At 37.1% G+C, this 89,249-nt stretch carries 76 protein-coding genes (1 of these 76 running past the window's edge); 39 read left to right on the top strand and 37 right to left on the bottom strand.

Going from position 1 to position 89,249, the window contains the following annotated elements; all coding sequences use genetic code 11:
• Both K345_RS0114880 and K345_RS0114875 read right to left on the bottom strand, forming a co-directional pair.
• Positions 1-824: phage baseplate assembly protein V (locus K345_RS0114880; protein WP_028974842.1), on the bottom strand; the 824-nt coding region annotated here is incomplete at its 3' end.
• Positions 825-836: 12 nt separating this feature from the next.
• Positions 837-1,469 (bottom strand): phage baseplate assembly protein V, encoded by a 633-nt coding sequence (locus tag K345_RS0114875; protein ID WP_028973421.1) that lies wholly within the window; start codon positions 1,467-1,469, stop codon positions 837-839.
• A gap of 373 nt (positions 1,470-1,842) precedes the next feature.
• Here K345_RS0114875 and K345_RS0114865 point away from each other — a divergent pair, with 373 nt between their 5' ends.
• The 5 genes from K345_RS0114865 to K345_RS0114845 all read left to right on the top strand — a co-directional run bounded on the left by K345_RS0114865 (position 1,843) and on the right by K345_RS0114845 (position 6,071).
• Positions 1,843-2,496 carry an NADase-type glycan-binding domain-containing protein gene (locus K345_RS0114865; RefSeq protein WP_028974841.1) on the top strand — a complete coding sequence of 218 codons (654 nt, stop codon included), beginning with the start codon at positions 1,843-1,845 and terminating at the stop codon, positions 2,494-2,496.
• A gap of 131 nt (positions 2,497-2,627) precedes the next feature.
• Positions 2,628-3,524: a tetratricopeptide repeat protein gene (locus K345_RS0114860; protein ID WP_028974840.1), complete on the top strand. Its 897-nt coding sequence runs from the start codon at positions 2,628-2,630 to the stop codon at positions 3,522-3,524.
• A gap of 138 nt (positions 3,525-3,662) precedes the next feature.
• The gene (locus K345_RS0114855) at positions 3,663-4,520 is read left to right on the top strand and encodes a carboxylesterase family protein (RefSeq protein ID WP_211227898.1); all 858 of its coding nucleotides are present in this window, start codon (positions 3,663-3,665) and stop codon (positions 4,518-4,520) included.
• Positions 4,521-4,587: 67 nt separating this feature from the next.
• Positions 4,588-5,118 (top strand): RICIN domain-containing protein, encoded by a 531-nt coding sequence (locus K345_RS0114850; protein WP_211227897.1) that lies wholly within the window; start codon positions 4,588-4,590, stop codon positions 5,116-5,118.
• A 179-nt stretch (positions 5,119-5,297) separates the two neighbouring features.
• Complete coding sequence (locus K345_RS0114845; protein WP_028974837.1) at positions 5,298-6,071, top strand: class I SAM-dependent methyltransferase; 774 nt, start codon at positions 5,298-5,300, stop codon at positions 6,069-6,071.
• A 44-nt stretch (positions 6,072-6,115) separates the two neighbouring features.
• On the opposite strand, the gene K345_RS0114840 is transcribed toward K345_RS0114845, so the two are convergent.
• Positions 6,116-7,789 carry a serine hydrolase domain-containing protein gene (locus K345_RS0114840; protein WP_028974836.1) on the bottom strand — a complete coding sequence of 558 codons (1,674 nt, stop codon included), beginning with the start codon at positions 7,787-7,789 and terminating at the stop codon, positions 6,116-6,118.
• 386 nt (positions 7,790-8,175) lie between these two features.
• Here K345_RS0114840 and ileS point away from each other — a divergent pair, with 386 nt between their 5' ends.
• The 3 genes from ileS (at position 8,176) to K345_RS23185 (ending at position 12,188) form a co-directional block, all read left to right on the top strand.
• The gene (gene ileS, locus K345_RS0114835; protein WP_028974835.1) at positions 8,176-11,268 is read left to right on the top strand and encodes an isoleucine--tRNA ligase; all 3,093 of its coding nucleotides are present in this window, start codon (positions 8,176-8,178) and stop codon (positions 11,266-11,268) included.
• A 183-nt stretch (positions 11,269-11,451) separates the two neighbouring features.
• Positions 11,452-11,838: a hypothetical protein gene (locus K345_RS0114830; protein WP_156888425.1), complete on the top strand. Its 387-nt coding sequence runs from the start codon at positions 11,452-11,454 to the stop codon at positions 11,836-11,838.
• A gap of 170 nt (positions 11,839-12,008) precedes the next feature.
• Positions 12,009-12,188, top strand: coding sequence for a hypothetical protein (locus K345_RS23185; RefSeq protein ID WP_156888423.1), 180 nt, complete (start codon positions 12,009-12,011; stop codon positions 12,186-12,188).
• A 143-nt stretch (positions 12,189-12,331) separates the two neighbouring features.
• On the opposite strand, the gene K345_RS23680 is transcribed toward K345_RS23185, so the two are convergent.
• From K345_RS23680 to K345_RS0114805, 4 genes are all read right to left on the bottom strand, one after another.
• Positions 12,332-12,457 (bottom strand): hypothetical protein, encoded by a 126-nt coding sequence (locus K345_RS23680; RefSeq protein WP_281169330.1) that lies wholly within the window; start codon positions 12,455-12,457, stop codon positions 12,332-12,334.
• A 37-nt stretch (positions 12,458-12,494) separates the two neighbouring features.
• Positions 12,495-14,756, bottom strand: coding sequence for an ATP-binding cassette domain-containing protein (locus tag K345_RS0114815; protein WP_028974832.1), 2,262 nt, complete (start codon positions 14,754-14,756; stop codon positions 12,495-12,497).
• Positions 14,757-14,797: 41 nt separating this feature from the next.
• Positions 14,798-15,871 (bottom strand): S41 family peptidase, encoded by a 1,074-nt coding sequence (locus K345_RS0114810; RefSeq protein ID WP_028974831.1) that lies wholly within the window; start codon positions 15,869-15,871, stop codon positions 14,798-14,800.
• 90 nt (positions 15,872-15,961) lie between these two features.
• Positions 15,962-16,657 carry a substrate-binding periplasmic protein gene (locus K345_RS0114805; RefSeq protein WP_028974830.1) on the bottom strand — a complete coding sequence of 232 codons (696 nt, stop codon included), beginning with the start codon at positions 16,655-16,657 and terminating at the stop codon, positions 15,962-15,964.
• A gap of 311 nt (positions 16,658-16,968) precedes the next feature.
• Between K345_RS0114805 and K345_RS22505 the strand changes: the two genes are divergently transcribed.
• Both K345_RS22505 and K345_RS0114795 read left to right on the top strand, forming a co-directional pair.
• Complete coding sequence (locus K345_RS22505) at positions 16,969-18,375, top strand: methyl-accepting chemotaxis protein (protein WP_053228351.1); 1,407 nt, start codon at positions 16,969-16,971, stop codon at positions 18,373-18,375.
• Positions 18,376-18,451: 76 nt separating this feature from the next.
• The gene (locus K345_RS0114795) at positions 18,452-18,850 is read left to right on the top strand and encodes a GFA family protein (protein WP_028974829.1); all 399 of its coding nucleotides are present in this window, start codon (positions 18,452-18,454) and stop codon (positions 18,848-18,850) included.
• A gap of 45 nt (positions 18,851-18,895) precedes the next feature.
• On the opposite strand, the gene K345_RS22500 is transcribed toward K345_RS0114795, so the two are convergent.
• Entirely contained in the window at positions 18,896-19,753 is an 858-nt protein-coding gene (locus K345_RS22500) for a helix-turn-helix transcriptional regulator (protein WP_053228350.1), read from the bottom strand.
• A gap of 150 nt (positions 19,754-19,903) precedes the next feature.
• Between K345_RS22500 and K345_RS0114785 the strand changes: the two genes are divergently transcribed.
• The 3 genes from K345_RS0114785 to K345_RS0114775 all read left to right on the top strand — a co-directional run bounded on the left by K345_RS0114785 (position 19,904) and on the right by K345_RS0114775 (position 22,678).
• Positions 19,904-21,409 carry a sensor histidine kinase gene (locus tag K345_RS0114785; RefSeq protein WP_028974827.1) on the top strand — a complete coding sequence of 502 codons (1,506 nt, stop codon included), beginning with the start codon at positions 19,904-19,906 and terminating at the stop codon, positions 21,407-21,409.
• Positions 21,358-22,023, top strand: a complete 666-nt coding sequence (locus K345_RS0114780; RefSeq protein WP_028974826.1) for a helix-turn-helix domain-containing protein — start codon at positions 21,358-21,360, stop codon at positions 22,021-22,023. Before K345_RS0114785 ends, K345_RS0114780 begins: the two co-directional genes overlap by 52 nt.
• 157 nt (positions 22,024-22,180) lie before the next feature.
• Complete coding sequence (locus K345_RS0114775; protein WP_028974825.1) at positions 22,181-22,678, top strand: RNA polymerase sigma factor; 498 nt, start codon at positions 22,181-22,183, stop codon at positions 22,676-22,678.
• Here the strand turns inward: K345_RS0114775 and K345_RS0114770 are convergent.
• The 7 genes from K345_RS0114770 to K345_RS21290 all read right to left on the bottom strand — a co-directional run bounded on the left by K345_RS0114770 (position 22,661) and on the right by K345_RS21290 (position 29,948).
• Positions 22,661-26,014, bottom strand: coding sequence for an ABC transporter substrate-binding protein (locus K345_RS0114770; RefSeq protein ID WP_028974824.1), 3,354 nt, complete (start codon positions 26,012-26,014; stop codon positions 22,661-22,663). The genes K345_RS0114775 and K345_RS0114770 overlap by 18 nt on opposite strands.
• Before the next feature lie 77 nt (positions 26,015-26,091).
• Positions 26,092-26,676 (bottom strand): peptidoglycan recognition protein family protein, encoded by a 585-nt coding sequence (locus tag K345_RS21295; protein ID WP_053228349.1) that lies wholly within the window; start codon positions 26,674-26,676, stop codon positions 26,092-26,094.
• Positions 26,660-27,172: a putative adhesin gene (locus K345_RS0114760; protein WP_028974823.1), complete on the bottom strand. Its 513-nt coding sequence runs from the start codon at positions 27,170-27,172 to the stop codon at positions 26,660-26,662. The genes K345_RS21295 and K345_RS0114760 overlap by 17 nt, the downstream gene beginning before the upstream one ends.
• A 137-nt stretch (positions 27,173-27,309) precedes the next feature.
• On the bottom strand, positions 27,310-27,546 hold the full coding sequence (locus tag K345_RS0114755) for a hypothetical protein (RefSeq protein ID WP_028974822.1): 237 nt from the start codon (positions 27,544-27,546) through the stop codon (positions 27,310-27,312).
• Positions 27,536-28,126, bottom strand: coding sequence for a DUF2589 domain-containing protein (locus K345_RS0114750; protein ID WP_028974821.1), 591 nt, complete (start codon positions 28,124-28,126; stop codon positions 27,536-27,538). Before K345_RS0114750 ends, K345_RS0114755 begins: the two co-directional genes overlap by 11 nt.
• Positions 28,127-28,139: 13 nt before the next feature.
• Positions 28,140-28,922 (bottom strand): hypothetical protein, encoded by a 783-nt coding sequence (locus tag K345_RS0114745; RefSeq protein ID WP_028974820.1) that lies wholly within the window; start codon positions 28,920-28,922, stop codon positions 28,140-28,142.
• Positions 28,923-28,988: 66 nt separating this feature from the next.
• Complete coding sequence (locus tag K345_RS21290) at positions 28,989-29,948, bottom strand: DUF2589 domain-containing protein (RefSeq protein WP_053228348.1); 960 nt, start codon at positions 29,946-29,948, stop codon at positions 28,989-28,991.
• 150 nt (positions 29,949-30,098) lie between these two features.
• On the opposite strand from K345_RS21290, the gene K345_RS0114735 reads away from it, so the two are divergent.
• On the top strand, positions 30,099-31,268 hold the full coding sequence (locus K345_RS0114735) for an MFS transporter (protein ID WP_028974819.1): 1,170 nt from the start codon (positions 30,099-30,101) through the stop codon (positions 31,266-31,268).
• On the opposite strand, the gene rarD is transcribed toward K345_RS0114735, so the two are convergent.
• Positions 31,258-32,139, bottom strand: coding sequence for an EamA family transporter RarD (gene rarD / locus K345_RS0114730; protein ID WP_028974818.1), 882 nt, complete (start codon positions 32,137-32,139; stop codon positions 31,258-31,260). The genes K345_RS0114735 and rarD overlap by 11 nt on opposite strands.
• A gap of 4 nt (positions 32,140-32,143) precedes the next feature.
• Positions 32,144-33,850: an AMP-binding protein gene (locus K345_RS0114725; protein WP_028974817.1), complete on the bottom strand. Its 1,707-nt coding sequence runs from the start codon at positions 33,848-33,850 to the stop codon at positions 32,144-32,146.
• Between the two features lie 94 nt (positions 33,851-33,944).
• On the opposite strand from K345_RS0114725, the gene K345_RS0114720 reads away from it, so the two are divergent.
• The 4 genes from K345_RS0114720 (at position 33,945) to K345_RS0114705 (ending at position 44,665) form a co-directional block, all read left to right on the top strand.
• Positions 33,945-35,993, top strand: a complete 2,049-nt coding sequence (locus K345_RS0114720; RefSeq protein ID WP_028974816.1) for an adenylate/guanylate cyclase domain-containing protein — start codon at positions 33,945-33,947, stop codon at positions 35,991-35,993.
• Positions 35,990-37,438: a hypothetical protein gene (locus K345_RS0114715; protein ID WP_028974815.1), complete on the top strand. Its 1,449-nt coding sequence runs from the start codon at positions 35,990-35,992 to the stop codon at positions 37,436-37,438. The genes K345_RS0114720 and K345_RS0114715 overlap by 4 nt, the downstream gene beginning before the upstream one ends.
• A 133-nt stretch (positions 37,439-37,571) precedes the next feature.
• On the top strand, positions 37,572-43,103 hold the full coding sequence (locus K345_RS0114710) for an ATP-binding protein (protein ID WP_083963791.1): 5,532 nt from the start codon (positions 37,572-37,574) through the stop codon (positions 43,101-43,103).
• Between the two features lie 107 nt (positions 43,104-43,210).
• Entirely contained in the window at positions 43,211-44,665 is a 1,455-nt protein-coding gene (locus K345_RS0114705; protein WP_028974813.1) for a histidine kinase dimerization/phosphoacceptor domain -containing protein, read from the top strand.
• Here K345_RS0114705 and K345_RS0114700 read toward each other — a convergent pair.
• The 9 genes from K345_RS0114700 to K345_RS0114655 all read right to left on the bottom strand — a co-directional run bounded on the left by K345_RS0114700 (position 44,653) and on the right by K345_RS0114655 (position 53,753).
• Positions 44,653-44,988 (bottom strand): TfoX/Sxy family protein, encoded by a 336-nt coding sequence (locus K345_RS0114700; RefSeq protein ID WP_028974812.1) that lies wholly within the window; start codon positions 44,986-44,988, stop codon positions 44,653-44,655. The genes K345_RS0114705 and K345_RS0114700 overlap by 13 nt on opposite strands.
• Positions 44,981-45,748 (bottom strand): alpha/beta hydrolase family protein, encoded by a 768-nt coding sequence (locus K345_RS0114695; protein WP_028974811.1) that lies wholly within the window; start codon positions 45,746-45,748, stop codon positions 44,981-44,983. Before K345_RS0114695 ends, K345_RS0114700 begins: the two co-directional genes overlap by 8 nt.
• Before the next feature lie 113 nt (positions 45,749-45,861).
• On the bottom strand, positions 45,862-46,476 hold the full coding sequence (locus K345_RS22495; RefSeq protein ID WP_169714819.1) for an HAD family hydrolase: 615 nt from the start codon (positions 46,474-46,476) through the stop codon (positions 45,862-45,864).
• 136 nt (positions 46,477-46,612) lie between these two features.
• A complete protein-coding gene (locus K345_RS0114685; RefSeq protein ID WP_028974810.1) occupies positions 46,613-47,524 on the bottom strand; it encodes an HlyD family secretion protein in 912 nt (303 codons plus the stop codon).
• A gap of 25 nt (positions 47,525-47,549) precedes the next feature.
• Positions 47,550-49,400, bottom strand: coding sequence for an ABC transporter ATP-binding protein (locus K345_RS0114680; protein WP_028974809.1), 1,851 nt, complete (start codon positions 49,398-49,400; stop codon positions 47,550-47,552).
• Positions 49,397-51,130 (bottom strand): ABC transporter ATP-binding protein, encoded by a 1,734-nt coding sequence (locus tag K345_RS0114675; protein ID WP_028974808.1) that lies wholly within the window; start codon positions 51,128-51,130, stop codon positions 49,397-49,399. The genes K345_RS0114680 and K345_RS0114675 overlap by 4 nt, the downstream gene beginning before the upstream one ends.
• On the bottom strand, positions 51,130-52,476 hold the full coding sequence (locus tag K345_RS0114670) for a TolC family protein (protein WP_028974807.1): 1,347 nt from the start codon (positions 52,474-52,476) through the stop codon (positions 51,130-51,132). The genes K345_RS0114675 and K345_RS0114670 overlap by 1 nt, the downstream gene beginning before the upstream one ends.
• A gap of 1 nt (position 52,477) precedes the next feature.
• The gene (locus K345_RS21280) at positions 52,478-52,921 is read right to left on the bottom strand and encodes a MarR family winged helix-turn-helix transcriptional regulator (RefSeq protein WP_053228345.1); all 444 of its coding nucleotides are present in this window, start codon (positions 52,919-52,921) and stop codon (positions 52,478-52,480) included.
• Between the two features lie 304 nt (positions 52,922-53,225).
• Positions 53,226-53,753, bottom strand: coding sequence for a cysteine hydrolase family protein (locus K345_RS0114655; RefSeq protein WP_028974806.1), 528 nt, complete (start codon positions 53,751-53,753; stop codon positions 53,226-53,228).
• A gap of 106 nt (positions 53,754-53,859) precedes the next feature.
• Between K345_RS0114655 and K345_RS0114650 the strand changes: the two genes are divergently transcribed.
• Positions 53,860-54,840, top strand: a complete 981-nt coding sequence (locus K345_RS0114650; RefSeq protein ID WP_028974805.1) for an ROK family transcriptional regulator — start codon at positions 53,860-53,862, stop codon at positions 54,838-54,840.
• 7 nt (positions 54,841-54,847) lie between these two features.
• Entirely contained in the window at positions 54,848-56,023 is a 1,176-nt protein-coding gene (locus tag K345_RS0114645; RefSeq protein WP_028974804.1) for an MFS transporter, read from the top strand.
• Between the two features lie 43 nt (positions 56,024-56,066).
• Here K345_RS0114645 and K345_RS0114640 read toward each other — a convergent pair whose 3' ends face one another.
• The gene (locus K345_RS0114640) at positions 56,067-57,293 is read right to left on the bottom strand and encodes an HD family phosphohydrolase (RefSeq protein ID WP_028974803.1); all 1,227 of its coding nucleotides are present in this window, start codon (positions 57,291-57,293) and stop codon (positions 56,067-56,069) included.
• A gap of 102 nt (positions 57,294-57,395) precedes the next feature.
• Between K345_RS0114640 and K345_RS0114635 the strand changes: the two genes are divergently transcribed.
• From K345_RS0114635 to K345_RS0114620, 4 genes are all read left to right on the top strand, one after another.
• A complete protein-coding gene (locus tag K345_RS0114635; protein WP_156888421.1) occupies positions 57,396-57,866 on the top strand; it encodes a hypothetical protein in 471 nt (156 codons plus the stop codon).
• A 76-nt stretch (positions 57,867-57,942) separates the two neighbouring features.
• Positions 57,943-59,553: a methyl-accepting chemotaxis protein gene (locus tag K345_RS0114630; protein WP_028974801.1), complete on the top strand. Its 1,611-nt coding sequence runs from the start codon at positions 57,943-57,945 to the stop codon at positions 59,551-59,553.
• A 165-nt stretch (positions 59,554-59,718) separates the two neighbouring features.
• Complete coding sequence (locus K345_RS21275) at positions 59,719-61,416, top strand: DEAD/DEAH box helicase (RefSeq protein ID WP_211227896.1); 1,698 nt, start codon at positions 59,719-59,721, stop codon at positions 61,414-61,416.
• A gap of 84 nt (positions 61,417-61,500) precedes the next feature.
• The gene (locus tag K345_RS0114620) at positions 61,501-63,243 is read left to right on the top strand and encodes a hypothetical protein (RefSeq protein ID WP_028974800.1); all 1,743 of its coding nucleotides are present in this window, start codon (positions 61,501-61,503) and stop codon (positions 63,241-63,243) included.
• On the opposite strand, the gene K345_RS0114615 is transcribed toward K345_RS0114620, so the two are convergent.
• Complete coding sequence (locus K345_RS0114615; protein WP_028974799.1) at positions 63,244-64,110, bottom strand: GGDEF domain-containing protein; 867 nt, start codon at positions 64,108-64,110, stop codon at positions 63,244-63,246. It lies immediately after the preceding gene.
• A 144-nt stretch (positions 64,111-64,254) separates the two neighbouring features.
• Between K345_RS0114615 and K345_RS21270 the strand changes: the two genes are divergently transcribed.
• The 4 genes from K345_RS21270 (at position 64,255) to K345_RS22490 (ending at position 71,646) form a co-directional block, all read left to right on the top strand.
• Positions 64,255-67,056 (top strand): M16 family metallopeptidase, encoded by a 2,802-nt coding sequence (locus tag K345_RS21270; RefSeq protein ID WP_053228344.1) that lies wholly within the window; start codon positions 64,255-64,257, stop codon positions 67,054-67,056.
• A 233-nt stretch (positions 67,057-67,289) separates the two neighbouring features.
• Positions 67,290-68,534, top strand: a complete 1,245-nt coding sequence (locus K345_RS0114605) for an HD domain-containing phosphohydrolase (protein ID WP_028974798.1) — start codon at positions 67,290-67,292, stop codon at positions 68,532-68,534.
• Between the two features lie 2 nt (positions 68,535-68,536).
• On the top strand, positions 68,537-69,676 hold the full coding sequence (locus K345_RS0114600) for a response regulator (RefSeq protein WP_028974797.1): 1,140 nt from the start codon (positions 68,537-68,539) through the stop codon (positions 69,674-69,676).
• Positions 69,676-71,646 carry a PAS domain-containing sensor histidine kinase gene (locus K345_RS22490; RefSeq protein WP_053228343.1) on the top strand — a complete coding sequence of 657 codons (1,971 nt, stop codon included), beginning with the start codon at positions 69,676-69,678 and terminating at the stop codon, positions 71,644-71,646. Before K345_RS0114600 ends, K345_RS22490 begins: the two co-directional genes overlap by 1 nt.
• Positions 71,647-71,650: 4 nt before the next feature.
• Here the strand turns inward: K345_RS22490 and K345_RS23910 are convergent, their stop codons facing one another.
• Positions 71,651-72,073: a YkvA family protein gene (locus tag K345_RS23910; protein ID WP_053228342.1), complete on the bottom strand. Its 423-nt coding sequence runs from the start codon at positions 72,071-72,073 to the stop codon at positions 71,651-71,653.
• A 39-nt stretch (positions 72,074-72,112) separates the two neighbouring features.
• Positions 72,113-72,595 carry a hypothetical protein gene (locus tag K345_RS0114585; protein ID WP_028974795.1) on the bottom strand — a complete coding sequence of 161 codons (483 nt, stop codon included), beginning with the start codon at positions 72,593-72,595 and terminating at the stop codon, positions 72,113-72,115.
• Between the two features lie 71 nt (positions 72,596-72,666).
• Here K345_RS0114585 and K345_RS0114580 point away from each other — a divergent pair, with 71 nt between their 5' ends.
• The 8 genes from K345_RS0114580 to K345_RS0114545 all read left to right on the top strand — a co-directional run bounded on the left by K345_RS0114580 (position 72,667) and on the right by K345_RS0114545 (position 81,747).
• Positions 72,667-73,437 carry a DUF4037 domain-containing protein gene (locus K345_RS0114580; protein WP_037572685.1) on the top strand — a complete coding sequence of 257 codons (771 nt, stop codon included), beginning with the start codon at positions 72,667-72,669 and terminating at the stop codon, positions 73,435-73,437.
• A gap of 20 nt (positions 73,438-73,457) precedes the next feature.
• Positions 73,458-74,810 (top strand): hypothetical protein, encoded by a 1,353-nt coding sequence (locus K345_RS22485; RefSeq protein ID WP_053228340.1) that lies wholly within the window; start codon positions 73,458-73,460, stop codon positions 74,808-74,810.
• 159 nt (positions 74,811-74,969) lie between these two features.
• Positions 74,970-78,377, top strand: a complete 3,408-nt coding sequence (locus K345_RS0114570; RefSeq protein WP_028974793.1) for an adenosylcobalamin-dependent ribonucleoside-diphosphate reductase — start codon at positions 74,970-74,972, stop codon at positions 78,375-78,377.
• Between the two features lie 148 nt (positions 78,378-78,525).
• Entirely contained in the window at positions 78,526-78,675 is a 150-nt protein-coding gene (locus tag K345_RS23180) for a TetR/AcrR family transcriptional regulator (RefSeq protein ID WP_156888419.1), read from the top strand.
• A 43-nt stretch (positions 78,676-78,718) separates the two neighbouring features.
• A complete protein-coding gene (locus tag K345_RS0114560) occupies positions 78,719-78,961 on the top strand; it encodes a hypothetical protein (protein ID WP_028974792.1) in 243 nt (80 codons plus the stop codon).
• Positions 78,951-79,532, top strand: a complete 582-nt coding sequence (locus tag K345_RS0114555; RefSeq protein ID WP_028974791.1) for an MptD family putative ECF transporter S component — start codon at positions 78,951-78,953, stop codon at positions 79,530-79,532. The genes K345_RS0114560 and K345_RS0114555 overlap by 11 nt, the downstream gene beginning before the upstream one ends.
• The gene (locus K345_RS0114550) at positions 79,532-80,236 is read left to right on the top strand and encodes an energy-coupling factor transporter transmembrane component T (RefSeq protein ID WP_028974790.1); all 705 of its coding nucleotides are present in this window, start codon (positions 79,532-79,534) and stop codon (positions 80,234-80,236) included. The genes K345_RS0114555 and K345_RS0114550 overlap by 1 nt, the downstream gene beginning before the upstream one ends.
• Positions 80,237-80,250: 14 nt before the next feature.
• Positions 80,251-81,747: an ABC transporter ATP-binding protein gene (locus K345_RS0114545; RefSeq protein ID WP_028974789.1), complete on the top strand. Its 1,497-nt coding sequence runs from the start codon at positions 80,251-80,253 to the stop codon at positions 81,745-81,747.
• A gap of 237 nt (positions 81,748-81,984) precedes the next feature.
• On the opposite strand, the gene K345_RS0114540 is transcribed toward K345_RS0114545, so the two are convergent.
• Entirely contained in the window at positions 81,985-82,425 is a 441-nt protein-coding gene (locus K345_RS0114540) for a MarR family winged helix-turn-helix transcriptional regulator (protein ID WP_028974788.1), read from the bottom strand.
• Positions 82,426-82,914, bottom strand: coding sequence for a glutathione peroxidase (locus tag K345_RS0114535; protein ID WP_028974787.1), 489 nt, complete (start codon positions 82,912-82,914; stop codon positions 82,426-82,428).
• Positions 82,915-83,155: 241 nt separating this feature from the next.
• Here K345_RS0114535 and K345_RS21255 point away from each other — a divergent pair, with 241 nt between their 5' ends.
• On the top strand, positions 83,156-84,496 hold the full coding sequence (locus K345_RS21255) for a DEAD/DEAH box helicase (protein WP_053228339.1): 1,341 nt from the start codon (positions 83,156-83,158) through the stop codon (positions 84,494-84,496).
• A gap of 143 nt (positions 84,497-84,639) precedes the next feature.
• A complete protein-coding gene (locus K345_RS0114525; protein ID WP_028974786.1) occupies positions 84,640-85,110 on the top strand; it encodes a magnesium-dependent phosphatase-1 in 471 nt (156 codons plus the stop codon).
• Positions 85,111-85,112: 2 nt separating this feature from the next.
• Here the strand turns inward: K345_RS0114525 and K345_RS0114520 are convergent, their stop codons facing one another.
• The 4 genes from K345_RS0114520 to K345_RS21250 all read right to left on the bottom strand — a co-directional run bounded on the left by K345_RS0114520 (position 85,113) and on the right by K345_RS21250 (position 88,571).
• Entirely contained in the window at positions 85,113-85,496 is a 384-nt protein-coding gene (locus tag K345_RS0114520) for a hypothetical protein (RefSeq protein WP_028974785.1), read from the bottom strand.
• A gap of 1 nt (position 85,497) precedes the next feature.
• Positions 85,498-86,754, bottom strand: coding sequence for a DUF1576 domain-containing protein (locus K345_RS0114515; RefSeq protein ID WP_037572518.1), 1,257 nt, complete (start codon positions 86,752-86,754; stop codon positions 85,498-85,500).
• A gap of 63 nt (positions 86,755-86,817) precedes the next feature.
• A complete protein-coding gene (locus K345_RS0114510; protein ID WP_028974783.1) occupies positions 86,818-87,546 on the bottom strand; it encodes a YaaA family protein in 729 nt (242 codons plus the stop codon).
• 8 nt (positions 87,547-87,554) lie between these two features.
• Complete coding sequence (locus K345_RS21250; protein ID WP_053228338.1) at positions 87,555-88,571, bottom strand: oxidoreductase; 1,017 nt, start codon at positions 88,569-88,571, stop codon at positions 87,555-87,557.
• 101 nt (positions 88,572-88,672) lie between these two features.
• On the opposite strand from K345_RS21250, the gene K345_RS0114500 reads away from it, so the two are divergent.
• Positions 88,673-89,158 carry a Fur family transcriptional regulator gene (locus tag K345_RS0114500; RefSeq protein WP_028974782.1) on the top strand — a complete coding sequence of 162 codons (486 nt, stop codon included), beginning with the start codon at positions 88,673-88,675 and terminating at the stop codon, positions 89,156-89,158.
• A gap of 32 nt (positions 89,159-89,190) precedes the next feature.
• Here K345_RS0114500 and K345_RS22950 read toward each other — a convergent pair whose 3' ends face one another.
• Positions 89,191-89,249 carry the 3' portion of a DUF362 domain-containing protein gene (locus K345_RS22950; protein WP_083963788.1) on the bottom strand. It continues 106 nt past the right edge of the window, so only the last 59 of its 165 coding nucleotides appear in the window; the start codon falls outside the window, past its right edge; the stop codon is at positions 89,191-89,193.

The raw sequence follows: 89,249 nt of genomic DNA, 5'->3' as shown, positions 1-89,249 counted from the left end.
ATAGGGACAAGAGTAAGTCCTGATGGTGAAGGAACTTGGATGTCATGGAAGTCGATACCAAGGACCTGATCATTCTCCTTGGCTATTTGCTTCATTTCAGCAGTAACACCCCCGGAGCCTTTAAGGTCGATCTTACTCCCTTCGAGTACAGCATCCCCTGAGGCTACTATATCCATTCCAGAGGAGGATTCAATACTCAGGGCATCCCCTGTCCCTATGGTGAGGGAACTATTACATTGGAGGAGGGTTGCATCCTCACTTTCCATAATTAACTTACGGCAGGATATATTGATATCACCTAATTCATTTACGAGACTAAGACCTTTTTCCTTACTTAATTCCAGGCGCATTTGTCCTTCGGAGGTACTGATCGTTAGGGACTCAGCTCCTTCTTCATCGTTAAATTCCACCCTATGACCACTCTTGGTGTAGAAGCCTTTTATATTGTTGCCTTCTTCAGCTGTTACAGGCGGACTGTGTCGGGGGGTGAACATGGTGGCTATGACAAAAGGACGGTTCACATTATTCAGGTAGAATCCAACCAGTACTTGATCTTGAATCTCAGGGTTGAACCATGTTCCGTAGCCCTTACTGGCGAAAGGTTGAACCTGGAATATCCAGGGGGTTAGGGCATTGCTTACTAAGGGAAGCCTGACCCTGAGACGTCCTAATCCATCGGGATCACTGTTGTTCTCTACAATACCAATGGTTGTTGTGATCATGCTAGGTGGGTAATTACGTAGATAGTTATCCCTTGAACTGATATCAGAAGGATCATACTTTTCCCGACGGACTTTATCTAAGTCCTGGTAGGTGAGTATCATAATAAGCTCTCCTTAATTGAGTTTGACTGAGGATCCTTCGACATTCATATTGTCAGAGGCCGTAAGACTTACATCAGAATCACTTTCTATAGATATTCCATCGGCTGTAGCTTGCAATCCTCCTGATAGGGATAACTCCGCTTCTTCCGCTTCAATCATGATTTTACCTGCCGCAGATATTCTTAAATCCTTATCAGTCTCCAGATTTATCATTTCATCAGCCATGAGAAATTCAAATCTGGTTGCTCCGTCAGCAGCGATAAGCTGGATCTTTTCTTCGCCTGATTTATCATCCAGGATCAGTTTATTACCGGAACGACTTTTAATGAATTGGAGATTGTTTTCACCATCTGCATTAAGATCACTGTCGGTGTTTTCTTCTGTACTGGGGGGAAGGTTGTCCTGATGGTGGAGACTTCCTAGGACAAAGCCTGCCTGGTGTCTGGCATCTTGAAAGGCTATGACAACTTGGTCTCCTACTTCAGGTAGAAAGAAAGCTCCTGAACCATTGGTTGCATAAAAACTTAAGATAGGTAGCCAGTCTGTTTCTGTGTCTTCACCTTGCAATGAATAGCTTACTTTGATACGTCCCATACTATCTGGGTCTGTGTTGTTGCTTACTGTTCCATAAATAAATTCATTCATTTTTTTACCATTTTTATTTCACAATTTTTTTTAAGTAGACAAAAGGATTACTACTTTAATAACATCACATTATTGATACGAAAGGAGGTAGTCAATTAGCCCATGAAAGACATATTAACTAACTCATACAACAAAAGTTCTTCAAACTATGATGAACAATTCAAAGAATTACAATGGAAAAAATATAACGCTCTTGATGATTTTTTCAGGTAAAAAAAAGAAAAATGTTTTTAGATGCTGGAGCAGGTACAGGGTTATTATAACGCTTATAGAAGAAACTCTAGAAGAGGATATTAAGATCCATGGAAAAAACTATCTTCCTTTCCTATTAAAGCTTTATTATGATTACAGTACATATTGTGTGAGGTAAAAAATGAGAACCATATCTTTTGTTATTATTTCTCTTCTATTAGTTATCACAGTGGAAGCACAGGATTCTAAGGTACGTTATAATTTAGACTATATAGAATCCTTTGATGGGGTGATGACAGAATATTATTCTCCACGTCTCATTCCTGTGGATACTCCTGATGTATCATCGACTCTTGGTAATTATACTGCAGATAGACTAGTGGATGGAGATTCCTCTTCTGCCTGGATTGAAGGTGTAGAGGGAAAAGGGGAAGGACAGACGATTACTTTTGATGTCAATCTCAATGCCATACCTAGAGTTATAGCTATCTATCCAGGGTATATGAAATCCCAAAAACTATTTGATAGAAATTGTCGTCCTGAAAAACTCAGAATCCGTTGGTTGGGCTTTGATGAAAGTAGAGAAGATCCCTATTTTGAAATCACTTCCCTTGAAGTAGAATTATTAAAAGACACTAATGGCAAGGTCTCTAATAAACCTCAGTATATTTATATAAGTAATTCAGCTTTTCTTCAGAACATGGAGGTTTCCGAATTATCTCTTTTGACCATTGAAATATTATCAGTTGATGATAAGGGGGCGATAGATCCTGATATGGCCATAAGTGAGATTCAACTCTATAGTGAAGGTGACTTTGTTAAGAGTTCTATGTAAAAAAGGATCATATCAAGACTATAATCAAAGATACACCGGAATGAGAATTTTGCTTTATGCTGTATAACAATAAAAAGAAGGGGTGGGGCAAAATTCCTTTAAAAACATAATTGTTGTGTTAGACTGAAGGTATGGAAAAAGATTTTAATGACTTATCACTAAATGTTGCCTTAAATAAAATAGAAGAAAATCCAAATGATCCCGACGCTTGGCAGACCTTGGGTTTTGTATATCACAAAGTTCATAAGGATATGGAAAAAGCTCAAGAAAGCTTTGAAAAGGCTATTGAACTAAATGATGAACAGGAATCCTCCTGGAGCGCTCTTATCGAAGTGTGTTATGAAAAAGAGGATTATGAAAAGCTGATTACCCTATTTGAAAAAGTTAAAGATAAATATAGAGGTAATTTTACCATCTGGAATTACGCAGGTAGAGCTTATGAGTTCCATTATGAAGATTATGCTAATGCTCAGAAGTGTTACGAAAACGCATTAAAATATCATAGAGATAAGGCATCGTTATGGTATCGCATCGCTTATATATATGAAATCTATACAAAGGAATATGAAAAGACAGTACATGCTTATCAACAATGTGTGAGCTGTGACCCAGACTATTATCAGGCCTGGGGAAATATGGGATATATCTATGCTACTTTTCTAGGGGATAAGGAGAAAGGTTTAGAATATTATCTTAAAAGTCTTGAACTTGAACCAGAATATAGTTATGCCCTATACAACCTTGGATTTCTCTACAACGAAATGGGTGATGCCGGGAAAAGTCTGGAATGTCTTGAAAAGCTAATATCCATTGAACCTGATAATTTTAAAGCCTGGTCAAGTTTGGGAGTCCTCTATGGCAATAATTATGATGATATGACTAAGGCGGAGGAATGTTTTAAACGTTCTGTTGAAATCAATTCCCATTATGCTGATGGATGGAATCTGTTGGGTATTCTATATGAGCGTGTCCATAATGACCCAGATAAAGCAGGTGAGTATTTTCAAAAGGCTAAGGATAATTCTTAACAGCTTACATGATCCTGTCCGGATCCTGAAATAATAGATAAAATCCAGTCTTTTCGTATTCACTAAATGAACTATATATTAAAAAAAATCACTATATATTTAGTTTCTTAAAGCTAAAAGGTATATGTTATGAATATTATGAAGGTTAAATCAATTGCTTGGTCAATCATCATATATGTGCTCTTTTTATCTTCTGCAACATCATGTCAGTTGTATGTTGGCTATGCTAGTTTCGGAGAGGATCTAAGAGATTTACCTCATGATACTGGGGGAACTCATTATCAATATCCTTTCGCCAAAGAATCTGCATCACCCTATGGACATTACGTTTATATTCCAGGAGGGTATGATGATACGGACATGGCTTATCCTTTACTGATTTCACTCCATGGTTCAGGAGAACGGGGTGATGGTAGTACTTCTCAACTAGAGAGGGTTCTCAAATATGGTCCCCAGGAAATGATTGAGGAAGGCACTTGGTCTCCTTCCTTTCCCTTTATTGTAGCCACTCCTCAAATACCAACAGGTTCAAAATGGAAAGCTTTAGAACTTGCTGAGTTTATAGCATACCTTCAAAATACATATCGTATTAATGCCTCGCGAATATATCTTACTGGTTTAAGTATGGGTGGTGAGGGGCTTTACACTTATCTTAAAAAGTATGGCAGTCGTGCAGGTATTGCTGCAGCGGTGCCTCTTTGTGGTAAAGTGGACACAAATGATGTTAATAATTTAAGAGATGTTCCTTTGTGGGTCTTTCATGGGGATTCTGATAAAGAGATAAATGTCGAGAAATCTATAAACCTTGTAAAAGCATATAATAATCTAACACCTTCACCCACCACAAAAGCAAAGCTCACTATATTCCCAGGAGTCGGGCATAATTGTTGGACAAAGGTGTACAACAGTAGTGGTATGGGAAAGGAATCTTCCGATTATGATCCCTTTGATCAAAACATCTACGATTGGATGTTACAATACAAGTACAAATATTAAATGAACTTTAATTCCTTTTTTGGTGTCTATCTCTATATCTCAATAATAAAAAGATAAGGAGAATAAAATGGGTATGGAAGAAGGGTTTGCAGGCTTGGCTAAAGAGATTTTCTTTGATCATAACGATGATCGGGTTAGTCCCATTAAAGGGATGTTTAATCTTCAAATCCTGAGAGGATTAGGGACTAACAGAAGTCTCTTGAGCTGTGTAGAAGATGGAACCAAGGTTGATCTTTGGAGTGTTGATGATGGCTCTGGTAGACAGCGCTGGGGAATCGAGCCCATCCCTGGAAAAGCAAATGTTTATCATATTTGTGTTGAAAAGGGTGTGAACAATGATAGACGTTATTTAAGTACGACTATTGATGGATCTAAAGTCGATTTATATGGAGTTGATGATGGAAGTGGACGCCAGCAATGGGTCATTACTCCTGTTACCTCTTGTCCAACTCCTTTTACCTGTAATATTGCTATTTATGCAGGTGTTAACGGGGGACGTAAATACCTAAGTTGTACAAATGATGGAGTTCTTGTAGATCTATGGGGTGTCGATGATGATTCCGGTCGACAAAGATGGCAACTTCAGGCAATCAAATAATGCGTACAAGCACCAGATGATTACTGGTGCTTTTTCTTTTCTAGTCTCAAAGATTATTGTAAATTAATATATGTTCATGAATACTAAGAGAGTAATGGATTTACTTCTAAATCTCCTTTCTAACACTTCATAGAAGAAAAGCATAACTCAATAATTTTAATGATTAATAGGAGAACAATATGTTTTTTGATAAGCCTGCATACGATTACGATAGTAATAAACCTGATTACACTAACATTCGTAAGCCTGATCCCAATATAGCTAAAGCTCTTCTTGCTTCCCTGGGTGAGGTTAACACTCTTGTTAATATTGGAGCCGGGTCAGGAGCTTATGAACCTACTACTATGGATGTCACTGCTGTTGAACCCTCTCAATCTATGAGAGAGACTCGCTTGGCCAAGGGGTTACATGCCGCCATAGAGGCTACAGCTGATAAGTTACCCTTTGATGATAATAGCTTTGATGCGGCTATGGCTTCTTTAACTATACATCACTGGCCAGATCTGAAAGCGGGTTTGGAAGAAATTAAACGGGTGACAAAGAAGCGTCTTGTTATTTTAACCTTCGATCCCGATCGACTAGACTCTTACTGGAGTAAAGAATATTTCCCGGAAGTACTGGCTGTGGAAGGACGTAGATATCCTAAACTGAAGGCTATCCAGTCTTGTTTACCTAAGGATACATTCCAATGTCAGTATGTAGATGTACCCCGAGATTGTGAAGATGGATTTCAAGAAGCCTTTTATGCTAGACCAGAAGCTTTTCTTGAATCAGAAGTGCGCAAGGCCCAATCGGCCTGGGGTTTTATAGATACAGAAACGGAGACTCGTTTGATTGATAGATTAAAAAAGGATCTTAATTCTGGTGAATGGGATAAGAAGTATGGCTACTATCGTAATCAGCCAACATTACAGTGCGGTCTTTGTATCGTTACTATTGATTTCGTTAAATAACCACATTTTAAGGTAGTCCCTAGGGACTACCTTAAACAGGAATTTTAATTATTGTTTTTGTAGAACTCTATTCCCGCGTAGTTTAAGTAATCAACACTGCCTTCTTGATGGTATTCTAATATATTGCCATTATTGCGACCTAAACCTTGTACCCTTAATAGTTCATCATTGATGATATCCAGAGAGACATTAAGAGTCCCAAGATCAGAAGACTGGGCTTTCATTAATAGTAAGTCGCTCTTAGTATCATAACTTAGAATAAGTTCCTCGAATAATCCATTAGATGTATAGGTACCTAATCTATTCTTCCATGTTTCTGATATAACTGAGGGCATACTCTTTGTGACGGGACCCATGAAAAATTTTTCTTGATAACCAATAAAGTCTGCATATTTGTTCACAATAGGATGTAATGTTATTCCTGTTTCTCCCAGGTAAACAACATTGTCTTCTGTAATAAGTATTTCAGTGTTCTCTATTATATCCGGGATATTAGCAACAAGTTTTCCTTCTTTATCATGGATATGAAGTAATCCAATATTACCCATCATATAATAGCCTGATAATTGGCTAATATCTTCTTTTTGAATAGGACGGAATTGAGGACTTTTGGGTTCATCAATCTTTGTACCTAATAAAAGTTTAATTATTTCTATGCTTAAATCTGTGAGAACTTCATTGTTACCTGTATTATCGTTAGAAGCTAAAAATACGGCTGTACCAGCTTCAGGGACTATTTTCATTTCTGAATAAAAAGGCGGGATAGTTCCTCCATGTCCAAATACATCATAACCTGCTATATGTTCGATCCAAAATGTTAAACCTATTTCAAAATTCTCGTCTAAGACAACGTCTTTGTTTTGTTGAACAAACATCCTCTGTAAGCTGTCTTGTGATAATAATCTATTAGACTCTCCCATACTGCATTTGATTAATTCTTCTTGGAATATTTCCATATCTTTATTGGTTAATAGGATAGATCCAGCAGGGATATCCTTAATAAACCACATGAGCTCTTGATCTTCACCGGCATTATATCCTTTTGATAGGTTTTTCAAATTCTTGTCATGTATTAAAACCTGTGCCCTATCCATTCCAAGAGGGTTAAAGATGTGTGTTTTTATATATTCTTCATAACTCTCTTGGGATACTGTAGCAATGATTTCTCCTAATAAACTAAAGCCTAAGTTATTATAGGCAAAGACACGGGGGGAATCTTTTACTAAATACTCATCCCCAAGGATAGCCGAAGTCTTCATAAACTCAGTGTCATCCAGTTCCTGCTGAACAAAATTTCTGAAATAAGCAGAGGGGAGAGAGGAATGGTGTGTTAACAGGTCTCGTACTGTTACTGTTGAATTTTCTTCTAGACTTTTGGGTTTAAAGTCGGGCAAGTACATTCGAACATCATTATCTAAAATTATCTTATCATCCTCCACTAATTGCATAATGGCTATGGCTGTAAAAAGTTTTGTAGTGGAACCGATTTGAAACAATGTATTTGAATCTACTTTTAATTGCTGACTATAATCTCTATATCCATAACCTTTTCGTAATAAAGGCTTTCCTTTATGGATTATAGATACCGTTAGCCCTGTGATGTTATTTTCAGCAACTGTCTCACTGATCAAATTATCTATTTCTGATTCTGGTTGATTGGTTGTTGTAGCGCAGCTAAAAAGGACTAGGGCCAGATATATCGATAGTATACCTTTCATTCTTTTACTCCTAAATATTTATTGTATTTAAGGTAAACAGAATCCCCTTTATAGGTATATCAGCCATAGTATGAGATCCTGTTCCTATTAGGTTGATCTTTGTATGAGAAGGGACTTAATGCTGCTTCACCCCTTCGGTACACCAAGAGTTTGTCGATCTGATATTGACGGAATATGGACAATAGCAAAAACTTGACACAATCCAATAATTCATCGATATTAGACAGATGAATATAACCGCACACGGAAACATTATAATTAGCATTATTATTCCACTCAATCCGTGGCGGGTACATCCTATTGTTTAGCAATAGGTCAACGGAAATCAACAAGCCCGCCCATTCGGCGGGCTTTTTTTTATCCAAACAAAAGGAATGAGGTATGACATGTATAAAGAAACGAATGTAAAAATGAACTTACCTTCCATGGAACAAGAAGTTCTGACTTTTTGGAAGGAAGACAAAATCTTTGAGGAATCAGTCGATAAACATAAGGATGAACATGTCTTCTATGATGGCCCTCCTTTTCCTACAGGGTCTCCCCATTATGGTACGGTATTTGTTTCCATCCTTAAGGATGCCATTGCCCGTTTCTGGACCATGAGGGGCAAGTCTGTTCCCAGAGTATGGGGTTGGGATTGTCATGGTTTACCTATCGAGAATGCTGTTGAAAAGCAACTAAACATAAGTGATAAAAGGGATATCACCCAAACCATTGGAATTAAACAATTCAATGATAGTTGCCGGGCTCTTGTTAGTGGTTACAACGATGCTTGGGAAGAGTACATTGATCGCATTGGTCGATGGGTAGATTATGACCATCCCTATAGAACCCTTGATAAGAACTACATGGAGAGTGTGATCTGGGTTTTTGCAGAAAGTTATAAAAAAGGATTAATCTACAAAGACTACAGAGTTACCCCCTATTGTTATCATTGTGAGACCTCCCTCTCCATCTCAGATACACGGGAATCGGATTCTACCAGACCCAGACAGGATCCCACTGTTATTGTGAAGTTTAAATCCTTAGATTCCTGGGGTACGAATTCTAATAAACCAACCTACTATCTGGCGTGGACCACAACCCCTTGGACTCTTCCTGCTAACTTAGCCTTGGCCGTAGGTCCTGATATTGAATATGTTCTCCTCGATACAGCTGAGGCCCAATATATCTTGGCTAAGAGTCTTTATAATCCTAAGGACTTCCCTGAAGATTCTCATATCATTAGTAGTTTTTCAGGAAGGGATATGGAAGGGAAGAAGTATGAACCCTTATTCCCTTATTTTGCTGAGGCAAAGAATGCTTTCCAGATCATCCTGGGGGATCATGTTAGTACAGAAGATGGGGTAGGGATTGTTCACACAGCACCTGCTTATGGAGAAGAAGATTATTGGGTAAGCCGTAATTATGACATTGAGATCAAGAACCCCGTATTGGCCAATGGTACTTATGATTCTACAGTAGTGGATTTTATAGGTGAAAATGTTCATGACGCTAATCCCAAGGTTATTCGTAAACTCAAAGAAGAGGGGAAGATTTTTAAACAGGCTACTGTTGAGCATAATTATCCTCATTGCTGGCGATGCCGAACTCCTTTGATCTATCGAGCCATGGATGCTTGGTATTACAACATTGAAAAGATCAAACCTCAGCTTATGGAAGAGAATAAGAAAATCAACTGGATACCTGAGACGATCAAAGAAGGCCGTTTTGGTAAGTGGTTAGAAGGGGCACGGGATTGGAACTTATCCAGGAACCGCTATTGGGGAACTCCTATTCCTGTTTGGATCTGTGAAGATTCTCAGTGTCAGCATAAATGGATTCCTTCCTCTGTGGCTGAATTGGAAGAACGATCAGGCCAGCACATTGATGATCTGCATATTGAGTTCATTGATGAACTGGAAATCACCTGTGAATGTGGTAAACCCATGAAAAGAACACCTGAGGTTCTCGATGGTTGGTTTGAGTCAGGAGCTATGCCCTTTGGCCAATGTCATTATCCTTTTGAGAATAAACAGTGGTTTGAGAATCATTTTCCTGCTGATTTTATTGTGGAATACCCGGGACAGATCCGGGGATGGTTTTATTACCTTCATGTGTTAGCTGTCGGCATCTTAGGTCGTCCTGCTTTTAAGAATTGTTTGGTTCATGGAACTTTATTGGCTTCTGATGGACAGAAGTTTTCCAAATCAAAGAAGAATTACACAGACCCTATTCAGTTACTGGATCAATATGGAGCGGATGCTCTTAGGCTTTATCTGATTAATTCTGCGGCTTCCGTATTGGGTGATCTTAAGTTCGTCGACGGAGAGGTTCGTGATCAGGTTAAGGAAATTATAATCCCCCTGTTGAATGTGGTGAGCTTCTTTACCACCTATGCTAATTTGGATGGCTTTGAAGCCACATTAGATTGGACTCCCGAGAGTGAACGAAATCTTGATAAGTGGATTATAGCTCTCTTATCCAAGACTATTAAGGACACCACCGACGCTTATGAAGCCTATAAGATGAATGAGGTTTTAGCTCCTTCTATTAGCTTCATTGAGAACTTGAGTAATTGGTACATACGACGTAGCCGGGAACTTTTCTGGGAGTCAGGAATGTCCCATGAAAAAGAAAATGCCTATCAGGTCCTGTATTATTGTATTGTACAGCTCTTAAAGCTTTTAGCCCCTGCTATGCCTTTCCTTGCAGAGAAATTATATAAGGACCTTACCAATGATAAATCTGTTCACTTAAGTGATTGGCCCGAGTTCAGCTTTGAGGATAAGGAAGGTTTGTTAGAGCGCTACCAGTTAATGCAGAAGGTTACAAAGTTAGGCTTATCCCTGAGACAACAGCAAAAAATGAAGGTACGACAGCCTCTGGCTGAGTTAAAGCTCTGTCTTCCTGATCAGTATGGAAGGGATTCATTAGATTTTGAATTATTAAAAGAAGAACTCAATGTGAAACACATTAGTCTTTTAGAAGATTACCAAGAATTGGCTCGAATCAAAGCCATTCCAAATCCTAAGCTTTTAGGTCCTCTCTATGGATCGGAGGTGCAATTTATCATCAAGAATGCCAAAGCTGGTAATGTGAAGATTGATAAAGATCATGTCACTGTTTATTCGGAAGATAAAACCTGGGACCTAAGTCCTGATCAGATCCAGATTGGTTATGAAGGTAAAGACGATCTCAATGTCCTAAGTGAGGATGGTATTGTTTTGGCTTTTGATTTTGAACTAACAGAAGAACTTATTCGGGAAGGGATCCTCAATGATCTTAATAGGGCCATTCAGAACATGCGTAAAGATGCAGGTTATAATTTAGATGACCGAATCTATCTTAAGCTAGAAGGCTCCCTAAAGGATTCAGAGAAACAAAAACTATATGACAATGCCTTAGGGGAAGCTTCCGAGGATTTGGTATGGGATGTGTCCGATGTTATTCACTTGGGGGATGAGGATTTTACAATCTCCATGAAGAAGAAAATGTAGGGATTTTATTCTCATTAAGTATCTGTCCTCCCTGTTGAAGGGAGGATAGTATTGAAATATACTATGAGTCTGGATCTTGATGTCTTTATTACATAAATCTATGAAGTAAAAATGAAGTCTTAAACTTGGGAGATAAAGTGATTATCGCTGGTGATCCGGAACCATATCGATTAGGGTCTGATCTTGTCGTTGTACCTGTTAGATATTCTTCTACTTTGGATAAAAAGGGGGGGCTTTTATGATAGCTTAATATCATCTGCTGTCTTTGATAAGGATTATCAAATTGGTGTTGCCATAGATTTTATGTATTTGTTTTCTGCCCCCAATATCGCATCTCCTATAGGTAGTGAGTTTTTGAATACTTCAGATATTGTCATCATCGATAAGAGATTTAAGGATGATTACTCCTATAAAATCCTAAAAGTTAATTGGGCAACAAGAATCCCTGATTATAATAAGGCCTTTGAAGAAAAGAGAATTTTACCTTTAGGACAAAAAGTTATCGTTACTGGCGAGTGTGAGTATTCTGTAGATACACCTTATCTGATGAAACAGATCAAATACAAATAAGGATTTTTCAAGAAAACGGGGTGTTCTGTACCGAAGGAGTATTGTATTTGTTCATAAGGGTTATGACGATGATACATTTACCAAAATCACCTATAAAACCCATGAGAATCATCAAGTATCTACCTATGATAGTTATATTCTTAAACATAATATTTCTGTATCAGAAGAGGATGTTCAGAACACTTGAGATTGATGCTAGAAAGAAACTGATACAAGAAGCAGCTGAATATACTGAGTCCATTTTCTATGAGGATATTCAATACTACATGGAATTATACAATTCTGCCTTCCTTCAGAATAGTGAGGTTGAACTATATACGGAAGGGGATTTTCTTAAGAGTTCGATGTGAGTGAATATTCCTGATATCTTCTTTACCAGAAAAAGACATAGTTAATGCTAAAATTACTACCATGAGGTTAGTAAAAGTAATGAAGTTAAAGTTTGTATAATACGAATCCAGTCTTCCCAAAGGAAGACTGGTTATCTGACAAATTAGTTTTTGGCTATGAAGGGAGCTAGAACTTCTTCATCCCCCCATTCTTCTGCTAGTTCTATGGGTGTCCCGTCTGAAGTCTCAACATACATATCCGCACCATGTTGTAATAGTAAACGAGACATTGGTATATTCCCGTTGATAACAGAAAATGCCTGTGTATCAGCTTTTCAGTGGCTTTGTGTATTCTCTTAAATATTTGCCTGTTACAGAAACATTGTGTTGTAATAAATCCTCAACAATCCCTTCATAGATGACCTCTCCTCCATCCTTTCCTGCACCTAGTCCCATGTCGATGATCCAATCTGCCTGGGCGATAATATCTAAATTATGTTCTATCACGATAATAGTATTCTTAGCTGTCACCAAAGCATTTAATATGTTCATAAGTTTCTGTGTATCAAAAGGATGTAATCCTGTGCTTGGTTCATCCAAAATAAAAATATTATTATTTGAATCGAGTTCTCGTGATAACTTAAGCCGTTGCCTTTCCCCTCCTGAAAAGGTGTTCAGTCTTTGTCCCAAGCTTATGTATCCAATCCCTAATTTTACAATGTTCTCTAGTGGGTGGATAAATTTATGATCACAAAAGAATGTTATGGCTTCGTTTACGCTCATTCTCATTAGGTCTACGATATTTTTGTCTTTGTATTTGAGAGTTAAGACTTCCTTTTTATACCCGCTGCCGCCGCATTCATCACAGATCTCTTCAATGTCGTCCATAAAAGCAAGATCTATTTTCTGAATACCGAGTCCCTTGCAAGCTTGACAGGCCCCATCACTATTATTGCTAAATAACTTGACGCTTGCATTAGTATTTTGAGCGAATAACTTTCGGATATCATCGAAAATATTTAAATATGTCAATAAGTTGGAACGGGGGCTTGCTGCAAATAGTGACTGATCGATGATCGTGACATCGGGGTAAAACCGTGGTAATTCTCTGGTTATTAATGAACTTTTACCTGAGCCTGCAACCCCTGTCACTACTGTTAATACTTGTTTAGGAATCTTGACGGTAATATTTTTTAGATTATACAGATGACTATTTTTGATCTCTAGAAAGTCTATTCCCCGTTTCGGGTTTCTGTTATATGTTTTTTCTTGTAAAAAATACTGTCCTGTTTTTCCTTTCGAGTCTTTTAACTGGGTAAAATTGCCTTCATAAATGATTTGTCCTCCCTTTTTTCCTCCTAGGGGGCCTAAATCTACAATATGATCTGCCATTTTTATGATATCTGGATCGTGATCAACGATTAAAATCGTATTCCCTTTATTACAAAGTTGGGTAATGATTGAAACCAAATTATCAATGTCTTTTGGATGTAAGCCTATGCTGGGTTCATCAAAAATATACAAAACATCTACTAAACTGTTTCCCAGATGCTTTACCATCTTTATCCGTTGTGATTCTCCACCGGAGAGAGTGTTGGTTAAACGGCTGATAGTTAGATATCCCAAGCCTATACTGATCATATTGTTAAGTTTTTTTATTAACTCCTGCAATATACTGGAATAGGCTGTATTTTCAATTTTCTGGATAAAAGCTAACAATTCGTGTATTGACATTTGGGAACAGTCCCCAATATTTCTTCCTTCTATCTTACAGGATAAAATTCTATTATTGAGTCTTAATCCTTTACAATCTGGGCAAGTTTCTGTTCTTACTATTTTTTGAATAGCCTGTTTTTTCTGATCAAATTCTTTGGATTCTTTATTTAAAAAAGTGCGTTCAATACGTGGGATCACACCTTCATAGAGAGCCGTTTTATGCCATTTTGCGTTTGGTTGAATAGGTTTATGCTCTGATGCATATAACAATAAATCCCATTCTTCCGGGGTATAGTCTTTTAATTTTTTATTATTATCGAAATATCCAGAATCAACATAACGTGTCCATCGCCAACCCTTTGGCTGGAATGTTGGAAAATCAATGGCCCCTTCGTTTAGTGATCTGTTTTTATCAAATAGCTTATTGATATCAATTGTCTGAATAATTCCTAAGCCTTGGCATTTCGGGCACATTCCTTGAGGATTATTAAATGAAAAAACGTTGGAATATCCAACAAATGGTTCTCCCATTCTGGAAAATAATAAACGAAGTTGTGTGAATATGTCCGTTACTGTTCCAACGGTAGAGCGGGCATTTCCTCCTAAACGCTTTTGATTAATAATAACAGGAACATTCAGATTTTCTATTTTTTCAACATCAGCTATTCCAAGGTGTTGCATTCGATTTCGGACAAAACTATTTTGTGTTTCATTAATCTGGCGTAGGGCTTCTGCCCCAATGGTTTCAAATACAAGGGATGATTTCCCTGAACCGGAAACTCCTGTAAATACAGTTATTTTGTTTTTGGGTAATTCTAAGCTTAGATTTTTAAGGTTGTTCTGTCTTGCACCGGATATTTTTATTTTCTTCATTTTATAGACTCAATGGAATGGATTATACTGACATTAGGAATTCAATACTCTAGTATTTGTTCATAAATATTTTCAGTTTCAGGATTAATTTTAAAATCTGGTTCAATTCCCCTATTATCAATAGGAGGATGATTTTTCCATATTCTCTTTTGTGTAGGAACGAGAATCATTAAGCCCTCTGACTGTAGCTGATAAGGAATAGCATCACCATAATCCAATGCTCCTTCCGTTTTTTCTCCCACCAAGATAACTTTGGGATTATGTTTAGCCCCAAGTATAAACTCCTCGGCAGTACTTGCCACATATCGATCAGCTAGGATATATATTTTTTTTATGTGAGTAAGTTGTGGTTCTTTATTAATTTTAGGGTAGGTATAGCTAACAAATTGGTTTCTATTGTTTTCCATTTTACTAACTATAGATGAGATCAAAATATATTCCCTACTCTCTGTATCTTCATAATGATTTAGAGCTGATTTGTATAAACGTAAATTGTCTCTTGAAGCCCATACTTTCCAACTGGATTCATATTCTGGTGCTCCTATTAAATCGAGAAGGGGAAACATTGAAAAGAAGCTTCCTCCTCCATTACCACGGATATCAATGATAAGATTTTCTATGTCGATAAGCTTGCTGTATTGATCTTGTAACATATTATTAATATCTGTTTCATATTGCATCTCAAAAGAGGGTATCGATATTATCGCTGTAGTAGGATTTAAGATTATTACCCCCATTTCATGATGCACGTAATGTGAGTAGTCTTTCTTTACAAATAGAGGTTTTCCCTCTTTCATCAATATAAGATGTGGATCTTCAAAAAAGGATAGCCATCTATCATATTCCAAGGGATAATCCTGTGATTTTCCCTGTGTGATAGATTGGTGAATACTTTGATTAAGTAAGGCAAATTGCTTTTTTTGTTGATCCACTTTCTCTGTATATCCAGCATAATTATCCTGGATAATATTTTTTAGTTCTTCAAAAGCTAATAGTGCTTCTGATATCTCTGCATCATTCCCTTTGGCAGATTCTTCCTCCAGGTTTTGATCTTCAGCAAAAATTGAATAGGACAGTAATAGAAGTAAACATAATAGTGTGTGAATTCGTTTCATTTTTTTCCTGGATCTAAGCTACAATACAATGAGAATAATGTAAATCTCATTGATAGTCTGTATGAAACGATTCCCTTCTTACAGAGACATCTATAGGGAAGAAATATAGTTATCTGTTATCTCTTTAATCCTACCTGATTTTTCCATTTCTTCTAATACTTTTGTGATTTGTGGAATCAGTGAAGAGTGTTTTTTATTCAAGAAATGATAAAGCTTAATAGATTGTAATGGTGGTTCTAGAATCTGCAATTGAGAATATTTTGGCGATTTTAAAATACTGATAATATCAAGTCGACTTTCCACAGCGACTTGAATTCTGTCGGCAATTAATTTCTGCAACAGTGCTTCATCAGTGGTGTTAAACTCAACGTCCATACCTTTAGTTCCATTTTCAATATACTTTATTCCCCTTCGTATCCCAATTTTGTAGGGACGTATGGATTCCCATCCTGTAATAGTAAGATCAAGGTTCTTGGTTATAGCTAAACCCTCAACACTATTGATAGGAACAGGGACCATTACAAGGTTGGGATAGCTTTTCTCTGTACCCTTAATCCTATGAACTTCTCCATCTGTCGCTCCAGAATTGGAACTTGCCAGAGCACGTTCTGGTGGAAGAATTGTAAATGTAAGCTCTATACCCAACTTTGTATAAGCTTCTTCAAGAATTATTTCGGACAATGCATTCGTCTGGCTTTCAATAGAGCTAAGATTAATAGAGCTCTGAGCTATTAATGTTCCCATTCCTGTAACAAATAAATAGACTAAAAATAGTATCTTTTTCATTCCTATATCCTCCTGAAAATCGGCCGGAAATTTATCACGTTTTCTAGCCTATAATATTCTCAGTCTTATTCATTCTTTATTGTTTTTCAAATTATATTGTACATAACCCTTCTTTTATCCAATATAAATTCTCGATAGAAATATTCTGAAAGTCCTTGTGCCGTGTGAGTTATCTATACGAAGCTGTTTGATTTAACAGATGTTATTGGAAATCTTTGATGATATCCATTAGTCTTTTCTCTAAGGTCCGGAAATCTCATTTGTTTGTTGACTATGTAAGGAAGATCAAAAAAGGATAGGTAGGAGTATGTATGAAATTAAGTGGAAAGATAACCTTGATCTTGAGTTCTGTGATCTTCATTATCATGGTTATAATAGGTTTTTATAATATACGTTATCAGAATAGCGAGGTGATTAAGGATTTTGAAAAGAAAATCAACTACAATATTGCCCAGATGGCACAGTCCTCACTTACTCCTATATACAATTTTGAATTGGAAACAGCTTATGATTTATTCAAGCTAGGCCTCAATGATGAAGAGGTAACAGCGATTTACTATATCAATATAAGGGGAGATATCCGTGGATGGAAACTAGATAATAATGGGGAGGTCGTTGAACTTTCTGATAAAGAAGAATATGAAAGTATGCGACAGAACGTCTATGAACTACGTGAATCAGAACTAATTCTTGGGGATGAAAAGCTGGGCACTCTAACCATATTATATAATGATAACGTCATTAAACAGAAACGAATGTCTGTGCTCTTTACAAATATATTTGAAACGATTGGAGTCATCGGTTCTCTTACTATTCTTACTTTAGTCATAATGAATATTATGCTGGGTCCTTTGCAGGTTATTACCATGGGTGTTGATAAAATATCACAAGGGAATATCTCCGAAAATGATGAGATTAAAAAATTACTGACAAGAAAGGATGAAATCGGCCTTTTATCTCATAGTGCAAGTACTATGATTGATTCCATTAGGGATATTGTTCTGAGTGTAAAAAAAGCAACATCCCATATCGACACAACTAGTAAGACCCTTAATCACACTAGTCAGACTCTTACAGAAGGAGCGGTCAAACAGGCCTCTATCTCAGAGCAGGTTTCTGCTTCCATGGAGCTTATTCTGGAAAAGATCACTTCAAACTCTCTCAATGCAGAGCAGACAGACCAGATAGCAAAAAGAGCTTCACAAAAGGCCGACAAAAGTGGCACCATAACACAAAATGCCATTTCTGCAGTTAAGAAAATTTCTACAAAAATTGAGATCATTGAAGAGATTGCAAGAAACACAAATTTATTAGCCTTGAATGCGGCCATAGAGGCCGCGCGAGCAGGAAACAGTGGCAAAGGTTTTGCTGTAGTTGCTGCTGAAATCAGAAAATTGGCAGAGAGAAGTCAAAGATCTGCTTCAGAAATAACACAACTTAGTATACATACCATGGAAGAAGCAGAAAAAGCTGGTGTTATGCTGTCTGATTTACTACCTGATATAAAAGAGACAAGTGATTTGGTTAAGGCAATCAATGATTCTGGAATAGAACAAAAAGCTTCCAGTAATGAGGTTTCCAAGGCAATATTAGAGTTGTCTGAAGTTGCCCAGGGGTTTGCTAATGAAGCTGACAGAGTTACTATGAATTCAGGATCATTGATGGAAGAGGTTAATGAACTGAACGAAATTATATCATTCTTTTTCATAAAAGAATAATTCCTAAAAAACTTAATTGATAATATGATTTTAGATATACTAATATACCTTATCTTAGAAATCCTTGGAGGTAGTAATGACTCATCGTGGTTCATGTCTTTGTGGGCGTATTCAGTATGAAGTTGAAGGAGAATTTGAAGCCTTTTTTTTATGTCACTGTAAATCCTGTCGCAAAGATACAGGGTCTGCGCATGCTGCTAATTTATTCTCTCATGAAGCTACTTTAACCTGGTTAAAGGGAGCGGATGAGGTAAAATCCTATGATCATAATAATTCTGGACATATAAAGAGCTTTTGCCCTAACTGTAGTTCTGCCTTACCTAATCTACAACAGGGGGGGGCCTTGGTTATGGTTCCTGCTGGTAGTTTGGATACCGATATTAATATCGAACCAACCGGACATATATATTTGAATGAAAAAGCTAAATGGGATACTGATTTGTATAAAGCACCTCATTATGAGGAACTTCCATAAAAGGGGTCTTACTGGAATAAGAAAATAGTTCCCAGAAGTGAAGACTTAGTTAGACCTTGGAGTGAGAAGATACTTAAGTTCTGATTTATTATTTACATTTGTCTTTTGATAGAGATGTGATACATGTGTTTTTACAGTGGCTAAGCTGATGTTAAGTTGTTTACATATATCTTTATAAGAATAAGATTCAACCAGCAAATCAAAAATTTCTCCTTCCCTTTCCGTCAATCCAAATCTAAGAATTATATCGCTGGTTGATAACTTTTCGACATTGTTAGTGCGCTTTGAAAAGAGATATATGAGAGAAAAGGATAGGGCAGACATGGTCAAGAAGGAATAGATAATAGCATCCATTACATGGAGGGGGATGGGATCAAATAGTTGTTGAAGTCTGTAGCTAGGAATAATTATTGCAAAACCCCATAACCCAGTGTATTTGATTCGATTTATAAAAGTTCTAGAAGTTTGTACTGTGAGAAGGTTAATCCATAGGCATAACATAAAGAGACTTTCCATTGTTAAATTGAGAACTGACAAACTGGAATAGGATATATATTGCAGTAGATTTAAGATGACAATTAAAAAAAATAAATAGTTACTTATTTTTTGGATAAAGGGATATTTGTGCTGATCTAATATATCGATAAATCTAAGGGCGCTAAAGAAGCAGAACAACCCTGTTATCATTTGTATTAGAGCAATATGAGAAATATCAAGACTATCTTTGGTAAGAAATAAGATGATACCTGTCAAATAATTCAATGTACTAGAAAATAACAGTAGTAAGGCCCACTTAATCTTAGTAGCTCTTTTCTGATGTATATAAATACTGATTAAAGTTATTAGAGCCCCTATCCCTGTGGATAAAGAGATGATTTGAAGTATTAAATCTAATAATTGCATGACAGTATTAGTATAGTATTATTGCAAAAAAGTCTAAATATCTTTTCTATTTGAGAACAAAGACAAACTAACTGGGTCTAAAGAATTGTATAGTTATACAAAGCAAATAAAGCAAAATATAGCAACAAATTAATAAAAAAGGAGTACTACATGAAGAGAACTATGTTTTTCTTGTCATTTTTTACCACAGTTCTTGTCTATGCTTATTCTTTAGGACTAGTTAATTTCCATTATATGATAGGAGTTATTTCAGGAGCTATGTTTTTACTGAGCTTGTATAGTTTAACTCTCTATTTTCACTTTAGAGTCAATAGTTTTTTAATCTCAAATGTTTTTCTGTCTACTGTAGGGATTTATTTACTGTTGTATGAATCCATACTTATTCAGTGGCGGTTCTTAGGTGTTTCTCTGAGTTTGGTCATTTTAATTAGTTATTATTTAATAATAATAGACAATCTAGGCATAGATATCTTATCCAGGATTCCCAATTGTATACCCTTTTCTTTATTTTTTCTAATAGCGATTTGTGAAGGGGTGAGTTTATTTATTTTTAATAAACCATACATTGTCTCTAAGTTAATCTTTCTTTTTTTTTACATGTACTATATAAGTCTTTTAATCCGTAACTATCATCATAAAGTAGAAAAAATTAATAAATATATTGCCCTAGGAAATTTTGTCTTTCTTGGTTTGTATGGTTTCGTTTGCTTACTTTTTCCCATTTCTAAGAAAATTCCTTTATTGATACTTTTCCTTGTATTTTTCGTTCTTTTGTTTATTAAAAAATTAAAAGCTGTATTTAAAGATAGCTACTTTCTTTTAGATATGTGGAAGTTACAAATAGCAATAACTAATGAAATGCGTAGCCCTTTAGAAATGATTATGGAAAGTGTTCGTACCTTATCCAGTCATGACATATCTATAAGACCCATAGTGAATGGGTCAAGAAGATTGGCTGATCTTGTTAATCAAGTATCTGTTCTGGCACAGTTATCTCATACACCAATAAAATTAAATATTAGCAATTGGGATATTGCTATTGTTATTCAAAGTGTCATTGATGGCTTTCATAATATATTGGTGATAAATAGCATCGCTATTCATTTTGAAAAGCCCAAAAAGAATATAGTCTTTGATTTCGATCTAGATCGAATGCGTGAAATACTAGTGAATATCATTTCAAATTCCATTAAACATACACCCCCCTTGGGTCTTATCTCTATTACAGTAGAAGAGCTTTTTCCTAATCGTGTTCAAATCTGTATAGTGGATAATGGAGCTAGTATGAAACGTGATTCTGTTGGTGATAATGGAATAATATATAATGAACACTATCATGCTAATCTCTTACCATATGGTTCTGGTGTGTCTATTGTATACTCGAGAGAGTTAGTGGCTCTACACAAAGGAACTTTAAATATTTTATATCCTTCTAGTATTGATAATAGAAAGGGGATGATTTATAGACTTGGTTTCCCGATGAGCAATATAAAAATTGATAAGCCTAATAAGAATGATCAGTATGATTATGTATACAAGAAAACGTACAATATAAGTAAAAAAAAATTCTTATCTGTGATGATAAACAGGATTATGTTGACTTTTTGTCTATTATATTATCAAAGAATTATAGTCTTATCATTTCAGATTCTGTAAACAATTGTATTGAAAACTGTCATTTAGAGCATCCTGATTTAATCCTAACTGAAATAACACAACCTATAGAAGAATTATTAGTTTTTTTAGAATCATTACGTCATAGCAAAGAAGACAGTTATATTCCTATAATTGTATTGTCTGATATTCCTATTAAAGGATTATCAAATGAAGAAATATTTAAATATATTGATGATTACATTGTAAAACCTATTGATACTAGCACTTTATTGACCCGAATTAATATACACCTAAGATATAAGACACAACTAAATAAAATGAATATTACTAGAAGTAAAGTCTTAAATGAGATAGATAATTTAATAGAATTGGATTTGTCTAATCCTCTACTATCAATAGATACTATATGTCATGATTTGGGGTATAGTCGATCTACACTTAACCGTAAGATTTTAAAGTTATCAGGTCTATCTTCACAGCAATATATTCAGTCTTATCGTCTTAGACGTGCTATGGAAATGTTACAAAATATTGGTGATTGTAATATAACTGAGATTGCATATAAAGTGGGGTTCTCTTCTTCTGCTTATTTTACAAAGTGTTTTAAAAATAAGTATGGTGTATTGCCCTCTCAGTTTAAACAGGTTAAGTGATTCAATTTTACTAATATATGATTCATCATTGATAGGACAAATAAAAGAGCTGTTTTTTTGTTGTTAATTTTGGTTTCAATTTAATGTTGATTGAAATCCCATTGATATTTTCCTCTCTCTTATCTTGCTAACCTCAAGTTAAGAAGAGGAAAAAGTGATGAGCAAAGAAATTAATATTACAGAGACCTATCATTATATTAACTGGGTAATTAGATCTTTTCATTTTGATGACAGTACAAAGGAAGACTTAGCCCAAGAGATTATTATAAAAGTTTTAATTAATAAACATAGTTTTGAATCCAGATCTAAATATAAAACATGGGTTTATTCCATCGCTAGAAATCATTGTATTAACTATAAAAAAAGACGCTATGATATATATAAAAAGTTTCAGGACTGGGATGATAATAGCATTATTATGTTACGCTATAATGAAGTAAACTCTGACGAAACGATTTCCCTGATTAGGAAATGTATCAGGGAGTTGCCTTTGATATACCGTATAGTGATTGTTTACTATTTTTTCTATAGTATGAAATATAAAGAGATATCTGAGGAACTCAATGTCCCTATAGGGACAATCAAGTCTCGATTGAATACAGGAAAGAGATTGTTAAAATATAGTATTAGCAGAGAGCTATTTTTTAGGGAATAGGTATCGGAATTTTAACTTCACTATATCGAGAAAAGTACGGTCCCTAATAATCCTTTCCTGTTTTGCTTTATCAACTTGTAATCCCGTATTTTGATGGTGGGTATGTTGTAAGTTGTTCAAACTATCATAAAAGTTTTTATTCTGATTAAGAATATTTACAAGAGTATTCTCTTCTACTTTAAAAACAACTGTATTAGTTAAAGCTATTACATTCGCTGTGCGTTCTTTTCCTGTCATCAGACTTGATTCACCAAAGATGTCGCTCACACCATATCTAGCTAAGGTGATGTCTAGATCCTCGTCTGTTCTATGAGTTATAGATACAACTCCTTCCCCTATTAAGTATAAGTCTCTTTTGATTTCTCCTTGGGTTACGATAACTTGCCCACTTAAATAACTTTCCAGTCTTACCTCTGAAGATAGCATCTCTTTTTCTTTTTGTGTTAGGGCTTTAAAGTAGGGGATATGATTGATTATTAAGGATGGACGGTCTTTTATATAGATAACACTCGCATCCATAACCTGGTTATCCCAAGCGGGACCAATACCAGCAAAGTATAGATGAATCCATATCCGTTGCCACACTTTGTCTTTAGCAGTATTTTTTTCTACATAGTTCTTGATGTAAAAACAGATATTATATTCACATGAAGCTCCAAGGACATTGTTGAAGGATATGTCTGGTGTAGGTGTGAAGAGAATACAATTTGTTGATAGAACTGCATCTCTTAATATCTTTATAACTCTCTGCGGCGCATATTGACTGTGTATCTGGATTGTAATAGTTACAGATTTTGGTTTATCGATGGAACTTAGGTTTATAATATCCATATCTGCTACTTTGTTATTGGGTATTGAAACAATATCATTACTTTCATTCTGCATACTTACTGTTCGCCAATTCATGTCTACCACTTGCCCTTCATATTTCGATCCTATTCTGACATAGTCTCCAATATGAAAGTTCTTTTCGCTTCCCACTACTATTCCTGATAAGATATTAGATAGATTTTCACGTACAGCATAACCTGCTGTAATGGCAATAATTCCTGAAGTCGCCAGTAGGCTATTAATAGACTTATTTAGTATGAATTTAAATATGATAAATGTAGCTATTAGATAAATAACAAAAGCTATTATCTTCTTTAACAGATCTGGAATCCGTTTGCCTTTTTTGATTTCAACAGGTGTCCAAATAAAATAGTTAAAAAACATAATTAGAAAATGTGCCGGCATTAGGACAAAAAAGGCACTATAGATCTTGTCAAGGATATCCGTTGTTTCAACACCAACATACTTAATAAAAATATTTAATAATGGTGTTCTTCCGCAATATAGTGCAATGATGGTAGAGAAGAATTGTAAAACCCAAAAAGTTCTGTGATAAGTCCTTAATCCGCGAAATTGAGCAAAGATATAAGATAGAAACATCACTGATATGGAAATAATTAAGAGCTGTTTTCTTATCTCTTTAGGGATTTGAATTGATTCAAGTAGTTCAATTTGTTTTAGATATACTTCATAGTTAAAGGAGGAAAACCCAATGGACATTGTAGGTGGTGACATATAATCTGGATCACCATATGTAGGTTCATTATAGTCATGTTGATATGTATCATAACCAGCAATGCGTAATCTATATTCAGGACTCAACATTAGTTTTTCTTGATTACTATCAATCGTATTCGTTGTCGCTGATCCTCCTAACATATCAGGAACTAGAATTAAGACATTTCTAGGAAGGTTTTTATGTTTAATTGATATCCCTAATATATGTTTATGGAACTCTGGAGTTTTGGCGGAGAAGTTGAGACGGAAGTTTCCCTTGATATGATATAGTTGGTATTCTATTAATCCATTTTTTTTGTTAACCAATGGCTTCTCTGGTAATATAATGGGGCTTGTACTGTTTAAGAATTCTATATCTTTAATATTTATTTCTCTCTGACTACGAAACCATATATAGAAATCTAAATCAGCAGATTGGCTGTCCATATTGAGGTTGTTGATAGAATTGACTTGTGCTCCTACATACACAATGTCTGTTCTGTACATTTGAACCCCATTGATAGTTATAATATTACCAGAGTTCACTTCCAGATTGCTTATATTTTCAATCTCACTATATTGTTTAAGAGCAGAGATAACACTGTTAGAGCCTTTGTAGGTTCCAATAGTGACTGGTCGTTGTGAGTTTCCTTCTGAATCAAAATAGATATTACCAATGAGACCACTAATACTTTTATTCGGTGTGTTAATATTTGCTAGATATTTTCTTAACTCATATCTATATAAACTCGTTGATTCTGGAACTTCTTTCTGTGATAGATTATTTATGCCCTGTAGTAGAATTTGCGCTGTATCATAACCTAATACAGCTGTCCAGTCTGCATCTTGCTTATATTTTTCTTCATAATTCATATTGAATTTCTGTGCTTCACTGCCTGCGATATCCAGGATAAAGGGAGATGATACTATTATATTTCTGGTGTAATATCCGGGATCCTCTTTTTCTTTAGGATAATTGGCAAAGCCTTGGCTGAATTGTTTTGAAGCAAAGGAATCAGGGCCGATAATTGGATTTGTTATTTTACGGTCCCGTATTTCTTTGATCAAAGCGGCCCCAAGTGCATTGTGGGCTGCAATAAAGATCGGATTCTCTACATTGGTTTCATTATTAAATTGATGAGCGACAATATCATCGATTACTTTGTCCATATTGGTTGGGTCTTTTTGAGATACTTCTATAGGAAATACATCATGTTCTAGATCTATTACTGTTTCTGAAAAGACGTCTTTTAAGCCATTCCCATATGGATCATTCTCATAGATAATTATTACTTCTCTGGCATCTAATATATCACATACATAGTTGGCTAGATATTGCCCTTGTAATTGGTCATTGAATATAGTGCGGAAGTACCAGGGATTATGCTCTGTTATTCTGTCATTCGTTGCTCCTAGGGTTATGGCAGGAACTTTATACTTGGCATATTCTGGTGCAGCTGCTAAGCTTTGACCACTAAAAAAGTGACCTATAACAGCTACATAGTAATCTTCAACTCCAATGTTATGTGCTATTTTCTGTGCTAGGTCAGGGTCTGCATGATCAGATATAAAATCAAAGGTAAACTTATCTTTTGGAATTGATTCCGAGGCCTCTAAATCCTCTAAAGCCATCATTACTCCCCTTCGGATGGATGTGGCTTGTAAAGTTTCTTTATCTTTTTCAAATGGTCCGACCACAGCAATATGGATTTGTTTTGAACCACTATGGCATCCTACTAATAAAGAAAGTAATAACAGAGAGAGTAATTTGATACCTTTGTATGACATTTTGTAACCCTTTTTCTATGATAAGCACAACAGAACTGTATAGGATACGCTATTCTATTGTGCTCTGTATATGAATCTTAAAGAGTTTGTTTAAACTTCTCAAATTCATGTGGATTATTTGTCCATAATCTTGGACAATCCTTCCAACCAACTATGTTATGATGAGTAGTGACATTTGTATTTTTATCTAGTTTATATTGATCTAATAGGGATCTAACAAGTTCACTTGCTGCGTTCAATGTAGCAGAATGAAAATGTCCCTCCTTATCGTAGGCAACCATTTCGATCCCAATAGTGCAATTATTAGGACTTTTGTGTTTATAGTCTTCTGCATAGATCCCAAAAATATCTCTTGCGTAATTTGTATAAAACCTTCCACTTAAAGGATCTTTATGAATATCCTGAAAGTCAGGAACCCCACAATGATAAGCCATCTCATCATTGGGGATGCAATCAATAACTTTACCATCTAGATCTATAATATAATGTGCTGAACCATAGCCATGTTTCCCTTCTTTTCTCATTTCGAACCAATTCCATACTTCTTCAGCAGGCTGATTAGGGACTCCTGTCCAGTGCATTACAATACTCTTTACATTTATTAGTTTTCGACCTGGTCTTGAATAGGGATTTATTGTTAAGGGTTTAGTAATTAATTTCATATTTTGTCTCCTTTTGCATTTTGCAAGCACACCACAGTACATCCAGGGATCTAGCATTGAAGTTGTAATTGTTAAGTATGGTCGATAAGTTGATATGTGATTGTGGAGTCTCAATGGTTAGTAGCATACGGTCACTGTCGATGATAGTCGATTTGTTATGATAGACCGTAGCATCTAAATTAGATATATGAGTTTGATTTAGATAAGTAGATATACTATTCGGCAAAGGAACATTATTAAGAGAACTCAAAATATAATCTTTCGCTTCTCTTCCTTCTTCTCGGCTTTTGATAATTGTTGAATAAGATTCTCTTATGACTCCTTTATTCATAGCATCTGCCATGACTAACATAATTTCTGTATCCCATATGGGAATCCCTTCAGGAGTCCATGAATAGATCTTGATAGAGGCAAAGTTTGATCTACGAAGACAAAAGTTTGCCTGTGATTCTTCTCCTTGACCGAATAATATTAATAGTGCTTTGGGTGGTGACATGCCGTTACTCCTTATATTTACTTATATGAAGATAGACACATGACAGGAATAACTTGTTCGGTATTGATTGAATATTCTCTTCATAAAAAAACTGCCCCTGTGAAGAGACAGTTTTTTTATAAAGAGATATTATCTACTCAACTATTTTTACTGTTTATATCGATAACTCTTTCTGTGGCCACATACAAATTTTGTAGTTTGTCTAATGCTTCTGCACAGGTACTTTTATCCAGACCTAGTTCCAATCCACAATAAGGACAACGTATGACTCTCTTATATAATAATTGCTCAAGGGATAACTTGATTCTGAATTGTTTGCAACCTGGGCATAGGAAGCCTTCAGGGGTGTTGAGATTGGTTGATTCAGCTTTCATTGTCTCCTCCTTTTTCCTGGATATTGCTACCTAGTAAGGATAGCATTTTGGATATTCCTGCAGGAATATCTGCTTGAGTTACGGAGATCTTGACATCAATGTTTGCATTGAGTGATGTAGATTTATTTGATGAGTTTTCAGATTTACTTTTTTGTGGTGCTGCTGCGAGCATTGCCTGCCAATTGAAAGATTTTGAGTTAGGGATTGTGTCTTTAGATGTAGGATTTTCTTTCATTTGTATTTTCTTTTTTTGTGCTGTTTCCTGGCTCATTAGAATTTTTACACCAAATGAAAAATCTGCTTTATCAACTTTTAATAGGGGGAGGGGAATGGCAGATAATGTAGGGATTTTCATTGTTCTTTTTTCTGTAGAACCATTTGAACTTGGTTGTTCATAATCAAAGCTAATATAATCTAGATCGCCAAACTCTGATTCATGATCTGATTTGGGTATAAACCCGAATTGCTTTATGTATTCGACAAATTGCCTGGCCGCCATAAAATCTGCTTCTATAACAGCTGCAATTGGTGCTGAGAATAGATCTTGTAATGGTACTACATTGAATTGACTTTCAGCCATAATCTACTCCTTCCTATTCGTCTTGGGCTATAAGATTGGAACCATTCTTATCAGCTACCCATTTATAGTTACGAACACTAGCCTTGACTTTGATACGTTGTATGACTTGAGGAGACAATTTTCTTAAGATATCACTATCTACTATGATATCGAGGTCGGCCGTTTTATGTTCTACAGATGAATTATCTAAATCTTCATATAGAGAAGTTATTTCATCTTCGATACATTTTGATAAAGCAGTATCAAGTTGATTATCAACTTCTTTTTTGTCCGCAATATAGGCTACATAATCAGGATCTTCGTCGAAGGCTTTATCTATTGTTGCAATTAATGCTTTTGTTAACTTTTCTTTGTAGCGTCTTATCCTGTTTTTTTTGTTTAATAATCCTTTTTTTGCAAAATTCGTTAAGTCAGATAATACATGTTCCATTAATTCTTTTCTTATATGTTCTGATGTAATGATATCACTTAGTTCTTCATCCTCTATGGATTCAGACAATATGTCTGTTGTATTTACCACTATAGATTTGGCTTTACTTCGTAAAAAGGGAGGGCCAGGAATGGCCTCCCTATAAGTACTTTTGTTTTCCTTATTTTTTAGTGCATGTTGTTCTCGAACAGCAAAAGCAAAATCAAATTCTACTTCTGATAAATCAGCATTAGGAACAGGGAAATACCTTAGAAACTTATCGTCATGGTATATCTTACTCATTGAGCAAGATAATTTATTAATCTGATCCTGTGCTTTGTTAAGTGATTCGAGAAAAGACTGTACTACCAATTCGAGTTTCGGCATGGTATTCCCCCTTTTAATCTTTAGTAAAATTAGTTGCTTCTTTTTTGGTTATTTTGTTATTTAAGTTTAAGAAGCTACTAGGATAGAAGCTGATTCTGTCAAAGTCTTGTCATCAACAGTAGCTTCGAAGTTAAGAACAAATCCTTGTAGATTGTCACTCTGTGCTCCATCTGATAAAGAAACAGTTAACAATAACTCACCTTTATCATTTGTTTTGAGTGATGTAATATCTTGTGTCATTTTTATCTTACCTGATGTGACCTTTAGATATGTCCCGATTTTTGAAGTGATATCTGTGCCATCCTTTCCTATTCCTGTTACTGTAATATCTGCTTCTTTCATATTAAGCCCATTGGAATCAGTAAGCTTTAAGGCAAAGGTTACTTCTTTTCCATTGTAGTCCATTACCCCATCATCAGGAGTTAATGTTAACTTGCCTCCTTTTTTTGCCCCAGTTGCTGCACTGGATAGAATGTTTAGTATAGTGGCTAATCCCGCTGGCATATCTGCTTGGGTAGCATGGACTGATACATCTTGTGTGTATTCAACAGAGTATTTTGATTCGGAAGTCGCCTTGGAATCCTTCTTACTTGAGTAACTCGCAGAGGCGGAAACACTCATACTAAAAGGACCCCATCCTATTTTAGCTCTACCTGATGCTGATCCTGATATGTCTTCAGCTGTAGATTCTGAAGTACTTTGTGTTGATGATGCGTTAATAGATGCTTTGAACTGTATGCTAATATCATCCACTACAATCATAGGAATAGGAACAATAGTTAGGATAGGAACAATCAATTTGACTAGTTCCCCATCTTTTTGATAACTAAAAGAAACATTGACAGCACTCTTGTTTCCTTCAGAATCTGTGTTTAGTCCTACATGTTGAATGAATTCCCATGTAGATTGAGCGGCCATTGCTTGTGCTTTGATAGCTGCTTGTAAGGGCCCTCCAATGAGAGCTCCGTAATCTATGCCATTAAGCATGCTTTGTGCCGTAGTGGCTGGAGACGAATCTATTGCCATTTTTTTCACCCCTTATGATTCTTTCTGTTGTGGGAAAGAATCAGTTTTTATGTAACCAGTTGATATAGAGCTCTATTGAACGGTTCAGTTTTCTAGACACATAAAAGAATTTAATTGTTCAGGTGTCTTTAAGTTATGATATAATTAATTATGGGATTATCTAAAAATAGAAGTTTGTGGAATTTAGTCATAGGACAAAGTATATCTGAACTGGGCAATCAATTTGGTTATATTGCTTTAATTGCTGTGATCTATGAACAGACAAGCAATTTTATGAATGTAGGTGTTTTGTTAATCATTAAAGCCACCATACGAATAGTCGTATCACCTGGTGCAGGATTTATTAGTGATCGTATTTCTAGTAGACATATGTTAATTGGGTCTGATCTGATAAGATTTATGTTAACAATATCTATTCTCTTTATCCATAATACTTACATTATTTATATCATAGTGGCTTTAATTACTATGGCCGAAGTATGTTTTACACCCGCTTTTGCGGTGTATTTGACTCAAACAGTAGAAGACCATGAATTGCTGAAGGCAAATGCTTTTTATGCCTTCAGTACAGATTTAATGACCGTAATTGGTCCTGCCCTGGCAGGCGTTACTATATCAATCATTGGTACCCGCTGGGGACTTATTGGTGATAGTCTGACCTTTGGCATCGCGGCTCTGTTTATGTTCTTTATTTCATCAAAAGAAAAAGTAGAGGATATCAAGCTTCAAGGAAGTAAAATGACAATATCTGACTTAAATGGACACATTATTGTTATTCTTATATTGGGTGTTCTCTTAATGCTATATGGGGGAGCTGCTAATGTCTTAATGATGCCCATGGCTCAGTATTTATCAGATGATTTTGAACGAACATTGGGTGTTTTATTTTCCTGTATTGGTACAGGATTTCTTATCGGTTCCTTTCTTGTTCTTAAAAGTGGATTTTCTGTTTTTCAGATGGAGAAAGGAATCTCTTTATCCATGGTCCTATTCGCTTTAGTATCACTAGGATTCACCTTTGGGAATAGTATCATTTTTGTAGGAGTATTTTGTTTGGTTAATGGAATAGCTAATTCTCTTTTCTCTATAAATTCTAATACATTATTAATGAAGTCTTCCCGGCCAGACATTCGGGGAATGATAACGGGTTTAGATAATGCTCTGAGTAATGGGGCCAGTATTATGTCCATGTCTTTAGGTTCTCTCTTATTAGCGTATACAAGTTATCAAAACATATTTAAAGGGCTTATGCTTTTTCCCATATTAGGTTTTTCCTTAATGATTCTTATTAAAAAGCTAGGTAATAATCCTAGCTTTTAGTTTTTCTAACTTTATTATACTGATGAATAATGTCTATGGAATAAATGAGTAGCCCCATCCATATAAGTAAAAAGCTAATCAATCGATGAGAATCAAATGGTTCCTTATATAAAAACACACCTAATATTAAGGTCATTGTCGGGGTTATATATTGTAGAAAACCAATACTTGTTAAAGGAATTCTATTGGCCCCTTCAGCAAATAAAAATAAGGGTACTGTTGTAGCTAATCCCGATAGTATTAAGAGAAGTTTCTTATAACCATGGAGTGTTAGCAAAGCAGAATCTTTACCAGGAAGAATTACTATTATTAATGCTAAAGGGAGAATCATTAGCGTTTCCATAAAAAGGCTATCCTGTGATGACATTTTCAGACGCTTTTTCTGTAAACCATAAAAACCAAAACTAAAAGCTAAAGCAAGGGAGATCCAGGGGAACTGCTTATACATGAGTATTTGATAGATGACACCGGATGTAGCAAGTAGTAAGGCGACCCATCCAGATCTTCCTAATTGCTCTTTTAGGATAAGAACTCCTAGTAGGACAGATATCAGTGGGTTAATATAATATCCTAAGCTGGCTTCAATAATAAAATCATGGGTTACAGAATAAATATAAACACCCCAGTTGATGGTTATGGCAATACTAGCTGTGAGAATAGTTAGTATTTTCTTTTTGTCCCTTAGATATGTTAAATGAGCTTTATTTTTTTTGAATCCTAATAATACTAATAAAAGGACAAAGGACCAAAAAATCCTGTGTCCTAATATTTCTATGGAGGGAACACTTTGTAGAGTCTTCCAATATATAGGGAGTAGCCCCCATGTAATGTAAGCAGATGCTGCGGCTATATACCCTATGTTTTTTTTCATATTTTTACAGAGTGCCTTCTAATTGATTAATAACCTTAAGGCGTTTTATTTTCTTCGTTGTTGTCATCTCCATTGGTTCTTTAAGTATTTTAAATCTGTTAATCTTTTTGTAAGTCACTAATCTTGTGTTTACTTGATCTACTTGTGATTGAAAAAGTTGTTCTAATTCTTTTTCTGACATTTGACTAGATGCTTCTTCTGCTGGGTATATCCATGCTTCAATACCTTCACTTTTTAGCTTCTCATCTTTTATGTATCCCTTAACCAGGATTTGTTCTATTTCTCCAAAAAGTTGGAACTCATCTTCTATTTCTTCAGGATAGACATTCTTGCCCCCCTCAGTAACAATTAAGGATTTCATTCTTCCTGTTATATAGAGATAGTTATCCTTATCTATATAACCCATATCCCCTGTCTTTAGAAAGCCTTGTTCTGTGAATAGGGCTTTAGTGCTTTCTTCATCCTGGAAATATCCTAGACAATTAATAGGCCCTTTGACTTGTATTTCTCCGATGCCATTACTATCCGCATCAGCTATACGGACATCCAAGCGGGGAAGTATTACCCCTACAGATGATTCTTTAAAGGATTTAACAGGATTCAAAGTTATGATAGGTGCCGTTTCTGTCATTCCATAACCTTGAACAAAGTCGATTCCCAATTGGTTAAACAATTTGAAGGTTTCCGGAGCTAAAGGGCCTCCTCCTGATATACATATTCTATTTGTATGAAGGTTCACTTTCTTAAGAATAAAGCCAAACATTTTCTTTCCAATGTTGATCTTTAAATATTTTTTGCAAAAGCCTGAAAAACTCATTAAGCCACGAATGATTCCGTAAACAATAATTCCTTTTTCTCTCAATCCCTTTAAGATTCCGGCGAGGATTTTATTAAATAACAAGGGGATCCCTAAGAACATGGTGACCTTACCCTTATCTAGATCTTTTAGGATTTGTTTAATGGCCATTTTCTTTCCAAATACTACGGAAGATCCATGACCCAATGCTTCAAGAAATACGGCCGTCATGGTGTAAGAATGATGTATTGGTAACAGAGCATAGAACACATCTTTATCATAGATCCGCATGATGTTATGACTTGCTGCAACAAAGACATCTGTTACGAAGTTTCGGTGACTTAGCATAACTCCTTTTTCATTACCTGTTGTTCCAGAAGTGTAGAGTATAGCCGCGACTTTATCTATATCGACCTGGGGGAGTTTAACGGCATCTGCTTCTAATTCGAAGAGATAGTTTGGTTTGCCTGGAGCCAGTGACAGAAGGGGAATATTATCAACTGTAAGGGATAAATCCTTTTCCTTTTCTTCATCTGAGAATAAAAACTTACTCCCGGCAAACTTAACTAAATGGGATATTCTCTCAATTCCTAATTGATAATCAATAGGAACAATAACTCCTCCTGCGTATAGAACCGCTAAATAGGCGCATGCCCATTGGGGTGAGTTTTTTCCTGTTAGTGCAACTCTATCTCCTTCTTTTAATCCTTGAGATATCAGGTAGTAGGCCAGTTTTTTACATTTATTCTGTATTTCTCCATAAGTTAAAACCATTTCCTTAGGGTCAAAAACGAGGAAGGCTTTTTTATCAGGAAAGCGAGCAGCATTAATATCTATGAGCTCATGGATTGCCGGCCATTCATGGGTGAATAACTTCCCCCTATATGGCTCAATAAAATACCAAGAATCTTTCATTCATGGCTCCTTTTGTAGACGTGATTATTACACTTTATCATAGTATAAAGATTTCTTCACGTTTTAATCAAAATCGATTATACTGGCAACGATCATGAAATGTATCCTAATAATAAGTGCCTATTTAATTATTTTTGTATCTCCAGTTACTGTTTTTGGGGATGATCTGACTTTACAGTACTATCTGGATTATTCGAATTGGAACATTGAAGACAACCCTCAAAGACCAGTTGAGATGGAATACCAGACAGAGTCATTGGGGATTGCTCAATTATTAAGAAATTCTCTTAAATCTACTAATATACTGTCTGGTCGGGTTAATGTGAATTTGGTTATAGAATTGCCTGCCGCCAGCCCCACTTTAAGTCTTCAAGTTGGGACTATACCCAGTTCCTGGAGCTTATATCTTAATAATGAATTGTTAGCCTTAAGTCCTGTTGGTTGGGGACATTTGATACCTATCCCTTCCGGTAAATCAGAATTACGTTTACGTTGGTCTATCGATGTAAATAGTGCTTTTGTTCATTCTGATGACTTGTGGGAAGACTGGAAGATCGGCAGCTATGACATGATGAGTAATAATGAACGTATTAACTTATCCTTTCGTTGGTTTCAAGGAGGGATACTTCTCCTCACTGCCCTGTTGTTTTTTGTCTTATTTATTATTCGTCATAAAGAAAAAGGGGCTTTCTATTTTGCTATATTTTCCTTTTTTATGGGATGGAAGCTTGTTAGTAATCAGGAAGTATATCTACCTCCTATTGCTATCCTCTTTGAACGTATATCTCCCATATTTTTTTTACTCATTAATCATCTGGTCAATTTTATTCCTCTTGTAGGGATTATATATTTTCTGAAAACCCAGTTTCCCAATAGTTGGCCTCGTTGGGCTGGTAGGATTGTTTTGTCTGTCTGGTTATTGATCGTGTCCATAGAGATTACTCCTTTTCTCTTACTTGGAGTGGGTGATATTCCCACATTTTATCTGATCCATAATCGGACTTGGTCCTCTATTCTTGAGACATATGCAGCGTTAATGGTGGCCTTTGGTTTATTTCTTATCATTTATGGAGCCAGGTTTAATAAACGAAGGGCCTTGCTGACAATATTGCCTATTATTCCCTTATCCATACTCGTTCCGGTTGTTAACACAATGTACCACTCTCATTCTGGATTATTGCCTTCCGTCTGGTGGGGGAATGCAACAGTTCTTGTCATTTTATCCCAGGGAGGGCTTCTTGTTCATCAGTTTGTACACGCTATCACTTTTATGGAAAATTATAGTAATCGTATGCTCATTCTTAACCGGGCCTATGACCGTTTTGTTCCTCGACAGTATCTGGAAATGTTAGGAAGGAAAGATATTGCTGAAGTTCGATTAGGAGATAAGACTCAAACAAAGATGACCCTTCTCGTGGGTGATATCAAAAACTTCAGTGCCCTTACGGACTCTATGAAACCTGGTGAGGTCATGAATTATGTTAATCAGCTCTATTATGAGATTGGCCCTATTATTAAACAGAATGGGGGTTATATTGAGAGATTTATGGGACATGGATTTAATGCTCTCTTTCCTGATATTTCTTTAGGTGCTGTACAAGCGGCTATGGAAATACAAAATATTATACTTCGTATTAACAAGGAAAGGGTTTGGCAGGATCTACAATTCTCTATGGGAATACATGCTGGTAATGTGATGTTAGGCTGTGTAGGTGAGCCTTCCCGTATGGATGTCACTGTTATTGCAGATGCGGTTAATCAGGCTGAACGTATGCATCATTTATCGCGGATTTTTGGAGCTGCTGTTGTCTTTTCAGAAGTTTTTGTTAATGAAATACATCCTGATCAATATCGTCCTTTAGGAATCTTTAAAGTCAAGGGAAAGAGAAACCCTATAGCGGCTTATCATCTTATAGAAGCAGAACCTCCTATTCTCAAAGCTCGTTATACAAAGACCAAACAGTTAATAGAACAAGCACTTATTGATTATAAGCTAGGCAATTTTTCTGAATGTAAAACGACCTTTAGTAATGGTTTTAGTGAAAATTCTGATGATGGGGTCTGCCAATATTATCTATCAAGATTAAAGGATATTTTTCATAAGACACCTGTACGATGGGATGGCCTTGAGGTTATTGAATGAGTTTGTATTACAGGTTATGGACTCTTAATGCCTCTACTGTCCTTTTAGAAAATCAAAAAAAGAAGTTTCAAAAAATATATGGTTCTTATGGGAGTTGGGGACAACGTTCACATGTTAATGTTGGTCCTCCCAGCAATACAAATGCTTTAATGTATGAAGAACTTCATGAAGCTACAGGGAGAAAAGACTATGACGAGTATTTTGTCCCAATCGTTGTAAAATGTCTTGGTCGTTATTTGCTATGGGATAATCATATCATCAAGAAATTAAAAGAGCCTTATGGGGAGAATGCTCAAGCCATTTTGGATCAATACTGGATTACTGGTTTGGACAACAAAGCTCATGAAAAGGATTCTCTTACCCGAATGAATACCAAAGATAATAAAGGGTATTATGAGATATTATTAGAGGATTCTATCCAGTTTGAAAAAAATCATCCTGGTGATGAGTTAAGACATGTTTTGATTGGGTATAGTCAAGGTGGGTTAGTTGCTCTTTTTCTTGCATGGATTGATGAGAATTTATTTGATAAACAGATTATTGAATCTATCTGTGTCTTCCAAACCCCTGTCCTAGGTTCTCCTTTAGCTAATCCTGATAACAAACTAACTGTGTCCCAGGGGTTTAGTGATATACTATTCAGTATATTAGGGTTATATCACACCGATCCGGGGCTTATGATGATGTATGATGAAGCTCTTGAATACATTCGGCCAAAAGATGGATCTGTTGATTCTATGATTAGGACTTTAGATATGCTGGGTATCGCATTGAAAGCTGATCTGGATAATGATGACAATAATGGATTGAGAATGGAGAATCATTTGCTTAATTTTCGTAAATGGATATCAGGACTTAAAGGTGAGATTGAGTATGCTTTCTCAGATCTTAACAGTTCTAATTTGCTAGACCCTTATTCTGTTCTAAGTCTTGTAAATCATCATAAATTTGAAAAAGTGAAGATAGCCTCCATAACAGGAGCTTCCAGTTCTTTATCTGATATAGTGGAAACAAGCATGAAAAGCAAGAAGCTCAAACTTAGTTTGTTGATTATTAGTCCCGTCTTATCTTTAGGACATATGTTAGGTATTCACTTAATGAGATACATCAATGTATTTGGGAAGACTCTAGAAGCTAATATGCAAAGAGCTGAGTTTTTTTATTCAACTAAAGTATTACGAGACTGTCCTCATGAAGATAATGAGCTTATCTTAAGAGCGGAGAGGGAGAGAAAAAATAGAATGAATCAAGGACGGGGAATAGGAGATCTCATAATACCAGTATCCTATCAAAGTACTAAGCATATTCAAAGAAGCCATCCCACTTTAGAATGGGAAAATCCCTGGGCAAGTCATTACACTGGATTTCGCCCAAATACATTGGCTGGTAAAGCCAATATCAAAACTATCTATCGATTTTTAAAGCGTATGCATCGTTTAAAATAACAATGTATATGGAGAAAATAGAGTTAATCTTATAGAAAACTTGCAATTCTCCCTTGTCGTGGGAATTGATTAAACCATGGAGCTATACTATTCTGTGGTTGCATATTGAATATAAGTCTAAATTTATTCAATTATGGTACTTAAAGCAAAAGGAGTTATTGTGTCAGACATGCTCATTAAGAAGTTGGAAAATAATGACCGTATCGGTATTGTTAACCGAGGCGAAGCAGCACTTCGTTTCATTCGCGCTGTAAAAGAGTATAATGCATTACACGGGACAGATCTTAAGACTGTTGCTTATTATATAGATAAGGAGGAGCATGCTCCTTTCGTTAAGATGGCTGATGATAGCTTAGCATTATCAGCCCTGTCCTCCTTCCCAGGTAAGCAAAAAAGCCCGTATCTTGATCATGAATTAATGTTAGAAGCTATCAAAACCAGTGATTCTCAAGCAATTTGGGTCGGTTGGGGATTTGTTTCAGAAGATTCTATCTTTGCTGAAAAGGTTGAACAAGCTGGAATAGTCTTTATGGGGCCAAGTTCAAAAGCCATGGCAGAACTAGGTGATAAAATTACGGCCAAGGAAATAGCAGAGAAAGCTGATGTTCCTATCCTTCCATGGAGTAAGAAATCTGTTGATAGCTTAGAAGAAGCAAAGAAAATATCAAAAGATATTGGATATCCTGTTATTGTTAAGGCCAGTAATGCCGGTGGTGGTAGGGGAATCCGTTTTGTTAGGACTCCTGAAGAATTAGAATCACAATTTAAATCTGCTAAAGAAGAAACGATTAGAATAACCGGAAATGATATTGTATTTATAGAAGCTCTCGTAGAGAAAGGACGTCACTTAGAGGTTCAATGTTTAGCGGATGCTCATGGTAATGTGAATACTTTTGGAGTTCGGGATTGTTCTGCCCAACGTAAGAATCAAAAAATCATTGAAGAGACACCACCAGCTGGATTTGACACAGAAGTAATGGAAGCTATGCAGGCAGCTGCTGCCAGACTTATTAAGGCCGCAGGTTATGTTGGTGCAGGAACTGTTGAATATTTGTATGACCTCAATCGAAAACAGTTCTTCTTTATGGAAGTTAATACCCGATTACAAGTAGAACATCCTATTACAGAAACCCTCTATAGTATTGACCTTGTCAAAGGTCAGATTGATGCGGCATTAGGTAATGTTGTTGATCTATCAGATCGACAGCCAAATGGCTGGGTAATGGAAGTTCGGTTGAACGCAGAAGATCCTGATAGAGACTTTAGTCCAGCTCCCGGTTTGGTAGAATTATTTAAAGCTCCATCCGGGCCTGGTATTCGAATCGATTCTGGTATTGAGCAAGGTTCGGATATTCCAAGTGAATTCGACTCTATGGTCGCTAAGATCATAGCCTCTGCTCCAACCAGAGAAGAGACCATGGCTCGTCTCAAGAGAGCTCTTAAAGAATTACGTATAAAAATTCAGAATGGTACAACCAATAGATCTTTTCTACTTGAACTTCTTGATAATCCAGAGGTGAAAAAGGGCGGTATTCATACAGGCTTTGTAGAAGATCTTATCAAAAACAGAAAAATTATTGCTGAACCAGACTTAGTTGAAGTTGCTCTCATGGCAGGTGCTGTTGAGATGTATATTAAGGAATCCAAAGAAGAGTTTCTTAACTTCCAGGAACAAATTCAGCGAATGGGCCGACCCCGTTATGCTCTAAAAGCAGAAGGTCATGAAGTTAATATATCTTCTCAGGGTAATACTTATAATTTCCTCGTTCGTTATGTAGGTGATCATCACTATCATTTATCGATTGATGATAAAACTTTGGTTTGCCAGTATCAAGTTCTAGATCAGGAATCTGTACTTACAGTCAATGGAAAGACTCATAATATCCTTATTATACCTCGTGGTGATACTTTACAATGTGAAGTAGATGGTTCTCCTGTCTTCCTTGAAAGCGAATCAGGGGGATATGTTAAATCTCCTTCTCCCTCTGTTGTCTTATCTGTGAATGTCAAAGAGAACGATAGAGTGAAGAAAGGTGATATTCTTCTAATCCTTGAAGCCATGAAGATGGAAATGCTTGTAGAAGCTCCTTCTGATGGTATTGTAAAAGAGATTTGTGTTATACCTGGGGCTCAAATAGCTGCAGGACAATCTCTTGTTCAAATCGAGGTGGAAGGGGAAGAAGAGCAAAGTCATTCTGAAGTAGACCCTGTTCCCTTTAATCAATGTTCCAATTGTGAAAAAGATATATGGTCTGGTATAAAAAAGGATTTTAAAGCCCTTTTCCTTGGATATGATTCTAGAGGGGAATTTAAAAGTTCTCTCGCTGCAATGGTTGAGTACTCTGAAGAGCATCCCCATCTTAAAGACGATTTAGTTCAAACATTCATTCAAGCTCTAGGCTACTATTATAGAATTGAGCGTCTATTTATTAGTAAAGAAGTAGAAGCTGATACCTTTAGTCGTCCTGTAACATACCAGGAAATGCTAAGTCATTATTTTAGGAGATCTCAAGATAAAGAGAAGGGATTGCCACAGGAATTCCTTGATATGCTTGATGAGATGAAAGCCTGTTATCCTTCACTCGATGGGGATACAGAAGGCATTAACATTGCATTGTATTATGCCTTTAGAAGTAGAACTTCCATTGATACAAAGCAAAAAGCTATTCTAAAAGTTCTTGAAGCTATTGAAGTAATGGATATTGATCGAGAGTATCATAACGAATTGTCCAAGAATATTGATGCTATTATTGAGCTATCCCAAACAACGGCTCAGAGTTTAGCTGATGCTGCTATTCATGCGCGGTATCGTGTTATTGATATTCAGAAACTGGAAGATCTTAAGAAGGAAAATTATAAAACTTTACAGGAGATGGTTGAGCAATTAGCCAAGTCCAAGAATATCGATGCTTATATCAATAAGCTCGTAGATTCCAGTCCGTATATTATGTATGACATTTTAGGATTGTTTAACAAAAAGGATGAACAAATTAGCCAAATCGCTCTACAAGTTTTAGCAGAGCGTCAAAATAGAGATAGAAAGGTTATTGCTAGTGAAGGATTACTCTGCGGAGAAACTTTCCTCCATAAGGTGGTAAGTACCTATGAGGGAAAGGAGAGAAGTTCTTTAAATGTCTATCTAACAGATAAAGACCTAACGAAAACCTTGCCTATTCAAAAATGGTTAGATCATGTCAAAGTCGGTGAGAAAGTAGAAGTTTGTCTATTTATTCATTGTGAAGGTTCAAAAGACTCTTTAGATATCTTCCATGATCAAGTGAGGACTGATGCTTTCAAAGCAGATTGGTTATCAGTCGGCATATTCACAACCGCAAGAACTCATAGTTATCGTAGTTATACCTGGAATGAGGGGCTTGTTGAAGATGAATTGAGGAGAGGGTTTAGTCCTCTTCAATTCCGAGAGTTACGAGTACGCCGACTGATGAACTTCAATTTGAATATCCTGTATCAGAATGAAGGGGTATTTTTATTAGAAGCTACATCAAAAGAAAATCCTAAAGACATACGTTTGATTGGATTAGCGGATGTATCTGAGATTGAACCTGAGTTAAATGAAGACGATGACATCAACAGATTGGTTATGTTTGAAACTCATCTTTTAGAAGCTATTTATGTAATGCGAGCCGCTCAGGCAAGGTATCGGTACCGTTTACAGTGGAACCGGATCATTATGTACAACAGAACTTTGTTGGGAATTAGAACAAAACAATTAGAAATGTATGGTCAGAAGTTAACCGCTAGAACAAAAGACCTGGGTGTTGAAAAGCTTGTTGTCTATACCAGACGCAAACGCTGGAGTGAAAAAGTAATCAGGGAGTTAGAATTAAACTTCCTTACTGTAACCCAAGATCAATTCAGCTTGAGAGTGAGAACTCCTTCCTCTCAACCTTTAGCTACATTGGATAGCTATGTGTCCAAGGTTGTTAAGGCCAGACAAAGGAATACCGTTTATCCTTATGAAATCATTAAGATGTTGACCTCTGCAGGTTTTTCCAGGGATCAGGAAACCCTTAAAGGAGAATTCCAGGAATACGACGTAAGGTATGTCTCTAGTAAGGAAGAACAGGAGACTATATGTGTTTCTGATAGAGCTCCTGGTGAGAATGACTCTAATGTTATTTTTGGTATCATCACTAATTATGATGATTCTCTTGAAGTACCTATTAAACGAGTCCTCATCCTGGCTGATCCAACAAAGGATTTAGGTTCTCTATCTGAACCTGAATGTCGTAGAATTAATGCTGCGATCGACTTGGCTGATGAAATGAACTTACCAGTAGAATGGCTTCCTATTTCCTCCGGGGCCAAGATTAATATGGAAAGTGGTACTGAAAACTTAGACTGGACTGCTGTAACTCTTAAGAAAATTATAGAGTTTACTCAGAAAGGTGGAGAGATCAATATCATTGTAACAGGGGTCAATGTAGGAGCACAGTCTTATTGGAATGCTGAAGCTACCATGCTAATGCACACTAAAGGTCTCTTAATAATGACAGAGGAAGCTTCCATGTTGCTTACAGGTAAAAAGGCATTGGATTTTGCTGGATCCGTATCTGGTGAAACCAATCTAGACATCGGTGGAGCTGAGAAGATCATGGGACCAAATGGACAATCTCAAATCAAAGTGTCCAACTTAGCGGCCGCTTATCAAGTCTTATTTGAGCATTATCGATATACCTATGTGTCACCTGGTGAAGTATATCCAAGCCGCCGTGTTAGTATTGACCCTGTAGATCGTGATATTACCGTTACTCCCTATAAGGATTTTCTGGGACAAGGTTTTGAGACTATTGGAGATATATTCAGTCTAGAAAAGAATGGAGAAAGAAAAAAACCATTTGATGTTAGACAGGTTATGAATGCTTTGATTGATTCTGATTCTGGATATTTGGAACGATGGAGAAATATGCAGGATGCTGATACCTCCATTGTTTGGGAAACTCAAATAGGTGGGTATCCTGTGGGAATGATTGGAATAGAAAGTCGTAATTTAAGTCGTGTAGGATCTATCCCTTTTGATGGTCCTGAGAGTTGGAATGGAGGAACTCTATTCCCTAAAGCAAGTAAGAAAATTGCGAGAGGTATTAATGCCTATTCCAGGAGACTTCCTTTAGTAATCGTTGCGAACTTGTCTGGTTTTGATGGATCACCTGAGTCACTCAGAAGATTGCAATTGGAGTATGGTGCAGAAATCGGCAGAGCTATCGTTAACTTTGAAGGTCCAATAGCTTTCGTTGTTACTTCAAGATATCATGGAGGTGCCTATGTTGTATTCTCCAAGTCTCTTAACCCGAACTTAAAATCTGCAGCGATACAAGGATCTTATGCCTCTGTTCTTGGTGGAGCTCCAGCTGCGGCGGTTGTTTTCCCAAGGGATGTATTGAAAGATACTTACTCTGATCAACGAATCATTGATAAGCAGGAAGAGCTTAATCAAAAGAAATGTAGTCAAAAAGATTTTGACACCTTATTTTCTAAGGTTAAAAATGAGAAGCAGACTGAACTTGGTCAACGCTTTGATAAGATTCATTCTGTTGAGAGAGCTAAATCAGTAGGTTCTATTGATGATATAATCACTGCCAAGCAAATGCGTCCTTATGTTGTTCGTGTTGTAGAGAATGGCATGAAGAAATATAAGAAATAAATCTAAATCAGAAAAGCTGCCTGAGGGCAGCTTTTTTTCTTTCTCCATTGATGTCTCAACCAATATCCATATGCTTAGTAATAGATGTTTACTTAAAGGGATTGTCTATGAGTAATAATGGATATCGTTTTTCAGTACTAACTTTATTGAAAGCTACCTATATTATGTTTTTTATTCTTTTTGGTAGTCTTAATCTATTCATAATTAATGAGATGCGGGATATAGGGGAGTTAACAGAATTAACTTATAACCATCCTTTCTCAGTCAGCAACGCCTTACTAAGAATACAATTAAATATTGAGAAAATAAAGAGAGCTATTGCTGAATCTCCTCATTGGAACCAAAGCCAAGAAGAGCTATATCTGGCCCAGATAAAAGAATGGGACAAACTCATTGAAGATGATTTTTCTGTTGTAAAGGAAAGATTTCTTGGTGATATGGACAGAATGAACATCGCCTACAGGGAATATGAAAAATGGCGGAGCTCTCGTGAATCACGTATAAATCAGTATATGGAATCAGGCGGGGGTATATCAACATTTGGTTCCATGAATAATCAGCTGGTTTTTGAAAGGGAAATGGAGTATCTAAGTGTTTTTGCTCAAAATAAAGCTTCAGAATATCTGAATAGTTCACATGTTAAGTCAGATAAAAGTATAACCCTAGCCTATATATTAACATTTGCTGCTTTAGTTATTGGGTTTCTAATTATTCTTAATCTCATCACAAGCATTCGAAATCCACTGGGGGTCTTGATACATGCTGTAGAAGATATAGAGAAGGGTCTTTTTGACCAACAAGTTTTTCTAGGTGAAGGGAGTAAGGAATTTGTCCTCTTAGCGGATGGGTTTAATAAGATGGTCAAAAAAATAAAAAGTTCCTATAAGGGCTTGGAAGATCAGGTTCAACAAAGAACTTTGGAACTCGAAAATACTCTATCAGAACGGGATAATTTATTTAGAGAGCTATATCATAGAACCAAAAATAATTTACAAGTTATTTCTTCTATCTTATCCCTTAAGGCAGATGAAACAGACAAAAAAGAGATAAAGACTGTTATATGGGATTTAGAAAAAAAGGTACAGTCTATGGCATTAGTTCATCAAATGCTATACCGCTCAGATGATTTGTCTCATATCTATCTGGATAAGTATATTGCTGAATTATTGGCTCTTATAATAGGTTCTTTTGATAGAAGTGATTTAAATATCTCTCTTAATACCAAATTAGAACACATACCTTTAGTTCTTGATTATGCTGTTCCTTGTGGATTGATCATGAATGAATTAATCACTAATTCCATTAAGTATGCCTTCCCCAATTTAACAGAGGGAGAAATATTTGTATCAGCAAAATACAATGGGAATGGTTATATTACTATTGAGTATCAGGATAATGGCGTTGGTCTTCCTTCAGATTTTTCTTTGGAAGAATCTCAGTCTTTGGGATTCCTGTTGATTAAGACAATAGCAGAAAACCAAATGAATGGGACTGTCCTTTTTGATGGGAGTAAAGGAATGTACTGTAAAGTAGAGTTTGTCGACACTCATTACAGTTCTTGAGTTTTCTTTTTCTTCGGTTTAGGTAGGGGGAGTTCTTTAGCTGTAAGGTAGATCAATTCTGTTAACCATTCTTTATCATCAATCCGGTCTTCTATCAAAAAGCTTGGTTTAGCACCTTTATATGCAGGATGTTCTTGTGGTTCACCAATGAATTGCCTACCCGCATTTGTGGGTTTGACGAATAATTGATTGTCACATACTAGGGCAACCACTTTCCTATCACAGTATAGAGCATATTCTCCAAACATCTTTCGATAAGTAATCTGTCCCGCCTCTTTAACTTGCTCTGCAATGTAACTCATATAGTCAATATCACTAGCCATGGATTAATCTCCTAAGAACCTTATATATGAGATCTTCATTCTGTAGTAATTCGATATGATTAACATCAGGAATGATATCTATTTTTATTTTGCTATTGCTATGAGGGGTAAGAATCTTATCCTCGAATGGTCGTACCATATTAGGACTGATATGGGTATCTAGTTCTCCTAGAGTGATGTGGTAATTTAAATTCTTATCAGAAGGAAGTTGTCTTGTCATGGGATCAAACTGATCCTTATACCACTGAGATAGGAACGAGGGCGATCCTTGAGGGATTATCTTATTTGAATCAAAGACTTCAGTCATCCCTGGTCGTGTCCAATCCGGCGTTGAACCAAGGGCTGCAACTTTGCTTATTCTCGCATCTACTAAGGATAAACTAATAGCAATGTCACCTCCCATTGAGAGCCCTCCCGCTAGAACCTGGGGGGATAATGGTAATTCCTTTAAACACCAATCTATGGCTTTCATGGAATCTAAGATCGTTCTACCTAATATTTCCCACATATAGGTTCTAAAATTGCTAAACACTAATTGATGTAGATCCTTGGGACTCAGTCGAGATCTTCCGCCATGTCTGTAGGGATCAATACTTAAGGCATGATACCCTTGGCTAGCTAAGTAATCCAGGTGAGGTTTTACCCCTTCTTTCGTTCCTCCTAAATAAGGTAGCCATAATACTAATTGCTTCTTATGCAGAGTTTCCTTCTGAGGTAAGACTAAAAGTACATCAAGTTCATCAATTGTTTGTGTCGCCATAAGATCCATTTTAAGAACTAACAAAGAACAAAACAAGCAGGGAATTAGGCAGTATTTAAATAAGAGTAATAATCATTCCTTTTACTATTATTATTGCAGTCAATTCGAAAAGGTTACAAATCACACAGCGAATTATCATCTATATGTTGGCTAAGTAGTAGTATTTGTTTTTCATCTGATATATGTAGACCATTAATGCCAAACTGTTTTGCCATATCTATGTTGGATTTACGATCATCAATAAATAAAATTTCTTCTCCCGTTTTTATACCAAAGTGTTCCAAAACCTTGTACCAAAATTGGGGGCTTATTTTTCTAAAGCCTAAATCAGAAGAGATGAACCAACCATCAAAATAACAGGACAGATTCATCTTATATAATAGATAAGATTTCCGGTTTTGGTCTTGATCAGTAGCTAGATAACATTTGTACCCTTGTTTACGTAAGTTTAATATCCGGATGAGTAATTCCTTATCTAAATATTTCTGTTCAAAATCGTTCTTACTGTCATAAAATTCTTTTGGAGTTAATTGCCAACCCAATTTTTCCAGATAGGGTGTTATCGCCCTAAGAGGATCTTGTTCTCCTGTCAAACAGGCTGTCCCCTCATGATAGAATTGCTGTAGTACACTAGTTGCATTAGGTAAAATTCGTTCTTCCAGAAATTGTTCATAATACATAGTAGGCCTGAGAAGTACACCATCAATGTCAAAGAGTATGTATTTCATATATATCATTCTATACTTGATCTGCTTATCTGACAAACGAATAGAAGGAAAGAAATGTTTGATCGAACGGCCTCGGTATACTTAATGGTCAAGGTATCACCACAAAGCCATAAGTTCTTTGTGGTGATACAAATATCTAGAATAGTTGCGCTTTGCCTTCTACTTTCACCTCTACTGATAATCCTGGTAATAATTGAAAATCAGAAGGAATATTATGGAATTGAATCTTTACAGGTACTCTTTGAGTCGTTTTGGTAAATTCACCAATTTGAAAGGCAGGAGCCACGATCCCGGGATAAACCTTGTCCACTGATCCCAATAGTGTTTGGTGGGGGAGGGCATCAACAGTAATTCTTACTGTTGCACCTTCCTTTATTCGGTTGATCTTTGTTTCTTTTATATTGGCTATAACCCAAAGTTTATCCAAATTATTAACTGTTAAGATGGTTTGGCTGGGTTGAACCACGTCTCCTTCTTCCTGTTCAATGGTATCTATAATTCCATCTATTTGTGAAGGAATTCTGGTGTTCATCAGCTGAGCTTCTATGACCCCAATCTGAGCTTGGGAAGTGTCAACCTGGGCTTGCATTACATTGTATTGTGCCTTTGCTGCCTCTAAAGCGCTTACTGCATGATCATAGCTTTCTTTTGTAGTGGCTCCACTTTTGTATAGACCTTTTATTCTGTCATAGTCATCACTAGCTTTATCTTGATTGATTTGTGCAAGTAGTAGGTTTTTACGGGCATAAACCAAAGAGGCTTGTGCCTGTGTTTGCTGGGCTTTAAGATCTGTAGAGTCAAGTTCTATAAGGATATCACCTGCATTAACTTTATCACCTTCTTTGACATTAATTTTACTAATTCTCCCAAGCATCTTTGAACTTAGGTTAAATTGTTTTCCATCAATAGAGGCATCATCGGTGCTTACATACTTGAGTGTGTCAATTGTCTTTGTAATACCCCAAGCTGCAACTGCCAAGACAACGATAATAACAATAATTCGACTAACTATTTTAGGCTCTTTACGCCCTTTTTTTTCTTTTTCCATTCTCTTATCTCCTCATGCTGCCTGATTACTCGGCAAATTGACTATTGTATAGATCCGCATAGAATCCTTTCTGTTCGAGTAACTCATGATGATTCCCGGACTCAATTATATTACCTTTATTCATGACAATTATTTTTTCAGCATCCCTGATTGTTGATAATCGGTGCGCAATGACAAAGCTGGTTCGTCCCTTCATTAATCTGTTCATAGCCTTTTGTATATAAACTTCTGTTCGTGTATCTACACTACTTGTAGCCTCATCAAGGATGAGTATAGCTGGATCAGATAAAATAGCTCTTGCAATAGTTAATAACTGCTTTTCCCCTTGGGATAGATTACTAGCTTCCTCATTAATAATCGTGTCATAACCATGTGGTAGAGCTCTGATAAAGTGATCTGCGTGAGCGGCAATGGCTGCTCTATGGATCTCTTCCTCTGTTGCATTATCACAACCGTAAGCTATGTTGTCTTTTATGGAACCTTTAAATAACCATGTGTCTTGTAATACCATTCCAAAGGATTTTCGCAAGGAACCTCTGGTGATATCACGTACATCATGTTCATCTATGCTGATGGAACCGCCATTGATTTCATAAAATCTCATGAGTAGGTTTACAAGGGTTGTTTTCCCTGCTCCAGTAGGGCCTACAATAGCTACTGTTTGACCTTTAGTAACCTTAAGATTCACACCGTCCATTAGAAGTTGGTCTTCTAGATAACCAAACTGCAAATCTTTAAAAGTGACATATCCCTCTGGTTTATCAATTGCATAGGCATCCTTGTGATCTGGTTCCAGTTCTGGTTCATCTAATACTTCAAAGACCCGTTCTGCAGAAGCTAGAGTTGATTGCAGGACATTGGCTATGTTAGATAGTTGTGATATAGGCATATTGAACCTGCGCGAATATTGAATAAATGCCTGAATATCACCAAGGTCTATAATGTTCTTGGATGTTAAAACGCCTCCCACAACGCATATCAATACATAACCAATATTGTTAATACAATTCATAACAGGCATAACAATTCCTGAGATGAATTGAGCTCTCCAACCCGCTTCTCCTAAGTTCTTATTGATTTTGGAAAACTTTTCTTTTGATTCTTCCACTCTGTCGAAGGATTTGATAATGGTAAAACCACTGTACATTTCCTCCACATGCCCATTCATATTGCCTAATTCTTTTTGCTGATCTCCAAAAAACTTTTGAGATCTTTTTGCTATGCCAAAGGTTCCAAGCATGGCTGTTGGTAATGTTAGTACACTGATCAAGGTTAGTAAGGGACTAATGGACAACATCATGATTAGTATTCCCAAGATTGTACAAGTTGATGTAATAAATTGAGTTAAACTTTGTTGAAGGGTATTAGCGATATTATCAATGTCGTTGGTAACACGGCTCATTACTTCTCCATGACTTTGACTATCATAGTATTTTAGTGGAAGTCTATGAAGCTTTTTATTAACCTCTTCCCGTATATCAAAAACAATCTTCTGAGCAACATCGGACATTAATAAACTCTGCAAATAGCCTAATAAAGCACTGATTAAATACAGTCCCAATACTAGTAGTAGGATTTTCTCCATGTAATTGAAATCTAAGCTAGGCATTGGTTTTCCCAGTTTTATAGCTACGAATTTACCCATGAATCCTTCATAGAGTTTAGTTGTAACTTTCCCTTGCAGTTTTGGCCCAATTATATTAAAGGCCGTACTAAATATAGCCAGTAATACCACAATTCCTAATTGGACTTTACGGACATTAAAGTATTTTACAAGACGAAGAATGGTCCCTTTTATGTCCTTGGCTTTCCTGGCTGGAGCATTAGTTCTGCCCATTGAGCCAGGTGCTGGTGGTTTTCTCTTGTTATCACTCATGCTGTTTCTTCTTCCGTTAATTGAGAGTTAACGATCTCTTTGTAGACTTGGCATGTCCTGCACAATTCTGTGTGTGTACCAACTCCAACAACTTGTCCCTCATCCAGAACAATGATTCGATCTGAGTTCATAATGGACGAGACCCTCTGGCCGACAATGATTACAGTGGCTTCTTTGGTTTCTTTTCCCAGGGCTTCTCTTAAGTTGGCATCTGTCTTTACATCCAAAGCAGAAAAACTATCATCAAAAAGGTATATTTCTGGTCGCCTTACCAGGGCTCTTGCAATGGATAGTCTTTGTTTCTGACCACCGGATACGTTGCTTCCCCCTTGTGATATAGGAGAATCAAACTTCAATGGCATATCAGAGATGAAGTCTTCTGCTTGGGCAATACGGGCAGCTCGTGCTACTTCTTCATCTGAGGCTGTCTCGTCTCCATAACGGATGTTGTCAGCTACAGATCCTGTAAAGAGTAGTGCTTTCTGAGGGACATACCCAATACGTGATCTAAGATCTTTCTGGGTCATATCTTTTACATTGACTCCATCCACCAGGATCTCTCCTTCACTAATGTCATAAAAGCGGGGGATCAAACTAAGGAGAGTTGATTTTCCACTCCCTGTACTTCCAATAATGGCTGTTGTTTCTCCCGGACCGGTTGTGAAGGATACCTTTGAGAGGGCGGGTGACTCTGCTCCGTGATAGTGGAAAGATACATTTCTAAATTCCACATGTCCCCTATAGTCAGTCTCAGGGGTGACACTAACTTCTGGATCATTAAGATCACTCTCTGTTTCCAGTACTTCATTAATACGCTCTGCTGAAGCTTGTGCTCTTGGAATCATGATGAACATAACTGAAGCCATGATAAAAGCTCCCAGTATTTGCATCCCGTATTGGAGAAAGGCAATCATGTCACCAATATTGGACAAACCTCTATCCACACGGTGGCTACCAAACCATAGGATGGCAATAGTTGTTCCATTCATAATGAACATCATTAAAGGAAATAATAAAGCAAAAATCCGGTTAACCCTCACGGATGTTTTCATTAAATCTTCATTCCCGGTGGTAAAACGTTTCTCCTCGTATTCATCCTTGTCAAAAGCTCGAATAACACGGATACCAGTGAGGTTTTCTCTTAGTAGCAAGTTAAGATGGTCAACCTTCTTTTGAATAGATTGGAAGAGGGGGAAGCCTTTTGCGGCAACTAAACCAATTGATATACCAAGAACCGGAATGGCTATAAAGATAATCCATGCTAGTCCTTTATCCTTTTGTAAAGCTAATATCATTCCTCCAATAGCAGTAACAGGAGCTCTAAACATCATTCTCTGGACGATGACCATGACATTCTGTATTTGGGTGACATCATTTGTACTTCGTGTCACCAATGATGGGGTTCCAAACTTGTCAAACTCATGTAAAGAAAAGTTGGATACCTTTGTAAATAAGGCGGTTCTTAAGTCCTCACAAAAACCTATGGCTAGGTGGGAAGATAGATAGCTGGCTATAATGGCACATATCGCTCCCCCAATAGTAACAAGTAGCATGAGGATCCCTGTTCGAGTGATATAGTCAATATCACTGTTTGTAATTCCTTTATTTACGATATCTGACATCAAATTGGGTAAATACAATTCGCCCATACTTTGTCCAAAGACACAGATTATGGTTGCTATGAGCCACAACCCATAGGGCCCTAAAAACAGTTTTAATAATTTACCCATTATGGCTTAATCTCCATTGGTATGGCTGTGGCTCTTAGTAAATCAGCAGTGGCAATTTGCAAATCAATCTGTTTATTTACAATAGCAAATTCTCTTTGCAGTCTTAGGACAGAGGCTTCAAGTTGATCTAAATCGCTAGCCGTTCCTGAGGCCACACGTTGCTTTGTTACTCTTTCATTTTCTTGTGCAGATCCCAGCATTTTCTTGACATGATCTAGATCTTTTTTTAATTGTGTATAACTCAGGTAACAATTCCTTACGTCCTTAATGATGCTATTTTCTTGTTGTTGTCTTTGAACCTGGGCTCTATTAATACTAGTCTGGCTGGTTTTGGCTGCTGTCATATGTGAGGGAAGTCCTCCCAAATCATAGTTGATCCCTACGCCTAAGCTCCATGTCCCCACAAAGTCAGGATCGCTTTGAAGGAACACTCGGGAATTGGGGTTTGCATAGGTGTAATTACCAAAGAAAGATACCGTAGGTTGTAGGTTAGCTTCTTGGATTTTCTTTTGGGTTTCACTCATTAGAATGGCCATATTGCTGGATTTTATTTCAGGGCGATTAAGGAGGGCTTTATTTACTAATTCTTCTAAGCTAAGGTCCTGGGACATCTGAATAAGATAGGGATCTGTTGTCAGGGAAAAAAGAGGTTCTGTAAATTTACCATCAGTCTGTGTAAGATTGATTAAGTCAGCCAAGTTAATAGAAGCTTTCTTTTCATAAGTGATACCAGCTTCCAAATCCATTTCTGCTTGATCGTATCTCATTCGAGCTTCCAGAAGATCTACTTTTAGGACTGTTCCATTCTTGTATTTTTCCTGTGTGATGTTCCGGTTTTGTTTTGTAAGGGTAAGGTTTTCCTTTAGCATGGAAACGTTTTTCTGAGCACGTAAGGTCTCCCAGTAAGCTCTTTCTGTCTCAAAGCGAATGGCATTTTGTAGAACTTCCAGTTGTAAGGCACTATTACTAACTTGTTCCTTGGCTAAATTTATGGCTTCCTGAATACGGAATCCTGTGTAGATGGGATATTGGAGATCTGCTTTTAGGGCATAAGCATTATCATTAGAGTCTATGTCAAAGGAGGCCGCTCCCAAACTAACTGTAGATCTTATATGACTTAATCTGGTATAGGAGGCGCCTAGATTAAAAGAAGGTAAACGTTCTAACTGAGTTTCTTTTAATTTTCCCTCATTAATTTGAATGGATAATTGGGATGATTTAACCCTCGTATCTCCTGATAGAGTTCTATTAATAGCTTCTGATAGTGACAGGTCTATATCTTGAGCTATTAAGGAAGGCGATAAGAGTAAAATGCTTAAAAATGTAGTAATTAATGTTTTATTCATGTTATTCCTGTTCAAAAAAAGTGGTTACTTTGTGAAGTAAGTTAATGAGAGTTTTACTATCATCATTCCCTAATTGGAGAGCCAATTGATGAAAGCTTTCTTCAAGAGGTTTTCTTGAGGACTTGAGTATGGCTTCGCCATCCTCTGTTAAGTACACATTGACGGCTCTTCTATCATGAGGATCCATTTGTCTACCTATATAATTTTTCTTTTCTAAATCTGTAATGATTTGAGTTACTGCAGATACGGTGATTCCCATGAATGTAGCTATCTCTGATACTCTTAACCCTGATTGATTGGATTTATGACACTTCATAAGACGACTCATAACCATGATTTGACTCATGCTTAGTGATGTTTTAAGGGTTGTAAAAATACTTTTATGAAGGATTCTCTGTAAGGAAGAGATGGATTCTAGTATAAGCAGGGCATTATCTTGTTCCATATAGCACTCCTCTTTATTGTTTAAGTTACTAAACTATTAAGGAGGTAATATATCTAAAAAGATTTAGGGTCAATAGAAAAACTCTCTCATAGTAAGAATGTCCAGGGATGTCTATTTTGATTTGTGCTTAGGTAAAGAAAAAGCTTCAGAACAGGATCCGAAGCTAATTCAGCTTATAGGAAGGAAAAGTCTTTACTTTTTTAGTTTAAAGATTTCCCGTATTTCATACAATACAGAATAATATATATTTTCCATAAGTATTACTTATGGAAGTGCTATGGTGTTACTAATTTAATAAGTAATATTAGCCAATCTTAAGGTCCTTAATGATGTCATCAAGTTTTTGTACCACACCAAATCTCTTATCAAATATTTTAAAATTGTAGTATTCATATATCCTTTCCCCAGTAAAATATTCATTGCTTATGGTAGTATTTGTTAGTTCCGGGATAATGATATTAAAGCCATATTCAAAAGCCACTTTAAGAGAGGTGTCTACACAATACTCCGTTTGCATACCAGTAAGGAGCAGTTGTTGAATCCCCTTTTGATCCAGGTATTCTTTTAGACCTGTGTTTTTGAAGGCTGAGTTATATCTTTTATGGAAGATCTTTTCGGAAGGTCTCGGTTCTATTGCTGTACAGATTTGCCAGCCTGTAGACCCTTTGGATAAGTCTTCGTCATCATTATGTTGCACATAAATAACTTCAATATTCTTTTTACGACAGAGTTCTGCCAAGGTTTTAATGTTAGATATTACTTCCTCTCCTTTAAAGGGGCTTTCCTCCATGAGGGCCTGCTGTACGTCTATGATTAAAAGGGCTTTTTTCATTATTCTTTCCTATAAGAGTGATATGTCTTTTTGTATAATAGTTCAAAAGTAAGTAAATGGCATCCTCTTTCTTGACAACTTAATAAAAGATGTTTATAAAGCCCTTATGGCGAGTACATTATATGTTAAAGATATTAATAAAAAGCTTTTAATTAGGGCATTACGGGATCAAAGGCAAGCAACGATTCGTGAGCTGGCTGATATCACCAAGCTTACTATTGTGACCGTCAAATCTCTTTTGAATGAGCTGATAGACCAGGGAAAAGTACAGGAAGGAGAAAGTGTTCCTTCCAATGGGGGGAGACCTTCTCAGCAATATGTCTTTAATAGTCAGTCTCAATTAGGACTTGTCATTTTCGGCAAAGAGCTGGAAGGTCTGGATTCTCTTTATATCAGAATCATCGATCTCTATGGACAAGTTTTAGATTCTCAGATCGAATCGTGCACATATATAGATTCCGAATATATTAATAATGTTATCGGTAAAATGTTTGAAAAGTTTCCTCAAATAGGTGCAATCAGTTTAGGTCTTCCGGGTATCGAATATGAGGGGCAGATTGTCTCTCTTGACTACAAAGGACTTGTGGGCACTCCATTAATACAACAATTACAGGAACGCTATAACATCCCTGTTGTTATAGAGAATGATGTTAATGCCGCGGTCATGGGAAGAGGGCAGTGTTTTGAAGCGGCACAATCGGAAATATATGTATATTTCGCTAGTAACTCTGGTCCTGGTGCAGGTATTCGTTGGAATGGCCAACTGATTAAGGGAGCCAAAAACTCTGCTGGTGAAGTTGGTTGGCTTCCTTTTGGAATCAAATGGGGGGCAGAACTTGTTAATAACAAACCTGCTTTTGTGAAAGCGGCTGCCTTGTTACTGGTTAGTCTAGTGGTTCTCTATGATCCAGAATCTCTCGTTGTGTATGGAGAGTTTATTGATGATGAATATCTGGATGAGATTGGTACAGAATGTAAAACTCTCCTTTCTCAAAGATCTTTCCCTTCTTTGACCAGGGTAGACGACTTTAGTTCTGATTATGAACAGGGTCTTATAACAATAACGTTAGAAAAATTATTTAATTGAGGTATATATGGCAACTCTATTATTAGTAATAATATACATAGCATTTATTAGTCTGGGCTTACCCGATGCTGTCCTGGGGGCAGGCTGGCCTGTTATACAACCGGATTTAGATGTTCCTTATAGTTATGCCGGTATTATACAAATGATAATAGCAGGTGGAACTATTTTATCCAGTATGTTTTCTGGTTGGCTGATCAAAAAAATGGGAACAGACAAGTTAACAGTAGCCAGTGTCAGTCTCACGGCTATAGCTTTACTGGGTTATTCTATTGCTCCTAATTATCTATGGTTGATTCTCCTTGCGCTTCCATTAGGAATAGGGGCTGGCGCTGTAGATGCTGCTTTAAATTCTTTTGTGGCAGAACATTATGAATCTCGACATATGAGTTGGCTTCATAGCTTTTGGGGCGTGGGGGCCTTAAGTGGTCCTTTTATTTTGTCTTACTTACTAAGTCATGGTCATTCCTGGAGATTAGGATATAGGTTTGTGGGTATCTTCCAAATCGGCTTGGTTGTATTATTGATTGTGTCATTACCTGTTTGGAAGAAGGTGCATAATGTTCCACAAAAACAGGAAGGAGAAGAAGATCATAAGAAGAATCAATCCTTCAATATAATGGATGTCTTTAAAATCAAAGGAGTATCCTTTGCTTTGATTGTGTATTTATTATATTGCGGTATTGAAGCTTCAATGAGTTTGTGGGGAGGTTCCTATTTATATAAAGTAAAACATTTGAATCCTGCAGATGGAGCTACCTTTGTTTCTTTATTCTTTGCCTTTATTACCATCGGAAGATTTTTAACAGGGGCTCTCACTTATCGACTCACTAATAACCAGATGATACGTATAGGAGCTTCTATTATATTGCTAGGTGTCGTTCTTATGATATTGCCCTTACCACTTCCTATCACTGTTGCTGGTTTCTTACTTGTTGGTTTAGGTTGTGCTCCTATCTATCCTTGTATGCTTCATGAAACCCCCGCTCGTTTTGGACGGGACAAGTCTCAATCCATAATGGGATATCAAATGGCCGTTGCTTATATTGGAACAACCATTCTTCCTCCCTTTTTTGGCTTTGTAGCCAGTACCCATTTTATGGAGAGCTTTCCTATCTTTATATTAGTTTACATTGGGATTCTATATATTAGTTTTGAAGCTTTAGTACGAAGAACAAAGGCATAGAGGACTTGTGCCCTCTCAATCGAGAGTGCACAAGGCTAAACTTTTAGAGGTCATTGTACTTAGTCGCAATTCCTTGTAGAGATGTGTGGGCCTCAGTAAATATGTCCACTAATTCAGGGTCAAACTTAACCCCTGATAATTTAATTATTTCATTCACCACATCTTCTTCTTCCCATGACTTCTTATAAACCCTTGTTGATCTTAATGCATCATAGACATCGGCAAGGGAGACTATGCGAGCAAATAAGGGGATCTCATCTCCTTTCTTTCCGAGAGGCAGCCCATTGGAGTTCGTTTTAATGGGAGTATTTGTTTCTGGATCAATCCATCCTGGATAGCCGGTGCCATCCCAGTTTTCATGATGGTTCAAGGCGATGATTCGTGCTAATGCGTCGAGGTCAGAGTTGCCTTCACTGAAAAGTCTGGCTCCTTGAAGGGTGTGGGTTTTCATAATGTCATACTCTTCATTTGTGAACCTGTCAGGTTTTTTTAATATCAAATCGGATATTGATACCTTTCCCACATCATGTAGCATAGCGGCTATGCGAAGGTTATCCTTTGTCTTTTGTATTTCATCATGGGGTATGTAATGTTTATGAGCCCATCGTTCATATATCTCAACACTAAATCCGGCTACTCGATTAACATGAGCACCTGTTTCTTTGGGGTCACGTAGTTCCGCCATTTTTATCATTCGTAATATCATAGTTCGTGTCATCTGAGCTCTTTCCAGAGCCATAGAAGCATTGGTTGCAAAGTTTGTTCCCAATATCACATCATCTTTACTAAAGGCCGTAACCTTTCCCTCCTGGTTTTTGGCATTAATGACTTGAAGCACACCCAATACTGTTCCAGTATTGTTAACTAAGGGAATCGTTAAATTTGAAACACTCTTGTATCCAGACAATTCATCATAAGCTTTGTTATGAGTGTAAGGTTCGGAAGCTGGTATGTGATAAACATCTTTTATATTAACTACCTCTCCTGTATAGGCGGCATAACCTGATATGGATTTTTTATTAATAGGTACCTTTACTACCTTATAGGGTAGTTTATGTCCTGGCGGTAATTTCGATTCTAAAGTAGTATTTTGAGCATAATGAATGGTTAATTGATCTTGCTCTCTAACATAAATTGATCCTGCATCGGCATTAAGGGCAATACGAACTTCTGTTAATATTCTTTCAAGTAATACATCTTTATCTTTTATCGCGTTCAATTCTGAATTTAATTTAAGAACATGAAGCAATTGGTTTTTTTTTACTCTCATACTTTCATCCTATAAAATATTATAAAGGTGATTCATTTCTGATTGCAATGATAAATAATAACTATATTGATATTCCCGGGATGATATCCACATAATATAAATATGACATATAGGAAGAATATTTACTTAGGTCTATCAATTCTGTTTTTAATATCAGCCTGCGCATCGACTTCAAATAGATCGATAATAAAAAGTTTTCTAGTGATCCCTTTTGATTCCCTGCCCATAGATGTCGTTGTTCCTCAAGTCCCCTCCTATACCTATGAATTGCTTTTTCAGATACCAGATGAGACTCACCTATCTGATTCTTTAAATATAAGTTATGTGGAAGTTCTCGTAGAGGAAGATTCCTTAAAGACATATTCTTTGACTAATACAGAGTTAAAGCAAATGGGCAATCGAACGTTATCCATGTCTATTTTGTTTAACCAACTGCCAAAGGTCTCAAAGGAAAAAACGTCGGAACCAGAAAAATACAATCTCCTTGTAAGATATCAGTATAACGATCTTTGGACCAAGCGTCGCCGCTGGGCTGAGTATCGTGTTCACTTTGAATTGGAGATCATAGACTAGAATGAGATATTTTCACTACCCTAATTCTAGTGATCAAGTTAAAATATTTTCGTATTAATAAAGTAGGAGTAAAGTTGTGTTTAATTTAAGTGAAAAATATAAAGATCAATCCTATGAAGTGCGTTTAAAGGTTCCTATCCTATTCTGGTTTGAAGTGATGATATTATTCTCTATCAGCTTAGTATTAGTGATAGATGTGATGTCCAGTGTTGCTTTAGTTCACTTATTATCTCATGTGGCCATTGCATTGGTCGTGATCATAAGTGTTGTTAGTTTATTACTCAAGAAATATAACTTTTCTTCCACACTACTTTTTTGCTTCGTTTCTTTAGCTATGGGAATACTCCGGATGTTAGAAACATATACTGGTCCAGAAACGGTAGCGCTAAATGCTGTTGTGATGGGATCTTTTTTGGTTATGTCAGGTCTTTTTATTAATCAAAGAAGGTACCTGATCGGCCTCGCTGCCTTTGCCAATATTGTATCTCTTTGGCCTGTCGTATTTGCTTTCCTTCCTAATTCTGATAGAACGGGATTAACCATGATCCCTGTGCTTTATCCTCTCATTGCTATGCTATTCATAACTTTTTCGATAATAGCTACACGACGGATTTTTGATACAGTGATTAATGACTCTGTTGATCGAATGGATCTGTTAATTAAAAAGAGTGAAGGGGAGTCGGAGATCCTCAGAAGTTCCGCTGATCAATTGGCTAAATCAGAAGTCTTGCTCCAGCACTCTCAGGAAACCTCAAATTCTGTTATTGAAATAGATAAAAACATATCTTCCATAGGCGCCAATATAGGGTCCCTGGATAAAGGAATCAAATCCACCCAAACTATTCTAAAAGAGATGCAAAGCTCTGTAGGCGAGATGGAGGAACGTGTTAAAGATCAGATTATGAATGTATCCCATGCAACAGCAGCTATTGAGCAAATTGTTGCCTCTATTAAGTCTGTTGGTACTATCATTGCCAAGGAAGAACAATCGGTATCCCTACTAAAAAGTAAAGCCAATGAAGGGGGGTCAATCGTTAAGAATACCATGCAGGCTTTCTCCCAGGTAACTGGTCACTTGGATAATATTCGGGGTATGACGAGCGTCATATCCAAGATTGCTGCTCAAACTAACCTTTTGGCTATGAATGCGGCCATAGAAGCTGCTCATGCGGGGGATCTGGGACGGGGCTTTGCTGTTGTTGCCCAAGAGATCAGGAATCTCGCAGAATCATCATCAGGCAATGCCAAAGAGATTGGTAATCGCTTAAAAGAACTTATTGATTCCATCGAAACGGCTAACAAACAAGTAGATTCGACTGGTATCTTTTTTCAGGAGATACAAGATGAAGTTGATAGTGTATCTATTGCTATGGGCGAGATCAGAAGTAGTGCAGATGAATTGAATTATGCTGGTAAGGATATTCTGAATACCTCCACAGCACTCTCTGAGTCATCAAGCGAAATGGAAACAGGTATAACAGTGATTAGTAAATCATCTCATAGTATCAATACTGATATGTCCGGTCTTGTTGATGTGTCTTCCCATATTACTTCGGGAATGGAAGAAATATCACAGGGCATGTCCCTGATAAATAACTCTTTACAGGAGATACATCAGTTTTCCAATGAGCTTATATCTCGAAGCAAAGAGCTAAATACCCAAATAAACAACCTCGATGAGGAATAATTACTTCCTTAAGCCTTCATATTAAGCTTAGTTAATTAAAATAGAGCCGGAACCATTGACTTTGTGTTGGTGGATAGTCAATACTCCCTTAATGGAAGTGCTCCGGTTTTTAGTCCCAGCCTTATCGGTGCACTCCTAAAGCACACACAGATAAGGATATATATTTTGGAAAAAACTTTCGCAGAACTCGGCCTCAAAGCCGAAATTCTCGAGCGACTTAATGAGATTGGCTATGAAAAACCAACGCCAGTCCAAGGCCAGGCAATACCATACATTTTAGACAGTGATAAAGATCTTATTGCCTTAGCTCATACAGGGACAGGGAAAACAGCAGCTTTTGGTTTGCCTATTTTAAATAAGGTTGATGTTAATGTTAAAACACCTCAAGCTTTGATTCTGTCGCCTACTAGGGAATTGTGTTTGCAAATCGCTAAGGACCTTGAAAGCTACTCAGCCAAGATGCGAGGCTTAAGGGTTACCTCTGTTTATGGTGGGGCTAATATCTCTACTCAAATTAGAGAATTACGTAATGGGACCCATATTGTGGTCGCAACACCGGGACGTATCTTAGATTTACTTAATAGGGGCAAAGTTGATTTCACACAAATCAAGATACTTGTATTAGATGAAGCTGATGAGATGCTTAACATGGGGTTCAAAGATGATTTGGATTCTATACTGGCTTCTATTCCTGAAGGAAAAAGAACCTGTTTATTCTCAGCTACTATGCCAGAAGAAATCAGACGAATTGGTAAAAACTACATGGTTGATCCTGAGACCATCCGTGCCAGCAATATCAACAAACCAACTGGTAATATCAAACATCAGTATTATCTTGTAAGAGCTAGTGATCGATACGCGGCTCTTAAACGTACCATTGATTCTAATCCAGGATTGTATGGAATCGTTTTTTGCAGAACCAAACGTGGAACTCAGGAAGTAGCAGATTGGCTTGTTAAAGATAAATATCGTGCAGAAGCTCTTCATGGTGATTTAAGTCAAGCACAACGTGATTATGTTATGCATAAGTTCCGTCAAGGAGCTCTTTCACTCTTGGTTGCAACAGATGTTGCCGCTCGAGGGATTGATGTAAACAGCTTAACTCACGTCTTTCACTTTGATCTTCCCGATGAAGGGGAAACATACAGACATAGATCTGGTAGAACAGGTAGAGCTGGTAAAGAAGGAATTAGTATAAGTTTGATCACTCCTTCTGAGCATCGTAAGCTAAAGAAGATTGAAAGAAGTTTAGGTGCTCGTATGGAACGAATGGAAGTTCCTACTGGAGAAGAGGTTTGTCAAAATCAATTATTGGCTCTGGTAGATAGAGTGCAAAATGCTGAAGTTGACACTAATCTTATTCAGGAATTCTGGCCCATCCTTAAGGAACGCCTGGAGACCATGGACTTCGAAGATGTGATCCAACGATTCTTCTCCTTAGAATTCCAATCCTATCTAAGGGAATACAAAGATGCCCCTGATATTAGAACAGCCAAGAGTTATGGTGAAGGTCGTGAGAGTAGTTATGGTGATTCAAGATCCCGAATTACGCAAAGCCGTGATCAGCAAACATTGGAAATCAATATCGGACGTCGAGATAAGATTACCGTACCCAAATTATTGGAAATCATCAATAAAACAGTAGGCCGAGGACATATTCCTATTGGCGCTATTGATTTGTTACGTAACCAGAGTAGATTTCAGGTTCCTAACAAATATGCGGATTTAATCCTACGATCTTTTAAAGGTGCAGAGCATCATGGTCGTAGCATTAGTGTTACTATTGCTGAGAACAATGGTCGCTCCACTCAGCAACGTCGATACCGGGATAATAGACGTAAAACTGAACGATATAGGAAATAAATTCAATAAAATATCGTCTAAGGGCTTGTCTTAGCTTATTTATCAGCTTAACCTGAACTAAAATTTTATTTGTTGAGGTATGAGATGGAGCAACCAAGCCCTTTACATTCTTTTCACATTCCCGTGCTGGGGACTGGCTTCACAGTTGATACTCCGGTAAAAGTGGCCAGTTACGGGATCTCATCAGTAATATCACTGGTAGATGATGAATTGATCGAGTCTATGCGGGCTCATTACTGTCAGCAATGGAATAGGGATTATACCCCTATTACCAAAGCTGAAGATAATCATCGTGCAAAACGTATTACAGCTTATTTGAATTTAATAAATGACATAATAGACATAGAATTCGAACAAACCCTAGAAAATGACTTATGGCGATTAGTAGAGATGTTGCCTGAAGGTGAGCTTCGACAAGCTTTTTATGCTTGTAAGGAAATGGAAGGAGAAGAAGCTCGTTCTCAGATTGATCTCTTGAAGCAAAAGCTGTCTAAAGGATCCATTGATGTCAACATTATGACCAAACTAGATGGAGTCAAAAAGTATGCTCATACTGCTTTAATAGGTTTTGCAGAATCTGAGGTCGAAGGTTCTGTTGTTCTATCTGCCGGTATGAACCCGGGATTATTTGGAATCTTAGAACAATATGATGATTTTAAAGCAAACGAAGATGGTGTTATTAAGAAAAAAATCATTATCAAAGTTAGTGATTACCGTTCAGCCATGGTTCAAGGACGTATGTTAGCCCGTAAAGGTTTATGGGTGAGTGAATATCGTATCGAATCCGGACTAAATTGTGGTGGTCATACATTCCCTTCTCAAGGCGTTCTATTGGGACCTATTCTTGAAGAATTTCGCAATAGTAGAGAAAATCTTCAAACCACTCTTTATAATGCTTATCTAAAAGCAGGTGGGAAAGAGTTATCCAGTTCACGTGTACGTATCACAGTACAAGGGGGAATAGGGACTCATGAAGAAGATAAGTTCCTTCAGTCTGAATTTGCCATGGATGGTACTGGTTGGGGAACACCTTTTATGCTTGTACCAGAAGCCATTAATATGGATGATGACAGCTTAAAACTGCTTAGTGAAGCTGGTGAAGAAGATATTTATTTAAGTGAAGCTAGTCCTCTGGGAGTTCCATTCTGGAATGTTCATGGGTCTGCCAGTGAAACAAAACGTATTGAACGTATTGAAGCAGGTAAGCCAGGGGCCCCCTGTGTTAAAGGTTTTCTGGCTCTTAATGAGGAATTTGAGGGTAACCCAAGGTGTACTGCCAGTCGGGCATATCAAAATAAAAAGTTATTAGCTCTAAAAGCAGCCGATTTAAGTACTGCCGTTTATGATAGACTTCGTCAAAGTGTATTAGACAAGGCTTGTATTTGTCATGATCTGGCTGGTTGTGCTACTAAAAAGTTGGGGATAGACAAACTAGCTCTACCAGCTATGACTCCTGGACCTAATTTAGCCTATTTCAAAGGCATTTCCAGTCTTAAAGATATGGTCTCACATATCTATGGACGTATTAATTTGCTAAAAGTTAAAGAAAGACCACATATGTTTCTTAAGGAATTGGAATTATATATTAATTACCTTAGAAAGCAGGGCGAGGATTTTTCTCTTGGTTTATTAAAAGATGGAGAAAAGACTATCGAAAGCTTTATCAAGAATATCTCAAGTGGTATCAGTTATTACCATTCTTTAGCTGATAAATTCGCTCTTAATACTAAGGAAAGTTTCTTGAAAGGACTTGATTCCTTGCAAGCTGAGTTCAATTCTCTTACTGGTGTACTAGAAGCTAAAATCGAAAAGACAGTAGAGAACTAATTAACTGTTGCCAGTAGTCACATGAACTTGGTTTTTACCTTGTTCTTTGGCTCTGTGCAACATTTTTTTTGCCCTTTCCAGAACATCTGTAATACTTCTGTCGTCAGTAAGAACAGTGGCGGCTCCTATACTAACAGTAAAAGACGTTTCCTGATCCTCTTCCAGTATGACAATTTTTCTTATCTCTTCATGAATGCGTTTGGCTACCCCTTCAGGTTCTATAGTTTCTGCAAGGAAAAGCACAAATTCACCGCCCTGAACACGACCCAGGAAGTCATTCTCACGTATTAAATGGGTTACCTTTTCAGCCAAACTTTTTAAGGCATAATCCCCTGCTCGTCTACCTATTTGGACATTAATATGATGAAGCATATCCAGATCAATATAAACCAGAGCAAATGGTCTTTTGTATCGGATCCATCTAGCCCATTCATTGTTCAACTTAAGATCAAAGAAGTACTCTTCTCTATAAGCTCCTGTTAATTCATCTTTGGTGGATAACTTTTCCAATCTTTCTTTTGTCACCACCAGGTCATGAACATCATGAAAGGTATAGAGATAAGCTTTGGGAATATTTTCTTCAATCATTATACTTACCATAGCATCAACCCAGAAGATGTCTCCTTCATTTGGAAAAACCCGACATCGCTGGGTGAAACTGCTTTTCTTTGCAGCAAACAATCGTTCGCATTCCGAATGATGAAGACTTAGATCTTTGGGATAAATAAACTCTTGAATACGATGATCCAGGGCCATGACTTCATTGATATTAAACATCTTCAGAAAAGCTGGGTTTGACCTGGTTATTTTACCGTCCATAGTCGTAATGACGCTTGGAGTTTCCATTATGTCAAAGGTATCAATCATTTGAGTCTCCCCTGGAATCCTATGGTTTTTAGTGTTAGATTTCATTTACATTGTAACAAAGAATGGAAACATGTGGTATTTTTTATTTGTTACCATAAGAACAATAATGTTTTTTTTAAATGAAAGATAAAAAGGAGTGATTAAGTGTTAAAGAAAATATGGCCCTTAATATTGGCCGTCATACTATTCGCTGGCTGTGCGGGCTCAAATGAATTGTCAAAGGCCGATACCAAATCTGCCTTGCCTTTCGACTCTCGTGTCGCGACGGATACTTTAGATAATGGATTAACCTATTTTGTTAGAGAAAATAAAAAACCAGACAACAGAATTGCCTTAAGACTTGTAGTGAACGCTGGTTCCTTAATGGAAGAAGAGGATCAACAAGGATTAGCTCACCTTATTGAACATATGGCTTTCAATGGAACAGAACATTTCGCCAAACAGGAATTAGTGGATTATTTTGAGATGGTTGGAATGGACTTTGGTCCTGAAATCAATGCCTACACTAGTTTTGATGAAACAGTGTACATGCTTCGTATCCCCGCAGATGATCCAGAGATTCTGGATAAAGCCCTTCTTGTCCTTCATGATTGGGCTACCTCAATAAGTTTTGATCCTGAAGAAGTGGATAAGGAACGGGGTGTTGTTACAGAAGAATGGCGTCTAGGACGTGGGGCTCAGGGTCGTATACAGGATCAGCAATTTCCTGTTCTATTTGATGGATCCCGGTATGCAGATCGTCTTCCCATAGGACATATGGATGTTGTGGCGAATGCACCTGTACAGAGATTAAAAGACTTTTATCATAAATGGTATCGACCAGAATTAATGTCGATCATTGTCGTGGGAGATGTGGATCAGGACACAGTAATTAAAAAGATCAAAGAGCAATTTGACTATCCCTCACAGGGCGGGCCGGAAAGACCTTCTTATCCTGTTCCTGATAACAAGGATATAAATATCAATATCACAACTGATCCTGAAACCTCCTACAATCAGGTAGAAGTGTATTACAAACAAGATCCTAAGGATTTCTTCACAAGAGGGGATTATAGAGAGACTATCAAACAAGCTTTACAATTCCGTATGCTTAATAAAAGATTAGCTGAGATCCTTCAGGAAGAAAATCCTCCCTTCCTTGATGTGAGCACAGGTTCACAGCGTTTTGTGAGAAATAAAGATTTGGGGTATCTCATCGCCATAGCTCCAAGTGGGGGCATCGATACAAGTCTCAGGGCTTTATTAGAAGAATCAGAACGGGTCAAACGTTATGGATTTACCCAAGCAGAATTAGATAGAGAAAAGAACAATCTCCTCTCTTCCATGCGGCAATACTATTTAGAAAAAGAGAATATACCATCTTCTTCTCTTGCGGATGAACTAAAACGTCACTATTTATTTGGCGAACCAATTCCGGGAATTGAAGTTGAGTATCAGCTGTATAAAGATTTCCTTCCCGGCATATCTCTAAAAGAAATGAATCAATTTGTCTCCAATTGGCTAGACGATGTTGGTCCTGTAGTTCTCATCTCGGCACCAGAGGGGGAAATGATTCCTACAGAAAGTGATGTGGAAGGAATTTTTAATCAGGTTAAGTCAGAAGATTTAAAACCCTATGCTCTTATGGCAGATGATAGAGAATTAATGGAAAACATACCTACTCCCGGAGCTATCCTGGATGAACAAAAATATCCTGCTACAGGAATCACCAGATGGACCTTATCTAATGGAGCCCAGGTTATTGTAAAGCCAACAGATTTTATGGACAACCAAGTCCTCTTTTATGCTGTAAGTCCCGGTGGTTCTTCTCTTGTGAAGGATAGGGACTACTTATCTTCCCAGTTTGCTATGGCCATTGCCAGTCAATCTGGTCTTAATGGTTTTAATTCCATTGAGCTACAAAACCTTTTGGCAGGCAAGTCTGTCAAAGTAAACTCCTGGATTCATGACTATTATGAAGGAGTCTCCGGTCAGTATAGTCCTGAAGATGGGACAACCTTCTTCCAGCTTGTTAATCTATCATTCACAAAGCAGATGTATACAAAACAGGCTTTTAATTCGCTTATGAACCGTTACTCTAGTTTTCTGGAAAATAAAGAAAATGATCCACAAACCATATTTAGTGACCGTCTACGTGTACTGACTTCAGGGGGGCATTTCAGATATAGACCTTTGACCTCCTCTTTGTTGAGTGAAGTAAAACTTGAGCAGGCTCAAAAGATTGGTGAAGAGAGATTCGCCAATGCTGCTGATTTTACATTCTTCTTTGTAGGTAACATTGATATGAAAGAACTCAAAGAAGAAGTCTCTACCTATATAGCCAGTCTGCCCGCCACAACAAAACGAGAATCTTTTGTGGATCAAAATGTTAACTTTCCTAAAGGTATAACCGAAGAGACCATACACAAAGGATTGGAGCCTCAAAGCCGAGTTCACCTTACTTTCTCCGGAGATTTTACTCCAGGGAAATGGCAAAAAGATCTCTTTGAAGCGGCCCGTCATGTCTTAGCCCTTAGACTTCATGAAAAGATTCGGGAAGATATGAGTGGAACCTATGGGGTCCGAGTCTCTGGTGCTGCCACAGATGTACCTAATGATCACTTTTCCTTAAATATAGATTTTGGCTGTGAACCGGGACGGGAAGAGGAACTAACTGCCGCTGTATTCGATGAGATCAAAAAGCTTGCCAGTGGTGTTGTTCAGGAGAAAAATATCGTAAAGGTAAAAGAAGGACTCATTAGAGATCAGGAGAAGGGATTAAAAGAAAACTCCTACTGGTTATCCCAAATGATTGATCTGGAATTAGATGGTAAGGATTTTGATGTCATTATGGAGGAATCTAAAATCATAGATCAGATCACTCCTGCCAATATATCACGAATGATTAAGACCTATATAAATCCTGATCATTATGTCAAACTGATCTTAACACCTGAAGATAAGTAATTATTTTACTTATATAGACCGATAATCCCGGAGGTCATGTGCTTTCGGGATTTCTTAAAGCTCAAACTGGAAGTCTGCTTATTGAAGACCAATGAAGTCTAATAAGTAAAATTGATATTTCAGTACTAGATAATAGTATTGGAGCTAATTAATACAAAAAATTAACCCTTTCTTTGCAATTTGACAGACCATCAACTACATTTTCAAATAGGAAATTATGTTGAGGAATAGCTTTGCACGAAATACTTTTAGTGGATGATGAAGCCAACATTCTGAATTCCCTCAAGAGAGTCTTTATTGATTATAGGGATCTACTCATCTTTACCGCTTCTTCTGCCAGAGAGGCTATGGCCATAATAGCCTCCAAAGATCGCCATATCGATCTTGTTATTTCCGATGAGCGAATGCCGGAAGTGGCAGGAAGTCGCTTTCTGGAAGCTGTCAAAATCAAGTTCCCCCACATAGTACGGATTATGTTAACTGGTTATGCTGACAAAGATGCCGTAATGCGTGCGGTGAATTCCGGTGAAGTATACCGATTTTTAGAAAAGCCTTGGGATAATGAGACTATCATAATGACGGTGCGTAACGGCCTGGAGTATGGACGTTTAGTCAATGAGAACCGATCCCTTAATGCCAAGGTTATAACTCAGAATAAACAACTTCAATCTATGAATCATAAGTTGGAAATGTTAGTGGAAGACAGGACTGATAAGTTAAAAAAAGCCCTTGTATCCTTACAAGCCAGGCAAATAGAAACGACTTCCAACCTTAAACAAATCGTTCTGTTATTAACCAGTATTACTGAATTGTTTCAAGCAAATTTAGGTACCCATCACAGGAGGGTTGCCTCTCTATGTTCCAAGATGGCTCACAAAATGGATTTGAAGGAAGAGGAAGTTCAAGATTTGGTATTAGCCGCCATGTTACATGACATTGGAGCCATCGGCCATGAAAGTCAGCAAGATAAGGAAAATCCCAAAAGTGATCCTGAAATAGGAGCCAACCTATTAGAGCAAGTCTTTGAATTAGAAAAAATAGCTCATACCATTCGTTATCATAAAGAATGTTGGGATGGCTCGGGTATCCCTAATCATTTGAGTGGATCTTCTATCCCTCTCTTCTCTCGGATTATTAAATTAGCTTCTGACTGGGATGATTTATGGGTGAATCAAGAGCAGGATGGACGTAAATGTCTACAAATCATGGATCAAAAAAAACGCTTCTATGATCCTGCTCTTTACAAGGTTTTCTATGCAATGATGGAAGAAGAGGTGAAGGGACAGGTAAAACAGCTTGTGGAAAAGATAGAGCTTCCTCAATTGAAAGCTGGGATGACTATTATGTCAAATATACGCCTAAAGAGTGGTGTCCTATTTCTCCCTTCAGAAACCTTTATGACAGAGGACTTGATTGAGAAAGTTATGAAATTGGCTGATCAGATAAAAGGTACAACAATCACAGTTAAAAAGGTGTAATTATGGATAAGTTTGTCATTGTTGATGATGAAAAGAACATTATACTGGCTCTTAAACGTCAACTCGCCGATTGGGCAGAAGAACAACAGTTAGAAATCATATCCTTCACGGATCCTCAGGAAGCTCTTGATTATATGAGTGGGTTAGAAAGTGTGGCTCTTCTTGTGACTGATTTTAGAATGCCTGGTATGACTGGTGCTGAACTGATAGCTCAGATTAGGGGCTTTTTCTTTGATATGGGTTGTGTCCTATTGTCAGGATATTCAGATTTGGATTCCATACAGAATGCTATTCAATCGGGTATCAATTCTTATATTCATAAGCCTTGGGAAAACGATGAACTTATTGATGGACTGAATAATGCCCTTCTTCGTTACAAAATGAATAAAGAGACAAACAAAATCAATCAGGACTTGATGGATGAATTAGAATGGTCCAAAAAATCTCATAAGATACTGACCCGTTATTTACCCTTCAAAGAGCATTTACATTTAGTCAAAAAACAAGTCTATTTTAGTGAGTTTTTAGGGAGTAGCCAATTCTACTATCAAAGGATTTTTGAAAATGGGCACTATCTTGTATGGGCATTGGGGAACCAGAATTTATATGGATCAAAAGGTTTATATCTTACTTGCTTGATGAAAATGCACCTGGACCGTTTGATTGATCAGAAAAAAAAATACACTACGAATTATCTAATGCATCAGGTTAATGATGTTGTTGTCGAGGCAGATCTTAATCTCCCTGAATTAAGCCTGGGTTTATCTATTTTTCTCTATAATACAGAAGAGAAAGTGCTCTCCTTTACTTTGGCTGATGCAGAACCTTTTTTTGTCCATCGAGGTTCGGCTCTGGAAACCATTCACCTAAAAGAACCAGGCGTAGGGTTCAAAAATCAAATACAATACCGATCTATGAAGATTGGTCTTAAGTCTCAAGATAGTCTTTATATATACACAAGAGGATTTCGCAAGAAAAACAGTCATAGTGAATTAATAGAAGTAAGCCAGGTCAAAAAGGGATTACTTAAATCTATAGCCCATAAGGAAGCCTTATCTCAATGGAATAATCATATAGGGAAGCTAAGAGAGGATAAGACCTATTGGGATGATTACCTCCTTTTGAAGGTTGATATCCTTTAATGGTTCTATCAGAGATCCTTCTCTATGTTTTTACAGCTTCCACTTTTATTCTTGTTATTATTCTGATTAAGCTCATATTGTTTAATAGAAATAAAATTCAAATCAAAGCCATAAAGGATCTTATCAATCAGATTCAGGAAGGGCATATCAAATGGTCTCATATTTCTCATAATAATAATGATTTAGATTATCGATTAGCCTATCTGGTTAGAAAAATAGATAAGAACTATCACAAAGTTAAGGAAGGAGCCTCTTCACTCAATAAAGAGTTACAACATCAACATACCATGGTTGATATTCTGGAAGAATTACCCAAGGAGAATGGGGTAAAGGTATTCCTTCAAAGAATGGTTGATTTTTTTTGTTCTCAAGAAGGGCGTTTGATTCTCATTCATAAAGGTAAGATATGGGATATCGACTATTACACCAAAGATAACAGAGGAATCCCCTTATTATTAGGAATGGAATCCAAGGATTGGCCAGAAGTATTGAATATCGATCCTATTGATGTGGAAGATAATGATCTGCTTTGCTTTAATACTTCCCATCGTAGCATTATCGGGAACCGTATCTTAGATACCTCCCTTGTGTATTGTTTACGATATGCTAATGACGTCTTGGGTTTTGCTGAGATCGCCAGGACGGCTCCCTTTAAAGCAGAGGAAGTTCAAATGTTTCGAGACCTCCTTAAACATTCTACTCCTCTTTTTAAAATTGTCCTGAACTATCAGGTAGAACGCCAGGATAGGAAAAAAGCTCTTGTTGAAAAGGATAGGATCTCTAACCGCTATAGGGATGTTGTTGAGAATAGTATAGATGGCATATTTTCTTTATCAAAGGATGGTGAGTTATTAAGTATAAATCAGTCTGGAGCTCAGTTTTTTGGGGCCAGTTCTGTAGAGGATGCTTTTAAGCTGGATTTTAAAACCCTGCATCCTGATGTTAAGTCGGGATATTTCTATAAAGTTATTAGTACGCAAGGTTATATCAATGATTTTGAATTCATGGTGGAAGTAGGAGGTAAAAAAAAGTTTGGTCTTGAATCTTGTATTGCGATTCATGACGGTGGGGGGAATGTGGCAAGCTTTCAATGCATTGTGAAAGATGTCACCATTCGTATTCAGGAAGCCAGGGACTTGATGCAGATGAATTTTCAATTAGAAGAAACCAACAGAAAATTTAAAGAAACCCAGGCACAGATGGTATCCCAGGAAAAGTTAGCTTCTATTGGACACTTAGCGGCAGGTGTTGCTCATGAAATTAATAACCCCCTTGGTTTTCTGAAAAGTAACTATGAAACTATGGAGAAGTATCAGAACTATATAAAGGAGTTCTTTCATAATTGGCAGAATACTGTGGAGCAAGATGATCTTAAATGGGGCAAGGTTAATGATTATCTGAATGATACTGATGAAATTCTTAAAGAGTCAGAGGAAGGTTTTAATAGGATTTTGTCAATTGTCAAAAACCTGAGAGACTTTTCCCGTATTGATCAGGTGTCAGAATTAGGACCCATTGATATTAATCAATGTATTGAATCCACCTTGGTGATTTGCAAGAATGAATACAAATATGTGGCTAATGTCGAGAAGGATCTGCAAAAAATCCCACCTGTATGGGGATCTGCTAATCAAATGAATCAAGTGTTTTTGAATATGATTGTGAATGCAGCTCATGCCATCAAGGATACAGGGAAGAAAGGTCTGGGAAGGATATCCATTAAGACCTACCAGGAACAGGATTCTATCAAAGTGGAAATCCAGGATTCTGGATGTGGAATACCAAAAAAGAATTTACAAAATATCTTTGATCCTTTTTTTACCACAAAGGACATAGGAGTAGGAACGGGGCTCGGTCTGAATATCTCCTATGATATTATCGTTAATAAACATCAGGGGCGTATTAAAGTAGAATCAGAAGAAGGGCAGGGTGCCAAATTTATTATAACCCTACCATCTACTAAACACTAGTGAGCTATTGAACCAGTTTTTGCTCTTCCAACCAATGTTTATAGGCTTCCAGATCATGTTTGACTGCTTTTACTACTAAGCCTATGACAAATATATCATCTAAATAACCAATGACAGGTATCATATCAGGTATTAAATCAATAGGAGATACAAAATATAATAGTCCAGCAATGATTGAGATAATACTTTTACCAGGAATCTTATCGTATTTCTGAGTTACCCAATTCTTTACAAGATCAATAAAGAGAAGGATATACTCCCAGACAGATTCTATTTTGTCTCTGACATCATAGGCTTTGCTCTCTGAATCTTTGAGTACCTTATGAACTTCTTCTGGTTTGCGATATATTTTCTTGGCTTTTCTTTGAGATTTTTTAAACTCTTCTTCAAGTTTACTCAGGTCATTAATAGGATGGGCAGAAGCCATAGTATCTCCTTTTACTGCTATATATAACTCAATATAATACTATTTAGGCTTTTTGTTAATTTCTTCTTCTACCCACCATTTGTGTTCCTCAGGGGACGGTGATTCATAGGCTAGTAGAATAAGTTTCCATACATGCCAGTGTAGGGAGGGAATCTGTAGGTCTGGGACATTGATTATGTTGTGGCCCATTAATATACCTTCTGGGCATTTCCAGTCTAAATCGGGAAAGGTTTTTGTCCAAAATTCCCGGCTTCCTGGAATATTTGTCTTGATATACAAGTTATTACCTAAAAGTTCAGAGCTAAGGTACCAATCCCGGGACAATTCTATTCCTTCTAAGGTCTGAAGTTTTTGACTGATTTCCTTTGATTTTGTTAATTGATCTATGGTCCCCAAGGGAATAAACGGAGGGAATATAAGAGCCCCCGTCTCTCTATATTGACTGAGTAGCTCTCTTTTTAAGTTATATAGTTCCACATCCCCGTTCTGGGGTGGGGAGATTCCAAGGAGGAGTGTCTTCATCAAATAATCTATCCTATGATATAGTGTATCAGCTTAATTATAGCGTAGTGTTTGTAAATGAGGAACATAGAATGAGAAGTGAAGCTCAGAGCTTGGCTAAGGATATAGCTCAAACTCTGATCGGTTGGGATTCTGTATATGTTGTCACCCTAGCCGGACTTAATGAGTTGGATCCCTTTGATCCCTATTTTTATTTGGCCTTGGATGTTTATTACCAAGGTTTTTTACCTGTTAAGGATGAACGTCGTCGGATGTTTCCCCAATCAGGAGCTTTTGAATCCTCTGTTGGCAAGGAAAAAGACAGGTTTGTAGTTGACGATTTGCCAGTGCGGATAGAATATAAAGAGATCAATACCATTAATCAGCTGCTGGATGAAGCAGAGATTCCTCCCTATGAACTAAAATCTGATAGTACCTACGTGCTATTTCGGCTTTGTAATGCCCAGATTATTGAAGAAAAGAGAGACTGGTTAGAACGGGCTCGATCCCGTGTGGCTCTCTTGAATGATGAATTCTGGTGGCACAGAAAACGTTATCATATAACAAGAATGGAGAATGCCCTTAATGATTTTAGTGCCGCTGTCCTAAAAGGGGATAGATTGTTTACTCAATTATCATTAAGTAAGTTCCTTACCCATGGAATGGGTAGCCTGTTTGCTATCAATCGTCAATTTGAGCCGGCTCCCCGTCAATTGGATTCCTTAGGTAGTCAATTAGCTATTTTACCTGAGGGGTATGAAGGTCGTCTTGAAGCTCTGTTGAGGAAGGAAGGGGATCTCGATCCAGAAAGAAAGAGAGAGGTAGCCGAATTATTCGCCAAAAGCATTATCTCCTTGGGTTAATCTTCTGTCTTCTGTCTGGCATGGCCTGGGCTGGTCCTGAGAAATCAGCTCATTACATTCCTTTTGATCAAGGAGTTAAGTGGTTCTGGGACAGCCCCTACTGGGTTGATGATTTTGTCTCTATTGTTTTAAAAGATGTCATCATCCCTGACAGAATGACCATAGATTTCACCGGATTGAATGATAAGAAAGTCTTACATCTCCCTTCAGGTAGTTTTGAACGTATCATTATTCCTCTTGGTTATGTTAGATATATACGTTCTGTAAGGACGAATCAGCCTCTTAAGGTGAAGAGCTTTCAAATCCTGCCTCAGAGGGATGAATCCTTTCATTTCGATTTCCATGAGGACAGTGATAAGTTGATGGTTCAAATAGCTTTAGGCCGGGATTTGACTATGAATTTTGATGGTGATGTCTCCTATAGCGCTAGAGGCACGGATAAAAAGGAACCTTTTTATTTCTTTGATGCAGGGCGTTCTTTGTCCCTGGAGGATGTTTCCTCTGTATTCGCATTAGAAGCTGTTGAAGATAAGGGGCTAATTCCTTCTATTGATGCGGGCCAGATGGTTTTAGAGGAAAGTCAGATTTTATGGCAATCTCCTGAATATGGATTGTTCCAATGGGGGGTGAAGGATGATGTCTATGTCTTCATGTTTCGAGATTACCGTGTACAATCCCGTTTTCTTAAACGCTTGGCCTTCTTTGTGGAAAAGAAAGGCTCTGTAGGTATTCTCAGGAGTAACAGATATTTGGCTTCACGTCATGGCTATAATGCTCATGATTATAAGGCTGATGATTTAGCTGCTTTTTTCAACTTGGTGGAAGAAGAGAAGTTCCCTTTAAACGAGGAAGAACTTGTCTTGAAGAATTGGCTTCTTGAATTGGGTGTGATCCAAATAGATTCTGATAAATATAGAGAGGGGAAAGGAGCGATTGTGAGTGCCTCCTTTGAATCTTATGATTATTTGCGTCGGTTCCTCTTAACTCATGAATTGTTTCATGGCCTTTTTTTTACGGATCCACTGTATCGGGATTATATTCGTAAAGTTTGGTATGATTTGGATGAGGACAGTCACCGTTTCTGGAGCATTCAGTTAGATTGGCGTCAGTATGATGTTGATAATGAATATCTATTGATAAATGAGTTCATGGCTTACCTAATGCAGCAGCCTAAAGAGGATGCCAGAGCTTATCTGGGGCCTTTATCTGTTGGGCGTGTTCTATCTTCCAGACCTTATCTAAATGGTTTTCTTAATCAATATCTTAGGGATAACCCCACTATCTTTGTTGACACATCTCAGTTGATCGAAGAATTTACTATCCCTCAGTATGGAATTAAATCAGGAGAAATGAGAATATTTATCAAGAACTAAGGGATCCTTTCCTTATCATTCGTCCCCCATTCTATTCTTGGGAACTCTTCTAAATTTACTTTAAAAAAACTTATTTGTTCTTGCAATCCATTCTTGTTAATTCGATAATACACCATATATAGTGTTGTTTTAAAAATTACAACTAAATAGGGGAGTGTGGTGGAAATTAAAAGACACTTTACAAAAAAAAGTAAATCGCCGTATGAAGGAATTAACTGGGTAAAAAGGACTAGTGAAATTCGCAATCCTGAAGGGAAGGCTATCTTCAAACAAGATGATGTAGTCGTTCCTGAAGGGTGGAGTCAAATTGCAACAGACATCATAGCTCAAAAGTACTTTCGTAAAGCAGGTGTTCCTAAGGAAGATGGATCGACTGGGGGAGAGAATGATGCCAGGCAAGTCTTTCATCGTTTAGCATACACCTGGAAAATCTGGGGGGAGAGAGCAGGATATCTTAAAACAGAAGAGGATTCACAAGCTTTCTATGATGAAGTTTGTTATATGCTGTCCCATCAAATGGGCGCTCCCAATTCGCCTCAATGGTTCAATACTGGTCTCCATTCTGTATATGGAATTGACGGCCCTAGCCAGGGACACTTCTATGTAGATCCTGATACGAATAAAGTCAAAGCCTCTACCAGTGCTTATGAGAGACCTCAACCTCATGCCTGCTTCATTATGAATGTAGAAGATGATCTGGTTAATGAAAGTGGTATTATGGATCTGATTACCAGGGAAGCTCGTCTATTCAAATATGGTTCTGGTACAGGATCCAACTTCTCCAAAATTCGGGGAGAAGGAGAGCAACTCTCAGGAGGAGGCATTTCTTCGGGGCTCTTATCCTTTCTTAAGATAATGGACCGTTCTGCCTCAGCTATTAAAAGTGGGGGTACGACCAGACGGGCTGCTAAAATGGTCACCCTCGATGCTGATCATCCAGACATAGAAAGATATATAGACTGGAAAGTAAAAGAAGAGCACAAGGTTGCTTCTTTGGTGGCTGGATCCAAGATTATTAAAAAGCAGGTAGATAAAATATTTGAGTCTATCCGTTCCTTTAAAGGTTCTGATGAAGCCAAGTTCAACCCAAAACAGAATCATGCCTTATATCAGGCTATAGAAGAAGCTATCCATGATGAGGTACCTTCTCCTTTTCTTTATCAAATAATGCAGCTGGCCAAACAAGGTATTGATGATACTGATTTGGAACAATTTTCAACAGAATGGGATGAAGAGGCTTATTCTTCAGTAAGTGGACAGTCTTCTAATAATTCTATTCGATTAACCACTGAGTTTATGCGTGCTGTATTAGATGATAAAGATTGGGAGCTCAAAGGGCGTGTAGAAGGGCAAGTTATGAAAACCATCAGAGCCCGGGATTTATGGAATAAAATCGCCCAAGCAGCCTGGAAATGCGCTGATCCGGGTATCCAGTTCCATTCTACAATAAATGAATGGCATACCTGTCCTGAAGACGGTGAGATCCGGGGATCTAATCCCTGTTCAGAGTATATGTTTCTTGATGACACCGCTTGTAACCTGGCTTCCTTGAATCTTATGAAATACTACAATGTAGAAACCTGTTCCTTTGATTTGGATAGTTATAGACATGCTATACGGATTTGGACTTTGATTCTTGAGATCTCTGTCGTGATGGCCCAATTCCCCTCTAAGGAGATAGCCCAGAGATCCTATGATTATCGTACTCTTGGATTAGGTTATGCCAATGTAGGCGCACTACTTATGGTGATGGGTATACCCTATGATTCTGATGAAGGCCGTACTGTCGCTGGTGCTTTAGCTTCTATTCTTACAGGAGAATCTTATAAGGCTAGTGCGGAAATGGCTTCTGAGTTAGGTCCTTTTGTTCGTTATGAAGCTAATAAGAAGCATATGCTCAAGGTTATCCGAAATCATAGACGGGCTGCTTATAATCTCCCCCATGATGAGTATGAAGGATTAAGTGTCTATCCTATAGGAATTGATGAAGATATTTGTCCCGGTAATTTGCTGGAAGCGGCTCGATTAAGCTGGGATCAGGCTTTAGAGTATGGTGACAAATATGGATATAGAAATGCCCAGGTATCAGTTATAGCTCCTACAGGAACTATTGGTCTGGTAATGGATTGTGATACAACGGGAGTAGAACCGGATTTTGCTTTGGTTAAGTTTAAAAAATTGGCCGGAGGGGGATACTTCAAGATCATTAATAACTCCATCAAACCTGCTTTGGCTAAGATTGGTTATACCCATGATCAGATTGAAGATATGGTTAGTTACTGTCTGGGTACAGGATCCTTAAAAGGTGCTCCCGGGGTATCTTATGAGAGATTGACAGCAAAGCAATTCCCTCCGGAAATTCTAGCTAAAATTGATGATTCTCTTAAAAATGCCTTTAGTTTTGCAGGAGTCTTTACCCCTTATACCTTAGGTAATGAGTTTGTTGAGAATGTATTGGGCATACCCAAAGTTACCTATAGTTTGGCAGGATTTAATCTTCTAGGGCATCTTGGTTTTACCCAAGAGGATATTCAGGCTGCTGAGTTCTATGCTTGTGGAACGATGACTTTGGAAGGGGCCCCCCACTTAAGGAAAGAACACTATTCCATATTTGATACTGCAACTCCCAGTGGTAAGATCGGGACGAGATCCATACCCTGGGAAGCTCATATCACGATGATGGCTGCGGCCCAACCTTTTATATCCGGTGCTATTTCCAAGACTATAAATATGCCCAATTCTGCTACTGTAGATGAAGTTAAAGGGGCTTATCAGATGTCTTGGAATTATATGCTTAAAGCCATAGCCCTCTATCGTGATGGTTCCAAACTAAGTCAACCATTGAGTAGTCTGTCTTCTCATAAAGATGGCATTGCTGATGCACTGATGACCATTGAGGATCAGGTTAAGAATGGACAAGTCCCCACGTCTCCTGTGTTAAACACCAGAAGTGAAGAACGAATTCCCCTTCCCAGTAGAAGGAACGGATATACTCAAAAGGCTAAGATTGGTGGTCATAGTTTGTTTCTACGAACAGGTGAGTATGAAGATGGACAGTTAGGAGAGATCTTCCTTGATATGCATAAGGAAGGGGCTGCTTTTCGATCCTTATTGAATAGTTTTGCCATTGCTGTAAGTTTGGGGCTTCAATATGGTGTGCCCTTAGAGGAATATGTTGATGCCTTTACTTTTACCCGCTTTGAACCAAGTGGTATTGTTAGGGGGCATGACAACATAAAAATGACTACATCTGTCCTTGATTTTATATTCAGAGATCTCGCTTTGTCTTATTTAGGACGAACAGATCTGGTTCAAGTTAAGCCTTCTGAAGTAGATAGTAAGGGTATGAATGATGTGAAAATTAAGAAGGTTGTTAAATCAAAAACCAGGGCCTCTTCTTTAAAAGGGGTTGAAAAAGCAGAATCAAAATCCCCGTCCCAACGGGAAATTGCCCGAATGCAAGGCTACGAAGGAGATCCTTGTCCTACTTGTGGCCACTTTACTCTTGTTCGTAATGGTACCTGTTTGAAATGTGAAACTTGTGGATCTACTACAGGTTGTAGTTAATCTTATAAAAACCCCACCCATTAGTGGTGGGGTTTTACCTATATGTCATTAAATTTAACAATTTTAAAAAATAACTACAAGATCATTAGATATGTTGATAAAGAAATAGAATTAATGTACATTAACAAAGTCCAGTGGGATTTATTGAATGCAAAAAAAGAAAGAAGACGTAAGAGAAATGGTATTACAAACAGCCAAACTTGAGTTTCTCAGTATGGGTTTTGAAAAAGCCTCTTTGCGAAATATTGCTCAAAAAGCAGGTGTTACTAAGGGTAATATAAATGTGATGACTTTATAAAAAAGATGCCCCTATTCTTCTTCTTGATGAGGCTACTGCTTCATTGGATGCTCAGAATGAAAGTAAAATTCAGTTAGCGCTTAGTGAACTTGTTAAAAATAAAACCGTTCTCATTATTGCACATAGAATGCGGACTATTCAAAGCGCGGATAACATAGTTGTTTTAAAAAACGGATCAATTGTAGAAAAGGGTACTCCCAGTGAATTACAAAAGATGAATGGTATATTTTTCACTATGGTAAAAACTCAGAGTGATAAAAAGGAGAGAAACGATTATGGGAAATAAATTAACGACAAAAGATTTAATAAATGTAGGTTTGTTTACGGCTATTTATATAGTCGTCTTTTTTGCAGTAGCAATGTTTGGGTATATTCCTATGTTTATGGTGGCACTCCCCTTTGCTATTCCTTTTGTTGGAGGAATCCCTTTTATGCTCTATCTGACAAAGGTTAAGAAGTTTGGGATGATTAGCATAACTGGTGTATTAATAACTATCTTTATGTTTGTAACAGGTCATGGTTGGCCTATTCTTATTACGGGAATTTTGTTACCTGTTTTTGCTGATCTTATTTTATTATCTGGAAAATATAATAGTTGGCCCAAATTAGTTATTAGTTATGCTGTTTTTTCTGAATGGATATTTGGTGCTATGCTACCTATGTGGATAATGAGAGATAGTTTTATAGAACGAACCAGTAAGGGCTATGGTGATGAATACACGGATAAATTGATGTCTCTCATGAGTGGTAACATGATTATTATTCTATTTATTTTAGCCATAATTGGGTCTATTCTTGGAGCGTATTTAGGAAGAAAAGTTCTTAAAAAACACTTTCAAAGAGTCGGGATCGCTTAATGAAGAAACAAGGATATATATTAGTACTGGATCCTAGAACCAAGCTAGTTTTAGTCTTAATTATTAGTATATTTATGATTAGTGGTGGGATAGAAGGAGCCCATATATATCCTAGAATAGTTCTAGCTACTATCCCTTTTATTTTGCTTCTGTTTCTCAAAAGAATGAAATCTTCAATCCTTTATGGGGTTCTTCTGTTGGCGGCATCCTATTCTGAAAAGAATCTTGTGTACAATACTCATGGTGTTTTGAACATAATCATAACAATGATATCAGGTATTATTACAAGACTTCTTCCTTCCGTTATTGTAGGATTTTATATAATGGAAACAACAACTGTAAGTCAGTTTTTGGTGGCTATGGAAAGGATGCATATGCCTAAAATGCTTACTATCCCCTTATCTGTTATGTTTAGGTTTTTTCCTACCATTAGGGAAGAATACAAACATATATATAGTGCCATGAGAATGAGAGAACTACACAATAAGATTTTTATTATTAATCCTATTCGTTACCTGGAATACTGTTTTGTTCCGTTGCTTTCATCCATAGTTAGTATAGGAGAGGATTTATCTGTTTCTGCCTTAACAAGAGGACTAGGGAGCCCCATTAAACGAACAAATATTTGTAAGATTGGTTTTGGTCTAGGGGATATGTTCTTTCTCCTTGTAGCTGTATTGTCTTCTGTCTGTTATATCTTATAAATAGTGGTTGTAAAATGCTAAATATTGATAATGCACATTTTAAATATTCTGATAATCTAGCTGAAAGTATTAAGAATATAAGCATTCGTATTAATAAGGGAGAAGTGATTCTTCTCTGTGGTGAATCAGGATGTGGCAAAACGACTTTAATAAGATTAATTAATGGCCTGATACCTCATTTCTACGAAGGAGAGAAAAAGGGTAGTGTTTTATACAAAGGAATGGATGTCGGTGGCTTACCTTTACATGAAAGCGGTAAGTTAATAGGATCCGTATTTCAAAATCCTAAGTCGCAATTTTATAATGTGGATACTACAAGCGAAATTGTATTCGCTTGTGAGAACTTTGGTTTCCCAGAAGGGACGATTAATAATATTTTATCTGATACTATCAAAACTTTTAATATTTCAAATTTGATAGATAGAAATATATTTGAATTATCAGGTGGAGAAAAGCAGAAAATAGCTTGTGCGTCCGTTTATGCTGTAGGTCCGGAAATATTAGTCTTGGATGAACCTTCCTCTAGTCTCGATCTATGTAGTATAGAACATTTAAAAGGAATCATAGAAATATGGAAATCACAAGGAAAAACAATCATTATCTCAGAGCATAGGCTCCACTACTTGAGAGAATTAATCGATGAAGTGTTTTATATCAAAGAGGGTTGCCTCTCTAGTCATTACTCAGGGAATGACTTTAGAAATTTGGATAAAGTCACTATAGAATCACTTGGTTTACGACCTCTTAGATTGGAACATATTACTTTCCGCCATTCTTATAAAAAGGAACTCATAGATACAGAGTCCCATAATTTAGAACTTAATAATTTCCATTTTTCTTATAATAAAGGCACAAAGGTTTTGGATATTCCAAAATTAAAATTATCAAGGTCTAATGCTACGGCTATTATTGGTAAAAATGGATCAGGGAAATCAACTTTTGGACGCTGTCTATGTGGATTAATGAAAAAATTTAACGGTTCGATTAAGCTTGGTGATAAGGTATACAAGAGGAAAGACATATTAAGAATGTCTTATATGGTAATGCAAGATGTGAATCATCAATTATTTACAGAGTCTGTTTTAGATGAATTGCTTTTAGGTATGGAAGTTGTTAATCATGAGGTTGCTGAAGAAATATTAGACAAGTTAGATCTTTTATCTTTAAAAGATAAACACCCCTTATCTCTATCAGGCGGACAGAGACAGCGGGTAGCTATTGCTAGTGCGATTGCTTCCAATAAAGAGATTCTTATTTTTGATGAGCCTACAAGTGGATTAGATCTTAGACATATGAAAGAAGTGGCAAAAATCATTGCTTTCCTTAGGACTATTGGTAAGACTGTGGTCATAATATCACATGATTTAGAATTTATTTTTAATACTTGTACCCAAATTATTCATATTGAAAAAGGCTGTGTCATAGATCATTATTCTCTAAATAATGCTACCGAGGAAAAACTAAAGAATACATTTATTAACCGATTTAATAACAGGTTTTCTTCGTTCTAAGTAAAGACATATACCTTCTTAATAAACCAATAGATGTCCTATGAGGTTTAGCTTTCTCATTATGCTGAATGATCCTGTATCGCGGTTTTTCGAGAACGTAATTGATATTGAGTTCTGACACAAAAAATAAGGAGTGGTATCCTAGTTCCTTTTTTATTATAAATAAGCAAGGGCCATTGCGGAAAGCCTATTCTGGCTTTTTGCAATAGCCCTTTTTCTATTGGTTCCTGTTGCAGGTCATAAAGTCATAGACGCAATTAATTCTTCTAAGGCCATCTTTAATTCTATTGCCTTTTCGGCTGAGAATTTATCCCCAAAGCTTTCAACAAGTTGGAGCGGAATATCTTTTGCCTTTTCTTTTAGGGCCTGTCCTTCTTCTGTTAGACTAATCAAAACTTGTCGCTCATCATTTTCTGATCGTCTTCGTGTCAGGATTCCCTTAGCCTCTAGACGTTTTAAAAGAGGTGTCAATGTATTAGAGGAAAGATATAGAGTCTTTCCTATAGAGGATACTGTTTGATCATCTCTTTCCCATAGTACCATTAGTATTAAGTACTGTGTATAGGTTATATCCAGGGCACTTAATAAGGGCTGGTATTTTTGTGTTGTCAATCTATGGGCTGCATAAAGGGGAAAACATATTTGATTTTCCAACTTTAGCTGGGGATAGTCGCTCATTTAGGCTTCCTTTAAGAGTTTCTCAATCTGTTTTTCCATCTTTTCTGGTTTTACAGTTGGTGCAAATCTTTTAACTGGATTGCCCTTAGAGTCTACCAAAAATTTTGTAAAATTCCACTTCACTTTGCTGCCAAATACTCCGGGCAAAGATTTTTTCAAGTACTGGAATACAGGATGGGCTTCGGGGCCGTTAACATCTGTCTTTTTAAAGAGGGGGAAGTTGACACCAAAGTTGACCTTACAAAATTCTTGAATTTCACTGTCATTTCCAGGTTCCTGGTTGCCGAATTGATCACAGGGAAATCCTAAAATCTCCAGTCCTTGATCCTTATACTTGTCGTATAGCTTTTGCAGACCATCATATTGAGGTGTAAAGCCACATTTACTCGCAGTATTCACGACTAGAACAGTTTTGCCCTTATAGGCATCAAATTTTACGTCTTTTCCTGTATTTGCCTTCGCTTCCAGGTCATAAAAATTATTTGACATAGGATACCTCCTGTACGGTTATCGTATAAGAATATATCGTGTGCGATATTGTAAAGTCAAGTTTATTCGCATATTTGGGTTACTAAAGCTTTTAGGACTATACATAAAGTGTATTAAATGGTAGTTCTCAATGCACCTTTGTTTAATATCCGGTTTTAAACTCAAAGCTAATTATAATTCGCCTGAACTGGAGCAATGTCATATTGCGGGTTGGTTATTACCATTTTGTTCAGGAGGAACGATGAATTTTGATAAATTGGGACTAATTCCCGAGATCCTTAAAGCTATTGAGTCAAGAGGATATAAAACACCTACGAAAGTCCAATCAGAAGCCATACCGGCTATTTTAAAAGGTAAAGACGTATTGGGTGGTTCTCAAACAGGGACTGGTAAAACAGCCGCTTTTGCTCTGCCTATCCTTAATAAACTAAGTGAAAGAGGGCGGTCTAATAAGAATCCACGAGCCCTGATACTAACACCAACACGAGAACTTGCTGATCAAGTAGGGGAGAGCTTTAAAGATTATGGTAAACACCTGGATCTAAAATCAGCTTCTGTCTATGGTGGGGTTAGTATTAATCCTCAGATCAAAAATATCAAAAACGGTCTCGATATTCTTATTGCTACACCTGGACGTTTACTGGATCATCTCCGTCAAAAGACCATTAATTTGGAGAACATAAAAATATTTGTTCTTGATGAAGCCGATAGAATGTTCGATATGGGCTTTATTCAGGATGTCCAGAAGATCATTAAATATCTGCCAGAACAAAGACAGAATCTAATGTTTTCTGCAACCTATGATAAAGATGTGAGAAAGCTTGTTAATAAGATATTAACCAATCCTGTTACTGTAGAAGTGACCAAGGGAAATACTCCTGCTGATATGGTAGAACAAAAGGCTCTCTATGTTGATCAGAAACAGAAATCCTCTCTTCTTGTCCATTTGATGAATAAGGATAACTGGTATCAGGTTCTGGTTTTTGTTCGAACAAAGCATGGCGCTGATCGTTTAGCTAAACAGCTCCAACAGCAGAATATACCTTCAGCTGCTATCCATGGTGATAAAAGACAGGGCGCTAGAACAAGAGCTTTGGAACAGTTCAAAAAAGGTGATCTTCAAGCTCTGATTGCCACAGATGTTGCTGCTCGGGGAATTCATATGAATGAATTGGGTTATGTTGTTAACTATGACCTCCCTCAGGTTCCGGAAGATTATGTGCATCGTGTGGGGCGAACAGGACGTGCTGGTAAGAAAGGGATTGCCATCTCCTTTGTCACACCTGATGAGAAACGACAACTTCAGAGGATTGAAAGACTTCTTAAGACCAATATTGATATCTTCAAAGAAGAGGGCTTTGTTCCAGATGCTACTGTTGTAACTACACCAAAGAAGAAGCCCGCTTCCCCTTATGGTGTTCAAAAAGGACCAAAAAATCGAAAAGGAAATGAATCTCGCGGTTCTGTTCCTTCAAAGCCTGGTTCACATAAGTCTTTTGGACGTAAACCAGGTAGTAAGCATACCTCCTCTTCTCAGAAGAAAAGTCATCCTTTTCCTAAAGGGAAGTTAGGATATAAGTAATTAGGAGAGCGATAGTTCTAGTCATACAGGAACTATCGCAGTATTACCTGCCAGAAATCTATAGAGGGTACTTTGTGATTATCCTCCTCAGCTCTTGGAAAAAAATCTGTATCTTTCTCAGTTTCCAGGGTACAGTATAGAATATGTTATATGTATTCGATTTAGACTTTACTTTGTGGGACTGTGGAGGTACCTGGTGTGATTGTACATCACCTCCTTATCGTAAAACCCGGGGGGGTGTTTATGATAGTGTTGGCAGACATATACGTCTTTATCCCGATGTTTTGCCTATATTGAATCGATTAAGAGAAGAAGGGCATCTTTTGGCCGTTGCTTCCAGGACGCACGAACCAATGTGGGCTAAGGCTTTACTCAAGTTATTGGATGTTGATACAGTTTTTCAGTTTAAAGAGATATATCCTGGTTCTAAATATCCTCATTTTAAATCTCTCAAGGAAAAAAGCCACATGAACTATGATGAAATGATATTTTTTGATGATGAGGAACGTAATATCAAAGATATCCAAGGTTTAGGAGTTAAATCCATATTAGTATCCCATGGTTTTAATTGGCGCTATTTAAACCAGGTAAGAATTCATCATAACAGTCATTAGGCTTACTCTTCTTTTTTGGGTATGGAGAACTTATCAGAGTCAAATCGATCTCCTCCTAGCCATAGATCTATCTTAATACCATTATTTGTTCGGGTGACATCCGAATGTTTTAACTGCCAGCCAAGAAGGTTTAGTCTTGAAGATCCAAGTAAGTCATGTCCTGTCATAGCACCATAATATCCGGCTAATTCAGGTCGTTTTCTACTATTGAGGGCCCGATTCATTCGTTCTATTTCTTCATCCGTATGTTCATTATCATCAATGACACAAAGATGAAGACCATCTGATTCCTGGTGTAAAGAAATAACCATACGCATGGGATCTTCATCAAGTATGTATTTTGATATCTCTCCAATAAGATGAAGTATGAGATCCTGTCTTTTCATTTTATATTTCCTCCTTGTTCGACTTATACCACTGAATGACCGCGATAAGGAAGGTAGCGGTCAAACCTCCTGCGAATCCATTATTATACAGATTGATGCCTCCATACCAATGGGTGGTTTGAGAAACGAGAAGCATATGTATAAAACCTGCGATGACACCTGCTTTGACCCCAAATTCACCAGCCAAAGGACTAAGTGTCGTTGAGAATATAAGCGCCAATAATGGTCCCGGGGACGTTAAAGATTGTCCTGATACTAATGTTGCTATGATGACACCCAAGATTACAGGCCAACTATTCTTAATGTGGGTACCAAAAGCTGCGAATCCAATGATGGTAAACAACCCTCCGATCACAGGCCCATTAAAATCCCCCCCGATTATCCAAATGTAAAGACTGAAAAGTAATCCTATAATACCTGAATTGACTAGTGTAGATTCAGGGGAGGCTAAATCTGTGAAGTCCGAAGGTAGTCTTCCTGATAAGGTTTGAATGTAGAAAAAGTCTTTAACAGTTTTTTTCTTGAAGGGCAGCAATCCTAGTAAAATAAGAAATAGGGACAATAGAGGGATTAATAAAACCATGGGCAGAGAGGTTTTATTCGACCATAGGAGCGTCGCGTTATAATCCGTACCAAATCCTTTCAACATAGAAAAAGCGAATAGTCCTAAAAAACCGCAGGACAATCCCATATTATATAGATTATATCCCTGATGCAGGTGGAGCATAGCAAACGCTATAGCTGGTAATAGCAATCCTGTACAAATACCTACTATTAAGCCTAATGGCAATGAATAGATTAAAGATAGTCCCGTTTCCCATATAAGAGTGTTGACCAGAGGACCTAGGGCTGTTCCGAAGAGCGCAATGAGTAGATATTCTTTATAGCTTTTGTTGACGATCTTTGCTGCGAGAAATACACCTAATATGATAGGAATAACATTCAGAGAGGTTTTCCCAAATAATCCGAAACCTGTCATGGTTAACACAGCTGCAAAAGTGGGTCCCGATAGGGATATTCCTGTAATGCTTATTATAAATAAACCGATTATCCCTACTAATGAGGCATTAAATAATGCCCCTCCTATTCCACCCACAATAAAATAATCATTGATCAATCTTGATGGATGTATTTGGATTTGTAAAAAACCTTTTAACATGCTGATCGGCCCATCAATGCCTATGGCCAATAGGATCATCCCTGTCAAAATGGTTACGAGGGCAAAATATAGTTTGTTTTTATATAACTCTTTCGTCATGCAGCCTATATTTTCATGGACCCACTAGGCTGTCTATAGTCGCTTTTTGATATGATTGACTGTTTATATCTTCTGTAAATCCTTTATGGGAGAAAACACTAGAAGTGTCTCTGATGACAGTTTCTGATTTAGACAATAATCATCTATAGTGGCCTCTTTTAGTCTTTTATAGTCATAATAAGGATGAGATAGCAGCCAATTGGCTATCCGGCCACGCATATATTTACCGTTATAGCTAATGGATTTCCATTGGTTACCCCTGTATTCCTTTATGTCTATCCGGAGTCGTTTTATGTCATCATCGGGAAGTAATTTACTGTATTCATTAGACGCTAAATCAATCAATAATTCATATTTACATTTCTTTATATGTTCAAGGATAAGAGGTTTCCATAGCTTATACAAATGATGATTTTTTGAAAAATCCAAACGATAAGGCCATATGACATCTTGTGGTCGGAGCATACCATAGAGCGCACTTAATATGAACAAATCAATGTCTTTGCTCTTAACTATGCTATTTGTGTAAGCTAGACCATTAAAAGCGGGACCAGAATATAATTCGATGGATTTTGATCCCTTTTCCTTACCCCACTTTTGCCAGATTTGATAGACTTCTTCCGCTTTCTTGTCTGATAAGTCTTGTTTGTGCTGCAGTTGGCTTAAATCCATTTCAATATATGGTTTAGCCAGTGATTTAGCTTTGTCTAAAAAAAGGGGCTCTTGTACTTCCTTTGAAATATTCTGTTCTATTTGTGTTTTGGAGGGAGATAAAAAAAGTGCAATTTTCATTGTTGAATCTACCAGTTATGTCTTTGTAGTGGTTTTGTTTTAATGAGCTCTAGCCCTTTGATTACTTTTGCTCCAGACTCAGCACTAACCGGATTTTTGGTTTTGTTGATTATACTGTCAGCAAGACTATCAAAATAAATTCTATAATCCCCTGGAATGGTAGGAATCCTTTGAATGGAATCTTCCATAGAAAGGATGCCATAGGCTTCTTCTTCATCCTTACCGAGTTTTTCTGAAGGTTCTTGTCCTTCTCTCAGTCTTTCTTCCTGAGGATCTACTCCATACTTAACAAAAGATCCTTTAGTCCCGTGTAGGGCATAGCGAATAGTCTTCCCCTTAACAAAAGTAGAGGAGTGTAATAGTACACGCATGTCACCATAGCTCATTATTATATGGAAATAATCATCTGTAAGAGCATCTGGTTTTTGGTTTATCACATCCCCCCATATCCACTGGGGATCTCCAAAAAGATTGAAGGCCTGGTCGAGTAAATGGGAGCCTAAGTCATAGAGAATACCAGAACCTGGAAGTGCTTTCTCCCGCCATCTGTCCCGGGCTGTAGGTCGAAATCTATCCATGTGAGATTCAAATTGATAGATATCTCCTAATAAACCTTCCTCTAATATTTTTTTGATTGTTAAGTAGTCTCCATCCCATCTCCTATTTTGATAAACACTTAGGGTCAGATTCTTCTTTTTACTCAAAGCAACGAGTTCGTCTGCCTCTTTTAATGTGGGGGTGAATGGTTTTTCCACTATAACATTTTTGCCTGCTATGAGTGCTGCCTTTGCATAGGGGAAATGTGTTGTATTAGGTGTTGTAATAACTACCAGATCTATTTCTGGATCTTGGAATACTGATTCTACTGAGCTTACCACCCCTACATTGGGAAAATCTTTCTTGATATCATTCTCACGGGAGGATAAGATTTTTGTTACTTTATATTTGGGGTTTTCCTTTAAAAAAGGACCATGAAATGTAGAACCGGATAATCCGTACCCAAGTATTCCTGTCTTAATAATCACAAATACTCCTTTTGCCTACAGAGAATATAGATAATCTTACTTATGAAATCAAGTTTGTTAGGTTTGACAAAGTTATATAAAGAGAATAAGGTTTAAATGTCATGCGGATTACAAAAGAAGAAGCTCTGTCCCGGTTTAAAAAATACCTACAGAAAAATGGACGGTTTATTACTTTCGAAAGGACTGTTATTTTTGATGAAGTATTTCATTTTGATGGGCACTTTGAAGCTGAAGAATTAGTAGAAATTCTTAAAAAAGGTGAAAATAGAATCTCAAGAGCTACCATTTACCGAACCTTAAAGATGTTCGAAGAAATAGGTTTTGTTCGAAAAATGTATGAGCGTGATCGTCATGCTACTTATGAATTTATCCATGAAAACACACATTTTGGTCACCTTATCTGTGAACGATGTGGAAAAGTTATTGAACTTAGGGGCCATAGTATGGAAGCCCTGGAAGATAGAATCTGCCAAAAACATCGGTTCCGACCTTCTCACATCAATCTACAAATCAACGGTGTCTGTTCTACCTGCGTAGAGAAAGAAGAGGCCGAAGAATCAGAAAATACTTACAAATCCGATTATTAATAAAATCCCCCATCAAAATGGGGGACTCTGATTTAAGCTTTGATTGCCTCTACAGGGCAAACTTCTGCACAAGCCCCACAGTCTATGCAAG

Origin of the sequence: Spirochaeta cellobiosiphila DSM 17781, assembly GCF_000426705.1 — a bacterium.
Taxonomy (GTDB): Bacteria; Spirochaetota; Spirochaetia; order DSM-17781; family DSM-17781; genus Spirochaeta_E; species Spirochaeta_E cellobiosiphila.
Note: the sequence above shows the minus strand (reverse complement) of the source record. Positions and strands in the feature narration are given on the sequence as shown.

Excerpts from the sequence above, each read along its gene's own strand:
- K345_RS0114540 (WP_028974788.1), bottom strand. The coding sequence starts at position 82,425 with ATGAGCGACTATCCCCAGCTAAAGTTGGAAAATCAAATATGTTTTCCC.
- K345_RS0114875 (WP_028973421.1), bottom strand. The coding sequence starts at position 1,469 with ATGAATGAATTTATTTATGGAACAGTAAGCAACAACACAGACCCAGAT.
- K345_RS0114715 (WP_028974815.1), top strand. The coding sequence starts at position 35,990 with ATGAGTTTGTATTACAGGTTATGGACTCTTAATGCCTCTACTGTCCTT.
- K345_RS23180 (WP_156888419.1), top strand. The coding sequence starts at position 78,526 with ATGCAAAAAAAGAAAGAAGACGTAAGAGAAATGGTATTACAAACAGCC.
- K345_RS22490 (WP_053228343.1), top strand. The coding sequence starts at position 69,676 with ATGGTTCTATCAGAGATCCTTCTCTATGTTTTTACAGCTTCCACTTTT.
- K345_RS0114585 (WP_028974795.1), bottom strand. The coding sequence starts at position 72,595 with ATGAAGACACTCCTCCTTGGAATCTCCCCACCCCAGAACGGGGATGTG.
- K345_RS0114720 (WP_028974816.1), top strand. The coding sequence starts at position 33,945 with ATGAAATGTATCCTAATAATAAGTGCCTATTTAATTATTTTTGTATCT.
- K345_RS0114580 (WP_037572685.1), top strand. The coding sequence starts at position 72,667 with ATGAGAAGTGAAGCTCAGAGCTTGGCTAAGGATATAGCTCAAACTCTG.
- K345_RS0114615 (WP_028974799.1), bottom strand. The coding sequence starts at position 64,110 with ATGATTGATACCTTTGACATAATGGAAACTCCAAGCGTCATTACGACT.
- K345_RS0114850 (WP_211227897.1), top strand. The coding sequence starts at position 4,588 with ATGGGTATGGAAGAAGGGTTTGCAGGCTTGGCTAAAGAGATTTTCTTT.
- K345_RS0114685 (WP_028974810.1), bottom strand. The coding sequence starts at position 47,524 with ATGGAAAAAGAAAAAAAAGGGCGTAAAGAGCCTAAAATAGTTAGTCGA.
- K345_RS0114520 (WP_028974785.1), bottom strand. The coding sequence starts at position 85,496 with ATGAAAAGACAGGATCTCATACTTCATCTTATTGGAGAGATATCAAAA.
- rarD (WP_028974818.1), bottom strand. The coding sequence starts at position 32,139 with ATGAAAAAAAACATAGGGTATATAGCCGCAGCATCTGCTTACATTACA.
- K345_RS23680 (WP_281169330.1), bottom strand. The coding sequence starts at position 12,457 with ATGTCTCGTTTACTATTACAACATGGTGCGGATATGTATGTTGAGACT.
- K345_RS0114710 (WP_083963791.1), top strand. The coding sequence starts at position 37,572 with ATGGTACTTAAAGCAAAAGGAGTTATTGTGTCAGACATGCTCATTAAG.
- K345_RS0114645 (WP_028974804.1), top strand. The coding sequence starts at position 54,848 with ATGGCAACTCTATTATTAGTAATAATATACATAGCATTTATTAGTCTG.
- K345_RS0114865 (WP_028974841.1), top strand. The coding sequence starts at position 1,843 with ATGAGAACCATATCTTTTGTTATTATTTCTCTTCTATTAGTTATCACA.
- K345_RS0114815 (WP_028974832.1), bottom strand. The coding sequence starts at position 14,756 with ATGAAGAAAATAAAAATATCCGGTGCAAGACAGAACAACCTTAAAAAT.
- K345_RS0114700 (WP_028974812.1), bottom strand. The coding sequence starts at position 44,988 with ATGGCTAGTGATATTGACTATATGAGTTACATTGCAGAGCAAGTTAAA.
- K345_RS0114600 (WP_028974797.1), top strand. The coding sequence starts at position 68,537 with ATGGATAAGTTTGTCATTGTTGATGATGAAAAGAACATTATACTGGCT.
- K345_RS22485 (WP_053228340.1), top strand. The coding sequence starts at position 73,458 with ATGGCCTGGGCTGGTCCTGAGAAATCAGCTCATTACATTCCTTTTGAT.
- K345_RS0114840 (WP_028974836.1), bottom strand. The coding sequence starts at position 7,789 with ATGAAAGGTATACTATCGATATATCTGGCCCTAGTCCTTTTTAGCTGC.
- K345_RS0114510 (WP_028974783.1), bottom strand. The coding sequence starts at position 87,546 with ATGAAAATTGCACTTTTTTTATCTCCCTCCAAAACACAAATAGAACAG.
- K345_RS21280 (WP_053228345.1), bottom strand. The coding sequence starts at position 52,921 with ATGGAACAAGATAATGCCCTGCTTATACTAGAATCCATCTCTTCCTTA.
- K345_RS21255 (WP_053228339.1), top strand. The coding sequence starts at position 83,156 with ATGAATTTTGATAAATTGGGACTAATTCCCGAGATCCTTAAAGCTATT.
- K345_RS21295 (WP_053228349.1), bottom strand. The coding sequence starts at position 26,676 with ATGAAATTAATTACTAAACCCTTAACAATAAATCCCTATTCAAGACCA.
- K345_RS0114860 (WP_028974840.1), top strand. The coding sequence starts at position 2,628 with ATGGAAAAAGATTTTAATGACTTATCACTAAATGTTGCCTTAAATAAA.
- K345_RS0114755 (WP_028974822.1), bottom strand. The coding sequence starts at position 27,546 with ATGAAAGCTGAATCAACCAATCTCAACACCCCTGAAGGCTTCCTATGC.
- K345_RS0114640 (WP_028974803.1), bottom strand. The coding sequence starts at position 57,293 with ATGAGAGTAAAAAAAAACCAATTGCTTCATGTTCTTAAATTAAATTCA.
- K345_RS0114775 (WP_028974825.1), top strand. The coding sequence starts at position 22,181 with ATGAGCAAAGAAATTAATATTACAGAGACCTATCATTATATTAACTGG.
- K345_RS0114535 (WP_028974787.1), bottom strand. The coding sequence starts at position 82,914 with ATGTCAAATAATTTTTATGACCTGGAAGCGAAGGCAAATACAGGAAAA.
- K345_RS0114515 (WP_037572518.1), bottom strand. The coding sequence starts at position 86,754 with ATGACGAAAGAGTTATATAAAAACAAACTATATTTTGCCCTCGTAACC.
- K345_RS0114680 (WP_028974809.1), bottom strand. The coding sequence starts at position 49,400 with ATGAGTGATAACAAGAGAAAACCACCAGCACCTGGCTCAATGGGCAGA.
- K345_RS22505 (WP_053228351.1), top strand. The coding sequence starts at position 16,969 with ATGAAATTAAGTGGAAAGATAACCTTGATCTTGAGTTCTGTGATCTTC.
- K345_RS0114555 (WP_028974791.1), top strand. The coding sequence starts at position 78,951 with ATGGGAAATAAATTAACGACAAAAGATTTAATAAATGTAGGTTTGTTT.
- K345_RS0114770 (WP_028974824.1), bottom strand. The coding sequence starts at position 26,014 with ATGTCATACAAAGGTATCAAATTACTCTCTCTGTTATTACTTTCTTTA.
- K345_RS0114650 (WP_028974805.1), top strand. The coding sequence starts at position 53,860 with ATGGCGAGTACATTATATGTTAAAGATATTAATAAAAAGCTTTTAATT.
- ileS (WP_028974835.1), top strand. The coding sequence starts at position 8,176 with ATGTATAAAGAAACGAATGTAAAAATGAACTTACCTTCCATGGAACAA.
- K345_RS0114635 (WP_156888421.1), top strand. The coding sequence starts at position 57,396 with ATGACATATAGGAAGAATATTTACTTAGGTCTATCAATTCTGTTTTTA.
- K345_RS0114745 (WP_028974820.1), bottom strand. The coding sequence starts at position 28,922 with ATGCCGAAACTCGAATTGGTAGTACAGTCTTTTCTCGAATCACTTAAC.
- K345_RS23185 (WP_156888423.1), top strand. The coding sequence starts at position 12,009 with ATGTTCAGAACACTTGAGATTGATGCTAGAAAGAAACTGATACAAGAA.
- K345_RS0114545 (WP_028974789.1), top strand. The coding sequence starts at position 80,251 with ATGCTAAATATTGATAATGCACATTTTAAATATTCTGATAATCTAGCT.
- K345_RS0114735 (WP_028974819.1), top strand. The coding sequence starts at position 30,099 with ATGGGATTATCTAAAAATAGAAGTTTGTGGAATTTAGTCATAGGACAA.
- K345_RS0114705 (WP_028974813.1), top strand. The coding sequence starts at position 43,211 with ATGAGTAATAATGGATATCGTTTTTCAGTACTAACTTTATTGAAAGCT.
- K345_RS0114845 (WP_028974837.1), top strand. The coding sequence starts at position 5,298 with ATGTTTTTTGATAAGCCTGCATACGATTACGATAGTAATAAACCTGAT.
- K345_RS0114675 (WP_028974808.1), bottom strand. The coding sequence starts at position 51,130 with ATGGGTAAATTATTAAAACTGTTTTTAGGGCCCTATGGGTTGTGGCTC.
- K345_RS22500 (WP_053228350.1), bottom strand. The coding sequence starts at position 19,753 with ATGCAATTATTAGATTTAATACTTCAAATCATCTCTTTATCCACAGGG.
- K345_RS0114550 (WP_028974790.1), top strand. The coding sequence starts at position 79,532 with ATGAAGAAACAAGGATATATATTAGTACTGGATCCTAGAACCAAGCTA.
- K345_RS0114855 (WP_211227898.1), top strand. The coding sequence starts at position 3,663 with ATGAAGGTTAAATCAATTGCTTGGTCAATCATCATATATGTGCTCTTT.
- K345_RS0114695 (WP_028974811.1), bottom strand. The coding sequence starts at position 45,748 with ATGGCGACACAAACAATTGATGAACTTGATGTACTTTTAGTCTTACCT.
- K345_RS0114810 (WP_028974831.1), bottom strand. The coding sequence starts at position 15,871 with ATGAAACGAATTCACACACTATTATGTTTACTTCTATTACTGTCCTAT.
- K345_RS23910 (WP_053228342.1), bottom strand. The coding sequence starts at position 72,073 with ATGGCTTCTGCCCATCCTATTAATGACCTGAGTAAACTTGAAGAAGAG.
- K345_RS0114785 (WP_028974827.1), top strand. The coding sequence starts at position 19,904 with ATGAAGAGAACTATGTTTTTCTTGTCATTTTTTACCACAGTTCTTGTC.
- K345_RS0114805 (WP_028974830.1), bottom strand. The coding sequence starts at position 16,657 with ATGAAAAAGATACTATTTTTAGTCTATTTATTTGTTACAGGAATGGGA.
- K345_RS22495 (WP_169714819.1), bottom strand. The coding sequence starts at position 46,476 with ATGAAATACATACTCTTTGACATTGATGGTGTACTTCTCAGGCCTACT.
- K345_RS0114795 (WP_028974829.1), top strand. The coding sequence starts at position 18,452 with ATGACTCATCGTGGTTCATGTCTTTGTGGGCGTATTCAGTATGAAGTT.
- K345_RS0114760 (WP_028974823.1), bottom strand. The coding sequence starts at position 27,172 with ATGTCACCACCCAAAGCACTATTAATATTATTCGGTCAAGGAGAAGAA.
- K345_RS0114500 (WP_028974782.1), top strand. The coding sequence starts at position 88,673 with ATGCGGATTACAAAAGAAGAAGCTCTGTCCCGGTTTAAAAAATACCTA.
- K345_RS0114670 (WP_028974807.1), bottom strand. The coding sequence starts at position 52,476 with ATGAATAAAACATTAATTACTACATTTTTAAGCATTTTACTCTTATCG.
- K345_RS0114525 (WP_028974786.1), top strand. The coding sequence starts at position 84,640 with ATGTTATATGTATTCGATTTAGACTTTACTTTGTGGGACTGTGGAGGT.
- K345_RS0114725 (WP_028974817.1), bottom strand. The coding sequence starts at position 33,850 with ATGAAAGATTCTTGGTATTTTATTGAGCCATATAGGGGGAAGTTATTC.
- K345_RS0114750 (WP_028974821.1), bottom strand. The coding sequence starts at position 28,126 with ATGGCTGAAAGTCAATTCAATGTAGTACCATTACAAGATCTATTCTCA.
- K345_RS0114620 (WP_028974800.1), top strand. The coding sequence starts at position 61,501 with ATGGAGCAACCAAGCCCTTTACATTCTTTTCACATTCCCGTGCTGGGG.
- K345_RS0114655 (WP_028974806.1), bottom strand. The coding sequence starts at position 53,753 with ATGAAAAAAGCCCTTTTAATCATAGACGTACAGCAGGCCCTCATGGAG.
- K345_RS21290 (WP_053228348.1), bottom strand. The coding sequence starts at position 29,948 with ATGGCAATAGATTCGTCTCCAGCCACTACGGCACAAAGCATGCTTAAT.